The 115,343-nt window shown below is 63.2% G+C and carries 98 protein-coding genes, 1 other RNA gene and 1 pseudogene (2 of these 100 only partly in view); 57 read left to right on the forward strand and 43 right to left on the reverse strand.

Annotation, left to right across the window (positions count from 1 at the left end; genetic code table 11):
- Positions 1–924, reverse strand: the 5' portion of a protein-coding gene (locus tag ASD76_RS07870; protein WP_235506567.1) for a heavy-metal-associated domain-containing protein. 270 nt of this gene lie to the left of the window's left edge; only the first 924 of its 1,194 coding nucleotides appear in the window; it begins with the start codon at positions 922–924; the stop codon falls past the left edge of the window.
- Between the two features lie 136 nt (positions 925–1,060).
- Here ASD76_RS07870 and purM point away from each other — a divergent pair, with 136 nt between their 5' ends.
- A complete protein-coding gene (gene purM / locus ASD76_RS07875) occupies positions 1,061–2,167 on the forward strand; it encodes a phosphoribosylformylglycinamidine cyclo-ligase (protein WP_055923069.1) in 1,107 nt (368 codons plus the stop codon).
- Complete coding sequence (gene purN / locus ASD76_RS07880; RefSeq protein ID WP_055920819.1) at positions 2,160–3,113, forward strand: phosphoribosylglycinamide formyltransferase; 954 nt, start codon at positions 2,160–2,162, stop codon at positions 3,111–3,113. The genes purM and purN overlap by 8 nt, the downstream gene beginning before the upstream one ends.
- A gap of 4 nt (positions 3,114–3,117) precedes the next feature.
- Here purN and ASD76_RS07885 read toward each other — a convergent pair whose 3' ends face one another.
- The 4 genes from ASD76_RS07885 to ASD76_RS07900 form a co-directional block, all read right to left on the reverse strand.
- Positions 3,118–3,813, reverse strand: coding sequence for an aspartate/glutamate racemase family protein (locus ASD76_RS07885; protein WP_055920822.1), 696 nt, complete (start codon positions 3,811–3,813; stop codon positions 3,118–3,120).
- Between the two features lie 3 nt (positions 3,814–3,816).
- Positions 3,817–4,239, reverse strand: a complete 423-nt coding sequence (ndk, locus tag ASD76_RS07890; protein ID WP_055920825.1) for a nucleoside-diphosphate kinase — start codon at positions 4,237–4,239, stop codon at positions 3,817–3,819.
- A gap of 74 nt (positions 4,240–4,313) precedes the next feature.
- Positions 4,314–4,754, reverse strand: a complete 441-nt coding sequence (locus ASD76_RS07895) for a DNA polymerase III subunit chi (RefSeq protein ID WP_055920828.1) — start codon at positions 4,752–4,754, stop codon at positions 4,314–4,316.
- Between the two features lies 1 nt (position 4,755).
- Positions 4,756–6,210: a leucyl aminopeptidase gene (locus ASD76_RS07900; RefSeq protein ID WP_055920831.1), complete on the reverse strand. Its 1,455-nt coding sequence runs from the start codon at positions 6,208–6,210 to the stop codon at positions 4,756–4,758.
- A 99-nt stretch (positions 6,211–6,309) separates the two neighbouring features.
- Between ASD76_RS07900 and ASD76_RS07905 the strand changes: the two genes are divergently transcribed.
- The 4 genes from ASD76_RS07905 to rsmA all read left to right on the forward strand — a co-directional run bounded on the left by ASD76_RS07905 (position 6,310) and on the right by rsmA (position 11,941).
- Positions 6,310–8,586 carry an LPS-assembly protein LptD gene (locus ASD76_RS07905; protein ID WP_055920834.1) on the forward strand — a complete coding sequence of 759 codons (2,277 nt, stop codon included), beginning with the start codon at positions 6,310–6,312 and terminating at the stop codon, positions 8,584–8,586.
- 155 nt (positions 8,587–8,741) lie between these two features.
- A complete protein-coding gene (locus tag ASD76_RS07910; protein ID WP_200943055.1) occupies positions 8,742–10,091 on the forward strand; it encodes a peptidylprolyl isomerase in 1,350 nt (449 codons plus the stop codon).
- Entirely contained in the window at positions 10,084–11,094 is a 1,011-nt protein-coding gene (gene pdxA, locus ASD76_RS07915; protein ID WP_055920838.1) for a 4-hydroxythreonine-4-phosphate dehydrogenase PdxA, read from the forward strand. Before ASD76_RS07910 ends, pdxA begins: the two co-directional genes overlap by 8 nt.
- A gap of 25 nt (positions 11,095–11,119) precedes the next feature.
- Positions 11,120–11,941, forward strand: coding sequence for a 16S rRNA (adenine(1518)-N(6)/adenine(1519)-N(6))-dimethyltransferase RsmA (gene rsmA, locus ASD76_RS07920; RefSeq protein WP_055920841.1), 822 nt, complete (start codon positions 11,120–11,122; stop codon positions 11,939–11,941).
- 4 nt (positions 11,942–11,945) lie between these two features.
- Here the strand turns inward: rsmA and ASD76_RS07925 are convergent, their stop codons facing one another.
- Positions 11,946–12,281 carry a hypothetical protein gene (locus ASD76_RS07925; protein WP_055920844.1) on the reverse strand — a complete coding sequence of 112 codons (336 nt, stop codon included), beginning with the start codon at positions 12,279–12,281 and terminating at the stop codon, positions 11,946–11,948.
- A 325-nt stretch (positions 12,282–12,606) separates the two neighbouring features.
- On the opposite strand from ASD76_RS07925, the gene ASD76_RS07930 reads away from it, so the two are divergent.
- Positions 12,607–12,948, forward strand: coding sequence for a hypothetical protein (locus ASD76_RS07930; RefSeq protein ID WP_235506569.1), 342 nt, complete (start codon positions 12,607–12,609; stop codon positions 12,946–12,948).
- 242 nt (positions 12,949–13,190) lie between these two features.
- The gene (gene ybaL / locus ASD76_RS07935) at positions 13,191–14,849 is read left to right on the forward strand and encodes a YbaL family putative K(+) efflux transporter (RefSeq protein WP_055920851.1); all 1,659 of its coding nucleotides are present in this window, start codon (positions 13,191–13,193) and stop codon (positions 14,847–14,849) included.
- Positions 14,850–14,869: 20 nt separating this feature from the next.
- Here the strand turns inward: ybaL and ASD76_RS07940 are convergent, their stop codons facing one another.
- Positions 14,870–16,972 (reverse strand): malate synthase G, encoded by a 2,103-nt coding sequence (locus ASD76_RS07940; protein WP_055920853.1) that lies wholly within the window; start codon positions 16,970–16,972, stop codon positions 14,870–14,872.
- Between the two features lie 362 nt (positions 16,973–17,334).
- On the opposite strand from ASD76_RS07940, the gene ASD76_RS07945 reads away from it, so the two are divergent.
- The 4 genes from ASD76_RS07945 (at position 17,335) to ASD76_RS07960 (ending at position 21,156) form a co-directional block, all read left to right on the forward strand.
- Complete coding sequence (locus ASD76_RS07945) at positions 17,335–18,546, forward strand: hydrolase (RefSeq protein WP_055920856.1); 1,212 nt, start codon at positions 17,335–17,337, stop codon at positions 18,544–18,546.
- A complete protein-coding gene (locus tag ASD76_RS07950; RefSeq protein ID WP_055920859.1) occupies positions 18,543–19,556 on the forward strand; it encodes an arginine N-succinyltransferase in 1,014 nt (337 codons plus the stop codon). The genes ASD76_RS07945 and ASD76_RS07950 overlap by 4 nt, the downstream gene beginning before the upstream one ends.
- The gene (locus ASD76_RS07955) at positions 19,553–20,803 is read left to right on the forward strand and encodes an N-succinylarginine dihydrolase (RefSeq protein WP_055920862.1); all 1,251 of its coding nucleotides are present in this window, start codon (positions 19,553–19,555) and stop codon (positions 20,801–20,803) included. Before ASD76_RS07950 ends, ASD76_RS07955 begins: the two co-directional genes overlap by 4 nt.
- A gap of 116 nt (positions 20,804–20,919) precedes the next feature.
- Positions 20,920–21,156, forward strand: a complete 237-nt coding sequence (locus ASD76_RS07960; RefSeq protein ID WP_055920865.1) for a hypothetical protein — start codon at positions 20,920–20,922, stop codon at positions 21,154–21,156.
- On the opposite strand, the gene ASD76_RS07965 is transcribed toward ASD76_RS07960, so the two are convergent.
- The 3 genes from ASD76_RS07965 to mscL all read right to left on the reverse strand — a co-directional run bounded on the left by ASD76_RS07965 (position 21,153) and on the right by mscL (position 22,866).
- Entirely contained in the window at positions 21,153–21,815 is a 663-nt protein-coding gene (locus tag ASD76_RS07965) for a murein L,D-transpeptidase catalytic domain family protein (RefSeq protein WP_055920868.1), read from the reverse strand. The genes ASD76_RS07960 and ASD76_RS07965 overlap by 4 nt on opposite strands.
- 273 nt (positions 21,816–22,088) lie before the next feature.
- Positions 22,089–22,434: a transfer-messenger RNA gene (gene ssrA, locus ASD76_RS17895) on the reverse strand.
- Between the two features lie 9 nt (positions 22,435–22,443).
- On the reverse strand, positions 22,444–22,866 hold the full coding sequence (gene mscL, locus ASD76_RS07970) for a large conductance mechanosensitive channel protein MscL (RefSeq protein ID WP_055920871.1): 423 nt from the start codon (positions 22,864–22,866) through the stop codon (positions 22,444–22,446).
- Between the two features lie 148 nt (positions 22,867–23,014).
- Here mscL and ASD76_RS07975 point away from each other — a divergent pair, with 148 nt between their 5' ends.
- The 12 genes from ASD76_RS07975 to ASD76_RS08030 all read left to right on the forward strand — a co-directional run bounded on the left by ASD76_RS07975 (position 23,015) and on the right by ASD76_RS08030 (position 35,865).
- Positions 23,015–23,683, forward strand: coding sequence for a LemA family protein (locus tag ASD76_RS07975; RefSeq protein ID WP_055920874.1), 669 nt, complete (start codon positions 23,015–23,017; stop codon positions 23,681–23,683).
- Positions 23,684–23,692: 9 nt separating this feature from the next.
- On the forward strand, positions 23,693–24,532 hold the full coding sequence (locus tag ASD76_RS07980; protein WP_156457585.1) for a TPM domain-containing protein: 840 nt from the start codon (positions 23,693–23,695) through the stop codon (positions 24,530–24,532).
- On the forward strand, positions 24,533–25,210 hold the full coding sequence (locus ASD76_RS07985; protein ID WP_055920880.1) for a TPM domain-containing protein: 678 nt from the start codon (positions 24,533–24,535) through the stop codon (positions 25,208–25,210).
- 9 nt (positions 25,211–25,219) lie between these two features.
- Entirely contained in the window at positions 25,220–25,774 is a 555-nt protein-coding gene (locus tag ASD76_RS07990) for an NUDIX hydrolase (protein WP_055920883.1), read from the forward strand.
- The gene (locus ASD76_RS07995) at positions 25,771–26,694 is read left to right on the forward strand and encodes a ketopantoate reductase family protein (protein ID WP_055920886.1); all 924 of its coding nucleotides are present in this window, start codon (positions 25,771–25,773) and stop codon (positions 26,692–26,694) included. The genes ASD76_RS07990 and ASD76_RS07995 overlap by 4 nt, the downstream gene beginning before the upstream one ends.
- Positions 26,695–26,899: 205 nt before the next feature.
- Positions 26,900–27,742, forward strand: coding sequence for a beta-etherase (locus tag ASD76_RS08000; RefSeq protein WP_055920889.1), 843 nt, complete (start codon positions 26,900–26,902; stop codon positions 27,740–27,742).
- A complete protein-coding gene (locus tag ASD76_RS08005) occupies positions 27,742–28,701 on the forward strand; it encodes a 2-hydroxyacid dehydrogenase (RefSeq protein ID WP_055920893.1) in 960 nt (319 codons plus the stop codon). The genes ASD76_RS08000 and ASD76_RS08005 overlap by 1 nt, the downstream gene beginning before the upstream one ends.
- Positions 28,698–29,537, forward strand: a complete 840-nt coding sequence (locus tag ASD76_RS08010; RefSeq protein WP_055920896.1) for a hypothetical protein — start codon at positions 28,698–28,700, stop codon at positions 29,535–29,537. Before ASD76_RS08005 ends, ASD76_RS08010 begins: the two co-directional genes overlap by 4 nt.
- A gap of 238 nt (positions 29,538–29,775) precedes the next feature.
- Positions 29,776–30,612: a DUF4239 domain-containing protein gene (locus ASD76_RS08015; RefSeq protein ID WP_055920899.1), complete on the forward strand. Its 837-nt coding sequence runs from the start codon at positions 29,776–29,778 to the stop codon at positions 30,610–30,612.
- 78 nt (positions 30,613–30,690) lie between these two features.
- On the forward strand, positions 30,691–32,802 hold the full coding sequence (locus tag ASD76_RS08020; protein WP_235506571.1) for a PQQ-dependent dehydrogenase, methanol/ethanol family: 2,112 nt from the start codon (positions 30,691–30,693) through the stop codon (positions 32,800–32,802).
- A 95-nt stretch (positions 32,803–32,897) separates the two neighbouring features.
- Complete coding sequence (locus ASD76_RS08025; protein WP_055920904.1) at positions 32,898–34,856, forward strand: PQQ-binding-like beta-propeller repeat protein; 1,959 nt, start codon at positions 32,898–32,900, stop codon at positions 34,854–34,856.
- A gap of 16 nt (positions 34,857–34,872) precedes the next feature.
- Entirely contained in the window at positions 34,873–35,865 is a 993-nt protein-coding gene (locus tag ASD76_RS08030; RefSeq protein WP_156457586.1) for a VOC family protein, read from the forward strand.
- 80 nt (positions 35,866–35,945) lie between these two features.
- Here ASD76_RS08030 and ASD76_RS08035 read toward each other — a convergent pair whose 3' ends face one another.
- On the reverse strand, positions 35,946–36,311 hold the full coding sequence (locus ASD76_RS08035; RefSeq protein ID WP_055920909.1) for a c-type cytochrome: 366 nt from the start codon (positions 36,309–36,311) through the stop codon (positions 35,946–35,948).
- A 198-nt stretch (positions 36,312–36,509) separates the two neighbouring features.
- Between ASD76_RS08035 and ASD76_RS08040 the strand changes: the two genes are divergently transcribed.
- The 8 genes from ASD76_RS08040 to ASD76_RS08075 all read left to right on the forward strand — a co-directional run bounded on the left by ASD76_RS08040 (position 36,510) and on the right by ASD76_RS08075 (position 46,883).
- Positions 36,510–36,989, forward strand: coding sequence for a hypothetical protein (locus tag ASD76_RS08040; protein WP_156457587.1), 480 nt, complete (start codon positions 36,510–36,512; stop codon positions 36,987–36,989).
- A gap of 72 nt (positions 36,990–37,061) precedes the next feature.
- Positions 37,062–37,868, forward strand: a complete 807-nt coding sequence (locus ASD76_RS08045; RefSeq protein WP_235506573.1) for a HupE/UreJ family protein — start codon at positions 37,062–37,064, stop codon at positions 37,866–37,868.
- Positions 37,865–38,479 (forward strand): hypothetical protein, encoded by a 615-nt coding sequence (locus ASD76_RS08050; protein ID WP_200943056.1) that lies wholly within the window; start codon positions 37,865–37,867, stop codon positions 38,477–38,479. The genes ASD76_RS08045 and ASD76_RS08050 overlap by 4 nt, the downstream gene beginning before the upstream one ends.
- Before the next feature lie 131 nt (positions 38,480–38,610).
- Positions 38,611–40,581 carry a pyrroloquinoline quinone-dependent dehydrogenase gene (locus ASD76_RS08055; RefSeq protein ID WP_162249649.1) on the forward strand — a complete coding sequence of 657 codons (1,971 nt, stop codon included), beginning with the start codon at positions 38,611–38,613 and terminating at the stop codon, positions 40,579–40,581.
- Between the two features lies 1 nt (position 40,582).
- Entirely contained in the window at positions 40,583–41,626 is a 1,044-nt protein-coding gene (locus ASD76_RS08060) for a hypothetical protein (RefSeq protein ID WP_055920919.1), read from the forward strand.
- Positions 41,627–41,752: 126 nt separating this feature from the next.
- The gene (locus tag ASD76_RS08065) at positions 41,753–42,865 is read left to right on the forward strand and encodes a hypothetical protein (protein ID WP_156457588.1); all 1,113 of its coding nucleotides are present in this window, start codon (positions 41,753–41,755) and stop codon (positions 42,863–42,865) included.
- A gap of 228 nt (positions 42,866–43,093) precedes the next feature.
- Entirely contained in the window at positions 43,094–44,731 is a 1,638-nt protein-coding gene (locus tag ASD76_RS08070; RefSeq protein WP_082553670.1) for a carboxylesterase/lipase family protein, read from the forward strand.
- Positions 44,732–44,762: 31 nt separating this feature from the next.
- On the forward strand, positions 44,763–46,883 hold the full coding sequence (locus ASD76_RS08075; RefSeq protein ID WP_082553671.1) for a PQQ-binding-like beta-propeller repeat protein: 2,121 nt from the start codon (positions 44,763–44,765) through the stop codon (positions 46,881–46,883).
- Positions 46,884–47,039: 156 nt separating this feature from the next.
- On the opposite strand, the gene ASD76_RS08080 is transcribed toward ASD76_RS08075, so the two are convergent.
- Positions 47,040–47,549 carry a hypothetical protein gene (locus tag ASD76_RS08080; RefSeq protein WP_156457589.1) on the reverse strand — a complete coding sequence of 170 codons (510 nt, stop codon included), beginning with the start codon at positions 47,547–47,549 and terminating at the stop codon, positions 47,040–47,042.
- Between the two features lie 12 nt (positions 47,550–47,561).
- The gene (locus ASD76_RS08085; RefSeq protein WP_055920934.1) at positions 47,562–48,086 is read right to left on the reverse strand and encodes a DUF6644 family protein; all 525 of its coding nucleotides are present in this window, start codon (positions 48,084–48,086) and stop codon (positions 47,562–47,564) included.
- Positions 48,087–48,542: 456 nt separating this feature from the next.
- On the opposite strand from ASD76_RS08085, the gene ASD76_RS08090 reads away from it, so the two are divergent.
- From ASD76_RS08090 to ASD76_RS08130, 9 genes are all read left to right on the forward strand, one after another.
- Entirely contained in the window at positions 48,543–50,441 is a 1,899-nt protein-coding gene (locus ASD76_RS08090; RefSeq protein WP_055920937.1) for a PQQ-binding-like beta-propeller repeat protein, read from the forward strand.
- Between the two features lie 29 nt (positions 50,442–50,470).
- Positions 50,471–51,328, forward strand: coding sequence for a hypothetical protein (locus tag ASD76_RS08095; RefSeq protein ID WP_082553672.1), 858 nt, complete (start codon positions 50,471–50,473; stop codon positions 51,326–51,328).
- A 70-nt stretch (positions 51,329–51,398) separates the two neighbouring features.
- The gene (locus tag ASD76_RS08100; RefSeq protein WP_055920942.1) at positions 51,399–51,815 is read left to right on the forward strand and encodes a DUF6152 family protein; all 417 of its coding nucleotides are present in this window, start codon (positions 51,399–51,401) and stop codon (positions 51,813–51,815) included.
- A gap of 174 nt (positions 51,816–51,989) precedes the next feature.
- Positions 51,990–52,358, forward strand: a complete 369-nt coding sequence (locus ASD76_RS08105) for a response regulator (protein ID WP_055920945.1) — start codon at positions 51,990–51,992, stop codon at positions 52,356–52,358.
- Positions 52,359–52,585: 227 nt separating this feature from the next.
- On the forward strand, positions 52,586–55,669 hold the full coding sequence (locus ASD76_RS08110; RefSeq protein ID WP_055920948.1) for a TonB-dependent receptor: 3,084 nt from the start codon (positions 52,586–52,588) through the stop codon (positions 55,667–55,669).
- Positions 55,670–55,770: 101 nt separating this feature from the next.
- Complete coding sequence (locus ASD76_RS08115; protein WP_055920951.1) at positions 55,771–56,484, forward strand: SapC family protein; 714 nt, start codon at positions 55,771–55,773, stop codon at positions 56,482–56,484.
- Position 56,485: 1 nt separating this feature from the next.
- Positions 56,486–57,532 (forward strand): cupin-like domain-containing protein, encoded by a 1,047-nt coding sequence (locus ASD76_RS08120; protein WP_055920954.1) that lies wholly within the window; start codon positions 56,486–56,488, stop codon positions 57,530–57,532.
- Positions 57,529–59,022, forward strand: coding sequence for a tryptophan halogenase family protein (locus ASD76_RS08125; RefSeq protein ID WP_055920957.1), 1,494 nt, complete (start codon positions 57,529–57,531; stop codon positions 59,020–59,022). Before ASD76_RS08120 ends, ASD76_RS08125 begins: the two co-directional genes overlap by 4 nt.
- Before the next feature lie 85 nt (positions 59,023–59,107).
- Positions 59,108–60,775 carry an alpha/beta hydrolase gene (locus ASD76_RS08130; protein WP_055920960.1) on the forward strand — a complete coding sequence of 556 codons (1,668 nt, stop codon included), beginning with the start codon at positions 59,108–59,110 and terminating at the stop codon, positions 60,773–60,775.
- Here ASD76_RS08130 and ASD76_RS08135 read toward each other — a convergent pair.
- Positions 60,772–62,742 (reverse strand): glycoside hydrolase family 3 protein, encoded by a 1,971-nt coding sequence (locus tag ASD76_RS08135; RefSeq protein WP_055920963.1) that lies wholly within the window; start codon positions 62,740–62,742, stop codon positions 60,772–60,774. The two genes, ASD76_RS08130 and ASD76_RS08135, sit on opposite strands and share 4 nt — an antisense overlap.
- A gap of 124 nt (positions 62,743–62,866) precedes the next feature.
- Positions 62,867–63,937, reverse strand: a complete 1,071-nt coding sequence (locus ASD76_RS08140) for a LacI family DNA-binding transcriptional regulator (protein WP_055920966.1) — start codon at positions 63,935–63,937, stop codon at positions 62,867–62,869.
- Between the two features lie 192 nt (positions 63,938–64,129).
- Here ASD76_RS08140 and ASD76_RS08145 point away from each other — a divergent pair, with 192 nt between their 5' ends.
- Positions 64,130–65,566: a carboxylesterase/lipase family protein gene (locus ASD76_RS08145; protein WP_055920969.1), complete on the forward strand. Its 1,437-nt coding sequence runs from the start codon at positions 64,130–64,132 to the stop codon at positions 65,564–65,566.
- Between the two features lie 17 nt (positions 65,567–65,583).
- A complete protein-coding gene (locus tag ASD76_RS08150) occupies positions 65,584–67,812 on the forward strand; it encodes a beta-glucosidase (protein ID WP_055920972.1) in 2,229 nt (742 codons plus the stop codon).
- A 242-nt stretch (positions 67,813–68,054) separates the two neighbouring features.
- Here the strand turns inward: ASD76_RS08150 and ASD76_RS18600 are convergent, their stop codons facing one another.
- From ASD76_RS18600 to ASD76_RS08190, 8 genes are all read right to left on the reverse strand, one after another.
- Entirely contained in the window at positions 68,055–69,425 is a 1,371-nt protein-coding gene (locus ASD76_RS18600) for a hypothetical protein (protein ID WP_156457590.1), read from the reverse strand.
- A 28-nt stretch (positions 69,426–69,453) separates the two neighbouring features.
- Positions 69,454–70,065 carry a hypothetical protein gene (locus tag ASD76_RS08160; RefSeq protein ID WP_156457591.1) on the reverse strand — a complete coding sequence of 204 codons (612 nt, stop codon included), beginning with the start codon at positions 70,063–70,065 and terminating at the stop codon, positions 69,454–69,456.
- A gap of 90 nt (positions 70,066–70,155) precedes the next feature.
- Positions 70,156–70,821, reverse strand: a complete 666-nt coding sequence (locus ASD76_RS08165) for a C39 family peptidase (protein WP_082553673.1) — start codon at positions 70,819–70,821, stop codon at positions 70,156–70,158.
- Between the two features lie 28 nt (positions 70,822–70,849).
- Positions 70,850–71,311: a hypothetical protein gene (locus tag ASD76_RS08170; RefSeq protein WP_055920983.1), complete on the reverse strand. Its 462-nt coding sequence runs from the start codon at positions 71,309–71,311 to the stop codon at positions 70,850–70,852.
- A 72-nt stretch (positions 71,312–71,383) separates the two neighbouring features.
- Complete coding sequence (locus tag ASD76_RS18195; protein ID WP_156457592.1) at positions 71,384–72,493, reverse strand: hypothetical protein; 1,110 nt, start codon at positions 72,491–72,493, stop codon at positions 71,384–71,386.
- A 127-nt stretch (positions 72,494–72,620) separates the two neighbouring features.
- A complete protein-coding gene (locus tag ASD76_RS08180) occupies positions 72,621–73,640 on the reverse strand; it encodes a helix-turn-helix transcriptional regulator (protein ID WP_055920991.1) in 1,020 nt (339 codons plus the stop codon).
- 560 nt (positions 73,641–74,200) lie between these two features.
- Positions 74,201–75,601 carry an aldehyde dehydrogenase gene (locus tag ASD76_RS08185; protein WP_055920994.1) on the reverse strand — a complete coding sequence of 467 codons (1,401 nt, stop codon included), beginning with the start codon at positions 75,599–75,601 and terminating at the stop codon, positions 74,201–74,203.
- Positions 75,602–75,797: 196 nt separating this feature from the next.
- Positions 75,798–77,825 carry a TonB-dependent receptor plug domain-containing protein gene (locus ASD76_RS08190; RefSeq protein WP_055920998.1) on the reverse strand — a complete coding sequence of 676 codons (2,028 nt, stop codon included), beginning with the start codon at positions 77,823–77,825 and terminating at the stop codon, positions 75,798–75,800.
- Positions 77,826–78,610: 785 nt separating this feature from the next.
- On the opposite strand from ASD76_RS08190, the gene ASD76_RS08195 reads away from it, so the two are divergent.
- The 3 genes from ASD76_RS08195 (at position 78,611) to ASD76_RS08205 (ending at position 82,148) form a co-directional block, all read left to right on the forward strand.
- Positions 78,611–80,017 (forward strand): phospholipase D-like domain-containing protein, encoded by a 1,407-nt coding sequence (locus ASD76_RS08195; RefSeq protein WP_082553678.1) that lies wholly within the window; start codon positions 78,611–78,613, stop codon positions 80,015–80,017.
- 221 nt (positions 80,018–80,238) lie between these two features.
- Positions 80,239–80,847, forward strand: coding sequence for a TMEM175 family protein (locus ASD76_RS08200; protein ID WP_055921000.1), 609 nt, complete (start codon positions 80,239–80,241; stop codon positions 80,845–80,847).
- A 1,067-nt stretch (positions 80,848–81,914) separates the two neighbouring features.
- Positions 81,915–82,148, forward strand: coding sequence for a DUF6894 family protein (locus ASD76_RS08205; protein ID WP_055921003.1), 234 nt, complete (start codon positions 81,915–81,917; stop codon positions 82,146–82,148).
- A gap of 191 nt (positions 82,149–82,339) precedes the next feature.
- Here ASD76_RS08205 and ASD76_RS08210 read toward each other — a convergent pair whose 3' ends face one another.
- Both ASD76_RS08210 and ASD76_RS08215 read right to left on the reverse strand, forming a co-directional pair.
- Complete coding sequence (locus ASD76_RS08210; protein WP_055921006.1) at positions 82,340–83,218, reverse strand: NAD(P)H-hydrate dehydratase; 879 nt, start codon at positions 83,216–83,218, stop codon at positions 82,340–82,342.
- Positions 83,218–83,976: a histidine phosphatase family protein gene (locus tag ASD76_RS08215; protein WP_055921009.1), complete on the reverse strand. Its 759-nt coding sequence runs from the start codon at positions 83,974–83,976 to the stop codon at positions 83,218–83,220. Before ASD76_RS08215 ends, ASD76_RS08210 begins: the two co-directional genes overlap by 1 nt.
- On the opposite strand from ASD76_RS08215, the gene ASD76_RS18200 reads away from it, so the two are divergent.
- From ASD76_RS18200 to ASD76_RS08230, 3 genes are all read left to right on the forward strand, one after another.
- The gene (locus ASD76_RS18200; RefSeq protein ID WP_156457593.1) at positions 83,964–84,719 is read left to right on the forward strand and encodes a DUF4142 domain-containing protein; all 756 of its coding nucleotides are present in this window, start codon (positions 83,964–83,966) and stop codon (positions 84,717–84,719) included. The genes ASD76_RS08215 and ASD76_RS18200 overlap by 13 nt on opposite strands.
- Positions 84,720–85,026: 307 nt before the next feature.
- Entirely contained in the window at positions 85,027–87,252 is a 2,226-nt protein-coding gene (locus ASD76_RS08225; protein WP_082553779.1) for a catalase, read from the forward strand.
- A gap of 4 nt (positions 87,253–87,256) precedes the next feature.
- A complete protein-coding gene (locus ASD76_RS08230; protein ID WP_055921015.1) occupies positions 87,257–88,036 on the forward strand; it encodes an SDR family oxidoreductase in 780 nt (259 codons plus the stop codon).
- 10 nt (positions 88,037–88,046) lie between these two features.
- Here the strand turns inward: ASD76_RS08230 and ASD76_RS08235 are convergent, their stop codons facing one another.
- Positions 88,047–89,249 carry a zinc-dependent alcohol dehydrogenase gene (locus tag ASD76_RS08235; RefSeq protein ID WP_055921018.1) on the reverse strand — a complete coding sequence of 401 codons (1,203 nt, stop codon included), beginning with the start codon at positions 89,247–89,249 and terminating at the stop codon, positions 88,047–88,049.
- The gene (locus ASD76_RS08240; protein WP_055921021.1) at positions 89,246–89,812 is read right to left on the reverse strand and encodes an SRPBCC family protein; all 567 of its coding nucleotides are present in this window, start codon (positions 89,810–89,812) and stop codon (positions 89,246–89,248) included. The genes ASD76_RS08235 and ASD76_RS08240 overlap by 4 nt, the downstream gene beginning before the upstream one ends.
- 209 nt (positions 89,813–90,021) lie before the next feature.
- On the opposite strand from ASD76_RS08240, the gene ASD76_RS08245 reads away from it, so the two are divergent.
- The 3 genes from ASD76_RS08245 (at position 90,022) to ASD76_RS08255 (ending at position 93,374) form a co-directional block, all read left to right on the forward strand.
- Positions 90,022–90,465: a DUF6766 family protein gene (locus tag ASD76_RS08245; RefSeq protein ID WP_055921024.1), complete on the forward strand. Its 444-nt coding sequence runs from the start codon at positions 90,022–90,024 to the stop codon at positions 90,463–90,465.
- A gap of 107 nt (positions 90,466–90,572) precedes the next feature.
- Positions 90,573–91,118: a hemerythrin domain-containing protein gene (locus ASD76_RS08250; protein ID WP_055921027.1), complete on the forward strand. Its 546-nt coding sequence runs from the start codon at positions 90,573–90,575 to the stop codon at positions 91,116–91,118.
- 249 nt (positions 91,119–91,367) lie between these two features.
- Complete coding sequence (locus ASD76_RS08255; protein ID WP_235506574.1) at positions 91,368–93,374, forward strand: hypothetical protein; 2,007 nt, start codon at positions 91,368–91,370, stop codon at positions 93,372–93,374.
- Positions 93,375–93,705: 331 nt separating this feature from the next.
- Here ASD76_RS08255 and ASD76_RS17910 read toward each other — a convergent pair whose 3' ends face one another.
- On the reverse strand, positions 93,706–93,882 hold the full coding sequence (locus ASD76_RS17910) for a DUF3606 domain-containing protein (protein WP_082553679.1): 177 nt from the start codon (positions 93,880–93,882) through the stop codon (positions 93,706–93,708).
- Positions 93,883–93,984: 102 nt separating this feature from the next.
- Between ASD76_RS17910 and xth the strand changes: the two genes are divergently transcribed.
- From xth to ASD76_RS17915, 3 genes are all read left to right on the forward strand, one after another.
- The gene (xth, locus tag ASD76_RS08260) at positions 93,985–94,770 is read left to right on the forward strand and encodes an exodeoxyribonuclease III (protein WP_055921033.1); all 786 of its coding nucleotides are present in this window, start codon (positions 93,985–93,987) and stop codon (positions 94,768–94,770) included.
- A 924-nt stretch (positions 94,771–95,694) separates the two neighbouring features.
- On the forward strand, positions 95,695–96,387 hold the full coding sequence (locus tag ASD76_RS08270; RefSeq protein WP_055921039.1) for a hypothetical protein: 693 nt from the start codon (positions 95,695–95,697) through the stop codon (positions 96,385–96,387).
- Positions 96,384–96,851, forward strand: coding sequence for a GtrA family protein (locus ASD76_RS17915; RefSeq protein WP_162249650.1), 468 nt, complete (start codon positions 96,384–96,386; stop codon positions 96,849–96,851). Before ASD76_RS08270 ends, ASD76_RS17915 begins: the two co-directional genes overlap by 4 nt.
- A 766-nt stretch (positions 96,852–97,617) precedes the next feature.
- On the opposite strand, the gene ASD76_RS08280 is transcribed toward ASD76_RS17915, so the two are convergent.
- The 11 genes and pseudogenes from ASD76_RS08280 to ASD76_RS08325 form a co-directional block, all read right to left on the reverse strand.
- Entirely contained in the window at positions 97,618–98,631 is a 1,014-nt protein-coding gene (locus tag ASD76_RS08280) for a glycosyltransferase family 4 protein (RefSeq protein ID WP_055921045.1), read from the reverse strand.
- 2 nt (positions 98,632–98,633) lie between these two features.
- Positions 98,634–100,223 carry an alpha-amylase family glycosyl hydrolase gene (locus ASD76_RS08285; RefSeq protein WP_055921048.1) on the reverse strand — a complete coding sequence of 530 codons (1,590 nt, stop codon included), beginning with the start codon at positions 100,221–100,223 and terminating at the stop codon, positions 98,634–98,636.
- Between the two features lie 136 nt (positions 100,224–100,359).
- Positions 100,360–100,650, reverse strand: a complete 291-nt coding sequence (locus ASD76_RS08290) for a hypothetical protein (RefSeq protein ID WP_156457594.1) — start codon at positions 100,648–100,650, stop codon at positions 100,360–100,362.
- Between the two features lie 163 nt (positions 100,651–100,813).
- Positions 100,814–101,314: pseudogene (locus ASD76_RS17920) on the reverse strand (hemerythrin domain-containing protein).
- A 482-nt stretch (positions 101,315–101,796) separates the two neighbouring features.
- Positions 101,797–102,654, reverse strand: a complete 858-nt coding sequence (locus tag ASD76_RS18605; RefSeq protein ID WP_235506576.1) for an ATP-binding protein — start codon at positions 102,652–102,654, stop codon at positions 101,797–101,799.
- The gene (locus tag ASD76_RS18610; protein ID WP_235506578.1) at positions 102,593–103,669 is read right to left on the reverse strand and encodes a PAS domain-containing protein; all 1,077 of its coding nucleotides are present in this window, start codon (positions 103,667–103,669) and stop codon (positions 102,593–102,595) included. The genes ASD76_RS18605 and ASD76_RS18610 overlap by 62 nt, the downstream gene beginning before the upstream one ends.
- A 158-nt stretch (positions 103,670–103,827) precedes the next feature.
- Entirely contained in the window at positions 103,828–105,336 is a 1,509-nt protein-coding gene (locus tag ASD76_RS08305; RefSeq protein ID WP_055921058.1) for an ATPase domain-containing protein, read from the reverse strand.
- A gap of 369 nt (positions 105,337–105,705) precedes the next feature.
- Positions 105,706–105,915: a hypothetical protein gene (locus ASD76_RS08310; RefSeq protein WP_156457595.1), complete on the reverse strand. Its 210-nt coding sequence runs from the start codon at positions 105,913–105,915 to the stop codon at positions 105,706–105,708.
- A 724-nt stretch (positions 105,916–106,639) separates the two neighbouring features.
- Positions 106,640–107,119, reverse strand: coding sequence for an Hsp20 family protein (locus ASD76_RS08315; protein WP_055923080.1), 480 nt, complete (start codon positions 107,117–107,119; stop codon positions 106,640–106,642).
- A 565-nt stretch (positions 107,120–107,684) separates the two neighbouring features.
- Positions 107,685–109,211 carry an ATP-binding protein gene (locus ASD76_RS08320; protein WP_055921064.1) on the reverse strand — a complete coding sequence of 509 codons (1,527 nt, stop codon included), beginning with the start codon at positions 109,209–109,211 and terminating at the stop codon, positions 107,685–107,687.
- Positions 109,208–109,816: a response regulator transcription factor gene (locus ASD76_RS08325; protein ID WP_055921067.1), complete on the reverse strand. Its 609-nt coding sequence runs from the start codon at positions 109,814–109,816 to the stop codon at positions 109,208–109,210. The genes ASD76_RS08320 and ASD76_RS08325 overlap by 4 nt, the downstream gene beginning before the upstream one ends.
- Before the next feature lie 460 nt (positions 109,817–110,276).
- On the opposite strand from ASD76_RS08325, the gene ASD76_RS08335 reads away from it, so the two are divergent.
- A complete protein-coding gene (locus ASD76_RS08335; protein WP_055921073.1) occupies positions 110,277–111,980 on the forward strand; it encodes a putative bifunctional diguanylate cyclase/phosphodiesterase in 1,704 nt (567 codons plus the stop codon).
- 43 nt (positions 111,981–112,023) lie between these two features.
- Positions 112,024–112,530: a PilZ domain-containing protein gene (locus ASD76_RS08340; protein WP_156457596.1), complete on the forward strand. Its 507-nt coding sequence runs from the start codon at positions 112,024–112,026 to the stop codon at positions 112,528–112,530.
- 424 nt (positions 112,531–112,954) lie between these two features.
- On the opposite strand, the gene ASD76_RS08345 is transcribed toward ASD76_RS08340, so the two are convergent.
- The 4 genes from ASD76_RS08345 to ASD76_RS08360 all read right to left on the reverse strand — a co-directional run.
- Positions 112,955–113,572: a superoxide dismutase gene (locus ASD76_RS08345; RefSeq protein WP_235506579.1), complete on the reverse strand. Its 618-nt coding sequence runs from the start codon at positions 113,570–113,572 to the stop codon at positions 112,955–112,957.
- A 145-nt stretch (positions 113,573–113,717) separates the two neighbouring features.
- Positions 113,718–113,885: a YezD family protein gene (locus tag ASD76_RS17930; RefSeq protein WP_082553682.1), complete on the reverse strand. Its 168-nt coding sequence runs from the start codon at positions 113,883–113,885 to the stop codon at positions 113,718–113,720.
- 3 nt (positions 113,886–113,888) lie between these two features.
- A complete protein-coding gene (locus tag ASD76_RS08350; RefSeq protein ID WP_055921081.1) occupies positions 113,889–114,725 on the reverse strand; it encodes a chromate resistance protein ChrB domain-containing protein in 837 nt (278 codons plus the stop codon).
- Positions 114,726–115,232: 507 nt separating this feature from the next.
- Positions 115,233–115,343, reverse strand: the 3' end of a protein-coding gene (locus ASD76_RS08360; protein WP_055921086.1) for a winged helix-turn-helix domain-containing protein. 1,629 nt of this gene lie beyond the right edge of the window; the window shows 111 of its 1,740 coding nt (coding positions 1,630–1,740); its start codon lies beyond the right edge, outside the window; it ends in the stop codon at positions 115,233–115,235.

Here is a 115,343-nt window from a genome sequence, read left to right on the forward strand (position 1 = left end):
GTTGGTGGAGTCGATCAAGGCGTTCTCACCCTCGCCAGCCGCTGCCCCTGCCAATTCCGCCTGCCGCGCCGCGTCGATCAGGGCACGGACCTCGGGACTGAGCTGCATGCCTTCCATCGACAGCGTCGGGTCTGGACGCAGAATGCCGGCGGCGAGCGCGCGGGTGTAAAATTCGTCGAACTTCTCGACCGCCATCGTCAGCATGGCCGGCACCTGCTCCGCATCGCGGGCGCGCAGGGTGAAGCTGAACAGGTATTCGTTGTCGGGGCCGTGACGTCCGGTGAAATGACCGAGCACCGGCCCGCCAGGATAGGAATACTCCAGCCGGGCAATCGGCACGATCACGTCAGCCGCGCCGAACTGGTCGAGGATGTCGTTCCACAGGATACGGCTGCGACGGCCGGTCTGGCCGAAATTCAGAACCAGCGAATCGGAGCCGGCGCCGGAGGGGCGGACGAAGTCGATCGCGCTCGCGCCGGCCTGGTACTCGGCCCAGGCCCGCTGCCACGGGTTGCGCGTCTCGAACATGGTCTGGGTGCCGCCGGTGATCAGCACCGGAAGCGTGAGCATCGGCGCCGAACGGGCGCGTTCACCCTGCCCGCCGAGCAATCCGCCCGAACGCGCCCGGTCGAACACCACGCCGAGCGTAGCGATATAACGCCTCGGTCCCAGTTGTTCGCGCTCAACGACGATGGCCGAGATCAGCCCTTCGAGCTGCGACTCGGGAATGTCCGGCCCGCCGATCTTCTTCCAGGCGAGCTTCTTCGCTTCCTGCCAGCCCTTGAGTCGCGCATCTTCGGAATTCTTGCCGACCACGTCGACCTTGATGCCCCGCACCTCGATATCGGTGGTGCTGGCGACCGGCGCGATGCCGCGATCCCCGGAAACTTGCGCGACAAGCGCGACTCCCAAGGCAAGCGCCACAGCGCCCGCAATCGGGGCCCAGAGGCGTCGCGGAGACGAAATTTGAGGGAGAGCAAGGCTTGGCATGTGTGAAATCGGCGGCCTTTTGCCCAATGGCGAGTGGAAATCCAAGCGCGAATGGATAAAGCGCCCAGTTATGACTTCGAACAACCCCCCGCCCGAACGTTATACCTACGCCCAGGCCGGCGTCTCGATCGATGCCGGCAATGCGCTGGTCAAAGCCATCGGCCCGCTGGTCAAGGCCACCCGCCGCCCCGGCGCCGATGCCGAGATCGGCGGCTTTGGCGGCTTCTTCGATCCGAAGGCCGCCGGTTATACCGATCCGCTGCTGGTCGCGGCAAACGATGGCGTTGGCACCAAGCTCAAGCTCGCGATCGATCATGACCGGCATGACACGGTGGGAATCGATCTCGTGGCGATGTGCGTCAACGATCTGATCGTCCAGGGCGCCGAGCCGCTGTTCTTCCTCGACTACTTCGCCACCGGCAAGCTCGACAACGGCGTGGCCGAGCGGGTGATTGCGGGAATCGCGCAGGGTTGCACGATCTCGGGCTGCGCATTGATCGGCGGCGAGACGGCGGAGATGCCGGGCATGTACTCGCCCGGCGACTACGACCTTGCCGGGTTCTGCGTCGGTGCGGTCGAGCGCGGTGAGCAGCTTACCGGAGAGCGCGTCGCGCCTGGCCATGTGCTGCTCGGCCTTGCGAGCTCGGGCGTGCATTCGAACGGCTTCTCGCTCGTGCGCCGGTTAGCGGACGACCTCGGTTGGCGGATGGACCGCCCCGCCCTGTTCGATCAGGAGCGACTGCTGATCGAAGCGCTGATCGAGCCGACTCGGATCTACGTGAAGAGCCTGCTGCCGACGGTCCGCGCCGGCAAGATCGACGCCCTCGCCCACATCACCGGCGGCGGGTTGCTCGAGAACATCCCGCGCGTACTGCCTGAGGGTGCCCATGCGGTGGTCGACGCCGACGCCTGGGAGCAGCCGGGGCTGATGGCGTTCCTGCAGGGCCAGGGCAACATCGAGCCGGGCGAGATGGCTCGCACGTTCAACTGCGGTATCGGCATGGTCCTGGCCGTCCAGCCGGAACTCGCTCGCGAAGTCGCAGCCGAACTGGAAGCGGCCGGCGAGGACGTCTCGCGGATCGGCGAAGTGATCGAAGGCCCGCGCGGCTGCACCGTGCGCGGCTCGGCCGAAACCTGGAGCGCCAAGGCCGACTGGAGCGCGACGCACAATGCCTGAGAAGGCCCGCGTCGCCGTCATGCTTTCCGGCAACGGGACCACCATGTCCTCGCTGCTGTTCCACTCGCGCCTGCCCGATTGCCCGTATGAGATCGTGCTCGTCGCCAGCAACGTGCCCGAGGCGCGCGGCCTCAGCATCGCCGCGGCCGAGGGCATCCCGACCTTCGCCCACGGTCACCGTGGCCTTGAGCGTGAGGCGCACGAAGCGATCATGGACCAGGCGCTGCGCGATGCCGGTGCCGAGTACATCGCGCTATGCGGCTATATGCGCGTGCTGACCGCGGGCTTCGTCGAGGGATGGACCGGGCGCATGCTCAACACCCACCCCTCGCTGCTGCCCAAGTACAAGGGCCTGCACACGCATGAGCGCGCGATCGAGGCCGGCGATTCGCAAGGCGGCTGTTCGGTCCACGTGGTGACCGCCGAACTCGACGGCGGCCCGCTGCTCGGCCAGGTGCCGGTGCACATCCTGCCCGACGACACGCCCGACAGCCTCTCGGCTCGGGTGCTGATGGCGGAGTACCAACTCTATCCGCGCATGCTGGCGGATTACGTCGCGCGCGAGAAGTCGCCCGACTACCTCGTGGCGCAAGTGCGCGAACGGGCGATGGCCCTGCCCGAGGCGGATGAAATCGTGTCCCACGGCATGCCCTGCTTCGGCATCGTGAAGGGCAAGAAGTTCGCCTACGTCAGCCTGGACCACCACGGCGACGGCAAGATCGCGCTACTGGTCAAGATCAGCGGCCCGGACGAACAGGCACAGCTGATCGAGAACGACCCCGACCGCTACTACCGCCCCGCCTATTTCGGCGACGGCTGGGTCGCGATCCGTCTCGATCTGGGCGATACCGACTGGGACGAAATCGGCGAGTGGCTGGCGCGCAGCTGGCGGGCAGTTGCGCCGAAGAAGCTCACCGGCTTGATGGACGTCGCCGACGGCTTCTGACGGTTCAGGTACCGTAGAGAATGAAATCGGCGATGGCGCCCGAATGCAGCGCCATCGTGTCGTAGACCGGCAGCGGTGAATTCTCGGCATTGATCAGCAGCCCGATCTCGGTGCAGCCAAGGATCACGCTGTCCGCGCCCGCGTCGCGCCCGGTGGCGATGACCTGCAGGAACTTGTCGCGTGAGGCCTCTGTCACGACACCGCGGATCAGCTCGTCGTAGATGACCTGATGGATTGCCGCGCGATCCGCTTCGTCCGGTATGGACGCCGTGATCCCCGCGCCAGCCAGCGGAGCGCGGATGTAATCCTGCTCCATGGTGAAGCGGGTCGCGAGAAGCAGCGGGCGCGATTTGCCGTCGCGCTGCAGCGCCTCGGTCAGTGGATCGACAATGTGGATCAGCGGGACGCTCACCGCATCGCGCACGCTCTCGGCGCATTTGTGCATGGTGTTGCTGCCGATCGCGATCGCATCCACGCCGGCACGATTGAGCCTGATGGCGGCTTCCACCACCTCGGCTCCGGCATCATCCCAGCGCCCTTCGATCTGGGCCTGGGCAATCGGCGCGAAGTTGAGCGAGTCGACAATCAGCGGCGCCGAGTGGGCGCCGCCGAGCCGCGCCGCGACGGTCTTGTTGATCGCGTCGTAGTAGAGCCGGGTGCTTTCCCAGCTCAAACCACCGATGAGACCGACGCGGCGCATCGGTTAGCCGACGATTTCGTCAGCCTTGAAGAAGTAGTCGATTTCGATCGCGGCGTTCTCGTCGCTGTCGGAACCGTGGACCGAGTTGGCTTCGATGCTCTCGGCGAAGACCTTGCGGATCGTGCCCTCGACAGCGTCGGCCGGGTTGGTCGCGCCCATGACGTCACGGTTGCGCTTCACGGCATCGTCGCCTTCGAGGACCTGGACCACGACCGGGCCGCTGGTCATGAAATCGCACAGTTCGCCGAAGAAGGGGCGTTCCTTGTGCACCGCGTAGAAGCCTTCGGCCTGTTCGCGGCTCAGGTGGATGCGCTTCGAAGCGATGACGCGCAGACCGGCGTCTTCCAGCATCTTGGTGACCGCGCCGGTCAGGTTGCGGCGGGTGGCATCGGGCTTGATGATCGAAAAGGTGCGGGTGACCGCCATTGGGGAAATCCTTCGAACTGAATGTGCGGAAAGTTGGGCGCGCCCCTAGCGGGAGGGGCACCGGGGCGCAAGGCTCAAGCCTTCTTGGCCCACTTCCCATCTTCGAGCTCGTAGAACTCGCGTGTCACGTCTTCGCGCTGATCGAACAGCCGCCAGGTCTTGCGCGCCTCGGCCTTGCCGCCTTCGTCGAAGAACAGCAGGACGCGGTCGAACCCCTCGGCTTCCTCGCGCCACCATCCGTCGGCGAGCGCCAGGAGCTTCGCGCCATTGGCGGCGGCGCAATCGCCGGACAGCAGCACCGGCTGACGCTCGGCATGCGGCGCATCTGCGCGGCCGTGGGCGAGGAAATCCTCCGGGCATTGCTCCCACAGCGCTTTATCGAGCCGGTCGACCAGCGACGGATCTTCGGCCACCACCAGCATCCGCTGATCCCCGGCCTTCGCGGCGCGGGCAATCAGCGGCAGGACGCGCTCAACCGGCTGCGCGCCCGACAGGTAGAAACCGACGCGCTCCACTTCAGCTTTCGAGCTTGTCGCGTACGTAGCGGTCGATCAAGCGCACGCCGTAGCCGGTCGCGCCTTTGTCCCAAGTGGCGCCGGGCTTGTCGGCCCAGACCATGCCCGCGATGTCGAGGTGCGCCCAGGGCGTGCCCTCGTCGATGAAGCGCTGCAGGTACTGCGCCGCGGTGATCGAGCCGGCCCAGCGGGGGCCGACGTTCTTCATGTCCGCGATCGGGGAATCGATCAGCTTGTCGTAAGCTGGCGAGAGCGGGAAGCGCCACAACTTGTCGCCGCTCGCCTTGCCTGCTGCCGACAGGTCGTCAGCCAGGCCATCGTCGTTCGAGAACAGCCCGCCATGTTCGTGCCCGAGCGAGATGATCATCGCGCCGGTCAGAGTGGCGAGGTCAACGATCGCGGCCGGCTTGAATTCGCGCTGCGCCCAGGTGAGCGCGTCGCACAGCACCAGCCGCCCTTCGGCGTCGGTGTTGATGACTTCGACTGTCTGGCCCGACATCGTGGTGACAATGTCGCCCGGACGCTGCGCCTTGCCGTCGAGCATGTTCTCGACCAGGCCGCAGACGCCGATGACGTTGGCCTTGGCCTTGCGCTTGGCCAGCGCGAGCATCGCGCCCGCGACAGCGCCGGCGCCGCCCATATCCCACTTCATGTCTTCCATGCCGGCCGCAGGCTTGATCGAGATGCCGCCGGTGTCGAACGTTACACCCTTGCCTACGAACACTGTCGGCTGAGCGCCCTTCGCTCCGCCAAGCCACTTGATGACCAGCAACCTGGGAGCCTGGGCCGAACCCTGCGACACGCCGAGCAGCGCGCCCATGCCCAGCTTGCGCATCTCGTCTTCGTCAAGGAACGAGAGCTCGGCGCCGGTGCCGGCGAACTGCTTGAGGCAGCGTTCGACGAACGATTCCGGATAGATCACGTTTGGCGGCTCGGCCACGAGCTCGCGAGTGAATTCGACGCCTTCGGACAGGGCCTGCTCGGTCGCCCATGCGTCTTCGCTACCAGCCGGGGCGCCGGTTACGACAACATTGGTCAGGGAAACCTTCTGCTCGTCCTTGAGCTTGGTGCGATAGGCGTCATGACGCCAGCTGCGCAGACGCAGCCCGATCAGCACCGAGGCGACATCCTTTGCCTCGAGACCGCTTGCGTCGAGCGCCAGCTCAGTGGCACCGGAGGTCAGGTACTTCGCCGCCAGCGCCGCCCCTGCCCGCTCCAGTGCTGCACCACGGCCATCGCCGTTGGCACCCGCGCCTACGAGGGCGAGCCGAACCACGGCGTCGCCGCGCTCAACAAAGGCTTCGAACAGTTGTCCGGCCTTGCCGGTGAAACGCGCTGCGCGCGCCCCTTCGGTCACGGCCCGGTCGAGATCCGCGGGCAGCTGGTCCTTGTCGACGACGCGCGCGACCAATGAGGGACCTGCGCCGCCGGTGGCGCTCTGGAAGGTGATTTGCATGCTCTCTCCGCTCGATCGTGTGGGAGGCGCGGCGGTTGATGCCGCGGGACTTGCTCGGTGGCGTTGCAGTTAGGGAGCAGCAGTGCAATAGGCAAGCCGATGCGCCCCCGCCCGCAGCCAGAATTGCACGCCGAACTTCGCAACTTGCGGCGCATTCGCGCGATTGCCCTGGCGGGCTTTGCCGCACTGATGTGCGCTCCTATGCCTGCGCTGGCTCAGGACGATCCGGCGCCAGCAACGAGCGACGAAACCAAGAAGGGCGAAGAGACGCCACGTGAAGTCGCGTTCGAGGCCAATGCCCTCGAATATGACAGCAACGCCGATCTCGTAACGGCCTCGGGCGACGTGCTCCTGCGCTCGGGCGACCGCTCGGTCCGGGCGGATAACGTGTCATGGAACCGCACGAGCGGGCAGATCACGGCGATGGGCAATGTCCGCGCTGTGGACGAAGACGGCAATCAACTCTTCACTGACAGCCTCGAACTAACCGACGAGCTCAAGGAAGGGGCCATGAGCAACATGCTCCTGGCTTTCAGGGCCGGCGGGCGCCTGGCCGCGGCGCAAGGCCACCGCGACGAGACTGGCGATGTCGTGCTTGAGCGCGCCGCCTATTCCTCATGCCCGGTGGTCGACGGCGATGGCTGCCCCAAGCAGCCAAGCTGGCGCGTTACGGCCCGGAGGGTACGCTACGATTCTGAAACCAAGACCATCCGCTTCGACGGCGCCTATCTGGAGCTGTTCGGTAAGCGCATCCTGCCGCTGCCCGGAATCACCGTGCAGGCGGACGGGGGGCCGAGCTCCGGCTTCCTGATCCCCGACGTCGGGGTCAACGCTTCGAACGGCCTCGAGGTCATCAGCAGCTACTATTGGCACATGGCCGAGAACCGCGATCTTCTGGTGACGGCGTTCGCCTACACCGAAGCTGTGCCGATGGTTTCGGCCCAATATCGGATGCTGACCGACAGCGGGGCGTTTCAGGCCACTGGATACCTGACTTACGGGACCCGCATCCCACTCAACTCGACGGTCCCGACCACCGAGAAGGACATCCGCGGCTATTTCTTCGGCAACGGCAAGTTCCAGCTCGATCCGAACTGGAGCGTAACCAGTTCGCTTCGCTTCGCGCTCGACCGGACTTTCGCCCGCCGGTACGACATCACCCGCGACGACCGGTTGCGCTCGATGATCGATGTCGAGCGGATTGACGACGACAGCTACTTGTCGATTTCGGGATGGGTGACGCAGCTCCTGCTCGTCCAGCAGCCGCAGGGCCTGGTCCCGATTGCCTTGCCGCTGATCGACTACCGGCGGCGGATCGCGGACCCGATACTCGGCGGACAGTTCGAGATTCAGGCCAACACCCTCGCGATCACCCGCACCGACGGACAGGACACGCAGCGCGCGTTCGCTCGGGCCGAGTGGAACCTGCGCAGGATCACTTCACTGGGCCAGGAGCTTACCGCCACGGTCTACTTGCGCGGCGATCTCTATCACTCCGACTCCAGCATACTCACCGGCACCCCATCCTACCGCGGCCGCGACGGGTGGCAGTCGCGCGGCGTTGCTATCGGGGCGGTCGACATGAAGTGGCCGTTCGTCGGCAGCTTCCTGGGCGGAACGCAAGTCATCACTCCGCGCGTGCAGCTTGCCGCCGCGCCCGAGATCGAGAATCTCACGATCCCCAACGAGGATGCGCGCTCGATCGACCTTGAGGACAGCAACCTCTTCGCCCTCAATCGCTTCCCCGGTTACGACCGAGTGGAAGATGGCGCGCGCGTAACTTACGGCCTGGACTGGGCGGCCGAAATCCCCAAATGGCGCGCCAAGGTGACTATCGGGCAATCCTACCGCCTGACCGACAAGCCTTCCCTGTTCCCCGACGGAACCGGCCTGACCGAACAGTTCTCCGACTGGGTCGGCCGTACAGAGATCCGCTACCGCGACTTCGTGAAGTTCACCCACCGCTACCGCGTCGACAAGGACAACTTCGCGGTTCGCCGCAACGAGATCGACGCGACGCTCGGTTCGGACGAGACCTACCTCGAAGTGGGTTATCTGCGCCTCAACCGCGACATCGACCTGAACTTCGAAGACTTGCAGGATCGCGAGGAACTGCGCGCCGCGGGCCGCGTGGCGTTCGCCAAGTACTGGTCAGTGTTCGGTTCCGCCGTGGTCAACCTGACCAATTCGGAAGAAGACCCCTCGTTCACCTCGGACGGGTTCGAGCCGCTACGCACGCGTCTCGGCCTTGCCTATGCCGACGATTGCATGGAGTTCGGATTCACCTGGCGGCGCGATTATGTCGCGGTGGCCGATGCCGACAAGGGCAACAGCTTCCGCGTCTATTTCTCCCTGCGCAACCTCGGGTTCCGCTAGGCCCGCTGCTGTTGTCGACGCTATCCGCAAGCATCGCCGTTGGCAGGCACCGGCAAACGCGCTATCCGCCGCGGCTCAGCTAGGGTTAAGCCGCCTGGAGGTAGGTGGCCAGCCTTCGAGAGCGCAGAAAGCGCATCCTTTACGGGGTCCTGCAATTGAGCAAGTTCACCAAGAAATTCGGATGGTTCGTGGCTGCGGCGGCAGTTTCCGCCGGGGTCTATACGTCTGCCATTGCGCAGGAGCCGGCTGAAGCCAGTTCTTCCGACGCGTTCAACATCCCCGACAACATCATCATCCTCAACCGCGAGGATTCGAAGCGCCGGGCGACCGCCACGGTCAACGGGACCATCATTACCGGCACCGATGTCGACCAGCGCGTGGCGTTGATTGTCGCGGCGAACGAAGCGACGCCCTCGGCCGACGAGATCAAGCGCCTGCGGCTACAGGTCCTGCGCAACCTGATCGACGAAACGCTACAGATCCAGGAGGCCGACGCCCAGGAAATCGGCGTTTCCGACGACGAGGTGGCCTCGACCTACAACAAGCTGTCGACCGATCGATTCAAGCGTACCGACGCCGAAATGACGCGGTACCTGACGTCGATCGGCTCGTCACCGGGCTCACTCAAGCGCCAGATCAAGGGCGAACTGGCCTGGGATCGCCTGTTGCGGCGCAACGTGGCGCCTTACGTGAACGTGTCGGAAGGCGAGGTGAACGAGCTGTTCGAGCGCCTGCAAGCGTCCAAGGGTACCGCCGAATATCGGATCGGCGAGATCTATCTCTCGGCCACGCCCGCCACCCGCGAAGCGGTCAACCAGAACGCCCGCCGGATCATGGAGCAACTTCGCGCCGGCGGCAGCTTTATCGCCTATGCACGGCAGTTCTCCGAAGCCTCCACCGCGGCCGTCGGCGGCGACCTTGGCTGGATCCGGATCGAGCAGTTGCAGAACGCGCAGCTCGAAAACGTCGCCCGCGAATTGCAGCCCGGCCAGTTGGTCGGCCCCGTCGAAATTCCTGGCGGCTTCTCGATCCTTTACCTGATCGACAAACGCCAGGTCGGCATGGCCGACCCGCGCGATGCCTTGCTCAGCCTCAAGCAGATTTCGCTCGATTTCCCGGCTGGAACCACCAGGGAAGACGCACAGGCTCGCGCGACGGCCTTCGCTGACGGCGTGAGCAAGATCCGCGGTTGCGGCGAGGCCGAGAGCGTCGCCGCCACACTCGGAGCCCAGGTCGTGTCGAACGATGGCATTGCCATACGCTCGCTGCCGGATCAGTTGCAGCCGATCCTGCTCGACCTCCAGGTCGGCCAGGCGACCCCGCCCTTCGGCACGCTCGAGGACGGCGTTCGCGTACTACTGCTGTGCGGTCGCGACGACCCGACCAACGCGGGTGGTCCGGATACCGAAGCGCTGATGTCGCAGCTTGAAGACGAACGCATCAACCGCCGGGCCCAGCGCTACTTGCGCGACCTTCGGCGCGACGCGGTGATCGAGTATAACTAAGCTCGCGAAGCCGCTCGCCGTGTCGCTCGGCGACCCGGCGGGAATCAGTCCCGAAATCATCTGCGACGCTTGGACAAGGCGCGCCGACGGACGTTTGCCGCCGTTCTTTGTCACCGGCGGTGCGGACGTGCTGAAAGCCGCGGCCGCGCGTCGCGGGCTTCAGGTCCCTCTGGTGGTCATCGACCGCCCGACAGAGGCCGTTGAGGCGTTCGCGGACGGACTGCCCGTTCTTGGCGGACCGGACGGTGAATACTGCCCCGGCGAGCCAGACGAGAGCGGAGCGCGACTGGCCCTCGCTTCGCTCACGAACGCGAGTGCACTGGTCGTTTCGGGGCAAGCCGCGGCCATCGTCACCGGACCGATCGCGAAGTCCCAACTGGCAAAGGTCGGCTTTGCCTTCCCTGGCCAAACTGAATTCGTCGCGGCCGCTAGTGGCGTTCCCGCGGACGATGCGGTGATGATGCTGGCCGGCCCGCAACTTCGAACCGTGCCGCTCACAGTCCATTGCGCCCTGAGCGAAGTTCCCGGCCGCATCTCGATCGACTTGATCCGCCGCCGCGCTGCAATCGTCGACAGGGCGCTTCGCCAGGACTTTGGTATTGCCGCCCCCCGGATCGCGATCTGTGGCCTCAACCCTCACGCCGGCGAAAGCGGCAGGATGGGGCGCGAAGAGATCGAGATCATTGCGCCTGCAGTCGCCGCACTGCGGGCCGAAGGCATCGACGCGACGGGTCCCCATCCCGCCGACGCGCTGTTCACCGAGCACGCGCGAAAAACTTATGACGTCGCAATCGCGATGTACCACGACCAGGCCTTGATACCGCTAAAGGCGCTCGATTTCGATCAGGGCGTCAATGTCACCCTTGGCCTGCCCATCGTCCGCACATCGCCCGACCATGGCACGGCCTTCGGCATCGCCGGAACGGGCGCGGCCCGCGCGGACGCGATGATCGCAGCGATCCGAATGGCGGGCGAGATGGCGGCACGCCGGAGCGGCTTGTGAGCTCCGCTAGTTCAAGACCGTGACAATGCCTAAGCTCCCGCCCTTGCGCGAAGTCATTGCCGCATATGGACTGAGCGCGTCGAAAGCGCTGGGCCAGAATTTCCTGTTCGACGAACAGCTTCTCGCCCGGATTGCTGCCATTCCCGGCGACCTGCAGGATCGCGCGGTGCTCGAAATCGGCCCCGGGCCGGGCGGGCTCACCCGGGCCTTGCTACGCGCGGGTGCAAGAGTCACCGCCATCGAAATGGACCGCCGGTGCCTCCCGGCGCTGGCCGAGCTTGCGGAGGCTTTTCCCGGCCGATTGCGGGTAATCGAAGGGGACGCCCTCAAACTCGACCATGACGAGATCATGGGCGAGCCTTATGCCATCGTCGCGAACTTACCTTACAACGTGGGTACCGCACTCTTCACCGGTTGGCTCGGTGGGGAGCGCTGGCCGCCGAACTGGACCAGCCTGACGCTGATGTTCCAACAGGAAGTGGCTCAGCGCGTCGTCGCGGCGCCCGATGGCGGCGCATACGGTCGGCTGGCGATCCTCGCCCAGTGGCGCTCAACGGCCAAGCTCGCGATGAAAGTCCACCGCAGTGCTTTCACGCCGCCACCCAAAGTGATGAGCGCTATCGTGCACGTCACCCCGGCAGAGGCGCCCGCCGGTGTCAGCGCGCGGGTCTTGGAAAGGTTGACCGAAGCCTCGTTCGGCCAGCGCCGGAAAATGCTCCGTCAAAGCGTAAAGGGCGTTCCCGGGGCGCTTGAAGCGCTCGAAAGTCTCGGGATCGATTCAACGCGCCGGGCCGAGACGCTCAGTGTGGCAGAGTTCGTCTCGATTGCCCGCAAATTGACCGCCTGAGTGCTTAGCTAACTCTCGATCGCTCGTCGCCCAAGCCGGCCAGGGCGAGAGTCACCTTCCGTCCGTGATCGGTGAGGCGGAACGTCGGGCCAAACATTCCCGCCGGGCCTTCGTCGACCAAGCCCTTGCCCACTAGAGCATGCATGCTCGGCAGGCCGATGCGTACGCGTTTGGACAGGGGCTCGAACTCGTGGAATGGCCAGTACGCGCGCAGCGCGTTGCGTTCACCGCGATTGAGTTCGGGAAACGACCCCGCCGAACTGACCTGTGCTTGAGCCGAACGTGCTTTGTCAGTCGGCTCCGTCAGCCCGTCGAAGACGAGCACGGATTCATCACTCACCAAACTTCCCCCAAAAGCTGACGCAATAACCGTACGCCGCCGACCCGGCGGCGCGCCTTGCACAGTGGGCTAGTTAACGCAAGGCCGAAATCTGGTTACAAACACATCTATCAAACAAGTTACGAAAGATACTCGATATGTAATTTCTCTCAACAGGCTAATAGCGCAATTTTCGTGCAGTCCCAAACATGAACGCTCCCCTAACAAATGTGCATTTCACACCCTCGGGGGAATTTCAGGTTCGCAATCCAGGGGTGGATGACCTACTTTCTAGACCATGCACCAAGGCATTCTCATGACGCCGCGACATCGCCGGCCCGCATTCGTGGGCTGGATAATGCTGCTCGTCGTGTTGATTTCGGCGGTCCCGACGATGGGGCAAGCCCGTACACGAGTGATCGGCTCGGCGTTCGACCCGGCGACATACTCGGTCGTGGTCAGCCCAAAGAAGCCGCGCGTCACGGGCGACAAGACCTCGATGGACCGGAAAACCCCGCTCGATCACCTGTTCGACGGCGTGCCGCTGTCGTCAGCTGCCGAACCCGTGCTGATCCTCCCCGCCTTCGCGCTCGCTACTCAGGTTCGCTACCAGCCTCTCCCAAGCCAAACGGTGGGCCGCCCGGCCCTCACCCGAGCGCATGGACCGCGGGCCCCGCCGGCCCTCTGAGACAGCATCCAGAGGCCTAGCGAGGAACCTATCTCACCGGGCCTACACCAGACTGCAGGTCCGCGCGGCTCGGTTTGGAGAATTAGCATGATTGGAATGCGATGCAGGCCGCCCCGTTGGTGGGTGGCTGCACCTTTGACGGGCGCGAACGCCGCGGAAACTATTGCCGCCGCGCTCGTCCACTCGTCGTACGTTGAGAGATTCCGCGGGATTTCAGGGTCTCGCGAAGCCGGGAGAAGCACTTGCCACACCACACCCCCTTGATCGGGACGATAGTCGCCGGCCTTGTCGTAGCCTTCTTCATGGGCGCGCTGGCGCATCGCCTGCGCGTGTCCCCTGTTGCGGGATACTTGTTCGCCGGCGTTATCGTCGGGCCCTTCACACCGGGGTTCGTCGCCGATACCGGCCTTGCCAACGAATTGGCCGAACTTGGCGTCATCCTGCTGATGTTTGGCGTCGGCCTGCACTTCTCCTTGCGAGACCTGTTGTCGGTCCGGAGGATCGCCATCCCCGGGGCTCTGACGCAGATCGCGGTCGCTACCCTGCTCGGCTTGGCGTTGGCCCTGGCCCTCGGCTGGTCGATCCTGTCTGGACTGGTGTTCGGCCTAGCGCTCTCGGTCGCCAGTACGGTCGTTCTGCTGCGCGCGATGCAGGCTCGCGATCTCATCAACACCGAACGCGGACGCATCGCTGTCGGGTGGCTGATCGTCGAAGATCTGGCGATGGTGCTCACGCTGGTGCTCCTTCCCCCGATCGCCCGCATGGTGACCGCCGACTCCATGGACGGGGCAGCGATAGCAACGACCTTTGGCATCACCGTGCTCAAGGTCGGCGGTTTCATCGCCTTCATGCTGATCGTCGCCCGGCGCCTGATCCCTGCGGCGCTGCACTGGGTTGCGCATACCGGTTCGCGTGAGTTGTTTCGCCTGGCAGTCCTGGCAATCGCATTGGGTGTGGCGTTCGGCGCGGCCTATGTGTTCGACGTCTCCTTCGCGCTTGGCGCTTTCTTCGCCGGCATGATCCTCGGCGAATCCCAGTTGAGCCGTCGCGCTGCCGAAGAAACCCTGCCGCTGCGCGACGCCTTCGCGGTGCTGTTCTTCGTCTCGGTCGGGATGCTGTTCGATCCCGCCGTTGTGGTCGAACAACCCTGGCCATTGCTCGCAACAGTGGCGATCATCATCCTCGGCAAGTCGATCGCGGCCTTCGCCATCGTGCGTTTCTTCGGCCATCCGACTGGAACCGCCCTGACGATTTCCGCCAGCCTCGCCCAGATCGGCGAGTTCTCCTTCATCCTCGCAGGCCTCGGCACCAATCTCGGTATCCTGCCGCCAGAGGGTCGAGACTTGATCCTGGCGGGCGCGATCCTGTCGATCTTTGCCAACCCGTTCGTGTTTACCGCTGTCGCCGGTCGCGTGAGCGCAGCCAAGAAGGCGGCGGTTGCCGAAGCCCGCGAAGTCGAGCGGCAGCGGCAGGAAGACCGCAGGGAGCATACCCTGCTCATCGGCTATGGCCGGGTCGGTCGTCTTGTCGGCCAAGGGGCCAAGAAGGCCGGCCGCGCAGTGGTCGTGGTGGAGGACGAAGCCGATGTGGCTCGTGCTGCCGCCGACGATGGGCTGCCGGTGGTCATAGGAAATGCCGCTGCGGCATCGGTTCTGGAAGAAGCCGGCATCGAAGACGCCAAACGGCTCGTGATCGCCATTCCCGAAGGGTTCGAAGCCGGGGCCATTGCAGAACAGGCGCGCAAGCTGAACCCGAACATCACGATCTTCGCACGGGCCCATTCCGACAGCGAAGTGGCGTACCTGATGCAGCTGGGAGTCGACGAGGTGATCATGGGCGAGCGCGAGATCGCCGATCGCCTGTTGGAGCTGATGGCCCCCAAGGCCCCGGTCGCCCACTAGGCGGCCGGGGGCCCGGGGCGTTAGCTTGCCTTTACCTTGCGGCGCCAGGCATGGAGCAAGGGCTCGGTATAGCCGTTAGGCTGGTCCAGGCCCTTGAACACCAGGTCGACTGCCGCGAGGAACGCCGGGTGGCTGTTCCAGTTGCCCTCCATCGGGCGATAGGCCGGATCGCCGGCGTTCTGTGCATCGACCCGCACTGCCATACGCTTCAAGGCGTCCATGACTTGCGGCTGGCTGGCGACGCCATGCAGCAGCCAGTTGGCCAGATGCTGGCTGGAGATGCGCAGTGTCGCGCGGTCTTCCATCAGGCCGACGTCGTTGATGTCGGGTACTTTCGAGCAGCCGATGCCCTGGTCGATCCAGCGCACCACGTAGCCGAGCAGGCCCTGGCAGTTGTTGTCGAGCTCTTCGGCGATCTCGGCCTCGCTCCAGTTCACGCCCTCGGCCAGCGGCAAGGTCAGCAGCGCGTCGAGGCCCGGTGCCGGGGCCAGCCGGTGCTGCACCTCGAACACGTCGGTCGCATGGTAGTGCAAGGCGTGAAGCACAGCCGCCGTGGGTGACGGGACCCAAGCGGTGTTGGCCCCCGCCCGGAGGTGCCCGACTTTCTCATCGAGCATCGCATGCATCCTGTCGGGCGCTGCCCACATGCCCTTGCCGATCTGCGCCTTGCCCGAAAGCCCGCAGGCGAGCCCGATCGCGACATTGCGTTTCTCGTAGGCGTCGAGCCAGACCGATTGCTTCATGGCGCCCTTGCGGACCATCGGGCCGGCACGCATCGAAGTGTGAATCTCGTCACCCGTGCGGTCGAGGAAGCCGGTGTTGATGAACACGATCCGGTCCTTCACCGCCGCGATACACGCCGCGAGATTGGCACTGGTACGGCGCTCTTCGTCCATCACGCCGACCTTGATCGTGTGACGCTTCAGGCCGAGCAGGTCCTCGACGGCATCGAACAAGTCGTTGGTGAAAGCCGCTTCCTCGGGCCCGTGCATCTTGGGCTTCACGATGTAGATGCTTCCGCACCGGCTGTTGCGCCAGCGGCTGTGCCCTTCGACATCGAGTGCGCCGATGGCCGACGTGACGACCGCGTCCAGAATACCTTCCGGCACCTCGGCGCCGCCCACCTGCAACACTGCAGGGTTGGTCATCAGGTGGCCGACGTTGCGCACGAACAGCAGGCTCCGACCCGACAGATCTAGCGTGCTGCCATCGACAGCGGTGACAACGAGGTCGCCCTCCAGCGAGCGCGTCATCGTCTTTCCACCCTTGTCGAAGCTCGCTTCCAGGTCGCCACGGATCACGCCGAGCCAATTGCGATAGGCTGCGAGCTTGTCCTCCCCATCGACCGCGGCAATCGAATCCTCGAGGTCGACGATCGTCGTCAGCGCGGCTTCCAGCCTGATGTCGGCAATGCCCGCCGGGTCCGTGCGACCGATCGCATTCTCGCGGTCGAACACGACTTCGATGTGCAGGCCGTGGTTGCAGAACACGAGGCCCTTCTCGGTGCTGCCGAGATACTGACTCGGCTGGCACAGCGGCAGGCTCTCCGGCCCCGCGATCTCCGACCAGCTCGTATTCTCCAGCGGCACGGCGAGGTCGAGGAAGGCCCGTGCGGCCGCGATCACCGCTTCGCCGCGCTTCGGATCGTAGCCAGAAACCTGAGCGGCAGGCGCCTGCGGCAAGGCGTCGGTGCCGTAGTAGGCGTCATAGAGGCTGCCCCACCGCGCATTGGCGGCGTTGAGGACGAAGCGTGCGTTGAGCGCAGGGACGACCAACTGCGGCCCGGCCATAGCCGCTATCTCGGCATCCACGTTGGTCGTGCCCACGGTGAACGGCTCGGGCTCGGCCACGAGGTAGCCGATCTCTTCAAGGAAACCGCGATAGGCGTCGGCATCATGCGGCTGGCCCCGCCGCTCCGCATGCCAGCGATCGATCTTGGCCTGGAGCTCATCGCGCTTGTCGAGCAGTGCCACGTTGCGCGGACCGAAGCGGCGGAGCAGCTCGGCGAATCCAGCCCAGAATGCCGCGGCATCGCGCCCAAGTGGCTGCAGCACCTCGCTCTCGATAAACTGCGCCAGGGCCGCATCGACACGCAACCCACTCCGATCCACTCTTTCGCTCAAGTCAGGCTCCTTCCTGGGCACATGTCTAGGGTCAGGCCTCATATCCTGCGCCTTCGAGGCGGCAGAATGGCGAACATATCGGGCGGAAAGGGCCGCCGGGAAGGCTGGATGCCTTTCCAAGGCCCTTTCCGTTCGAGATGGAAGCCATTCTGCCGTCCCTTCGGGATTTGATCAAAATGGCCCATTGCTGCGTCAGGAAGACTTGAAATATCGACATATTCCTACGCCTTCCTTCCTTGCACTGAGCCATTTTGATTCAAACCTCGAAGGCGCTGGATATGAGGCCTGACCCTAGGCATGCCCCGCGGCAATAGCGAGGCGCCGTTTGACAGCAAACGCCTACCAGCTAAGCGTCGTTTCAAATGCAACGGCTAACCCAAGACGAGAGGAAGCTGGTCGAGCCGATTGAACAGTCGGCGATGCTCGAGCGCACCGAGCGCTGGAGCGCGATCAACAGCGGCACCGGCAACCTCGCCGGCCTTCAGCAGCAGGCGGACGAACTCGCCCAAGCGTTCGCCGCTCTCCCTGGAAAAGTCGAACTGCGCGACCCCGCACCAGTGACCTCGATCGATGCGGGTGGCCGCGAAATCGAGCAAGCCAATGGGCGGCACCTGGTGCTCAGCGTGCGCCCTACGGCGGAGCGGCGCTTTCTGCTGACCGGCCACATGGACACTGTCTACCCGCCCGGCCATCCCTTCCAGGAGGGCCGTTGGCTCGACAGCGAGATCTATAACGCTCCTGGCGCTGCGGACATGAAAGGCGGCATCGCGGTGATGCTCGCAGCCCTGCAGGCATTCGAAGGATCGTCCGCGGCCGCCGCTACTGGCTATGACGTGATGATCAATTCGGACGAGGAGACCGGTTCGCTGTCTTCCGCTGCATTGATTGCCGAGCTGGCGCGGGCAAAGGCCGCCGCTCTAACCTACGAGCCCTCTGCCCGCCCCGACGGGACGCTCGCCCATGCTCGAGGCGGCAGCGGCAACTACAGCGTCACCATTACCGGCCGCGCGGCCCATGCAGGACGCAACCCGCAAGAGGGACGCAACGCCATCGTCGCTGCCGGGGCGCTGGCGGTAGCGCTGAAGACGATGGAGCACGCCGACCTGGCCATCAATCCCGCCCGGATCGATGGTGGCTCAGCCAACAACGTGGTTCCGGATCTCGCAATCCTTCGCTTCAACATCCGCCCCAAGACGAGCGAAGCCGCGGTCAATTTTGAACGTGATTTCACCGTGTTGTTGCAGCACATTGAGGCGGGGCATGAGGTTAATGCCCACATCCATGGCGGGATTACCCGTCCCCCCAAGCCCGTCGATTCCCAAGCCCAGCGTTTGTTCGATCTCGTGCAGCGCACTGGCGCGGATCTTGGCCAGGACTTCGGATGGCAGCCGAGCGGCGGGGTGTGCGATGGCAACAACATCGCCGCTTGCGGAGTGCCTGTCGTCGACACGATGGGCGTGCGCGGTGGGGCCATACATTCGCCGGACGAGTATCTCATTGCATCCTCCCTTGCTGAACGTGCCGCGCTATCTGCGGTGGTGCTCCATCGGCTGGCCACAGGAGACCTCGCTTGACCTTTCGCCTGCGCGCCGCGCGGCCCGACGACCTCGAGCCGCTGTACGAAATGGCCAAGCTCACCGGCGGCGGGTTCACCAACCTCCCTGCTGATCGCAAGGCCCTGGCGCGCAAGCTTGAACGGGCAGAAGCTGCCTATGCCCGCGATGACGACACTTTGGCCGACGAGCAGTTCGTGCTGGTGCTGGAAAAGCCCGAATCCGGAGAGGTACGCGGCACTTGCCAGATGATGACCCAGGTCGGACAGCAGTGGCCGTTCTACTCCTACCGCCTGAACACGCTGACCCAGCACTCCGAAGAACTGCAGCGGACGGTGCGCGCGGAAATGCTCAGCCTCGTTACCGATCTTGAGGGGTCGAGCGAAGTCGGTGGGCTGTTCCTCCATCCCAACGAGCGCGCTGGTGGCCTCGGGCTGCTGCTGGCGCGCAGCCGCTACCTGTTCATCGGCATGCACCGCGCGCGCTTTGCCGACCGCATCCTGGCCGAACTTCGCGGCATCATCGACGAGCGCGGCGGATCGCCGTTCTGGGACGGCGTGGCGGGCCGGTTCTTCGGGATGAACTTCCAGGAAGCCGACTATTTCAACGCCATCAACGGCAACCAGTTCATTGCCGACCTGATGCCCAAGCATCCGGTCTATGTCGCTATGCTGAGCGATAGCGCCCGCGGCGCGATCGGGGTGCCGCACCCTTCGGGACGGGCGGCCATGCGGATGCTTGAGGAAGAGGGGTTCTCTTGCGAGGGCTATGTCGACATCTTCGACGGCGGACCGACGATGACCGCGCGGACCGACAACGTCCGCTCGATCCGCGACGCCAAGCCTTCCACCGTCGTGAGCACTGACTGCCGCAAGGGCGAGAAGGTGCTGCTCGCGAGCGGCAGGCTGTCGGCCTTCCACTCCTGCTACGGAGCCTGCGAGGCGGTCGATGGCGGGCTGTCGATCGATTCCGCCTCTGCCGACATGCTCGACGTCCAGCCGGGCGATACGGTTTGGGCGGTGCAGCGTTGAGCCTGGTCGAGATCAACTTCGACGGGATCGTCGGCCCCAGCCACAACTACGCCGGGCTCAGCCTGGGCAATCTCGCCGCGACGGCGCACGCTGGCGATGTCTCCTACCCGCGCGCTGCGGCGCTCCAGGGGTTGGAGAAGATGCGCGGCAATATGGCGCTCGGCTTGGCGCAGGGGTTCTTTGTCCCCGTGCCCCGACCCAACGCGGACTGGCTTGAAGCGATCGCCGTTGATGCGGTCGCTGGCCGAGCGTTGCTGGCGACGGGCTGGTCGGCGTCATCGATGTGGACTGCCAATGCCGCCACGGTCTCGCCCGCGCCCGACACCGCCGATGGCCGCTGTCACCTGAGCGTCGCCAACCTCGTGACCATGCCGCACCGTTCGCACGAATGGCCCGACACCTTGCGCCAGCTCCAACTGGCTTTTGCGAACGAGCGACACTTTGCTGTTCACGGCCCCGTCCCGCCGTGTTTCGGCGACGAAGGTGCCGCCAACCACATGCGCCTGAGTTCGGCCCACGGTGCTGCCGGGCTGGAAGTGTTCGTCTATGGTCGAGCAGGTGGCCCCTTCCCGGCGCGCCAGCATGAACAGGCCAGCCGCGTTATCGCTCGACGGCACGGTCTCGATCCAGAGCGGGTGCTGTTCATCGAGCAGTCGCCGGAAGCGATCGCCGCGGGTGCCTTTCACAACGACGTCGTGGCCGTTGCCAACGAGCGGGTGCTGTTCTGCCATGAGCAGGCCTTCGCGGACCCGGCCTCAGCCTATGCCGCGATCCGCCAGCGCTTTCCCGAGGTCGAAGTGGTGGAAGTGCCGACCAGCGCAGTCAGCTTGGCCGAGGCCGTGCGCTCCTACCTGTTCAACGCCCAGCTCGTGACGCTCCCAGCAGGTGAACAGGCGCTAGTCATTCCCGGCGAGGCCTGGGAGAGCCCGGAAGTCCGCGCGTGGCTCGACGCGATGATCGCCAGCAACGGGCCAATTCGCCGAATCATCCCGGTCGATGTGCGCCAGTCGATGGCCAATGGTGGGGGGCCAGCCTGCCTTCGGCTGCGGGTCGTGGCCGATCCTGCGACTATCGACACGAGATTTCTTCTCGACGGGCCCAAGGCCGAAATCTTGGCGAAAATCATCGAAACGCACTGGCCGGAACAGGTCGATCCGGCTGATCTGGGCCGAGAGAATCTGGCGATTTCAGTGCGGAAGGCGCGCGGTGCTTTGCTCGACGCGCTCGGCCTGGCGGAGCTCGCCTGAACTGTTCCCCCTCGGGACAACTGACATCGCTGACTCCGTTAACCATGCTTTGTGCTGGAACTCAGCCGCTGGGACGATCATTCCTCTCCGTGGGGTTAACGATGGAATGTCGAGCAATGCTGCGCAAGGTCTCCAGATTGTTCACGATCAAGACGCGCTTTGAAGCCTTCCTAATCATCTACGCCCTGGCGCTCGGAGCGACCACGCGCGGCGCACACTACCTTGACCAATTCCCCGGCGTCGGCGGCAAGCTGCTGTTCCTCGCCACGACGGGCGCGGTGTTTATCGCCGGAGCCAAGATCCTCGACTGCCTGCGTTTCGAGCGGGCAGCGAAGGAAAAGTCGGAAGCCTAGGCGAGGCCCAATTCGCCGGGCCGTCCCGCGTAGAGCAAGCGGCCCGCCCCAAGCTGTTCCATCACCGTAGCGATCTCCCGCTGCTCCACAGCAAAGCAGCCTTGGCTGCGGCCGATGCGGCCACGAGAGTAGATCATCGAAGGATCAACGTATGGCGCACCGTGCATCACAATCGCGCGGTCCCACGCCATGTTGTTGCTGGCATCGAGCCCGATCAGCCGCTGCGAGCGACCGTGCTTGCCGTAGTAGGTCGTCGACGTGACATAGGCCCCGCGCGAACTGGCGTTGGAGCCGGGCTCGTTCGAGAAGTACTGCAGCATCCCCGTGGCGGTCGGGTCGGACCCGTTGCCGTGGGCGACCAGCCAGCTGAGCATGATCTGCCCGCTGGCCACGTCGACCAGGTGGAAGCGCGGCTGGCTCGAAGGCGCGGAGAAATCGACCAGGCCGATGCGGCTCCGGTCGAGGATGTACCCCGAGTGAGTATCAAGCGCAGCCAGGGCCTCTTCCAGAAGGGGTGGCCGGTAGGCTTGGCGTGGCTCAGCGAAAGCGACGGCAGGCTCAATCGGCGTACTCGTAGGTTCGGCAAAGGCTCGACCCGTTGAGACCCCAGCGGTCGCGGCAATGGCAGCACCCATGAAAAGGCGGCGGCTCAATTGCATTAGCGATCCCGTAAAATTGCCTCGCCCCGGCTCTGGCGGCCTCGGTGCGACAGTTCTGATTTGCCCAACATGATGGCAACAGTGGGGCAGCGTCAATCCGCCCGCGACGCATCGCATAATCTTTGACGTGAATTGGTGGGGTGGGGGTTTCTGTTGCTAGGCACCGCCCAATTGGGTTCGGGGGGTGAGGACCGTAGCGCTCGGGGCACCCTCGGCCCGTTTCCGTCAAAGAGGTGGGTGGGGGTTTCTGTTGCTAGGCACCCCCGGGCCCCCGGTTTCCGATTCTGTTACCCGGTTCGGTCCGAACCGTGCTCTAGCTTTGTAAGATCAGGCCGTTAGGCCGTCAGGTTACGCAGCGAGAGCAAGTGCTTCGTTATCGTTGGCACTTGTGTGTTTTGAGCCTTATGCGGGTTACTCAGCCCGGGCAAAAACAGTGCTTTTCAACACACGTCGATCCTGGTTCGGCCCCGTCAGAGCCCCCGGTTTCCCGAGGATTTTGGTGGAGCCGCCGGGTACTGCCCCCGGGTCCGCTGTGCCTATTGCACACTGCAGTTTATCGCCATAGCCGGCCGAAACCGGCGAGGACCCATATAGAGATCGCTGGCTTAATGTGAAGTGAGCGAGTGCATCAGCTGCGCTTCTTCAGTTCGTCGCGGATCTCGGTGAGCAGATCGACCTCGTTCGGGCCGGCGGGCGCATCCGCCTTCTTCGCGATCAGCTTGTTCGCGGTGCGGACCAGCAGGAAGATCACGAACGCCAGGATCACGAAATTGATCACGGCCGTGATGAAGGCGCCGTAGCCGATCATCGCCGCCCCCGCTTCCTTGAGCGCGGCATAGTCGGTCAGCGAGCCGGTGTAGCCGGCGGGCACGCTTAGCAGGACGAAGTGGTTCGAGAAGTCCGCGCCGCCGAAGATCGCTCCGATAACGGGCATGATCAGGTCGCCGGTCAGCGAGGTGACGATCGTTCCGAAGGCCCCGCCAATGATCACCGCAACGGCCAGGTCGAGCACATTGCCCCGAGCGATGAATTCCTTGAATTCCTGCAACATAGACCCCACCTCCGTCAAAGCTTCTGGGCGGGTTAAATCACTCTGTTCGATCGTCTGCAACCGGGCATCTTGAACGCAGTCTCGCGTGTGCTATCTATGTAATACAGCGCGACTACGACCGCGCGCCTTGAGGAAGGATACCTGTCTCATGTCCATGATTGCCTCGATCCGCACTGCCGTTATCGCGCTGGCGGCGCTTTCGCTGTCCGCTTGCGGCATCAACTCGGTGCCCGCCGCAGAAGAAAACGCCAAGGCCAAGTGGGCAGACGTGCAGAGCGCATATCAGCGCCGCGCCGACCTGGTGCCCAACCTCGTCGCTTCGGTGCGTGGGGCCGCTGCTTCGGAATCGCAGATCCTCACCGAGGTGACCGATGCCCGCGCTCGCGCGACCTCGATCAACATCACCACCGACGATCTCTCGAACCCCGCGGAATTCCAGAAATTCCAGGAAGCGCAGAACCAGCTGACCCAGGCGCTCGGCCAGTTGCGCACCGTGGTTGAGGCCTATCCGCAACTGCAGAGCCAGGCGCGCTTCGCCGACCTGATGACCGCGCTCGAAGGCAGCGAGAACCGGATCGACACGGCCCGCACTCGCTACAACGAGGCAGTGCAGGCCTATAACACCGAGATCCGCACCTTCCCGTCGATCATCGGCGCAAGGGTGATCCATGGTTCGAAGCCGATGGTGCCGTTCCAGGCTAGCGAATCCGCTCAGACCGCTCCGACCGTAAACCTCGACAACGTCGGCGCACCGGCCGCAGCGCCTGCGAACGACAACGCTCCGGCGGCAGAACAGCCCGCGGCGGCGGCGAACTAGGTCATCTCGATGACACGCTTGCTGCTGATCTGGTTGGCCCTGCTGGCCGCCCTCGCGGGCGCGCCGGCAGCGGCACAACCAGAGCTACCGCCCCGGCCTGAGGGGCCCGTCTACGACGGCGCCAACATCATCTCGCCAGCGGACAAGGCGGCACTCGACGCTCGACTGCGCGCCTACAACGAGACGACTGGCCGTGCGGTCATCGTCGCGACCGTCCCGTCGCTCGAAGGCCAGGAAATCGAACCGTTCGCCCAGGCGCTCGCGGAGAGCTGGGGCATCGGCGGCCAGGAAAGCGAGAACGGGCTCCTGTTCCTGGTCGCTCCAAACGAACGCCGGATGCGCATTCACACCGCACGCGGATTGCAGGAGCGGATGACGGACATCATGTCCGGTCGCATCATCCGCGACGTGGTCACACCACGCTTCAAGGCGGGCGACTTGTCGGGCGGTATCGTGGCCGGCGTCGACGCCATCGTTCAGCAGCTCGACATGGATCCGGCCCAGGCCAAAGCCATCGAAGAGGCTGAAAAGGCCCGCCAAGCTAGAGTGGCAAAAGTCGCCGCACCGGCGATTGCCGGTGTGTTCTTCTGGATCGCGATGCTCGTGTTCTTTGCAATCGTGTTCGGTCGCCGGACGCGAGGGCGCCGATATCACGGCCGCGGCGGGGACGCCGCTAGCGCCGTGGGCAACGTGCTGATGTGGACGGCGATCAATGCCGCCATGAACAGCGGTCGGGGCTCCGGCGGCGGCTGGGGCGGCGGAGGCGGCGGCGGTGGCGGAGGCGGCTTCGGTGGCTTCGGCGGCGGTGGCGGCGGCTTCAACGGCGGCGGCGCGAGCGGGGGCTGGTAGATGGGGCTTTGGATTTCGGCTGAAGACCAAACTCGCGTCAGCGAGGCGGTCGCCGCGGCGGAGGCCCACACGGCCGGCGAGATCGTCACCGTCGTGGCCGACAGTTCCGACGGTTACAGCGACATCGTGCTCGCCTGGTCGGCGCTCGTCGCGTTCACGGCGCTCACGGCCTATGCTCTGTTCCCGGACTTCTACCTCGGGCTGATCGAGCAAGTCAGCGGCGGTTGGAACCACGAATGGACCCGTAGCGAGATTCTCGGTCTCGCGGCCACCGGGGCGATGATCAAGTTCGTCGCGACCTGGTTGCTCCTGCAGTGGCTGCCCCTGCGGTTCGCCTTGATCCCAGGCGTGGTGAAGACCCGCCGTGCCCTTGCCCGCGCAGTCGGCCTGTTCAAGGTCGGTGCCGAGCGGCGCACTCATGGCCGCACCGGTATCCTGATCTATCTCTCGATGCGCGAGCACCGGGCCGACATCATCGCCGACGAAGCCATCGCCAGCAAAGTCCCAGCAGAGACCTGGGGCGATGCCATGGCGGCGATGCTCGAGCACATCAAGGACGGCCGCTGTGCCGATGGCATGATAGCCGCGATTGGCAAGGTCGGGGTGATCCTCGCCGAACACTTCCCGCGGGCCGATGACGACATCAACGAGTTGCCAGATCGCCTGATCGAACTGTAGTCGGGTGGCGTGACTGAACGCCCCCTTCCCCCTGACGCCGATGCACCTGAACAGCTCGAATGGGCTGGCAAGTGGATACAAGCCAAACGCCGCGGACGCTGGGAGTACGCCACGCGTTCGCGTGGCATTCGCGCCGCGGTGATCCTCGCGGTCGATGCCGGCGACGTGATCCTGGTCGAGCAATACCGCGTCGCGATCGGCAAGTTCTGCCTGGAGCTTCCAGCCGGCCTGATCGGTGACGAAGACGAAGGCGAGGACGATCTCACCAGTGCCCGCCGCGAGTTGGAGGAAGAGACCGGCTACCAGGCCGCGCAGTGGGAGACGGTCGGGGAATTCTACTCCTCGCCAGGCATGGTGCAGGAGAGCTTCACCCTGCTCAAGGCGACTGGCCTTTCACAAGTCCACGAAGGCGGCGGCACCGAGCACGAGGAGATCGTGGTCCACCGCGTGCCCCTCGCCCGGATTGGCGAAGTCATTGCGGAACACCGCGCCAAGGGCCACGGCATCGACGTCAAGCTGGCGATGCTGCTCGGCCCGCTACTGCTGGAGGATGCCGCGCAATGAAGGTCCTGATCCTGGGTGCCGGAGCCATGGGCTGCCTCTACGGCGCAGCGTTCCACCGTGCTGGCTGCGAAGTCACGCTGGTCGACGTGAACCGTGCGCATATCGACGCCATCAACGCTCGCGGGCTGGAGCTGGATACACGCGCCGGCCTTGAACTGCTGCCTATACCAGCGCGGCTGCCGGAGCAGGTCGAGGGGCCGGTGGACCTCGTGGTGGTCTTCACCAAGACCTTCCATACCGACGGGGCCCTGTCCGGTATCGCCGCCGCAATCGGGCCGGAGACTGCGCTGCTCAGCCTGCAGAACGGCCTCGGCAACGACAAGCGGCTCGCGGCCCATGCCTCGCCCGAGCGAGTCATGGTCGGGGCGAGTTCGCTCCCCTCCGACCTGGTCGGCCCGGGCAAGGTGCGCAGCCACGGCGAAGGCGGATCGAAGCTCTATCCCGCGTTTGGAGGCGACGTCCGGTTCGCTGGGCACGTGGCCGACTTGCTCACCAAGGGTGGGCTTGCCGCCGTGCTGGAGCCCGAGATCCACGTCGCGATCTGGTCCAAGGCAATCTTCAACGCGACCATGAACCCGCTCTGCGCGCTCACCCGCCGCACTCCGGGCTTTCTCGGCGCCCACCCTGAAAGCCGTGCGATGATCACGCAGGCGGTGGATGAAGGCGTCCTCGTGGCCAATGCCAGCGGCATTCCGGTTCCCGCCAAGCCGATCCATGACCTCACCGAAGTCTCCATGACCGACCACGCCGACCACGAGGCGTCGATGCTGCAGGACGTGAAAGCGGGCCGCCGCACCGAGGTCGACGCGATCAACGGCGCCATCGTCGAGGCGGCGAAAGCGGCGGGTGTCGAGGCCCCCGTCATGGAAACGCTCTGGCGCCTGGTGAAGCTCGAAGAGGCGAAGCTGGCCGAAGGCTAGATCCTCCCCGAGCTTGTCTCGGGGAGGTGGCGCGCGTCGCAGACGCGTGACGGAGGGGTAAGCGGAAGAACGCAGCACCCCTCCACCATCCACTTCGTGGACGGTCCCCCTCCCCGAGCAAGCTCGAGGAGGATTTAGGCCCCTTCCCTTTTTCCCGCGCACCCCATAGCAGGGCGTCAAACAACATACCGAGAGGGTCCCCCCAATGGCTCAAAACAATACCATCACTTTCTACGATCTCGCCATTTCGACCGGCGCGACGATCAGTCCGTTCGTGTGGGCGACCAAGTACGCGCTCAAGCACAAGGGCTTCGATCTCGACGTGGTCCCGGGCGGTTTCACCAAGATTCCCGAGCGCACTGGCGGCGTGACCGAGCGGCTTCCCGCGATCGTCGATGATGGCAAGTGGGTGCTCGATAGCTGGGGCATCGTTGAATACCTCGACGCGACCTATCCTGACCGCCCGCTACTGATTCCGCATCCGAGCGTCGCCATCGTCACCCGCGCGCTCGACGCCTGGTTCTGGCAAGTCGCCACAGGCCCGTGGATGCGCTGCAACTGCGTGAGCTACCGCGACCTCTCCAATCCTGAAGACCACGAGTACATCACCCACTCGCGCGAGAAGATGCTCGGCAAGACGCTCGAGGCCATGCAGGAAGGCTACGAAGACCGCCTGCCCGCGATCTCCGCCGCGCTCGAACCGCTGCGTATCGCGCTGCGCGAAGGCGACTGGCTTGGGGGCGACAGCCCGAACTACGCCGACTACCGCATCCTGGGCTCGATCCTGTTCACCGCCTCGGTGTGCCAGAACAGCCCGGTCCTGGCGGAGGACGATCCGCTGCGCCCGTGGATCGAGCGTTGCCTCGACCTCTACGACGGTCTCGGCCGCCATCCGGGCCTGTTCCCGCTGTTCGGCCTCGAGCAGCGTCCGCAGGATCCGCCGCTGTTCATGCCGCAAGGCCAGGGCGGCATCCACAAGCGCAACACCGGCCCGGCATCGACCAGTGCCGAGACCCAGCGCATCACTGAAGGCATGGCCAAAGCCTGATGCGGGTCCTGGTTACCCGGCGCTGGCCGGAGCAAGTCGAACGCGCGCTGCAGGATCGGTTCGAGGTCGTACTCAACACCTCGGACCGGCCGCTCAGCCAGGCTGATCTGGCGCGGGCAATGAACGAGTTCGACGTGCTCTGCCCGACCGTCTCCGACAAGGTGGACGCCGCCGTGTTCGACAACGGCTGCCGCGTCAGGCTGATCGCCAACTACGGCGTCGGCTTCGATCACATCGACCTCGCGGCGGCCAAGGCCAAGGGCATCGCCGTCACCAACACGCCGGGTGTCCTGACCGACGCCACGGCCGACATCGCCCTGACCCTTCTGCTGATGGCGGCAAGGCGCGCGGGCGAAGGCGAGCGCGAATTGCGCGATGGGCGCTGGAGTGGCTGGCGGCCCACCCACCTCATCGGCAGCGCGCTCAAGGGCAAAGTCCTCGGCCTCGTCGGCATGGGCCGCATCGCCGTGGCCACCGCGCGGCGGGCCAAGCACGGCTTCGGCATGCGCATCGCCTACTACGGCCGGCGCGAGTGCGAGCCGGACATCGCGCAGGAACTGGAGGCGGAGTTCTTCCCGGACCTCCACGCCCTGCTCGGCGCTTCGGACTTCGTCTCGCTCCACGTGCCGGGTGGGGCCGAAACGGCCAATCTGATCGATGCCACCGCACTCGCGGCGATGAAGCCAGATAGCTACCTCATCAACACCGCGCGCGGCGGGATCATCGACCACAACGCTCTCGCCGATGCGCTCGACAACCATCGAATCGCCGGGGCCGGGCTCGACGTCTATCCGCACGAGCCGGATGTCCCGGCAGCGCTCCTGGGCCTCGAGAACGTCGTGCTGTTACCGCATCTCGGCAGCGCCAATGCCGAGACGCGCATCGCCATGGGGATGAAGGCCCTGGCCAATGTCGAGGCCTTCGCGAAAGGCGAGCCCCTGCCCGACCGGATCGCATGAGCGAGGCGATCGCCTCGTTGATCGCGGCGGAAGGCCTGCCAGCCGATTACCGCGAGGTGGTGGAGCACCATTGGCGCCCTTTGGCGGAACGCATCGCCGGCGAGGCGAAGCGGCCGCTGCTGGTGGGCATCAACGGCGCGCAGGGTTCGGGCAAGACCACGCTGTGCCGGTTCCTCGAAGCGCTGCTGGCCGGGCGCGGCTTGCGCGCCGTTACCCTGGCGCTCGACGATCTCTACCTGACCCACGCCGAACGTCAGGCGCTGGCCCGCGACGAACATCCGCTGTTCGCCACGCGCGGCGTTCCGGGGACCCACGATGTCATGCTCGGCGAAGCGATCCTCGATGGTATCGCCGCTGGCCGCTCGGTCACGCTTCCAGTGTTCGACAAGGCCATCGACGACCGGGTGCCCACCGGAATTTTGGTCGAGCCTCCGGTCGACGTGATCCTGTTCGAAGGCTGGTGCGTCGGCGCGGTGCCGCAAGCGGCTGCGGCCATGCGGGAGCCAGTCAACCGGCTCGAGACCGAAGACGACGTCGACGGCACCTGGCGGCGCGAGGTCAACCGGCGCCTCGCCACCGACTATGCCGAACTGTTCGGCCGGATCGACTCGCTCGTGATGCTCAAGGTCGAAGGGTTCGAGGCAGTGCGCGCCAATCGCTTGCTGCAAGAGCAGAAGCTCGCCGCGAGCAACCCTGGCGGCAAGGCGATCATGGACGAGGCCGCGCTCGACCGCTTCCTGATGCACTACGAACGCCTGACGCGCTCGACCTTGGCGGAAATGCCGGAGCGGGCGGATATCCTGATCCCGATCGGGAAGGATCAGCGACCCCTCTAAGATCCTCCCCAGCATGGGGAGGGGGACCATGCGCAGCATGGTGGAGGGGCACGCGCGGTTGAACGCTTCATCGAGAGGTCAGGACAGGCCGAGGGTGCCCCTCCACCAACCTTCGGTTGGTCCCCCTCCCCATTCTGGGGAGGATTTGCTGCTCACTCCCCCTTTGCGGGTTTACCCCGATTTCCTCCGCCCTCCCCTTCGACCGATAGCTTTCCCCCTCGTCACGACGGGGGCGTTCATGATCGATATCCTGCTGTTTCGGGCCCCACTCTGGCTCGCCGGGCTGATCCTGGTTCTTGCCTGCATCTTGGCGCGCGAAGCTGGATCCATGCTCTACCGGCGAGTGACGGCAGGCAAGACGGCAAAGGACGAGGATAACGACGCCGTATCGCACATCGTCGGCGCGATCCTCGGCCTGTTGGCGTTTACCGTGGGCTTCACTTTTTCGATCGCGCTCGACCGCTTCGACACGCGGCGCACCATGGTTGCCGAAGAAGCCACCGCAATCGACACCGCCTACCAGCGCGCCAGCCTGCTTGATGAGCCCGATCGCGCGACGCTGCAGGCGACCTTGCGCGAATACGCGCATACCCGCGTCGCGCCGGAGGGTGTGAAAGACGATCTTGTCGAGGCGGAGCTCCGCAAGGACCAGGCGCTCAGGCAACGCCTGTGGGATGAGACTCGCACCGCGGTGCTCCCCTTCCGCCAGACCGACCAGGCCTCCTCTCTGGTCGAAGCCATCAACGACGCGCTCAATGTCGGCGTCCGACGCGAAGCAGCGGGTCGCGCGCATGTGCCGTCGCGCATCCTCGACGTCATGATCCTCTCCTTGCTCGTGACCGCCGGCATGCTTGGCTATCTCCTGCGCGACACCAAGGGCACCAAGCGCCAGGCCTCGACCATCCTGCTGATCCTGTTCGTGATCATGCTGGTGCTGATCATGGATATCGACCGTCCACGCGATGGCTCGATCCGGGTGCCGCAGCGTCCGCTCGAGGAACTCGTGGCCAGGCTCGACCGCGATGCCGCCCGGCAACCGGCAATCGCTCCGCCACCGGCCGCCGCACAACCCTGAGGGTCCGCGCGGACTGTAATCTTCGCTTTCCTACACGCCCCCAAGCATGCCACCATCCATTTGATGGGAGAGCGAATCTTGAACCGACTGGCACCACTGGTGCTGGCCGCCACCGCCGCGTTGCTGGTCGGCGCCTGCAGCAAATCCGAGCCCGAGGCCGGCAACGTGACCGAAGCCCGCCTGCTCGCGGCCGAGGACAACGGCGACGACTGGCTGAGCCACGGCCGCACTTATTCCGAACAGCGCTATAGCCCGCTCGAGGACATCAACGACGGCAACGTCAAGGACCTGAGCCTGGCCTGGGCGGTCGAGCTCGACACCAACCGCGGACAGGAAGCGACGCCCGTCGTGGTCGACGGCGTGATGTACATCACCACCGCCTGGTCGAAGGTCATGGCCGTCGATGCCGCTACCGGCGCAGTGCTGTGGCAGTACGATCCGCAGCCGATTGGCGCCAAGGGCGCGCACGCCTGTTGCGACGTGGTCAACCGCGGCGTCGCGGTGTGGGAAGGCAAAGTCTTCGTCGGCACGATCGACGGCCGTCTGATCGCGCTCGACGCCAAGACCGGCCGGGAGCTGTGGGACGTCGTCACCGTCGACCAGAGCAAGCCCTACACCATCACCGGCGCGCCGCGCGTGGTGCGCGGCAAGGTCCTGATCGGCAACAGCGGCGCGGAACTCGGCGTGCGCGGCTACATCTCCGCTTACGACGCCAAGACCGGCAAACTGGTCTGGCGCTTCTACACCGTTCCCGGCAACCCGGCTGACGGCCCCGATGGCGCCGCTTCGGATGCCGCGTTCGCCAAGTTCGCCGGCAAGACCTGGGCCGGCAAGTGGTGGGAGATGGGCGGCGGCGGAACCGTGTGGGATTCGATCGTCTACGATCCCGAATTCAACCAGCTGATTATCGGCGTCGGCAACGGCAGCCCGTGGAACTACCGCGCCCGCAGCGATGGCAAGGGGGACAACCTGTTCCTCAGCTCGATCCTGGCGCTCGATCCCGATACCGGGGCCTACAAGTGGCATTACCAGGTGAACCCGGCCGAGACCTGGGACTTCACCGCGACCCAGCAGATCACCCTCGCCGACCTGACCATCGACGGCAAGGTGCGCAAGGTCGCGATGCAGGCGCCGAAGAACGGGTTCTTCTACGTCATCGACCGTACCAACGGGAAGCTGATCAGCGCCGAACCCTACGCCCCGCAGAACTGGGCCGAGCGGATCGACCTCGTGACCGGCCGTCCGGTCGAGCGGCCCGAGGCGCGCTTTGCCGACGCGCCGCACCTGACTTACCCCAGCGGCATCGGCGCGCACGCTTGGATGCCGATGAGCTATTCGCCCAAAACCGGCCTGGTCTACATCCCGGCGATGCACGTGCCGCTCTCCTACGGGGACGACGTGAACTACACTCGCCATATCGGGCGCTGGAACACCGGCGTCAGTTTCCTTGCCCCGCCGGAAGGTTCAGTACCTGGCGCAACGGCGCTCGAACGGCGCGCGGCGCTGGCGGCGACGAACAAGGGCATGCTGGTGGCCTGGGACCCGGTGGCGCAGAAGGCCCGCTGGACCATCGAACAGCCATGGCCGTGGAACGGTGGCACGCTGGCGACCGCGGGCAACCTGCTGTTCCAGGGCGATCCTCATGGCATCTTCCGCGCTCGGGACGCCGCAACTGGCAAAGAGCTTTGGTCGTTCGATTCCCAGCGCGGGATCATGGCCGGCCCAGTCAGCTTCCGCGCCGGGGGCGAGCAGTATGTCGCCGTGCTAGCCGGTTACGGTGGCTCGATGGGCATGGCGACCGCGAGCGAATGGATGCGCCGCCCGCCGCCCAATGGCATGCTGCTGGCGTTCAAGATCGGCGGCAAGGGCAAGCTCGCCAAGCTCCCGCCAGTCGAACTCGCGCCGTTCGTGACAAGCAACGAGACTTTCACCCCGGCGCAGCTGGCCGAGGGCGAGGCGCAGTACTTTGGCTTCTGCACGATCTGTCACAACGGCCCGGTTAACCCTGACCTCATGCGCTCGCAGATCGCCACGAGCGCCGATGCCTGGCGGACCGTGGTGATGGACGGAGCCTTGGCCGACAACGGCATGATCAGCTTCAAGCCCTGGCTCAAGCCGGAACAGGCCGAGGCGATCCGCGCCTTTGTGCTGACCCAGGCCAAGGCGCGCGCGGCAGCGGAAGGGAAATAGTTAGCTCTTCAACTGTTCAGAACTGAACTAATTGCCTCAGCGGAGAGGATTGGGTAGGTCTCTCCGATAACAAGAGGCTTGGGAGACGACATTCGATGCGCAAGACGATGGCCCTGTTGCTGGGCGCGACCCTCATGGTGTCCGCTGCCCACGCCCAATCGGATGCGGTCAAAGTCGACCCGGCCGACTGGCCGCGTTACGCGCGCGATCTCGGCGGCACGCGCTATTCGCCGCTCGACCAGATCAACACCGCCAATGTCGACCAGCTCGACCAGGCCTGGTCTTTCCGCATGCGGCCCGAGGGCGGCGCGGGGCTGTTGGGCGGTGCGGTGCCGATCGTCATCGACGGGGTGATGTACCTCACCATCGGCAACGGCGTGGTGGCGCTTGAGGCGCATACCGGCAAGGAAGTCTGGCGTCATAAGGTCAGCGGGCTGGTCCGCCGCGGAGTCACCTGGTGGCCCGGCGACGGCACACTCAAGCCGCGCATCTTCTACAACGACGGGACCAAGATCACCGCGCTCGATGCCGCCACCGGAGCGGTCGACGGCAGCTTCGGCACCGAAGGCTCGATCACCATCGAGGGCACGCCTTACGGTTACCCGCCGACGATCTACAAGAACGTCATGGTGATCGGCGCCAGCACCGCCGAAATGCCCCGCGGCCCGAGCGGCAACAGCCGCGCCTACGACGCGCGCACCGGCAAGAAGCTGTGGGAATTCAATACCGTGCCCCAGCCGGGCGAAGTCGGCCATGACAGCTGGCTCGACGATGGCTGGAAGGAACGCTCCGGCACCAACATGTGGATCTGGTACACCACTGCCGATCCCGACACCGACACGATCTACATGACCATCGGCGGCCCCTCGCCCAACTATTACGGTGGCGACCGGCCGGGCAACAACCTGTTCGGCAACTCGCTGGTCGCGGTCGATGCGCAGACCGGCAAGTACAAGTGGCACTTCCAGACCATCCACCACGACTTGTGGGACTGGGACCTGCCCGCCCCGCCGGTGATGGTCGACGTGACCAAGGACGGCAAGCGCATCCCCGCCCTTGCCCTGACCGGTAAGCCCGGCCTGATGTACATCCTCAATCGCGAGACCGGCGAGCCGATCCACGGCGTCGAGGAACGCCCTGTCGCCTCCGCCGACGTGCCCGGCGAATGGTACAGCCCGACCCAGCCCTTCCCGGTGAAGCCCGAACAGCTCAACCGCGGGGTGTGGACGCCGGAAGACATCGTCACCGCCAACGACACTTCGCCCGAACACGCAGCCGCTTGCCGCGCGCTGCTCGATTCCTATGGCGGGACGTTTTTCAACCAGGGGTCGTTCACGCCCTTCTTCATCCACAACCCGGGCGATGCGCCCAAGGCCTCGATCAACTTGCCGCACAACGGTGGTTCCAACTGGGGCGGCAGCGCCTCCGACCCGACCAAGGGCCTGGTGTTCGTCAACGTCAGCGAAAGCGGCAGCATCGGCTGGATCGAGAAGCGCGATCCCAAGGGCGACTATGGCCGCGGCACCGCGGACTCGACCCAGATCTACGACCGTGGCAGCCTCGTCGGCCCGGGCGCCTACTCCTCGTTCTCAGCGCCGCTGTCAGGCTACGATGCCGACAAGAAGCCGATCGGCCCGAGCCTGCCCTGCATCCGTCCGCCCTGGGGCAAGCTGGTGGCGGTCAACGCCAACACCGGCGAAATCGCCTGGTCCTCGCGCCTCGGCGTGACCGAGGAACTGCCCGAGAAGAAGCGCGACACCGGCAGCAACAACACCTTCGGCGGGCCAATCGTCACCGCTGGCGGCCTGGTGTTCATCGGCGCCACCGGCGACCGCTATTTCCGCGCCTTCGACGCCCGCAACGGCAGCATCATGTGGGAGCAACAACTCCAGTACGCGCCGATGACGGTACCGATCACCTATCGCGGCAAGGACGGAAAGCAGTATGTTGCGGTGATCGCGGCCGGCTCGGGCCTTGGCGGTCCTGCGCCGCGTGGGCCTGACGGCAAGCCGCTCAACAACGAATCCGTGATCGCCTTCGCGCTGTCAGAATAAGCTTGGGAGAGTTTGAATGGGACGCATGATCACCACCCTGCTCGGCACGGCCATCCTCGCCGCTGCCCTGCCCGCCGCGGCGCAGACCATCACCACGCCCGAAGGCGCGCAGATGAGTGCGGCCACCGACCTCGCCTACAAGCCCGGCGAACTCACGCCGGAGCAACTCGCGAGTCCCACGCGCGAGCTGTTCTCGCAGGATTCGATGAACGTGTTCCGCCGCTACCCGCGCGAGAAGACGGCCGAGATGGTCAAGTTCTACACCGAGGCGCTGGCTCTGCGTTCGTTGAGCCCGATCCAGCTGACCTCGACCCAGCAGATGCTCCTCACCGGCGTCGGTTCGGGGCAGATCAAGCTCTCGGCCGGCCAACTGGGCAATCGCAAGTACAACCTCGAAGGCGGCCCTACCGCGGGCACAGGCATTCGCTTTTTCGCGCTGACCTATCCCGACAAGCAGGCCGTGCTCGATCGCTTCGCCGCAGCGGGCTTCCCGGCGCCCGAGTTTCACGACCAGGGCAATGGCACCCAAGCCGCGCTCGTGACTGATCCGGGCGGCTTCCCGATCCAGATCGTGATCAAGCCGGGCGCCAAAGACGGCTCCAACGACGGCGTCGGCGTTGGCATCAACGTGTCGAACCTGGAGCAGAGCCGCGCGTTCTATCGCGAGTTCGTCGGGCTGGATGAACTTCCCGCGGTGCAGGACACGCTACTGGGCGTGACCAAGTACCCCTATCGCCACAAGGAAACGACGCTCTACCTGTACCACTCGGGCGACAACCTGACGCAGGACAATGGCAGCGCGGGGATCCAATACGTGGTGCGGGATTCGCCGATGGTCGACGCCAAGGCCAAGCATCGCGGCGGGATCGCCGTCGAGACGCCGCTCAACAAGCTGGCGGGCTTCGACCTCGTGACGGTGTGGCTCAACGATCCGGATGGCGTGACGAACTACTTCGCTCAGGTTGGCCCCAATAGCCGCACGGCACAGCAGGCACGCGCGGGGAATTAGGCTGATGCCTTAAGCTGCGAAGAGACAAAAAAGGGGGCGGTGAAGCGCCCCCTTTTCCATTCGATTGCGACCCGAAAAACTTACTTCTTCGCCTGGACGATGTAGGACGCCAGCAGGTCGATATCGGCCGGATCAAGCCAGCTGAAGCTCGGCATGGCGCCCTGGCCGTTCGTGACGATGTCGATCACGTGGGCTTTGTCGATATTGGCATTGCCGTCGAACGACGGGCCGACCGAACCGGCAGCCTTGGCATCCGCCAGGGTGTGGCAGGAGTTGCAGCCGTTGTCGGAGAACATCTGGCGGCCCTTCTCGACCTGTTCGGCCGAGAGCTTGGCAGTCGGATCCTCGGCGGAAGCGAAAGCACTCGCCGCCGGAATGGCGACGACGGCCAATGCGACCAGGCCCAGGCGTCCCATCTTGCCGGCCGGTAACGCGAATCGATACATGGTGAACCTTTCCCGTTGGTTTGGCGGCCCGTTCCGCAACAACGGGACCAAAGTCAATCAAGTGCTACGTGGCGCAAGCTTTACCGCGCATTTACGCAGCGAACTTTCGGACATTGTCAATTTGCCATTACACAGTCAAGCGTGACGCCCGCCTTGGCATGGTATAGGAAGCCCGGCCAGAAGTAGAAAGGAATGGGGATGAACAAGGCCGTAATCGCGGGAGTTGTCGCAACGCTGCTGCTCGGAGGCTGCAATCAGGCCGCCCAAGCGCCCGAGATGACAGCGCAGCAATTGATGGCCAAGGAAGTCCAACCGACTGCCGAAATTTACTGGAACGCGGTCCAGTTCATCAGCGACGAGACCGGCGACCACGATATCTTCCCCAAGACCGACGCGGATTGGAAGCGCGTCCAGGAAGCAGCGGTCAAGCTCGGCCAGCTCGGCGAGCAGCTCAAGACCCCCGGCTTTTCCGAAGGACGCGGGCAGGACTGGATCCAGTTCTCGGACTCGCTGATCGAAGTCTCCAAGCTGGCCGAACAGGCTGCGGTCGAGCGTAACACCGACAAGGTCTTCGAAGTCGGCGGCACGATCTACAGCGTCTGCAGCGCCTGCCACCAGATGTACCCGCCCGCGACCGGTGCGGGCACCGAGGAACGGCCCGGCGACGACGCGGCGTAAGCGTTGCCAGTCTCTCTTTCAAAAATCCTCCCCGAGCTTGCTCGGGGAGGGGGACCGCCGACGAAGTCGGTGGTGGAGGGGCGTTGCGCTTCTCCGCTTACGCCTCCGTCACGCGCCTTTGGCGCGCGCCACCTCCCCGAGACAAGCTCGGGAAGGATCGAAGGCCACCTTCGCCGCACGCTGACGTGGCTCACACGGCCGCAGATCATCGCTGTGCTACTGCTAGCCTTGTTCCTCATGGTCGAGGGCGCAGCCGCATACGCGCACGACATCTCCAAAGCCGACCGCGCGACAGTGCAGCAGATCGCGGGACCGGCGCCGTTCCTGTTCCTCTACCTCGGCGCCAAGCACATGGTCACCGGGATCGACCACGTGTTGTTCCTGATCGGGGTGGTGTTCTTCCTCTATCGCCTGCGCGACGTGGTCATCTACGTGACCATGTTCACTATCGGCCACTCGCTGACGCTGCTCGGCGGCGTGCTGCTGAACACCGGGGCCAATTCATACATCGTCGATGCGATCATCGGCTTCTCGGTCGTCTACAAGGCGTTCGAGAACCTTGGCGGGTTCAAGAAGCTTGGCCTGGCGATCAACACCAAGCTGGCCGTTTTCGGCTTCGGCCTCTTCCACGGCCTGGGCCTGGCGACCAAGGTCCGCGACCTCGGCCTGTCGGAGGACGGGCTGCTGGTAAACCTGATCTCCTTCAACATCGGCGTCGAGATCGGCCAGGTCATGGTCCTGGCGGTCGTCGTCACGCTGCTCAACCTGTGGCGCGGGACCCGCTCGTTTGCACCTAGCGCCTTTTATGCCAACCTTGCCCTCATGGCCGGGGGCTTTGTCCTGATGGGCTATCAACTGACGGGGTATTTCACTTCATGACCGACACTGTTCCCACCGCCGCTCCGCCTTCGCGCAAGAAGCTGGTCGTTGGCTCGCTCGCTGCCGTCGCAGTCGCCGCTGTCGCGCTTGTCGTGTTCGTGCTGCCTGCCGAATACGGCATCGACCCGACGGGCGCCGGCAAGGCGCTCGGCCTGACCAAGTCCACCGAGCCGGCGATGAACGAAGAGCAGATCCGCGGCGCAAAGCGCGTCGGCGTCCTCACCTTGTCCGAACAGCCGCCGCAGCGCACCGACTGGACCGACAGCTGGACGATCACCCTGCGCCCCTACGAATCGATCGAACTCAAGTACACGCTCGACAAGGATGCCGAGCTGGACTTCACATGGACCGCAACCGGCCCACTTTACTATGACATGCACTCCCATCCGTTCGACGGTGGCGACAAATTGACCGAGACCTATAGCCTCGGCAACCTGGCGCAGATGCATGGCCGCTACGTCTCGCAGTTCAACGGGCTGCACGGCTGGTATTGGCAGAACCGGACCATGAGCGACGTGACCCTGACGGTGAAAGCCGCCGGTCCGATCACCGAATCGACCTTGTTCGAGATGGGCATCCCGCGGAAGCGCGAACTTACCCCTCCCGAATAGCCGTTCACCCTCCGGTCAGAACGGATTTTGTCAATTTGGTACACTTTCCGCCCTTGTTGTCCGGGCGGAATCTCGGCTAGGCGTTTCGGCCTGGCCGAGTGGTCCCTCGGTAAAAGCATAGGGGAGTGGGTGTGAGAAATTCTTCGCGCGCGGTGTCGTATCGCCGCAAGGTCCTTGGTGGCGTTGCGCGCTCCTTGGTGCTGATTTCGGCGCTGCCGCTGGCAGCTACGGCCGTCTCGGCCCAGGCCCAATCGCAGACCGCGCTGCCGAAAGGCAACTTCGACTACGCGGGATGGGACGCTTATCTCGGCGGTTCGGACTCCTCGCAGTATTCGTCGCTGACTCAGATCAACAAGGACAACGTCAACCAGCTGCAGGTCGCCTGGACCTACGAAGCCGGTGATGGCCAGCCCCCGCAGTTCAATCCAATCGTCGCCAACGGGATGATGTACGTCCTGGCCGCCGACGGGAAGATCGCCGCGCTCGATCCGACGAGCGGCAAAGAGATCTGGAAGAGCGAGACCACCGGCCGCTTCAGCGCGCGCGGCATCAACTACTGGCAGAGCAAGGACGGTTCCGAGCGTCGCCTGATCGCCCTCAACGACGGCCTGCTGCGCGCGATCGACGCCCGCACCGGCAAGTACGTTCCGAACTTCAGCGTCGACTTGCGCCAGGCCCTGCCCGAAGGGTCAGTCGTCCCTGGCCGTCCGCTGATGACCAACAATCCGGGCCGCATCTTCGAAGACACGATCATCATCTCGCTGCCCGCAGGCGCTTACGACTACGCCTCGTCGCCGGCCGACATCCAGGCCTATGACGTGCGCACCGGCGCGCTGAAGTGGAAGTTCAACGTCGTCCCGCGGGTCGGCGAATTCGGCTCGGACACCTGGCCGGAGAAGGACCGCGAGAAGTTCGGCGGCGTCCACAACTGGTCGGAGAGCACGCTCGATCCGGAACTGGGCATTATCTACATCCCGACCGGTACCGCCCGTTACGATTTTTACGGCGGCAACCGTCCGGGCGACAACCTGTTCGGCAACTCGGTCCTCGCGCTCGACGCGCGCACCGGCAAGCGCGTGTGGCACTACCAGACGGTCCACCACGACTTGTGGGACTTCGACCTGCCGAACGCGCCCAAGCTGATGACCATCACCAAGGACGGGAAGAAGATCCCGGTCGTGGTCGTCGCTTCAAAGCATGGTTTCATCTTCGTGTTCGACCGCCGCACGGGCGAGCCGGTGTGGCCGATCGAAGAGCGTCCGGTCCCCGCGTCCGACGTGCCGGGCGAACACGCCTCACCGACGCAGCCGTTCCCGACTTGGCCGCAGCCCTTTGCTCGCCAGTCCTTCACCGAAGCGGACATCAACCCGCTCTTGCCGGAAGCGGACCAGGCGAACCTGCGCAAGCTGCTGAGCGAGAGCCGCAACGAAGGCCTGTTCACACCGCCGAGCACTCGGGGCACGGTCTCCATGCCTGGCCACAACGGCGGCACCAACTGGGGCAACACTGCGGGCGATCCGGTCAACCAGCGGTTCTTCGTGGTCAGCCGCGAGATCCCGGTGCTGATCAAGCTCAACGATCTGCCCAACGCCGAAGCCGTGGCCCGCGCCAAGGAGAAGATGCCCAACGGTGGCCCGGATAACTATCCGTACACCTCGCCGGTCAACTTCCTGCTGCAGAGCAACGGAATGGTCGCGATCAAGCCGCCGTTCTCGTTCCTGACCGCCTACGACATGAACACCGGCAACATCATGTGGCGCGTGCCCAACGGCGAAGTCACTCCGCTCGAGGAAAAGGGTGTCGAAGGCGTTGGCGCCCAGGCTCCGCGCGGCGGACCGGTGGCGACGGCGAGCGGCCTGCTGTTCGTCGGCACCGCGACCGACCGCACGTTCCGGGCCCGCGACGCGGCGACCGGCAACATCCTGTGGGAGTACAAGCTCGACGCCGCGACCGAGGGCGTGCCCGCGGTCTACGAAGTGGGTGGCCGCCAGTACGTCACTATTCCGGTGGGCGGCGTCGGTCACTTCGCGAACGGCCTCGGCCTGTCGGAGCCCGGCTCCAACAAGTACGTGACCTTCGCCCTTCCGGCGGGACAGCGCTGAGATGCGCGCGCCGGTGCTGCTCGCTGCCCTCGCGGCAGTTGCGCTGGTCCCGGTCGCGGGCATGGCGCAGGAGGCCGACCTGACGGTCGTGCCTCCTGTCCCCACGGACTACAAGGCGAAGACCACTTCCTGGGGTGAGCCCGACTTGCGCGGCGGCTGGCCGATCGACCATCTCAACGGCCGCACGCCGCTGCAGCGCGATCCGGCGCAGGGCAACCGCGCGTATTTGACCGAGGAAGAATTCGCCAAGCGTGACGAGGCGGTGCAGCAGCTCGCCAAGCGTTACGAGAACGAGGATTCGCAAGGCACGATGGGCATCGGCCACTGGGCCGAAGTCGCCAACGCCAACCGGCGTACGAGCTGGATCACCTCGCCCGCCAACGGACGGCTCCCGGAATACACCGCGGAAGGCAAGCGCCTCTCGGGCGAGATGAAATCGACCTGGCGCCGCAACCAGCCGTTCAACTGGGTCGACGATTTCGACAGCTGGGACCGCTGCATCACGCGCGGCCTGCCGGCGTCGATGTTCCCGTTCATGTACAACAACGGCATGCGCATCTTCCAGTCGCCGGGCCTCGTCGCCCTGCAGATGGAGATGGTCCACGAAACCCGCATGATCCCGACCGACGGCCGTCCCGGCATCCCAGTGCAGATGCACAACTGGATGGGCGAGAGCCGCGGTCATTGGGAGACCGGCAATACGCTGGTGGTCGAAACGACCAACTTCCGCCCCGGTCCTTCGGCGACCAACATCGGTACCACCGGCTCGCCGCCGGAGAACGACACGCCGGTGAGCGACCAGGCCAAGATGGTCGAGCGGTTCACGATGACCGGACCGGATCCGATCGTCTACGAGTTCACCTGGACCGACCCGGTCGTGTTCGCCGAACCGTGGAGCGCCCGCCTGGAATGGCAGCGCGACGACAACTTCGGGATCTTCGAATACGCCTGCCACGAAGGCAATGTGCAGATCCGCAACTACATCAACGCCTCGCGTGCAGAGCGGGCGCAAGCAACCCAGGCCGCCGGCGGGGGTTCCCGCTGATACAAATTTTTACGTGAGCAGGTCTGTAAGGCCCGCCACCCCAGTGTTAACGTCAGACAACAGGTTTTGAGAAAAGCTTCGCGTACCTAAGAGAGCAGGCGCGCGACAAACAGGAGAGCCCGCAAGATGAATCGCCAATTTACCCTTCGCGCCGCCGTGGCGGGCGCCATGCTCGCCGCCGTGAGCCTGTCGTCGATCCCGGCTGCCGCTCAGGCCGTTCCGGCCGACCTCACGGTCATGCCGCCGGTCCCGACCGACTTCCAGCCGAAGAAGACCTCGTGGGGCGACCCCGACTTCCGCGGCACTTGGCCGATCGACAACATCGCCAGCCTGCCGATGAATCGCCCGGCGAACTTCGGCAACCGCTTCTGGCTGACCGACGAAGAGTTCGCCGCGCGCCAGGCGCAAGCCAACCGTTCGGACCAGGCCTATGACGCCGAGGACAAGGCCGGCCGCATCGGCATGGGCCACTGGGTTGAGTCCGACGCTTCGGGCCGCCGCACCTCGCTGCTCGTCGATCCGGCGAACGGCCAGCTGCCCGCCATGACCCCGCAGGCTCAGGCGCTGTACAAGGCCGGCCGTTCGAGCTGGACCCCGAACACCAGCTTCAACTGGGTTACGGACTTCGACAGCTGGGATCGCTGCATCAGCCGCGGCTTCCCCGCCTCGATGCTGCCGTTCCGCTACAACAACGGCATCCGCGTCTACCAGTCGCCGGGTTACGTCACGATCGCGCTCGAAATGCTCGGCACCCGCGTGATCCCGATCCGCAGCGGCAATCCGGAACATTGGCCCGAGAACGTCCAGGGTTACCTGGGCAACAGCGTCGGCCACTGGGAAGGCAACACCCTGGTGATCGAGACCACCAACCTGAAGACCGGTGACAGCGCCACTCAGGACGCCTTTGCCCGCAACGGCTCGCCGCTCAACATGGCGACCATGGGCGTTCCGGCGAACAACACCATCCCGACCAGCTCGCAAGCCAAGGTTGTCGAGCGCCTGACCATGACCGGTGACAACAGCATCGTTTACGAGATGACGTACTCCGATCCGGAAGTGTTCACCGCGCCGTTCACCGCCCGCCTCGACTGGACCCGTAACGACGATTACGGCTTCTTCGAATACGCCTGCCACGAAGGTAACGTGCAGGTCCGCAACTACATCACCGCGGACCGTGCCGGCACTCTCGAGAAGGCGTCCGAAGCGGAACTGTCGGCTGAAGCCGGCGGCGCTCACTAAGCCGATCGGCGGGGGACCTGACAGCGCCTATGCCGCACCTGCGCGGCCCGCATTACACAGCATCGCCGGTTCTGCCGGCGATGTTTGCGGAAAACGGTCAGTCCCCCGTCTCGGTTTTGTCAGTAATTTCAGACACTCAGCGCAGCGCCTGCCGGACCCGGTTGGCGCTGTAGCTTTAGGTATGGCCCGCGCCCCAGAGCGCGGCGGGAAGAATAGGGAAGAGGCCCAATGAACAGAGTGAAATCGTTCCGTGCAGCCCTGGCTTGTGCGGTGCTGGCGATGCCGGCCATCGCTGGTGCGCAGTCGTTGTCCGGTCCCGTGCAGACGCAACAGGGCAAGGTCCAGGGCGCGCCCGGCAAGGTCGAAGGCGTCACCGTCTTCAAGGGCATTCCCTTCGCCGCCCCGCCGGTTGGCGATCTCCGCTGGGCCCAGCCGCAACAGCCGGTCAAGTGGAACGGCGTGCGCGACGCGACCAAGTTCGGCGACGTCTGCGTGCAGCCCCCTGCCCCGCAGCGTTTCCCCCCGAACGGCGCAACCGACAGCCCCAACTTCACCGGAATGAGCGAGGACTGTCTCACGCTCAACATCTGGACCCCCGCCAAGAAGGCCGGCGAAAAGCTGCCCGTGATGGTCTGGCTCTATGGCGGCGCCTATAACGAAGGCGGCGGCAACGCGCCCTTCAGCGAAGGCGACAACCTGGCCGCCAAAGGCGTGGTCATGGTCACCTTCAACTACCGCGTCGGCCCGTTCGGCTTCTTCTCGCACCCTGAGCTGACCGCAGCCGGCGGCGGCGCCTCGGGCAACCAGGCGCTCGGTGACTCGATCGCGGTGTTCAAGTGGCTCAAGGAGAATGTCGCGCAGTTTGGTGGCGACCCCAACAACATCACCCTGTTCGGCGAAAGCGCCGGCGCGGCGATGAACGGTGGCCTGGTCGGCGCAGCTGGCGCCAAGGGCACCTTTGAGCGCGCCATCGCCCAGAGCGGCGCCTGGATGGGCCTCGGCATCGGCCAGATGCCGAAGCGCGAAGACATGGAGAAGCGCACCCTCGAAGCGGCGACCAAGATCAACGCCACCTCGCTCGCCGCACTGCGCGCGCTTCCAGCGGAAGACATTGCCAAGAACTTCCGCGGCCAGGGCATGATCGTCGATGGCAAGATCATCACCGAAGACCTGTCGATCACCTTCGCCAACGGGCGCCAGAACAAGGTCGACGTGATTTCCGGCTCGAACGCCAACGAGGGTTCGTTCACCAGCTCGTTCGGCCCGCCGACCACGCTTGCGACCTGGACCCAGGGCGAAGGCATGCGCTGGGGCTCGCACGTCGACCTCGGCCGCGCCGCCTACCCGGCGACGACCGATGCCGAAGCCGCGGCCCAAGCGCCGATGCCGTTCTCCGACACCCTCGCCTGGCACATGCGTTTGTTCGCTGACAGCCAAGCCAAGACCGGCAACAAGACCTGGACCTATTGGTTCACGCACGAGCCGCCGTACGACGAAGGCCGTCCGAACCTGGGTGCCGGCCACACCGCCGAGATCCCCTACGCGTTCGACAATCTCGCGGCACCGCGGACTTACCCGGCAGGCAGCTCGGTCACGCAGATGGCCGGCAACGCCCGCGAGGAAGCCTTCGCCGACCAGGTTTCGCAGTACTGGGTGAACTTCGCCCGCACCGGCAATCCGAACGGCCCGGGCCTGCCGCACTGGCCCTCGATGGCCGAGCTCGGCCCGAACGAAACCATGATCCTCGACGCCGACAACAAGTCGGGCAAGGGTCCGTGGATCACGCCGGCCAAGTCGGACCTGTTCCAGGCGATGTACGACGATCGCGTTGCCACACCGCTGGGGATTGCCGCCGGCGGAGACTAAGCCCAAACTGGCCCAAAAATAGGGAGGGCCAATGAGGGGAAGAATCGGGAGCTATCGCTCCATCTTGCTGCGGGCCGGCGCGGTCGCCGGCCTGCTGGGTGGGGCCACGATCGCCGTGGCCCAGTCAAGCGCGCCAGGCGTGGCGGAGCAGGTCGCTTTCGGCCGCGCCGCCTACGCCGAGCATTGCTCCGTCTGCCACGGCGAGGCGCTGGCTGGCGGCCAGTTCGCCCCGGGGCTGAAAGGCCCGGCGTTCCTGCCCAAGTGGGGGAATGCCCCCCTTTCCGACTTGTTCGACTACATCCATCGCTCGATGCCTCCTGCCAATGCAGGCGGGCTTCCCGATGACACTTACGCCGCAATCGCCGCGCTGATCCTGAGCGAAAACGGCGCCGAGCCGGGACGCGTGATCAAGGCCGGCGAAATGAGCGGCCTCACCCTCCCCCCCATGCCGCGCGCGGCCGAGAACGCTAACGCGGGCGTCGGTGGCCTCTCGAAGCGCTATCCGCTTCCGCCGGGCCCGCAAGTGCCCGATCGCTTCGCCAACTATACGCCCGTGACCGAGGCGATGCTTTCGAACCCGGCGCCGGAGAACTGGCTGACCTGGCGGCGCGGCCACAACGGCCAAGGCTATTCGCCGCTCAACCAGATCGACACTGGCAACGTCAGTAACCTGCACGTGGCTTGGGCCCAGGCGCTGCCGCCAGGCGCCAACATGAACGAGCCGCTCGTCCGTGACGGCGTGCTCTACGTGTTCGGGTACGGCGACAGCGTGCTGGCCTTCGATGCCGTCAGCGGGCGCTCGCTGTGGACTTACCAGCGGCGGGTTCCGCAAGGGACGCCGCTTTCGTCCAAGAAGACCCTGGCGCTCTACGGTGACAAGGTCTTCACAGCCACTTCCGACAACCACATGGTTGCGCTCGATGCGCGCACCGGGCGCCCGGTGTGGGATGTGAAGCTCACCGAGAAGCCCGGCATGCGTATCCCCGGCGGCCCACTCGCCGCCGATGGCGTGATCATGCAAGGCCTCGCCACGCAAGCCGCGGGCGGCGGGCTGATCGTCGCGGTCGATGCCGAGACCGGCGAGCACCTGTGGACCTTCGAAACCGTCGCCAAGCCCGGGCAGCTGGGTGGCGACACCTGGAATGGCCTCGCCGGCGATCAGCGCAAGGGCGGCTCGGTCTGGACCTCGGGCACTTACGACGCCGCGAGCGGTCTTGCCTTGTGGGGCGTGGCACAGACTTACGACACCGGCCCCTTGCGCGACCTCAAACCCGGCGAGAACAACGACGCGCTGTTCACCAACGCCACCCTCGCCTTCGAGCCGCGGTCGGGCAAACTGCGCTGGTACTTCCAGCACATGAAGAACGACCAGTACGACCTCGACTGGGTGTTCGACCGGGTAGTCGGCACGATCAATGTCGATGGGAGGCCGCGCCGTGTCGTCATCACCGGCGGCAAGGAAGGGCTGTTCGACGCGGTCGATGCCGAGACGGGCAAGTACATCAAGACCGTCGACATGGGCATCCAGGACTTCATCATCGCCATCGACTCGGTGACCGGTGACAAGACGCCCGATCCGGCGAAGGTGCCCGGCCGCGACAAGGGCACGGTGTTCGTTTGCCCCCACGGCGGCGGTGGGCGCAATTGGACGCCGACCTCGTTCAACCCGAACTCGCACCACCTGTTCGTCAATGCCCGCGACGTGTGCATGGACATGGTCGCCGCCCAGGGCCCCGGCTTCCTCACCACGGGCGTCAATATCCAGTACGCACCGCCGCCCAATGGCGATGGCAACTACGGCGTGCTGCAGGCGATCGACATGGAGAGCGGCAAGGTGCTGTGGGAAACCCGGCGTCGGCAGACCTTCGACATGGGCATCCTGACCACCGCCGGCGGTGTGCTGTTCACCGGCGGAATGGACCGCCAGTTCCTCGCTTACGACCAGGCCACCGGCAAGGAGCTGTGGCGCACCGGGGTGAGCGGCGTGCCGAATGCCTCTCCGATCACTTACTCGGTCGATGGGAAGCAGTACGTCGCGATGGTGACGGGTCATGGGAATCCGCTGGCGTTCGGGATTCCCGACGTCATTCCCGAGACGCAATTGCCGCCGGTCAATAGCTCGACATTATACGTGTTCGCGCTGCCGGATTAGATATCGCGCGGTAAAGCTCAGCTCCTCCCCGAGCAAGCTCGGGGAGGGTCAATGCCCTCTCCCCTTGGGAGAGGGGTTCTGGTTCAACGAACACAGAACCAGAACAAAAAAGGCCGCCCCGAAGGGCGGCCTCCATGTTCCGGCGCTAGGCCGAAATCAGTAAAAGATGCCGAGCGTGAAGCCGATCGCGCGGCCGCAGAACACGACACCCAGCCAGAACACCAGCGACAACCAGCCGGCCACTTTGGCCATAGCCGGGAACGAGGGGTCCTGTTCCCAGTGCTCGACTGTCCGCCACGTGGTCATGTGGAAGTACATCATGTTGAGGCCAGCCAGGGCCAGCAGCGCCATCTTCCCCAGGAACCAGGGGTTGATCATGTAGCTGCTCGCCTTGGAGACGAACAGCAGACCGCCGGTGAGTGCGGCCAGGGCAAACGCACCCCAGGTCAGGGGCAGCGTGTCCTTGGCGAGCTGCGACACGCGCAGGGCATGTCCCTTCACACCAACGAGGCGCAAGTCGACCAGCGCGATCGTGCCGATCACTGTGACGAGTGCGATCACGTGAGCCGTTTCGAGCGCCGGGAACATCCAGGTCGATTCGGCAATGGTCGTCCCGAGCGTGGAGTACTCGATCCGCTCCCAGAGATTTGTAGGTACAGGATACATCGAATAGCCCCCTTAGGACGGCGCGTAGGCGATCCAGCGACCGCACAGCATGATCAGGCACCACAGCACGACCAGGAAGATCGCAATGGCCTTGGTGCCACCGCTAACCGTGTCGTTTACCGCGCTTTGGCGGCGCAGGCGGTGAGCAAAGCCAATCGCAATCAGTACGCCCGATACGACCAGCACCATCTTGATCCAGAAGATCGAGTTGAGCAGGTTACGTACCGTATCGCCGAACAGCATGAGGCCGCCCGAAAGGACGATCACAGCAAGCGCCCACCACAGGATCTTGGTGTAGCGCGCGGACGTTTCCGCCAGCGTGGCATGACCAGCCAGGTTGAACACGCGCATGTTGAGCATGAGCACTGCCGCGAATGAGAAGGCGATACCCAGGATATGAGTCACCTGCATGATCGGGATCGCCCAGAAGCGCTCCACGATCCACAGCGACAGGGCCGACTCTGACATCGACTGCGCGAATTGATTGAGTGGCGTCGTGTAGAGCCACTGCGTGAAATTATATAATAAGTCGCCCATCAGGAAACTCTTTCTCCCTGCATTTGCCTTCCACTTGCAGGCCCGAGGATACGGACTCGCAGCGCGAGGCATCACCCCTTGTCTGCACAGCGGACGGCAAACTTGCCGAGTTAATAACGGTAACCGCCCGGTTACAACGCAGTTACACTACCGAAGCCTGCGCACCTTGACGTAACGCAAAACCCGCTAGCGTCAGGAAACGATCTCGCCAAGCCCTGTCGTTCACCCGATCGTTCACTGGCGATTGACTATGTCTGACGCGCGCGAGATCGAAGGACTCGCTTCGCAAGTCAAGCGGCGCTGCGGTAGTGATACAAACTGCGACAATAGTGGGACCGAGGGCGACGCGAGAGGCCATTGTCAAACCCTCGAAGCGATCCTAGGACAGAATCAACGAGGGCTCGCTTTGGCGTGGTCCGATACGTCGGGTTTCGTACTGTTTGGGAGGGATAGTATATGCGTGTCGCAAAGGGCCTTAGGCTCGCGACAGGCTTGCTGCTTGCAGCCAGCACCGCCGCCATCGCTCAGGACGCGATTCCTGATGGGGATTGGCAGACCATCAACCGCGATTCCGCGGCCACTCGCTATTCCCCTCTGGCGGACGTCAACCGGTCCAACGTCACCAACCTGACGCAGACCTGGGAATATCCGCTGCGCTCGTTCAACACTGCCGTGCCGGTGGTGATCGACGGCACCATGTTCTTTCCCGCGGGCAACCGCATCGTCGCGCTCGACGCTGACACCGGCCAGGAGCGCTGGGTCTTCACGATCCCGCCCGCCGGCGAACAGCCGCGCAATGCCTCGACTCGCGGTGTGGGCTACTGGCCCGGTGACGGATCCACGCCTGCTCGCATTCTGGTCATGGCCGGTTCGACGATGCTCGCGCTCGACGCCGCCAATGGCCAGCCTTCCGCCGGCTTCGGCGAAGGCGGGATGATCGATGTCGGCGTTTCCTTTGGCGGCTCGGTAACGATCGCCCAGGACGTGGCGATCATCGGTGCCGCGACGCTGGAGAATCCGATCGGCGTCCCTGGCAACCCCCGCGCTTTCGATGTCCGTACGGGCCGCAAGCTGTGGGAATTCCAGACGGTCCCGCAGGCCGGCGAACCGCACAACGAGACTTGGGGCAATGGCTGGAAAGGCCGCTCCGGCACCAACATGTGGGCCTTTACTGCCCCGGTGGACCTTGAGCGCGGAATCGTCATCCTGCCGATCGCGGGCCCTGCCCCGAACTACTGGGGCGGCGAGCGCCCGGGCACCAATCTTTACGGCAACTCGCTGGTAGCGGTCGATTTCAAGACCGGCCAGTACAAGTGGCATTACCAGACCGTCCATCACGACATCTGGGACACCGACATGCCGAGCGCCGGCCCGCTGATCAACGTGACGATCAACGGCAAGTCGGAACCGGTCATCGCCCACGTCGGCAAGTCGAGCCTGTTCTACGTGATCGATCGCGAAACCGGCGTGCCGGCCCTCCCGGTCGAAGAGCGTGCGGTCCCGATCGGGGACGTGCCGGGCGAATATTACCACCCGACGCAGCCGATCCCGGTCAACACGCCGCCGCTCAGCCGCGTGTCGCTGACGTTCGACGACATCGTCGATGCTGAAGATACCACCCCGGAACACGCCGCGGCCTGCCGCGCGATGTGGGACAAGGCGGGCGGCTATCTGAACTTCGGCCTGTTCACACCCTTCATGTACCACCAGGCCGGCACCCCGCCGCGTTCGACCATCCAGCTTCCGGGCGGAACGGGCGGCGTGAACTGGGGCGGTGCCGCGGCCGATCCGACGACGGGCCTGGTCTACGTCAACGCGCAAGACACCTCGCTCGTCGGCTGGGTCGAGCGCAAGGAGTCGAGCGAAAGCTACAGCTTCGACGCGAACGACACCAACCAGCCCTACGACCGCGCGAGCGTCGATGGGAAGGGCCCGTTCTTCTCGTTCAGCGCACCGCTTTCGGGACAATATGACGCTCAAGGCCGCGGTGTCGGCGTGAGCGCACCCTGCTACAAACCGCCATGGGGCGAACTGGTCGCGATCGATGCCAACTCCGGCGCGATCAAGTGGTCGGTTCCCCTTGGCGTGATCGACGAATTGCCGGAAGGCAAGCGGCTCGTGGGCAATTCCGGCAGCGCCGGTCCCTCGGTCACCGCTGGCGGCCTGGTCTTCGTCGGCGCCACGAACGACAGGCGCTTCCGCGCCTTCGATGCGCAGACCGGACAACAGCTCTGGGAAGCGCAACTAAAGGGCAACGCCAATGCGAATCCGATGACCTATCGGGGCCGCAGCGGCAGGCAGTATATCGCCATCAATGCTGGTGGCACTATCGTAAGCTATTCGCTATCCCGGTAGGGTTACCCAAAAGAGAGAGGTTATTGGGGATGAAACGACTTTCCATTCTGGCAGCAACGGCGGCGGCCTTCGTCATGGCCGGCGGCACCGCTGTGCTGGCTCCGGCTGCAGCGCAAACGGCGCAGCCCGCGAACATTGGCGGCAAGCCGAACCTCAACGGTATCTGGCAGACCCTGAACAATGCCAACGACGACCTGGAGCCGCATTCGGCCAAGCCGAACCCGTTGCCCGAGGCCGGCCGTGCACTCGGCGCGCTCTCGGCTATCCAGCCGGGCCTGGGCGTCGTTGAAGGCGGCAAGATTCCGTACAAGCCGGAAGCTCTTGAGCGCCTCAACCACAACCGCGCCAACCTGGTGAAGCATGACCCTGAAGCGGCTTGCTACCTCCCGGGCGTGCCGCGCGCGACTTACATGCCCTACCCGTTCCAGATCGTTCAGGGCGAAAACGACGACATCCTGATGGTCTACGAATACGCGACCGCAAACCGCGTGATCGAGATGCGCGACGTCGAAGTTCCGCCGATCGACACCTGGATGGGCACCTCCTACGGCAAGTGGGACGGCAACACCCTGGTCGTCACCACCCTGGCCCTCGGCCCGGGCGACGTGAAGCTTCCGGGCGGCGAAATGGAAGAAGGCGTGACCTGGCTCGACCGGGCCGGCAACTACCTGAGCAACACCTCGACCGTTACCGAGCGTTTCACCAAAGTGAACGACAACCTCATCCAGTACAGCGCCACGATCGAGGATCCGCAGCTTTATACCAAGCCGTGGACCATCTCGATGCCGCTGTACCGCCGGATGGAACCCAATGCGCAGCTGCTCGAATTCCGTTGCGTCCCATTCAGCGAGCCCATGCTATATGGTGACTTGCTGGAAGGGCAGTAAGCAGCAGTCCGCATAATCTAACAATAATAAATACTTGACCCGCAAAGACAGATTTCAAGGAGTTAAGACAATGCAAGTGAAGAAGTGGACTGCTGCCGCGGTTGGCGCAGTGCTCGCTCTGAGCGCTGCCGGCACCGCTGTCGCCCACCATTCCTTCGCCACCGAGTTCGACCGCAACAAGCCGATCCGGCTTGAAGGCAAGGTGGTGAAGTTCGAGTGGGTCAACCCGCACTCGTGGATTCACCTTAAGACCAAGGACGGCACCACCTGGCGCGTCGAAGGCGGTGCGCCCAGCGCCCTGCTGCGTCGTGGCTGGAACAGAAACTCGCTGCCGGCCGGCACCGACATCATCGTCGACGCGTTCCGCGCTCGCGATGGTGACACCCGCGCCAGCGCCGCCGAAATCCGCTTCCCGAACGGTCGCGAGCTCTCGCTCGGCAACCCGACGACCGAAGCGGTTGCTGCTGCCGCCAAGCGCGGCCAGTAAGCCAAACGGCACTACAAGAAAGGGGCCTGCGACCACCTCGGTCGCAGGCCCTTTTTCTATGCATCGGAGGAAATCAGGGTTTTCTCCTGCCGGAACCAAGGGAAAGGTTCGGCGTTATCCTGCATCAAGCCCGCTGCGGCGGCGTGGGGGAAGCAGAATGCAGAGTAAGCCATTATGAGCACCGTCCTTCTCGTCGAGGATGAACTGCTCGTGCGGGAACTCTGTCTCGAGGATTTGACGGACGCGGGCTTTGAAGTCACGGCCGCCAACGACGGGGACGAAGCGCTCGCGATCTTGCGCCAGGGCCGCACTTTCGACCTCCTCTTCACCGATATCCGCATGCCAGGCATGACCGACGGCTGGGAACTTGCCCGTGTCGCCAAGGAGATCCTTCCGGGCCTCAAAGTGATCTACGCGACCGGAATGGGCGAGACCGACTACGAGTTCCCGATTACCGAGGCCTATGTCCGCAAGCCCTACACGCTCAAGGAACTGCGCAAGGCGCTCGACAACCTCGGATTTCAGTTCGCGACGGTGAACTGACGGTCGCGGCCACCGCCGCAGACTGCCATCCCAACAGCAATAAACCATCGGCCCCGCGTATCGCGCAGGCCCGTAGTGCTGCTTTTACGCATCAGTTACGGCAACAGATGTGCTTTGACCTTAACGCCCGATTGACAGCGCTACCCCGCTTTTGGTAGCGCTACCTGCGAAGTCTAAACGGCTTGCCTCGTAGCCCATAGGGCACGAGCCAGGGGAGGGAATGTCATATGAACCGGTCCAAAGTCTTGTCCGCGCTCGTTCGGTCGGCGTCGATCGCCACTATTGCGACGTGTTTTGTTAGCGCTAACGCCGCAATGGCGCAGGATTCTCCGCCTGCGGAGAATGAGATCGTCGTCACAGGCGTACGCGCCTCGCTCGACCGCTCGATCGACCTGAAGCGCGAATCGCACGGTGTCGTCGACGGTATTTCGGCCGAAGACATCGGTAAGTTCCCTGACACCAACCTCGCCGAATCACTTCAGCGCATCACCGGCGTTTCGATCGACCGCGTGAACGGCGAAGGTTCGAAGGTCACGGTCCGCGGCTTCGGCCCGGGCTACAACCTCGTCACTCTCAACGGCCGTGCCATCCCGACGGCGAGCATCGCCTCGATCGGCCAGGACCAGAACGGCGACTTCGTTTCGGGCACCACCCGCTCGTTCGATTTCTCGAACGTCGCGACTGAAGGCGTGAGCATGCTCGAGGTCTACAAGACCGCGCGCGCTTCCGTCACCTCGGGCGGTATCGGCGCCACGATCAACATCGTCACCCGCAAGCCGCTGGACGGCGAAGCCGGCTTCAGTGGCTCGATCGGCGCCAAGGCAGTCTATGACACCACCGACACCGACTTTGCTCGCGTTACGCCGGAAGTGTCCGGCCTGCTCAACTGGGTCAGCGACGATGGCAAGTTCGGCATCGGCCTGTTCGGCAGCTGGCAGCGGCGCAACAACTCGGCGCCGTCGGCCTCGGTCAATGACTGGAACGTCGAAACCTTCGCGCAGTTCTCGGACCCGAGCCGCGGCCGTGTGAATGCGTCGACTACGTTCGACAACCCACCCTCGGCCGACACCCTGGTGTCTTTCCCGAACGACATGCGCCTGCACTATTCGGAATTCCAGCGCGAGCGGATCAACGGCCAGGTAACCCTGCAATTCCAGCCTTCGGACGTGTTGCAGATCACTGCCGACGGTACGTTCTTCCAGAATCAGTCGGAAGAACAGCGCAGCGACCAGGCGACCTGGCTCAACCGGCCGTTCAGCAACGTCGGGTTTGACGGCAACACCGATGTCGCCACCGCAATTTCGATCACCGACATCATCTCGGGCGCCAAGGACGGCGGCTTCGAGCAGCAGTATCGTGCGATCGAGGATCGTCTCGCGTCGTTCGGCCTCAACCTCCAGTACGAGCCGATGGAAAACCTGACGCTGTACCTCGACGGTCATTATTCGAAGGCGAAGTCGCTGCCGAACAACCCGCTCGGCCACTCTTCGACTCTCGTCGCCATCGCCCAGAAGGGGGTTGCCGGCCAGACGCTGGAAATCATCGACGGCTTCCCGGTCCAGTCGATCACCTTCAACGACAATCCCGCGACGGGCGGCAACGGCAATGCCAATGGCATTCTCGACTTGCCGGACCTCGGTTCGCAGGTCGCGCGCAGCACGACTTCGCGTCAGGTGCAGGACACCATCGAGGTCCGTTTCGACGGCGCCTGGGAAATGGGTGACGACGACCGCGTGACCTTTGGCGCTGCGTATCGCGACAACGACATGAACCAGACCCGCACCGACACCTACCAGGCGCTGGGTGACTGGGGTGTGGGTCACGTTGGTGACGTCCAACAGTTCGCTCCGGGCGTCGTGAGCGAATTCTGCCTGCCGTGCAAATTCAACAAGTTCGACCCGATGGCGACCGGCGCTCTGCTGAATTCGTTCCGGGGTGACGCGACGCAGCTCTATACCCTCCTGGGCAACGAGTATCCGAACTTCGGCAGCGTCAACGGTGAACAGGACAACACTGTGAAGGAACAGATCTGGGCGGCTTACGCGCAGGTCGAGGTCAACACCGAACTGAGCCATATGCCGATCAACATCGTTGCCGGCGTCCGCTACGAGCGGACCAATTCCACGTCGATCTCGGTGATCATACCGCCTTCCGAATTGCGCTGGGATGCGGACAACGACTTCACCAAGGTCTTGGCCGCCAACAGCATCAACTACGAGCTGGATCACGATTACGACCACATCTTGCCGGCCCTCGACTTCTCGATCGACTTCACGAGTGACATCAAGGGTCGCGTTTCCTACGGCAAGACGATCTCCCGGCCGGACTTCGGATCGCTGTTCTCGGCGGTCGACATCGGGTCGAACAACCCGAACCGTCCGACCCTGCTCGGCGGCGTGCCGTCAGCCCGTTCGGGCAACCCGCTGCTGGTGCCGCTGGTGTCCGACAACTTCGACGTTTCGCTCGAATACTACTTCGCACCGACCAGCTACGTTTCGGCCGGCTTCTTCGACAAGCGCGTGAGCAACTTCGTCGGCACCGGTCAGGAGAACCAGGAACTGTTCGGCCTGCGTGATGCTGGTTCGGGCGCAGCAGGTACCCGTTCGGGCGACGCAGCGACTTACCTGCGCGGTATTGGCGCCGACTTGTCCGACGTGAACCTGTTCACGATGACCGCCCTCATCGACCAGGTCGGCCTGGCCGCTGCCAGCGCGCAGTTCCAGGCCAACTTCACGAACGGCGCGCTCAGCCAGGCCTTCATTGACCAGGTCCTGACGGCCTACAACGTGTCGCCGAACGCCGCCGATCCGTTGTTCACCTTCCAGGTGCAGAAGCCGGTCAACAACAAGGAAGGTCACATCTACGGCCTCGAAATCGCCGGTCAGTATTTCCTCGGAGATACGGGTCTCGGCATCTCGGGCGCCTATACGATGGTGAACGGCGATATCGGCTACGACATCCTGGCCGCGCCGAGCGCCGACCAGTTCGCCCTGCTCGGCCTGTCCGACACGGCAAACGTCACGCTGATCTACGAGAACTTCGGTTTCTCTGCCCGGCTGGCTTACAACTGGCGCGACTCCTACCTGTCGAACAACAGCCGTGGCGGTTCGCGCAACCCGGTGTTCGTGGCCGCTTATGACCAGCTCGACTTCAACCTGAGCTACGATGTGACCGAAAACATCGCGCTCTCGTTCGAAGCGATCAACATCACCGAATCGAGCACGAAAACCTTCGCCCGCACGGAGAACCAGCCGTGGTTCATCACCGAGCAGGGCAGGCGCTTCTACTTCGGCGCACGCTACCGGTTCTGATCTTGCGGTCACCGGTAAGGTGAGGGGGAAGGCCGTGCCCGCAAGGCACGGCCTTTCGCTTTGCTGACGCGTCGAATTCTGCAACACAGTTGATTGCTGCCATGACCACTACAGTCCGCCTGGATAACGTCGAACACGCCGCCCTAAAGCTGCGCCGTGGCCATGGCCCGCATTTTGGCGAGGCCGTGAACCAGGTCGCCATCTTCGCCAGCGAGTTCCAGGACGTGCAGCGCGAATATCCGATCTTGTTCGCCCGTGTATCGGACGACCAAGTTCAGCCCGTCGCCATCCTTGGCTTCGATCGCGAGGAGAACCTGTTCCTCGACGGCGGCAGGTGGGACGCCGCCTACATTCCTGCCCTGTACCGCCGCGGCCCGTTCCAAGTCGGCTTCTCCGACGGCGAGGCCGTGGTCAACATCGACCTGGCCCATCCGCGCATCGCCGCCGAGGGAGAGGACGGCGACCCCGTATTCAAGCCCCACGGTGGCGACGCGCCGGCACTCAACGCCGCCCTGTCGGCGTTGCGAACGCTTAGCGCTGGCGCCGCTGCTGCTGAAACCCTGTCCTCACTTTTCACCGAACTCGGCCTGATCGAAGAGGTTAAGCTGGAAGTGCGGATCAGCGAGCACTCAACCATCGACTTCGACGGCTACCTGGCGGTCACCGCGGAAAAGATCGCCGCCCTCGATGGCGAAGCCCTCGCTCGCCTCAACGCCGCCGGGCTGCTGGACGTGGCCATCTTTGCCGCTTCGTCGCTAGGGACAATGCAGCGCCTGATTGCCCGCAAGCAACGGAAACTCGCCGCTGCGGCTTGATATGGCGAAACCCGCGCTCACCGGCCGCCATGTGGAGACCCGCGAGGGTCCGCTTCCGCACGGCGCAGGGTGGGACGAGGTGGTCAGTTCCGGACGGCCCATCCTGTTCAAAGGCGCTGCCGCCGCCTGGCCGCTCGTCGAGGCCGGCCTCGCTTCGCCCGAGCAAGCCGCGGACATGCTGGTTGCGGGCTGGTCGGGCCAACCGGTGGTCGTCTATCGCGGCGTGCCAGAGATCGAGGGGCGGTTCGCCTACACGCCGCAAGTCGACGGCTTCAACTTCGCCGCCTCGCGCGAGCCGCTCGATGCGGTGCTGCAGGAGATACTGTCGCTGCGCGATCTGGCGGAGGCGCCCGCGATCTACATCGGTTCGACCGACCTCAGCCTCTATTTTCCCGGCCTGCGGGACAAGATCGCGATTGATCTCGCTTCTATTCACCCGGACCTCGCGAAGCACCCCGGCCTTGCCTCAGTCTGGCTTGGCAATCGCACCACCGCGACCTGCCACTTCGATTATTCTCACAACATCGCCGTCTGCGCCGTCGGGCACAGGCGTTTCACGCTGTTCCCGCCGCAACAGGCAGCCAACCTCTATCCCGGCCCTCTTGAACCGACCCCGGGTGGCCAGGTCATCTCAATGGTCGACTTCTCCGCACCCGACCTCGACCGCTTCCCCGGCTTCGCCAACGCGCTCGAAGCCGCCCAGATTGCCGAGATGGAGCCCGGCGATGTGCTGGTCTACCCGGCGATGTGGTGGCACCACGTCGAGGCGCTCGACGATTTCAACGCGCTGGTGAACTTCTGGTGGAACGCCGTTCCTGCCTACGTCGACAGCCCGCAAGTCACGCTGCTCCACGCCCTGCTGTCGCTACGTGACAGGCCCGCAGATGAGAAAGCCGCCTGGCGCAATCTGTTCGACTACTACGTGTTCGGCGACCCGGAAACGCCGCGCAAGCATTTGCCTGAAGCCGCCCAAGGGCCCCTCGCCTCGATCGATGAGACTCTCGCACGGCGCCTGCGCGCCCTCGTGACCAGGAAGCTACAACGATGACCGACCGCCCTGCACCGCGCCGAGTAGTTGTAGCAGGGGGCGGCACCGCGGGATGGGTCACTGCGACTGCACTGGCACGCCAGCTAGGCAGCCTGGTCGAGGTCACGCTGGTTGAGTCCGAAGAGATCGGCACGATCGGCGTCGGAGAGTCGACCATCCCCACGGCGCGCGCCTTCCACGAGTTCCTCAAGATCGACCAGCAGGCGTTCATGAAGGCGAGCCGGGCGACCTTCAAGCTGGCGATCTCGTTCGAGAACTGGGCCCGCGACGGCGACCGTTACCTGCACAGTTTCGGCACCATGCCGATGCGGACGTGGATGGCCGACTTCCAGCACTTCTGGCTCGAAGCCCGCGCTCGCGGGGAAGCCGGTGAGATCGGCGAGTACTACCTGGAGCACGAAGCCGCGCGCCTGCACCGGATGGACCTCAAGGGCGATCCCAAGCTCAACTACGCCTATCACCTCGACGCCAGCCTCTACGCCAAGTTCCTCCGCCGGATCGCGGAGAACGATGGGGTCACCCGGATCGAGGGCAAAATCGCCAATGTCGAACGCGACGGCGAGAGCGGCGACATCGCCGTGCTGGTCCTGGAGGATGGCACCCGCCTCACCGGCGACCTCTTCATCGATTGCACCGGCTTCCGCTCGCTGCTGCTCGGCCAAACGCTGGAGACCCCGTTCGAGGACTGGGGCAAGTGGCTGCCGACCAACTCCGCCTGGGCAACCCAGAGCGAGGGCGTCGGTGACGCCTATCCCTACACCCGCGCCATCGCTCACGGTGGAGGCTGGCAATGGCGCATCCCGCTGCAGCATCGCATGGGTGCCGGGTTCGTCTACGCCAGCGAGCATATGGAGGCCCAGCCGGCGCTCGATCAGTTCCTGGCCACGCTCGAAGGCCGCCCGCTACGCGATCCCTTCCCGATCCGCTTCCGCACCGGCCGCCACCGCCAGGCCTGGGTCGGCAACTGCGTCGGCATCGGGCTTGCGGGCGGCTTCGTTGAGCCGCTGGAGTCGACCACGATCCACCTCATCATGATCGGCATCACCCGGCTGATCCAGCTGTTCCCGTTCGGGCCCGACAGCTCTGCACAGCGCGAACGCTTTAATGAGTTGTCGCAGAACGAAATCGAGCGGGTGCGCGACTTCATCATCCTGCACTACCACCTGACCGAACGCGATGACACGAGCTTCTGGCAGTACATGCGCAACCTCGACGTGCCCGACACCCTGCGCGAACGAATGGAGTCCTTCGCGCAAGGCGCCCAAGCTTGGCAGTCCACCAACGAGATCTTCCGCGTCGACAGCTGGATCCAGGTCCTGCTCGGCCAGCGCATGACCCCGCAAGGCTGGAACCGCGTCGGCGCCCTGATGAAGGACGGGCGGCTCAAGCAGACGCTGGAGGACGCCGGGCAAATGGTCGCGGCACGGGTGGCCGCCATGCCGAGCCACCAGCAGTTCATCGACAGCTACTGCGGTCCCGCACAAAGCTGATGCCGAGACAGGTCTGAGGAAAGTCCTGAGCCCTATCCGGAATTACCCCCATGGATTCTATCGGGCCGCTTCATAGAGTTTGGGCATGGCCGGATTACTCAGGGCTCGAACACTTCAGAACTGGCTCGCAGGCAGGTCCTTGTTCGGCCTTGCCATCGGGACGCTTCTCTTCGCGGCCTCCCTCACCCCGAGCCTGACCCCCCGCCCCCCGTTGCTGCTCGGCGTATTGGCGGGGCTGGGTCTTGCTGCTGGTTATGTCCTAGGCCTCGCCCTGCGCGGCCTGTGGACCTACCTTGGCTACACGGTGCACCCTGCCCATCCCCGCGGATGGCAGATCATTGTCGGCGTGCTGGGGCTGATCGCGGTGGTCTTCCTGTGGCTTTCGATGGGCTGGCAGAACGACATTCGCACGCTGTTCGGCATGGAGCCCTGGTCGCGCTGGAACTCGGTCACCGTCGCCCTCGTGAGCGTGATTACTTTCGGCCTGCTGTTCCTTTGCGGCGTGGGGCTAAGGATCGTGTTCCGCCGCTCGGCCAAGTGGCTCGACAGCCACTTCCCGCGCAAGGTCACAGTCCTGCTCAGCGCGCTGGTCGCGGCGATCGTCCTGTGGGCGGTCGTGACCGGCATCGTGTTCCGGACCGGCCTGCACATGATGGATTCCTCGTTCCGCGAACTCGATGCCCTGATCGAACGCGAGGCGCCTGCGCCAACCTCGACGCTGAAGACCGGAAGCGCCGCGTCGCTGATCGCCTGGGACAGCCTGGGCCGACAGGGGCGCGAGTACATCGGCTCGGGTCCTTCGATTGAGGATATCGCGCAGTTGGCCGGTGGTGCAGTCCAGCAGCCCATCCGGGTCTACGCTGGGCTCAACTCGGCGGACACTGTCGAAGAACGGGCCAGGCTCGCCCTCGCCGAACTCAAGCGGGTCGGAGGGTTCGACAAGTCGGTGCTGGTGGTGATCGCCCCAACCGGCACGGGGTGGGTCGACGCAGCCGCCGTCGATACCTTGGAGTACCTGCACCGCGGCGACGTGGCGAGCGTGGCGATCCAGTACTCTTATCTCGCCAGCTGGCTCTCGTTGCTGGTCGAACCGAATTACGGCAGCGATAGCGCCAAGGCCCTGTTCCGGCAGGTCTACGACCACTGGAAAACGCTGCCCAAGGATAGTCGCCCGCGGCTGTACCTCTATGGGCTGAGCCTCGGCGCCTTGAGCTCGGAAAGCTCGATGGATCTGTTCGACGTGATCGAGGATCCCATCCAGGGCGCCGTCTGGGCTGGCCCGCCCTTCCCCAGTCCGCTGTGGAATTCGGCGACCCAGAACCGCGAGCCCGGATCACCGGTCTGGCTGCCGCGCTTCCGTGACGGCTCGATCGTGCGGTTCACTAACCAGGAGAACCAGCTGAACCAACCCGGCGCGCGGTGGGGCCCGATGCGGATCGTCTATCTGCAGTACGGCAGCGACCCGATCACCTTCTTCGAGCCGAGTTCCTTCTACCGCGAGCCGGAGTGGATGCGGGGCAAGCGCGCCCCTGATGTCTCGCCGTCATTCGTGTGGATACCCGGAGTCACTTTCACGCAAATGGGCGTGGACATGATCACTGGGATGAGCACGCCGCCCGGCACCGGGCACGTGTTCGCGGCCGAGCACTACCTCGATGCCTGGGTTGCCGTGACCGAGCCGCCAGGCTGGACCGAGGATGGGCTCGCGAGATTGGCGGCAACGCTGAAGGCACGGCAGCGCGCGGGCAGTTAGCCGACGATACCCGCGCCACGCGGAAAGAGCGGATCGACGGAATCGTCAGTTACGCCGGGCTTCTGCGCTTCGACTGCCTCCATCGAGCGGGGAAGTTCCATCGGCAGCTTCCCCTTCGCCCTGGCCTTGCCCAGGACCACATCGAGCACCGCAGCATCGTCGGCCCCGAAGTTGCCGAGGATCACCGATGCCTTGTCCTGGACGTTGGTGAGGATCGCCGGCCGGTCGAGGAAGATCGCCAGGACTGTCGGGACGCTGGCGCTTGCTCGCTTCAAGGCTTCATAGGCCGGGTCGCCATCACGGAAATCGAGCCTGCCCTCCTTCTGGCGACTTCCGAAGAAGTGATCCGGGTGCAGCATCTCTGACGCCGTTTCTGCCCTCACAATCGCGAAGTCGGCATCCTTGGGATCATCGACCACCACGAGGCCCGCCGCCTTTGCCGCTTCAGGCGCCATGCCGAAGAGCCAGACCTTCTTCCCGGCAGCAGCAACCGGCAGCAAGCCACCACGGTTCTGCAGCAGGACCTGCGCCTCGCGCTGGGTCTGGCGCGCCAGAGCTATGTCGTCGGCCATGCCGAGCGACTGCGCCGCCTGCTCGGGAACCACGTAGGGATTATCGAACAGGCCGAGCTCGAACTTGGGCAGCATGATCCGCATCACGCTCTGGTCGAGACGAGCCTCGGACACCTCGCCCTTGTTCACGGCATCGATCAACGGCTGGACTTCATCGGTCCCGCCGAACTGATCGAGCCCCGCTTGCAGCCCCTTCACATAGCGCTGGCCGACCGACAGTCCCTCCACGCCCCATGACGTCGCGATGTCCTGCGGCCGCTGCGGAGCCGATGGCGTGGGGGCGCTGCAGCCAACGGTGCAGTCGCGGGTGATCGCCCAGTCGGACAGGATGATCCCCTCGAAACCCTCGCGCCCGCGCAGCAGGCCTTCGAGCAGCTGCCGGCTGAAGCCCGGCCCAACCGCTTCGAGCGCTTTTCCATCGAGCGCGACATCGGTCAGGATCGGATAGGCCGGCATGACGCCTGCTGCCTTAGCGTCCAGCGCGCCGCGGAAGGCAGCGATGTGCTGCTCCAGCGATCCATCCAACCGGGCGAAGCGGCCGTAGTAGTTATGCGCGTCAAAGCCCTCTGGCTGAGCGCCGTAGCCGACCCAATGCTTGACCACGGTCATCACCCCGTTGGGCTGCAAACCGGCACTCCCGCCCTGGAGACCGGCGACATAGGCCCCGCCGAGTTCGCTAACGAGCGCAGGATCGCTGCCGAAAGTCCCTGTGCCGCGCGGCCAGCGCGGTTCGGTCAGCAAGTCGAGCTGCGGCGAAAGCGCCATGTGGATGCCGACAGCGCGGTATTCCTTGCGGGCAATGTCGCCGAACTGCCTGACCAGCGCTGGATCGCGCAGGGCCGCAAAGCCGAGCAGTTCCGGCCACTGCGTCACGCCGTTGGCGTTCTCGGCAGCGCCGAGGACGTACTGGAAATGATTGCGCGGATCGGTGCTGATCGTGATCGGAATGCCGAGCCGCGTGCTCTCTGCCAGTTCCTGCACCGTGTTGTTGGCCCGCGCGAGGTCGGCCGGCGCAATCGACAGGCGGGTGATGAAGCTCGTCACATGCTTGTCGCGCACGAGTTTGCCGAGGGCCTCGAGGTCGTAGCTATCCGACCGTCCCAGCGTCCCACCCAAACCCGGAAGCGTCGAGTGCATCAGCGCCCCGACTTTCTCGGCCAAGGTCATCCGCGCCACGATATCCTCAGCGCGCTTGTGCGGGTCGAGGCGCCAGTCCTCGAACGGCGCGAGCTTTCCGTCACCGTCGAGATCGCGGAACTTCTGTCCATCGACCTCGATCGAAGGCTTTGAACGGAGGCCTATCTCGGTCTGCGCCGAGGCCGATCCGGCGCAGCCGATGGCCAGGACCAGCGCCAGCGCCGTGCAGGCTTTCGTTCGCAGTGAATACGGCGTCATCGTTCCTCTTCCCTCCGGCGGGCTGGACCTTCGGGAAAGCGAACAAACCTGCGCTGCGCCCGTGGCTAATTGAGACAACGCTGTCCGAAGTTGCCGAGAATGTAAAGCGGCCGAGGGCGTCAGTTCAGCTATCGGCGTTGTCGGCCACGCCCGACGGTGGGGCGCTGGACTCCCTGATGACCAGCTTGAGCGGAAGTTCGGTCCGCGGCTCTGGGTTGTCGCGCTCGCTGGCGACAGCGACGAGATATTCGATCGCCGCGCGCGCCATGGCTCGGATCGGCTGACGCACGGTGGTTAGCGGCGGCCAGATGAAATTGGCGATCGCGGAATCGTCGAAGCCGGTGATCGAAACGTCGCGCGGAACCTGCAGTCCCAGGCTAGTCGCTGCGACGATGGCTCCTGCTGCCATGAAGTCGTTGGCGGCGAATACCGCCGTCGGCCGATCCGCCCGATCGAGCAAAGCCCGGCCTGCCTCCAGTCCGCCCGCGAAAGTGAAGTCTCCAGGGTGAAGGATCAGTTCGGCCTTGCCCTCCAGAGCTTTTCGGAACGCGACCAGACGGACGCCGGCGGCAATATGGGTCTCGGGCCCGCAGATCATGCCGATCCGGCGATGACCCAGCGAAACCAGATGCTCCGCCATCGCCACCGTTCCCTCGTACTCGTGGGTGGAGACCGACGGTGAGCGCTCTGTCTCGGTGCCCGGCGCGATCCGGACATAGGGTATTTCCATGTCCTCGAGCGCGTCGAGCAGGGCGAGCCTATCCGACGAAGGGGGCGCAAGGATCACGCCATCGAGCGCGACCTTCGACAATTGGGCGCGCAAGGCACCCGGGAAGGCGTCGGCGCCGAAGTCGTAGGGCTCGACGAAGAAGTGATAACCGAACTCGCGGCAAGCGGTCAGCGCGCCGGCCTGAAGGTCGACGAGGTATGGCGCGAAATAGGCGTTGGCGTCGTCTTCGCGGAAGAACTCAGACTGGTCGACCAACAGCGCGATCGAATAACCGCGGCGGCCGGCCAGCGAGCGAGCGGCGAGGCTGGGCTGATAGTTGAGCTCGGCCATGGCTTTCAGCACGCGCTCGCGCAGATCCGCGGCCACTCGCGGATGGTCGTTCAACACCCGCGACACGGTCTTGAACGATACGTCCGCTTTCTTGGCGATGTCGATGATGGTTGGACGCCGCTTCTGGGTCGCCATTTGACCGCTCGTTCTCCGTTCCCCCGGAGATCGTATGCCAGCAAATGCTCCGCCGGGCCAGCGCGCGTGCCTGATGCGACGCGCCTCGCTAAGACAACGTTGTCTCCCGCCAAAGCTGGTGTAAGAGGGAAGCGCGAGAGAGTACGCCGAGTGGACGGTGACCTCTACGCCAATGTCTTGGGAGAGGGTTGCATGAGAAGAGTTCTGCCGTTCATCGCGCTGGTTGCGTCTGCTTGCCTGGTAAGCCCGGCTCTTGCCCAAGACACCTCCGTCACGGTCGAGAGCGGCGCGCTCAAGGGCACGTCCGCGGACGGCGTGCTGAGCTGGAAGGGCATCCCCTTCGCCGCCCCGCCTGTGGGCGATCTGCGCTGGCGCAACCCGCAGCCCGCGGCGCACTGGCAGGGCGCGCGTGACGCCAGCGCCTATGGCAACGACTGCATGCAGGTGCCCTTCCCCAGCGATGCGGCGCCGCTCGGCACCCCTCCCGCCGAGGATTGCCTCTATACCAACGTGTGGCGCCCGGCGGGGGCCAAGGGCAAGCTGCCGGTGGTGTTCTGGATCTACGGCGGCGGCTTCGTGAACGGCGGCGCCTCTCCGCCGACCTATTCGGGTGCTGAATTGGCCAAGCAGGGCGTGGTGTTCGTCAGCGCCAACTACCGCGTCGGGCGCTTCGGGACATTCGCCCATCCAGCCCTGACCAAGGCCAACGAGGATGGCGGGCTGCTGGGCAACTACGGCTACATGGACCAGCTCGCCGCGCTGCAGTGGGTCAAGCGTAACATCGCGGCCTTCGGCGGCGATCCCGAGAACGTGACGATCATCGGCGAGAGCGCCGGCGGCATGTCGGTCCACGCCCTGGTGACTTCGCCGATGGCCGAGGGCCTGTTCGACCGCGCGGTCGTGATGTCCGGCGGCGACGGTGGCGGCATGGGCGGCTCGACCCTGGCCTCGACCGAGGAGGTCGGCAGCACTTTCGCGCAGAAGTTCGGCATCGCCGCGAACGATCCGCAGGCTCTGGCCAAGCTCCGCGCGCTCAGTGCTGAGCAAGTGACCGACGGCCTCAGCATGATGGCTCTGTTCGCCCCCAATGGCCCGCGCACGTTCGCCAGCCCCTTTGCCGACGGCAAGCTCGCGATGGACGCAGGCGCGGCCTATCGCTCGGGCCAGTTCGCGCATGTGCCGATCATGATCGGAGCGACCAGCGCCGACATCGGCGGCAAGACCGGCCCGATGATCGCAGGTGCCCGCAACATCTCGACGGTCATCGCCGGCAAGGGCGTACCGGTCTACGCCTATCGCTTCTCCTACGTCGCCGAGAACCCGCCTCCGGGACCGGCAGGCGCTCCGGCCCAGGATGGCGCCGGCCACGCCAGCGACATCCCGTTCTTCTTCGACACCCAGGCGATCAAGTACGAGGACCGCACCACCCCGCGCGACAACGCCATGGGCGAGGCGATCAGCGCTTACCTGGTGAACTTCGCCAAGACCGGCAATCCCAATGGCGCGGGCCTCCCCGCCTGGCCGAAATACGACCGTTCGAAAGACGAGATCATGGACTTTGCCACCAACGGCAAGGCCGTTCCCGGGAAGGATCCCTGGGGCGCCGAACTCGACGCCGCAGCCCGCTAAGTCCGGAGACCAAATCCATGAAATCGCTGAAGCTCGCAGTTGCCCTGCTGGGCGGCATTACCACCCTGACGGCCGCCCCGATCGTCGCCCAGGAACGCGCCGCCACCGCCCGGCCGTGGATGGACGCCACCCTCTCGCCCGAAAAGCGCACCGAGCTCCTGCTCGCACTGATGACGCTCGACGAGAAAGTCGCCCTGCTCCACGGGCCGATGGGCATGTCGTTCGGCCCGGGCCCGCTTCCACCCGGCGCGATCGGATCGGCCGGCTACATCGCCGGTAACGCCCGCCTCGGCATTCCGGCCCTGCAGGAAAGCGACGCCAGCCTCGGCGTAACCAACCCCATGCTGGTGCGCGGGGCGGAGGACATGTCGACCGCGCTGCCGTCGAGCCTCGCCCTGGCGGCCACGTTCAATCCGGCAATCGCCTACGAAGGCGGCCGCATGGTCGGCAGCGAGGCGCGCGCCAAGCAGATCAACGTCCAGCTGGCCGGCGGCGTCAACTTGCTGCGCGATCCGCGCAACGGCCGCAACTTCGAGTACGTCGGCGAAGACCCGCTGCTCGCCGGTATCCTCGCCGGTGAATCGGTGCGCGGCATTCAGTCCAACGGCGTGATCTCCACCGTGAAGCACTTCGCCCTCAACGGGCAGGAGCACAACCGCATGACCGCCGATTCCGTGATCGGCGAGGCGGCGGCGCGCGAAAGCGACCTGCTCGCGTTCCAGATTGCCATTGAGCGCGGCCAGCCAGGCTCGGTGATGTGCTCCTACAACCTCGTCAACGGCACTTACGGCTGCCAACACGACTGGCTGCTCAACCAGGTCCTCAAGCGCGACTGGGGCTACAAGGGCTTCGTCATGTCCGACTGGGGCGCGGTGCACGAAGTCGGCGCCTTCACCGCCGGGCTCGACCAGCAGTCGGGCGAGCAGCTCGACAAGCAGGTGTGGTTCGACAAGCCGCTCAAGGACGGCGTGGCCGCGGGCACCATTCCGACCGCGCGAGTGGACGACGCCACCCGCCGCGTGTTGACGGCGATGTTCGCCGCCGGACTGTTCGACCGTGAAAACGCCAAGGGCGCGATCGACTATGCCGCCCACGCGGCCATCGCCCAGCACGAAGCCGAAGAGGCCATCGTCCTCCTGCAGAACCGCAACGGCGTGCTGCCGCTCGCCGCCGGGGCAAAGCACATCGCCATCATCGGTGGCCACGCCGACGGAGGCGTTCCCTCGGGCACCGGTTCGTCGCAAGTCTCGAGCCCTTGGCGGGCACCGGGCGCGCCCCTGCGCAGCGTTCCGCTTGGCGGCGAAGGCATGATGGGGATGTTCGCCAACGTCGTGTTCCACCCCTCCGCGCCGCTCGGCGCTTTGCGTGAGCGGTTCAAAGATGCGCGGGTCAGCTTCGACAGCGGCGCCTATCCCGCCGCAGCCGCTGCCGCTGCGCGCGACGCGGATGTAGCCATCGTGTTCGTCTACCAGCCCTCCGGCGAAGGCGAGGACGTGCCGAGCATGGACCTGCCCTATGGCCAGGACGCTCTGATCGAAGCGGTCGCCGCGGCCAATCCCAACACGGTGGTCGTGCTGCAGACCGGCAACCCGGTGAACCTGCGGTGGAAGGACAAGGTCGGCGCCATCGTGCAGGCTTGGTATTCGGGTCAACGCGGTGGCGAGGCAATCGCTCGGGTGCTGACTGGCGAGGTCAATCCCTCGGGCCGCCTGCCGCTGACCTGGGCGAAGGACGAAAGCCAGCTGCCCCGCCCGGTGATCCCCGGCACCGGCGCCGGACCGAACGACCGCGTGACAGTCGACTACACCATCGAGGGCGCCGACATCGGCTATCGCTGGTTCGCCCGCCGCTCGCTCACCCCGCAGTACTGGTTCGGCCACGGCCTGAGCTACACCAGCTTCGGCCACGACCAGCTCGAGGTGAAGGGCGGCAAGACGATTACCGCCAGCGTCACTGTGACCAATACCGGGAGCAAGCCGGGCAAGGACGTGGTCCAGCTCTATCTTACCGGCAAGCCCGGCGGGGCGGAGCGACGGTTGCTGGCGTTCGAGAAAATCGATCTCGCCCCGGGCGAGAGCAAGCGGGTCACGCTGACCGCCGACCCCCGCCTGTTGGCCAGCTACGATACGCGCAAGTCCGGTTGGGTGATCCCCTCGGGCAACTACGACGTCGCGATCGGCACCGATGCCGGCACGATGGCGCTGACCGGCAGCGCGAAGGTCTCCGGGCAGACGCTGAAGCCTTGAGAGTGCGAGAGGCGATCGGCCGCTAACCGATCGCCTCACATCGGTTCCTGAGAACACTTACGCTAACCGTTTTGGCACATTATCCTTGACATCGCAACGCTATTTTGGCACAAAAAGCGAACCTCGCGATGGTGTGATTCGAAGTCACCGCCGCGCGTAGCCCCCTCCTCAAGGACCAAACCATGACCCAGCCGAAAGCCCTTTCCGGCGCGCGTCGCCGTGCGCCCGCTCCCCGCCGCCGCTCAGTTGAAATTGAACGGAATCCGCAAGCTCGTCCGCAGGTCGGAGGCGTCGTCGGTCACTCCCATTTCAACCGTCCAATTGATCATCGTGCGCTCGTTGAGCCGATAGCTCACGCCAAACAGGAAGCGCCCGATCTGGAGGTCGCGAGTTTTGGTCACGATAGGATCACCCACTGTCGGGATCCCGTTGCGAACGGTGATCGGCCGCACAATGCTTTCGGTCGAGAAGACCCAGTTGTGGGCATAAGCGAAGCTGATCGAAGTGCGCTCGTTGAGTGCCAGGCCGATGCCGGCAGTCGCGTTGGGCCCGGAGCCGGGAGTGACGTGATCGATCTGCGCGTCGCTGATGCGCGTGTTCACGTCCTTGCCCCGGTTGTAGTTCCAGCCGAGCACGCCGAACAGCGTGGCCGGATCGGTGGGCGTCAAGACGGTGACACTGGGCTGGACGCTCCAGAAGCCGAAGCCCGTCGCGGACTCGGTCGCGTTGCCAAGCGCGTCGCGCGGGACCTCGAACGGGCTCGTCCCGGTCGGGACCACCACGTTGACATTGGCGGTCAGGAACGGCCAGCCGCCGGTGCCATTGGTCAACTGGTAGCGCGCCATCAGTTCGACGTCGCCAAGCCCCTTGCCCTTCGCGGACGTGTTGATCGTGCCCGCTCCCGACTGCGGTGGGTTCTGGACGAGCGGGATCAGGACCGCGGCATCCTCGCGGTAGATCCAGGGAACCTTGGCGCCGATCTCGAAACTGCTCGTCACCCCGAACCGGCCAACGATGGCGGCGCTGAGCACGTCCTGGCGGCTTTCGTTGATGTCGAACACGCCCACCAGGACCGACTGCGGGATCTCGATACCGCGGAAGACGAAGCGGTTGCGGTCGACGCGGGCATATTCGAACGTCGGTTCGATCGTGATCCGGCCCGCGCGGGTGAGCACGCTGCCTTGGTCGGCCAGCACAGCAACTTCCTGGATCGGGCGTTCGGCCGGAGCCTCACCAACGCTCGAAACGCTTTCGTCGGCTTGTTGGGCGGCAGAGGTCGGTGCAGCTGGTGGCGCTTGCGCCGCGGATGCGGCCTGGGCCAGACGCGCGCTCTGCACACCCGGCGCTGCCTCCGCAGACCGAACAGTCTGCACACCGGCACCGCGCATCTTGTCGAGCAGCGCTTCTTCGAGCAGCAGGAGGCGCTGCTCCTGCGCATCGAGAACTTCGCGCTGTTCCTGAAGCGCGCGGCGCTCCGTTGCGATCTGCTCTTGGAGCCGGGCCAACTCGGATGCCTCGGGAGAGGCTTCGGATGCCGGCGTGTTAGCCTGCGCTAGCGCCGGCATGGGTATTATGGCGATCAGCAGCGACGTGCCGGTTAGCAACCCTCTCATCGACATCTCCCCGGCGACCGGGTCGGGATCAACGAACGCTACGACCCACTATATCGGCCGCAACCGATTCCCAACGGAGCATCGCGTTACCGACCGGTACCGCCGAATTCCTCAGATCGATATTGAGTGTAACTACAGTATCTATCGATCTGTCATTTGCTGTGTTGGCAATGAGAGTGCCGGTGAAGTTACCGATAATATGACGTAATTCAAGGGAATTGCCGCTTAGTACCACTATTGATCCAGTTTCGTCCTTTGCCAGTTGGACGGATCCCGCCGCGGTCTGAACTGCTGGACCGTTGGGGGTGAGCTCAATCTGTTGCTGTCCGCTGCCGGCCTCCGCCGGCGGAGCCGGGCCGTCCACGACACGAACCACTCCGACGCCAGGAACGGTGGTGACCGTGCCCTCGTCTGCAGCGGCCGACGTCGCGCCACCCGTTCCAGTGAACACCAACGGAAGCCCGGTGTCGGCGGTATTGAGCACGGTGCGCAGCGCCAGGGCCCCGTTCACCAGGGTCTGAATGTCGATACCCACCGCCACATCCATTCCGTTCGGCAATACGAAACCGCCGCGCATCCCATCGAGCTCTTCATCGGTTACGCGTGCCTGGGCCGGGAACGGCGATGTTTCGGCGTGCAAGGCCGGCGACCACCCAGGGGCGGCCGAGCCGAGGAGCAGGCCTCCGCAGATGCACCATCGCTTGAAGCGCCTCGTAAACACGGCTGCCTCCTACATCTCGACCGGATAGGGCGGCGCGCGGGTCAGCCATAGCGCCTGCAGGCTGGCTGGCTCCATCAGTATGGTAGCCCGGCTACGCGCCACGAGGTTCCACTCCTCTTCGCGCCCGAAGCTGCTCTTGCCGCGCTCGGGCGCGTCGGAGAGCGCGAACAGGATGCCGTTCCACATGGGGGCAAACTGTTCTTCATCAATCAGACGGATGCCGAGCGAAGGGTCGCCAATCAGGACCTGGCCGTTCTCCACGCCCTTGATGACGACGAAATGCTTGTACCCTTTCATATCGATCAGCGCGATGCCGGGGATGCCGGTTCGCTCGATATCGGCCAGGGTCACGACATAGCCGTCAGCCTTGATGCCCCTCGCGTTCAAGTAGCGCTTCATGTCGAGCAGCGAGAAGCCCAGCCGCCTGATCTGCGCGCGGTCTCCCTCCTTCCACATGCCGACGAAGATCGTCTGTTCGTTCTGAAGATCGCCGTAATGGTAGCGCAACAGGGTCGCGAGCGCGGCTGACCCACAGCTGAAATCGTATTGCTGCCGCACGACGGTAAGATACCGGCGCTCGACCATGCTCTTGGTCGGCAAGGCATAGTCGCCGCTGGCCAAACTCAGAGTGCTGCCTGTCGGCCGCACTGGATTATCGGCACAAGCTGTCAGCATCAGACTAACCGCCAGTACGCAGGCGGTCCTATGGTTGGATGGCGACATTTACGTTCATCGCCGAGTTGATTGAGACGTTGTTGCCAGTGTTGGCATTGACCATCGCCAGACCGTTGAAGCCACCGAAGGAAGCGCCGTCGATCGAGATGGTTCCTGTCGTCGGGTCACCGTTGATGATGTTCCCCGAAACGGTGCTGGTGTTCCTGACGTTGATGTTCTGCTCCAGGACGTTGAGGTCAGCCATCCCGTTGACTTGAGCAAGCCGAGTGTCGTCGGCGACAGCGGCGGTTGCGAATGGTTTGGCCAGCACGGCAGCGAGTTCGCTGGTGATCTCAGCGTTGGAGATCGCTTCTGCCGGAGCGGCTTTCGGTTCGTCCAGAACGCTCTGGGTGTTGGCGGCCGGATCCGGTTCGTCGGAAGCGAGTGCGGGTCCAGCATGAAGAAGGCCGGAAATCACAATCCCGGCCGCGAGCAAATGGGAGCGGGTCACGGGCGTGTCCCTCCTTCGCATATGAGGCGAAAAAGGACCGGCCGCCACGAAGGCGGCCGGTCTTTCCAATGCTTATTGTCCAACAGTGAACGTGCCGATGTTCGCACCCACGTTGATGCTGGCGTTCTGCGAAGCGAACACACCCGTGTTGACGTTCATCGCGTTCAGGCCGGCGAAGTTCGAGAACGCGCCGTTGTCGAATGCGACGTCCCAGGACATGACCGGCGAGCCGGCGTCGCCGCCGTCGCCACCGGTACCGCCAGTGCCGCCTGCTCCACCGGTACCGCCGTTATCGGCCGCGCCGCCTGAGCCGTCGCCGCCAATGCCGGCGTTACCGCCGCTTGCGGGTTGCCAGAAATAGACCTCGCCGCCCGTCACCGAGCCGGCCAGCGTCGAAGCCGTGGTCAGCGTGGTGTAGGTGGTGGTGGCGGTCCCGCCATTGTTGGCCGCACCGACGCCACTGGCGTCGCTGTTGTTACTGTTGTCACTCGCATCAACAGCCACGGCAAAGTTCGACGTGCCACCGTTATTGGCGGAGCCGATGCCGCTTGAATCGCTGTTGTTGCTCTCGTCATGAGCATCAAGGGCGAAGTTCGAAGTGCCGCCGTTGTTCGCGGAAGCAAGCCCACTCGAATCGCTGTTGTTGCTGTTATCGCTATTGTCGCTCTCATCATGAGCGTCGACGGCGAAGTTCGAGGTGCCGCCATTATTGGCGGAAGCAAGGCCACTTGAATCGCTGTTGTTGCTTTCGTCATGGGCATCAACCGCGAAGTTCGAAGTGGCACCGTTGTTGGCGGAAGCAAGGCCGCTTGAATCGCTGCTGTTGCTGCTATCGCTTGCATCGACGTCGGTCGTTACCGCTGAGGTGCCGCCATTATTGGCAGACCCGAGACCGCTAGAGTCGCTGTTGTTGCTGTTGTCGCTGTTGTCGCTGTTGTCGCTTGCGTCGATGTCCGTCGTTACAGCGGAGGTGCCACCATTGTTGGCCGAGCCGAGGCCCGAGGAATCGCTCGAGTTCGAGTTGTCCGTGGTGGTGTCGGCAGAGCTGTCGGTCGCCGTTGCCGTAGCGCCGTTGTCGGCGGTAGCCAAGGCTCCGCCTACGTCGGCGGTTTGAGCCAGCGCGGCTCCCGAGGCGAGTGCGACTGCACCGATCGAGGCGGTCAATAGCAAGAGATGTCTCATGTTGGGATCCTTTGCGGTTTGAAACAAGGCACTCGGCGACACCCTCGCCCGTTCCGATGTCGCAGCACTGCAATACTATCCCCTTCCGAATGCGTGACTTAGCCCCAGACGAGTGCTCGCACTGCCCTCAAGCGGGGAGAATCATTACCCCCATTTGAGGGGGGAGCGCGGCCGACGCCCTGATGCGAATGACGCCGCCAAGGATGACCCGCACGAGGTCGGCCTGACGGTGCGTATCGGTCTTCGCAAAGATCTGTTTTAAATAGGCACGCGCCGTCTGGGTCTGTATCCGCATGTCGCGCGCGGCAGCATCGATCGTCAGCCCGCCCACCAACTTGATCACCAGGCCAGCCTCGGTAGCGGTCAGACCGTAAGCGCGGCACAGGGCCATCGCCAAGGGGCCCGTATCGACGTCGGGATCAACGACATAGAGCGCTGTCGCCGCTCCGCCGTTTCCGGGCTCCGTCTCCGCCAGCCGCGACAACACGGCCACCAGTGGGCGGGCGTTGGTCCGGTGCATCAGCATCAGCGATGAGTCGACCTCGCAACTCGTCCCTTCTTCATGATGGGAGAGATGGTGGATCGCGCTTTGCAGCCGCACCGCGTTATCGAAGTCGGTCGCCGTCACCGACTGGCCCGCGCGCCGCAGCCCTTCGCCCAGCTCGAGCAACTGCCAGGCTCGGTCATTGGCGAAGATGATGTTGCCTTCCGGATCGAGCAGGAAGGTTCCGAAGTCGAACAGGTCCAGCGTCTGGGCCATGACATCCGCACGCCCGCGATCCCGCTTCGACTGCCATAGCAATCGCAGATGCGCTTCGACCCAGCCGCGAATCTCCTGCGCTGCCAGGACCCGCATCGAATAGGGTTCGGGGTCGAGACGACACACCGACAAGGCCAGGAAGAACGACGGCTCTACCTGGCAGACGAAAGTGAAACGTCCGCCGCCGCGTGCCGCCTCGGGCAGATACTCCTTCTCGATGTCAAACGGTTCGCACAGCGGCGCAGTGGCTTCCGGCAGCCAATGATCGAATGCCGCAGCATGGTGGATCGAGTGAGCGATGCCATGGGCCAATTCGTCGCCCATGTTGAAAACGGCCAAGACGTTTGCCTGTTCGCTCTGAGCCTTGTGCTGGCTCAGAACAGCCATTGGGCAACCCAGATGATGTGTGGCCAATTGGAACAGGCTGTCTGCCGCCAGATGGTCGGAATGCATCGTCGAGGCTCGCACCACGACTCCTCTCCTTCTGCTTTCGTGTCCGCTCCTCCCAGCGGCCGAAAGTCAGGCGCTCGATATTTGATCGGAACAAAAGGTAAAACAGGCAATGCCCGCCACCGGGGTGAGGTAAAATGGGTATATCCCTGGCAAATTCAGGGCAGACCGCACCATCAGTACTTACATATTGACGCCGAACAACGATTCAAAAATGCAATGATCCAGCTATATTTTGGGTAACGTTACGTCACTTTCGACGCAGGCTTTTGCCATGTACCCAAACTTGAATCATGACGTAGTGCATCTGTGGATTCAGCCGGATACACCACTGATAAAGAAGATCTTTTTGCGAAGTGAGGTGCCGCGGCCACCAAGGGCAGCGCGGCCTCGGCAGAATTCCGGAACAATTATAGTGGAGGGCGAAGGCGCGCGCGGTCCCCCGGTCACGTTTGGTGAGGCGGGCGAGACTCACGTCCCGCCCGCATCGTCCGTCTTCAGATAGGGTAATGCCCTGGCTGGGTCTCGATGGTGATCCAGCGCAGTTCCGTGAAGGCGTCGATCCCCGCCCTGCCGCCGAAACGGCCATAGCCGCTCGCCTTCGTGCCGCCGAACGGCATCTGCGCCTCGTCATGCACGGTGGGGCCGTTGACGTGGCAGATGCCGGACTGAATTTGCCTCGCCACCTTTAGGCCGCGGGCCGTGTCACGGGTGAAGACCGAGGCGGACAGGCCGTATTGGGTGTCGTTCGCCAGTTCGATCGCGTGCGCCTCGTCACGAGCGCGGGTGATGCCCACCACCGGACCGAAGCTTTCGTCGCGGAACAGCTTCATGTCAGGCGTGACCTTGTCCACCAGATGAGCCGGCATCAGCACGTTGTGCGTGGTCTCACCACCGGTCAGCAGCTCAGCGCCGTTGGCCACGGCATCCTCGATCAGGGCATAGCAATGTTCGACCGTCTTGCGGTCCACGACGGCGCCGAGCGGCGTATTGCCATCGCGCGGATCGCCCACCGCCATGGTGGAGACTTTGGCCTTGAAGCGCTCCGCAAACGCGTCTGCCACTGCGTCGACCACGATGATCCGCTCGGTCGACATGCAGATCTGACCCTGGTTCATGTAGGCCCCGAATGCAGCCGCCTTTACCGCCTCGTCGAGATCGGCATCTTCGAGCACGATCAACGGCGCCTTGCCGCCCAGTTCCAGCAGGGCGGGCTTGAGGTGCTCGGCCGCGCGCTTGGCGATGACCTTGCCCACTGCCGTGGATCCGGTGAAGTTGATCCGCTTCACTTGCGGTGCATCGATCAGCGCGCCCACCACTTCGGCAGCGTCAGCCGGCGCATTGGTGACGACGTTGACCACGCCTTCGGGGAAGCCGGCCTCGGCAAAGGCCTCGATGATCAGCGCGTGAGTGCGAGGACAGCTTTCGCTCGCCTTCAGGATCACGCTGTTGCCACAAGCCAGCGGCACGGCGATCGCGCGCACGCCAAGGATGATCGGCGCATTCCACGGTGCGATGCCCAACATCACGCCCACCGGTTCGCGCAAGGCCAGCGCCATGCAACCGGGCTTGTCCGACGGGATCACCTCGCCATTGATCTGAGTGGTAATCGCCGCGGCCTCTCGCACCATCGAAGCCGCCAGGCCGAGGTTGAACATGGCCCACCCGGCAGTGGCGCCGATCTCACCCATCATCGCAGCGACGAATTCCTCCTTTTTCGCTTCCAGCGCGGCGGCCGCCTTCATCAGCACCGCGCGGCGAGCGTTCGGGCCCATCTGCGACCACACCAAAAACCCCTCCTGGGCCTTTGCGGCGATCGCCGGAACGTCTCCCGCCTTCATAGCAGCAGCCGACGACGCTACGTCGCCAGTCAGCGGGTTGATCCGTTCAAACTTCATGACAGCTCTCCTGAAAAGTTCGCTATGCCATATTACAAATTGGCGAGACGGCAATATCCAGTGACGCGCTCGTCACGGCATCGCTTCTGATCTGTCGCGGCTTAACTCATTGGCGCGCTTGAGACTCCAACGTTTGGCACCACAGCAGCGCGCCTTGTACCTGCCGATATGGCGCCTTTTTATGTCTCGCGACCGCCTAGGGAAGGACGAACCTTAAACCGCCGTAGACGGCCCTTCCCGGCGCACCATAGCTGAGAGCTTCCTCGTAATCGGCGTCGAGGGCGTTCTCCAACCGGGCGAAGAACTCGACCGATTCATTGAGCTTGTAGGAGCCGGCTAGCCGCACCACAGTGTGGGCTTCGAGCGGCGACTTTTCCGCGACGAAGCCATTGGTGAAGTAGTTGCGGTAATCGACGTCGAGCATCTCGCCGTTATAGATCAGGCCGGCGCTGACACTCACCCGGTCCTCAGATCCGAAGCGGCCCGTGACGTCGAAGCTGGCCTGGTTTTTTGGTCGGCGAACTTCCTCGCCGCCGTCAGGGTCGGTGGCATCGAGATAAGTGTAACTGCCGCCGAAGCTTATCGAGCCGAGGTTGACCCGCGCCGCCAGTTCGATGCCCTCACGGTTGCTTTCGCCCAGGTCGTTCTCGACCGAGGGATAGACGCTGATGATCTCGTCCCTGAGCGTCGAGTTGAAGTAGGTCGCATCGAACAGAAGCTTGTCGTCGAACAGGCGCTGTTCGACACCAAAGTCGAAGCCCTTGGCCCGTTCAGGCAACAAGTCCGGGTTGCCGACGAATTCTCCTGGAATGTAGCCGAACTGCTCGGTGAAGGTCGGGTTGGTCACACCGGTGCCGTAACTGGCGTGCAATCGGGTCGAGCCCAACACCCAGGACCCCGAGACGCTGTAGGTCGTGGCGTCCTCGAAATCGTCGTTCTCGTCGTGCCGAATGGCACCGCGCAGGAACAGGCTGTCGAATAGGTCGAGGCGATATTCGGCGCCATAGCCTAGCAGGCTGCGCTCCTGGCGGGCTTCCTGGCTCGGATCGAACGGGAAGGTGTTGCGGTAGCCTTCTTCCTCATGCTCGACGAACACGGTTACATGGTGGGTGGCGTTCGCGAATGACGGCGTATCGAAGCCGATCGTGCTCCTCGCCGAGAGGTTGAGCCGCTCGCCCTCGCTGCCGAAAATGTCGAAACCGCCTGCTCCGCCGACGCTATTGTCATGGGAGTAAGCGACCGAAAAGACGTTCTCCCAGCGGTCGATCGGTTCGACAGTAAGAGCGAGCCCGCCGGACCAATCTTCGGTGTTCGAATAGCTGTCGTCATCGATGGCGAGGCCCTGGTTGGGGCCGCCAGAGAAGTCGAAGCCATCGGTATCGGTGTCCTTGTCGACAAACCGCAGTGTGCCGTCGATCCGCGCGATGTCAGCAAGCTTGGCGCCGCCGCGCAAGTAGAGGGTCAGGTTCTTATCGCCGTCCGGCTCGGTTCCGATCGCTGCGGAGCTGACGCCATCGGTCTGGCGATAGATCGCATTCGCCGAGACAAACGTCTCGCGGTCTCCGACGGTGAGGGCACCCCGGCCAAACACGCTGTCGAACGAGCCGTATTCAAGCAAGCCATCAAGCGACGGGCCATCGCCGCCCTTGGTGATGACATTGATGACGCCGGCTAGGGCGTTCGAACCGTAGAGGCCGCTCTGCGGACCGCGCAGGACTTCCACCCGGTCGATGTTGTTGGCGAGGAGCGACGAGAAGTCGAACTCACCCGAGCCGACGGCGGAGACCTCGATGCCGTCTATCAACACCAGCACGTGATTGCCGTCCGCACCGCGGATGCGGACCTGTGTCAGCGAGCCGAACGAGCCGCTCTGGTTCACGGCCAGGCCAGGAACTTCGCGGAGGATGTCTTGCAGGTAAGCGGTGCGCTTGGTCTCGATGGTTTCGCCTTCGATGACCGTCAGCGTGTTACCGATCTTCTGGCGCTCGACAGGTGTCGCCGTGCCGGTGACGACGATCGTATTCCGAGCGACTTCGGCGGCCGAGCCTTCCTGCTGGCTGGTTTCCTCGACATCGGTCTCAGCGACCGGATCCTGGGCGAAGGCGACAGTCGACGTGGTGAGTAGCAGGGCCGAGATGGCCTGTGCCCCAAGACGAGTTGTCTGCTGGCGCTTGCGTGACGATGTGCCCGAACCCCCGACCGTGTGCAGGATGACGATCCTCATTGTTATGTTCCCCATAGTGTCTTCGTAAGCTCTGCGAGCAGCGCAGGCAAAGCGTACCGGCGCCAGTAATCCAGGCGGGAGGATTTCCGCCAGAGAGAGTCTGCTCGTAAGTAAATTACGGTAATCGGCAGGTTACATCGCGTCACACGGAGTGCGCGCAGGCGTGCGCTGTGTGCTGCGTCAGAGGCCATTGTCTGCGATATAGCGGTCAGCTTCTGGCGGAGAGGGTGGGATTCGAACTCAGGCAGTAAATGCTTGAATCACAACAAACGAAATCACACTCTACTCTTCCAGGCCCACGTTTGGAGCCACGTGAAAATTTCCCTTTAAAATGACGCCTTTGCGACCTGAGTTCGATACCCGGTCTGGGATTCGAATTCAACAGTCAACCGCACGCTGTTCAACGGGTGGCATCGTTCCGGCATGGCCGCCAGCTGACGGTCCGGTTCCGGACGTGGCGCAAGTTCGAGTGGACCGTCGGCTCGGGGATGGGATCTCGTCGCCGTGACCGCTGAGCCGGAAAGCGGGTGACGACGCGGTATTCCCCCCTGCCCTCAGTTCCCTGTTAGCCGATGCATTTGCCTGACGGACTCGCTGGCCAGCCTGCGGGGGCGGAGCTCGCTGCGTTGACGACCGTCAGTTTCACCCGCCTGCCGATGCCGCATGCGGCCGGCAGATGAGCAGCGGGCTCGCCGGCCGTCGCCGCCGATCAAATGAGATCTCAAGGGGCCTGGAAACTGTGCGTGCCTTGGACCAGCAATTAAAGGCGCGAAGGCGGGCCGATCATGGCTGATCGCCTCGACGAGTCGGTCGGCTCCGGCGAAGGCGTCTTCAGCCGCGCTTTCGACCGTATCACCGGAAGCCGGCTGACGGCGGGTAATTCGATCCGCCTCCTGCTTGACGCGGAACAGAATTATCCGGCTTGGCTGAAGGCGATCTCTACCGCGCAGAAGCGGATCCACTTCGAGAATTACATCGTCGCCGACGATTCGCTGGGGCGGCTGTTCGCGGACGCCCTGATCGCCCGGGCGCAGGCCGGGGTAACAGTTCGGCTCCTCCACGACTGGTTGGGCAGCTTCGCCTGGACCTCATCGGCTTACTGGTCGAGGCTGCGCGATGCCGGCGTCGAGGTGCGCCGCTACAATCCCCCACGTCTGTCCATGCCCTTCGCCTGGCTTCACCGCGACCATCGCAAGGTCATCACCATCGATGGCGAGATTGGTTTCGTGTCGGGACTGTGCATCGCAGATATCTGGCTCGGAGATCCCAAGAAGGGGAAAGCGCCTTGGCGCGACACCGGAGTGGCAGTGGAGGGCCCGGCAGTGGCCGACATCGACCGGGCCTTCGCCGAAAGCTGGGGAGCGGCGGGAGGGTGCATCACGGCCGCCGAGGCGCGCGTCCGCCTCGCTTCGCCGGGGAGCGCGCCAATTCGCGTGCTCGGTGAATCGCCGGGACGGTACCAGACCTACCGTGTCGACCAGTTGATCGCCTGTGTCGCACGCCGCAATCTGTGGCTGACCGACGCCTATTTCGTAGCCACGCCCAGCTTCCTCCGCACCCTGGTCGACGCCGCCGACGACGGTGTAGACGTTCGCTTGCTCGTGCCCGGATCAAGCGATGTCCCAGTGGCACAGGCGCTCACGCGAGCCCATTACCGGCCGCTGCTCGAAGCCGGCATTCGCGTGTTCGAATGGAACGGCACGATGCTTCACGCCAAGACCGCGGTCTATGATGGCCGCTGGGCCCGGGTCGGTTCGACGAACCTCAACCTCACAAGCTGGGGGGCCAATTACGAGCTCGACCTGTTGATAGAGGACACGGAATTCGCACGCGCGCTGGAAGCGACCTTCCTGGCGGACCTTCGCAATTCGACCGAGGTAGTCCTCACGCTGGGCCAGGTCCGCCCCGCAACTGCGCGTCCGCCGGTTCGTCGGCAAAGCGGTGCCCGCGCCTTGGCGGCGAGCGCGCTGTCCTTCGGAAGCCAAAGCGGCGCAGTCATCAGCGGTGTTCGCCCTCTCCCCGCGACGGAGCGCAGAGTCGCTCTGTCGCTCGGTCTCGGGCTGATCGCCGCCGCGGTGGTGACCGTGCTGGTCCCCATACTGGTGATCCTCCCGGCGACCGTCGGTATGGTCTGGACCGCAGCATGGATGTTGTTGCGGGCCTGGCGGCTCTCGCGCGGCCCGCGTCGGTGAATTCGTGTGCTGGCTCCCGCGCCCGCCGCACCCCGAGCGAACAGCGCTGAAATGGGACTCCTGTCGTCGGAGCCCCGTAACGTCCGCAGTGAGTCGCATGCTACCCGGCAGCATTTGCAGGCGGCGGCAGCGGGAGAGCCGGAGATGCCGTTGACAGGCGTCAATGCGCGTCCGCGCGCGAGCGGTCAGGATAGCAACTTCAATTCATCGGGGTGCTCGCCATGAAGACCGACCGGCTGATGGCCGTCACCGACGCGGTGCTGGCGATCGCCCTGACCATCATGGTCCTCGATCTGCGCGTTCCCGCCACCGACGCTTGGCACGCAATTCGGCCCGCGATTCCGCTGCTCGTCGCGTATGCGCTTGCCTATATCAATATCGGCATCTTCTGGACCAACCACCACCATATGCTTTCTACTGCCAGCCGAGTGAACGGACGTGCGCTCTGGGCGAACCTGTTCCTCCTTTTCTGGCTGACCTTGATGCCATTCGTGATCCGGTGGATCGGCCTCGCAGGGATCACTCCGCAACCGGTTGCGGCTTACGGTGCGGTGACGGTAATGGCGGCGCTGGGATACATCTGGCTTGAACGTGAGCTGATCCTCGCGGAAGGCACGGAGTCGCGAATTCGGGCCGTGGTCGGCTCGCGCAGGAAGGAATGGATCAGCTTCTTTTGCTACGGCCTCGGCATCCCCGCGGCCTTCGTCTCGCCATGGGTCGCCATCGCGCTTTACATCGCGGTTTCTCTCGCCTGGGTGATCCCGGACCGCCGCTTTGAGCGCGGGTACGGCTCGCGGCACTCCGAAGCGCATCGCGCGCCGCGGCAGTAGCGGCCAGCGTGCGCGAGGGCCGCGCGCCGTGCCTTGGTCGGTCGGCGCGCACGACGGCAGAACTTGCGGTTCGATCGTCAAGACTCGGGACGCGTGCTCGCGTGGCTGCCTGGGACAACACCTTTGATCCGATCGAACAGATGCTTGCGCTGCGGCGCCTGGTGTCTTGCCCGCCATGGCCCGATCTCGTCCGACGGCGCGCCGAGATCCTTCTTCCGCATGACCGAGTGCCTTGGCCGGTTCGACTGCCCGCCGTCAAGGAGGTTGAGCCGATGTAAGGCCGTGGCGCTGAGCGAAGTCGTCGATGATCGCTTCAGCGCGATCAGGGAGCGGGTCGGCCATGCGCAATTCCTAGTCGTCCAAAGGAATTATCTTTCTCGACTTGCGCGCAGCGCGAACCCGGCTCCGCCATAGCCATTCTGCCAGAAGGAGAGCGGCGCAAATGACTCCGGCCAGTACCGCAATGGTGACGATCCATTTAGTCACGATGAGGAGCACTCCAGTGGTGAGGATGCACCATAACAATCAAGGTGATTGCGACCACAACCTGGATCAAACTCGACGAACGCCTGCCCGTTCTTGAGGCCCAAGCGTACTTACCCGCACCGAGGGGCTCCACGATAGACGCCCTCAGGCGTCTAGCTTCGCTCAGTAATCCCATTCCGCCGGTCTGGATCCTGTCTGATCCCGGCCAACCTCGCGAAGCCGTTTAGGCGATCGACCTATACGCCTCGCCACCCATTCGCACAGGCCAGATGCGCACAAGAAGAACGCTAAAACGATCAGAATTATTGTCAGGACCCAGGACATGATGAAGCTCCTGCTTCGCGCGGGAGCTCATCGAAGTCTCTCTGGCGCCGGCGCGCAGTAGGTTGCCGGCGATCAAAAAATCTTAGGCGTGTTCTTCAGCATAACCTCATTAATTCGTGTTGATATATATTAGCCCGTTGCAAAGTCGCGGAACGAGCTATCCCACTTCGCATTGCCATGAAGGACGCGTCCTCGCCCCCGAATTATCGGCGCGTCACTCTCATCAGACCTCCAATCAAGCGGAGAGCTATAAAAAAATGCGGTTCTTCTTTCATTTGCACAACAGTGTCGAAACTCGAGATCAGGAAGGCCGCGACCTTCCGAGCCTTGCGGTCGCTGTCGAAGCGGCCGAGACAGATGCTAGGTCGATCGCCTCGGAGAATGTCCGGCAAGGCCACCTCAATCTCTCCCACTCGGTCGAGATCACCGACGGAACCGGCAAATCGCTATACCGCATCATGTTCGGGGAGGCCGTCGAGGTCACCGACTGACCTGGAGGGGAACGCGCAGCCCTGGGAACCATAGCTGAGCGTTATTGTCGGCCTATCACCGATCAAGCGTCGCAAGCATCGGTGGCTGAGAGATAATCCTGCTCCCGCTTGCCGCCGGAAGATTTCTCGTTGCACGTCAAGCGAGGCAGCCTCGATCCTGTCTTTGCCACAGTTGATAGAGGGGCGAAGACCTAGCGCCCGAATTTTGCGAGCAATCCGGGAATAGAGGGTAGAAGGTCTCGGGCCAAGAACCCGATTTCGGCGATTTCGGCCGCTGCGCGTTCGCCCGCCGCGCCATGAACAAAGACGCCCCACCCCGCAGCGCTTAAGGGCTCAGCTCCCCGTGCGGCGAGTCCTCCAATCAAGCCGGCTAGGACGTCGCCTGATCCGCCGGTCGCGAGGCCAGCGTTTCCGCCTTCGAAAAGCAACGGTTCGCGGCCGGGAACAGCGACAAGGGTCTCTGTGCCCTTGAGCACGACGACGGCGCGAAAATCCCGCGCAACCTGTTCAGCTGCGGCAAGCGGATCGGCCGTCACGGCCTCTGGCGGGAGCCCCATCAGGTATCCCATTTCGCCGTGGTGAGGCGTCATGATGACGCGGCCCTCGTGCGCGGCGACCAAGCCGGCCAGCTTGCTGGCACAGGTGAGCGCGGCAGCATCAAGAACGATTGTCTGTTCCGCCGAGGGGCTCGACAAAAGCGATGCAACCAGTTGCTCGGTTCGTTCGCTTGCCGACATACCCGGTCCAAGTACCAGCGTGTCGCAACTCTTGAGCCGCTCCCCAAGCAATTCGACGGCATCGGGTGCGATCTCGCCATCTTCATCGGCGGGCAGCGCGATCATTGCAGCCTCGGGCATCAGGACCGCCAGCGACATGGCTGCTGCCCGAACGGTGGCCATCTGTAGCTTTCCCGCTCCAGCGCGCAGCGCCGCCTCACCGGTCAGCCTGAGCGCGCCGGGCACGAATTCCGCGCCACCTACGACAAGGACGCGTCCGCGCGCATTCTTGTCCCCGCCAGCTGGTGAGGGAAGCGGATGGCGCTGCAGCCAGGTGCGATCGAGCCTCTCCATTAGCCCCGGCGTCCCACGATCGGGTCGGGGGCGCTGGTGACCGGGGTGTGCTGCTGCTGCATCGGCGCCGTGACATTGTACCGGGCAAGCCGGAGTTTTCCGTCGCTCCCCGCGTTAGGATCGTAGAGGTATTCGGTGACAGCGCAGTTGGCGATGTCGCCTTCCTTGTCGATCTGCAGGATGGACGCTTCATCGAGCGTCTCGAGAATATAGCGCATGCAAAGAACGACGACCTGGTGCGTGAAGATCATCACGCGTCGCTCGCGGTAGTGCAACGAGATCGTGTCGAGTACCGAACGCAAGCGCAGGATGACGTCGCACCAGCTCTCGCCACCCGGGGGACGGTGATAGAATTTGCCGAGCAGCTGGCGAAATTCCGCCTGCTCGGGAAAGATATTGGCGACACCGTAGGTAGTCAGGCCGTCGAGGATGCCAAACTCCTTCTCGCGCAGGCGTTCGTCGAAGCAGATCGGCTCACGCTCGACGGTTCCGCCTGCCTCGCGAAAGACCTCGGCCGTTTCGAGCGCCCGGACATAGGGCGACGAAAGCAAGACATCCGGTCGCTTCGCTTCGGGTTGGTCGGCAAACCACAGACCGAGGGCGCGGGCTTGCTCCCGTCCCAATTCGCTCAGCGGCACATCGGCATCGCGGCTGTTGAGGGCGATGCGATCGGCGGCAGCGTCATGCGCGGCGTCCCTTGCGACGTTCCCGGCACTTTGACCGTGGCGCACTATGATCAGTTGCTGTGGCCAGTTCATCGAAATCTCCGCAAGCCAACCGCCAACGATCAGACAGAACCTTCGATCCTTTTGACAAAAGGACCACCTGGGGCCGAGACTTACCGGGATGGCGGGAACCCCGCGCTTATAACAAAACCAAGAACTGGAACTTCAGGGAACGCAACCTTGTTGCGGAGTGGCAGTCACACAAGGACACAGGACCCACGAAAGCCCAGCTATTTGCCGGCGTTGCCGGCGCGCTCGCGCTCGCTTCGTGTAACAACGACACGGCGCGCGAAGAGCCCACGGATGTCTCGACGAGTGACGTTGCCCCGCCCACGGCCGAAGCGGCTTTGCCTGACCCTTCGACGCCCCAGGGCTTCGTGGATGCTGCTGCGTCGAGCGACATGTACGAGATTGAAGCGGCAAAGCTCGCCCAGCAAGAAGGCAAGAGCGAGAAGGTCAAATCGTTTGCTCAGATGATGATCACTGATCACACCGCTTCCACCGAGAAACTGAAAGCAGCCGTTTCTCAAGCCGTAGGGCTGACCGTCCCAACGGCGATGCAGGCCAAGCATCGAGCGAACCTTGATGCGCTGATTGCCGCCGGCGACAATTTCGATGCGATGTATGCCCAGCAGCAAGCCGCGGCGCACGAAGAGGCGCTAGCTCTTCTCAAGAGTCAGGCACAAAACGGCACCGTGGCTTCGATCAAGGCCTTTGCCGGCGAGATTGCGCCCATCGTCGAAGGCCATTTGGGACACGCGAAGGAACTTCCTTGATCGTTAGCCGGCGCACGAGACCTACGAATAAGGAAGAAGCCCTATCTATCTTCGGGGCCCCTCCGGGGAGCATTGAACCGAGCCGCACTGACCAGCGCAGCGCCCTAACCGATGATCGCGTGGGCGGTTTCGAGCCCGGATCAAAAATCGTGATGATCCAGGTTAGTTTGGATGCGCAGACTGCAACTTAGCGGAGCCGCGGGGGTTCTTTCCTCACCGGTCCGCAGCGGCCCTCGCCGTTCGGCGCCACTCCATGTGCGTGTTTTGCCAAGCCGGCAAGGCATCCTGCAACGACGAGGATTCCATGATGGCCAAGAAGCCGAAATCCAACGACGCCCGAAAATCCGCAGAGGCCCTGACGCCATCCGAAGTCGCGGGGAATGATATACCGGGCGCAACGCTGCCTAAGGTCGCCGCCATCCCGGACGATGCAGGGATTTCCTTCTCCTTTGGCGAAACACAGGCCGATGGCGGCGAAACGCATCAGAAGGCCGGCGACGATGTCGCTGTTCTGACGACCCAGCAGGGCATTCCGGTCGCTGACGACCAGAACAGTCTCAAGCAGGGAGCGCGGGGCCCGACACTGCTCGAAGACGCCCACTTCCGCGAGAAGATCTTTCATTTCGACCATGAGCGGATCCCCGAACGCGTCGTCCACGCACGAGGCTACGGGGCACACGGTTTCTTCGAACTGACCGAGAGTCTTGGCGATGTGAGCCGGGCCGACATCTTCCAGCGCGTCGGTGAGCGCACGCCCGCCTTTGTCAGATTTTCAACGGTGGCTGGTGCCAAGGGTTCTTTCGACCTCGCGCGCGACGTCCGTGGCTTTGCGGTCAAGATCTACACCCAGGAGGGCAACTGGGACCTGGTGGGTAACAACATACCGGTCTTCTTCATCCAGGACGCGCTGAAGTTCCCGGACCTTGTCCATTCGGTAAAGCCCGCACCCGATCGCGAATTTCCGCAGGCGGCCTCGGCGCACGACAATTTCTGGGACTTCATCAGCCTCACACCCGAGAGCTTCCACATGATCATGTGGACCATGTCCGACCGCGCGATTCCGCGTTCCTTCCGGACAATGGAAGGCTTCGGAGTGCATACCTTCCGGTTGCTCGATGACGAGGGCAAATCGACTTTCGTCAAGTTCCACTGGAAGCCCAAGCAGGGCTTGCAATCGGTGGTGTGGAACGAAGCGGTCAAGATCAACGGCGCCGACCCCGACTTCCATCGCCGAGATCTGTGGGATGCGATCAATGGCGGAGACTTCCCCGAATGGGAACTCGGGGTCCAGCTATTCGACGATGATTTCGCCGACAGCTTTGACTTCGATGTGCTCGATGCCACCAAACTCATACCCGAGGAGCTTGTCCCGATCCGGGTGATCGGCCGCCTGGTGCTTGACCGGGTGGTCGACAACTTCTTCGCCGAAACCGAGCAGGTTGCGTTCTGTACGCAGAACGTGCCGCCCGGCATCGATTTCTCGAACGACCCGCTGCTGCAGGGCCGTAACTTCTCCTATCTCGACACCCAGATCAAACGCTTGGGCAGCCCCAATTTTACGCATATTCCGATCAATGCGCCCAAATGCCCGATGGCTCACTTCCAGCAGGACGGGCACATGGCGATGCGCAATCCGAAGGGCCGCGCGAACTACGAGCCCAACAGTTGGGGGCCGACGCACGGCGGACCCCGCGAAGATCCCGTTCGCGGCTTCAGAAGCTTTGCGGAAACTGCCGATGGCCCCAAACAGCGGGTGCGTTCTGAGAGTTTTGCCGACCACTACAGCCAGGCGCGACAGTTCTTCATCAGCCAGACCGAGATTGAGCAGAAGCACATCGGCGATGCTTTGGTGTTCGAGCTTTCCAAGGTCGAACGGCCGGACATTCGAGGGCGGGTCGTCTCGCACCTCAGGAACATTGATGCAGCGCTCGCGGCGACGGTGGCCGATGGACTGGCGCTCGACTTGCCCGCTCCTGCTGTGGCTGCGCGCGAGCCCTTGGCTAACCTTCCGGCATCGGATCCGCTGAGCATCGTCAAGAACGGCCCCGAGAGCTTCAAAGGGCGCAAGCTCGGCATCTTGCTCAGTGACGGGGCGGATGCGGCGATCTTCAAGGCGCTTCTCGCTGCGGTCGATGCCGAAGGCGCGGTCTACGAGGTGGTGGCTCCCAAGATCGGTGGTGTCACGCTGGGGGACGGCACTACGGTAGCGGCAAAGCACAAGATCGATGGAGGGCCATCGGTCCTGTTCGATGCGGTCGCGGTATTGGTCTCCTCCGAGGGAGCAGCACTGCTCGCGAAGGATGCAGCCGCGAAAGATTTCGTTACCGACGCCTTTGCCCACTGCAAGTTCATCGCGGTCGGAGCCGAAGCCAAACCCATTTTTGAGAAGGCCGGGATCGCAGACGATCTCGACGAGGCGTGCCTGCCGCTTGCCAAGGCTGCCGACGCATCGGCGTTTATCGCGGCGGCACGCGCTTTGCGTCATTGGCCCCGCGAATTGAAAGTCGATCTCGATGCCAATCCGGGAGCTTGAGCCAATGGCCCGTCATCGTGAACCCGACGCCGCTTCGCTGTCGGATGTCCATACCGAAATGCCGAGCCTGACGGGACGCAAGGCCATTGTGACCGGCGGCACGACTGGCATTGGTCGGGCCATTGCCGTTCTCCTGGCCAGCGCCGGCGTCAAAGTGTTCGTCTGCGGTCGTACGAGCGAGCATCTCGAAGACGCGCTCGAGCGCATTGGCCAAGTGGGCGAAGGTTCGGGTGTGAACGTAGATCTCGCGACACGCGAAGGAGCCGAAGACTTCTTCAAGGAAGCCAAGAGGTACCTGGGAGGTCTCGACCTTGCCGTCATAAACGCGGCGATTCCGGCCGATGCGCTGGCCGAGACCAGCAGGGATGAGACCGACTACCAGATCGCTGTCGACTTTGCTTCGTACCTGACGACCACGCAGATGGCTGCAAAGCGAATGAAGGCCGGTAGCGACATTGTGCTCATTGGGTCGATGTCTGCGGTGTCGCGGTCGGGTGGCAGTTCGATCTACGTCGCGGCCAAGTCCGGCATCCAGGGTTTCGCCAAATCTTTGCGCGTGGAGCTCGCCGAACAGGACATCAAAGTCGGTTTGATTGAACCCGGGTTCACGGGGGCCGACTTCCAGTACCCTGAGTTTCCTCCCGATAAGCAGCGTGAGCTGATCGCCAAGCATCGGATGCTTCGCGCCGAAGATATCGCGGTGGCTGTCCACTTCATGCTCACCCAGCCCCGCCGCACCGCTGTATCGTTGATGCGCGTCGAGACGCGCTTGGATCATCCCTGAGCGAGGGACCTCAGGCCGCCAATTGCTCACCCGCCTGCGAGCCAGGCTTGAGCACGATCTTGGTGTAAGTATCCTGCTCGTCGTGGAACTTCTGGTATCCTTCAGGGCCCTGTTCCAGCGGCATGCGATGGCTGATGAGGAACGTGGAGTCGATCTTGCCCTCGGCGATCGCGGTGTAGAGCGGGCGAAGATACTTCTGCACCGGGGTCTGGCCGGTGCGCAGCGTCAGCCCCTTTTCCATGAAGGCCCCCAAGGGGAACTTATCGACGAATCCTCCATAAACGCCAGGCATGGAGACGCGACCGCCTCGCCGGGCGGCAAGGATGATCTGGCGGATCACGTGTGCACGGTCGGTGCCAAGGAACGTCGAGACCTTGATCTGATCAAGGATGTTGTCGGCGAAGGCCCCGTGGGCCTCAAGCCCGACACAATCGATGCAAGCATCGGGCCCGATGCCGCCGGTCATATCCTGCAAGGCTTCGTAGACCTTGGTCTGCTCGTAGTTGATCGTTTCGGCACCGAACTTCTTTGCCAGTTCAAGCCGGTGAGGGAAGTGGTCGATCGCTATCACGCGCTCTGCACCCATCAGGAACGCTGACTGGACAGCGAATAGTCCGACCGGTCCGCAACCCCACACGGCGATGGTGTCGCCGGGCTCGATCTGCGCATTCTCGGCCCCCATCCATCCGGTGGGAAGGATGTCGGTGAGGAACAGCACCTTCTCGTCCTCAATGCTGTCATCGGGAATGACCAGGGGTCCGACATCCGAAAACGGCACGCGGACGTATTCGGCCTGACCGCCCGAGTAACCCCCGGTCATATGCGAATAGCCGAAGGCTCCGCCCATGGCCTGGCCCATGCCGGTGCGGCCGATGTCCTGATTGTCCGCCGGGTTGCCGTTCTCGCAGCCGGAGTACTGATGCTTCTCGCAATGGTAGCATTTGCCACAGGCGATAGTGAACGGGACCACGACCCGCTGACCGCGTTTGAGAGTGCTCTGAGGGCCAACCTCGACGACCTCCCCCATGAACTCATGACCAAGCACGTCCCCGGCCTTCATCGTCGGGATGTAGCCGTCATAGAGGTGCAGGTCCGACCCGCAGATCGCCGTACTGGTAATGCGGATAATGGCATCGCGCGGATTGAGGATCTCGGGATCGTCGACTGTGTCGCAGCGGACGTCGTGCTTACCGTGCCAGGTGATCGCCTTCATTGTTCTTCTCCCCGCAGTTCGTTGAGGATGCGGCGATTGCGCGCGCCGGTGGCGATCTCCCCGGTTTCCATCAACTGCTTGAAACGGTGCAGGTCGCGGCGGGTCTGAATGCGCGGTTCGCGCTGAGCGATCTTGGCAATCAGCCGGCCGAGAGTTCCGCCTGGGGCGTCGTAGGCGATGACTGCACGAACCACGGTCCCACGGCGACCGGCGTCCTGGAACTCAATTCGCCCGCTGTTGGCGACTTCCGCGCCTTCAGCGGATTGCCAGTAAATTTCCTCGCCCGGCACATCCTTGGTGATGACGGATTCCCAGCTAACCTCCCGTCCAGCGGGCGCCTTCACCGTCCATCGTGAGCGATCGGGTCCGAGCGGCTCTATAGACACGATGTTCTCCACCACTTGCACCAGGTTCCCTGGGTTGCGCCAGAAGTCGTAAAGCTCTTGTGCCGGTCGATTGATGGTTACGCTCTCGGCGAACAAGGTTCGCTCGGCATCGACCTTTTTCGCAGCGGTGATGGGCGCGTCGTCTCGATCGAGCGTCGTATGATCGTGCTCTTGCATGGTGTCTGCCTTCCGGGCTGGGTGCAGTTCGAACCCGACGCTTGCAGCAACGTTCCAAAGCTAACTTTTGAGGCACTTACGGGGAATGAAGTTCGGTGGACCTAGCGGAACGCTTTCGCGCCTTTGCCCTTTAGGAAGAGGGAAGAGGAGTTTTTCAAAATGACTGAGGAACTTACCAACGTGACCGCTTTGAAAAGGGAGTCTGAGTGATGGCCAGCACCGAGCGCAAGGCCGCAAAGCATGGCCTGCTTGGGAAATACGCCTACGCCTGGCTTACACTGGCCTTCTTTGCAGTATCGTTCGGACTGCATTGGTGGTTCGGATGGCTGTCATTTGTGGATGAGGCCCATCAACATGGCCAGGAGCCGGCCACGGGCGAATACCTGACCGTGATGGCGCGAGACACCTTCGAGAACTGGCAGTCCGAGTTTCTGCAGCTGCTCTGGCAAGTCGTGGGCTTGGCGTACTTTCTCTACATAGGCTCGCCCTCCTCAAAGGAGAACGATGACCGTCTCGAGGCCAAGGTCGATGCCCTGATGAAGTTCGTGGGCGGCGAGGAAGGCGAACGGTTGCAGTCTGAGCTGGACGAAGCCTTCCTTCGCCACGGTGGGCACGCAAAGCCACACGGCCATCGAGATTCCATCCCGAGTTAAGCTCGCTGGTCGGAACTGTTTGCCATAGGTGAGTTCTGGAACGGGCATTGCGACGCTCGGTTCTGGACCTGTCCGGGCCCACAGGCCGCGAGAACAGGAAAAGTCTCATGTCCATCATCGACAAGGTCATCGCCGCCGTCACTCCGCCCGAAAGCGAAGAGGCCAGGATGGAAGCCCGCGCCAAGGCCAATGAGGCCGCGACGCCAGGCGACTGGCTCTCGCTGATCTTGCAACATCATTTGCAGATCGAAGATGCCTTCTCTGAGGTAAAGGCTACTGGCGACGCGGGTTCACGCAGGACGGCGCTCAAACAGCTTGGAGCGCTGCTAACGGGGCACGCCAATGCCGAAGAATCGGTCATCTACCCGGCGCTCGCCGAAGATGGCGAGAAGGCGCACGCGGCAGCCGGGTATGACGAACAGGCCATGGTCAAAGTGCAGATGGCCCTGCTCGAAAAGTTGGATCCTATGAGCCAAGACTTCATCGACAAGCTTGAGCATATCGAAGGCGCTGTTGCGCACCATGTCTACGCCGAGGAGGGTAACTGGTTTCTCGGCCTCAAAGAGAAGGCATCCGTGGAAGATCAGGCCAGGCTGACTCGGCGTTATGCCGAGGAATATGATCGCTATGCGGGCGCGCCCTTGGCGGCGTAAACTCAGATGGCCACTCAGACTGCCCATCGCGCTTCCTCGAAAGGCCGGGCCGGAACTCCGCCGCGCGTTCCGGTCAGCCCTTATGTAACCGCGCTCGCGCAAGCCTTGTCAGATGGTCCCCGCGAGAGACTAGGGGCCTTCGAAATCGGTGACCTAACCGCAGAGATTCTGACAACTCAAGATTCAATTTGGTTAATCGTCCGCCGGCCCGGCGCCGGCGGTTTGGCATTGCGCGCAGCGTTCCTGCCCATGAACTTCAAATGTTCGACAACGACCGCGCAACCCGGAGAGAGCAAGCGGCTGAAGGTGGAGAGCCCCCTTGGCTGTCATGAGGTTGTCATCACAGCCGGGGGCGATGCTCTGGGGCATGTGCGGCTGACAGTGACTTTCACACCCTCGGTACCGATGCTGGTGCCGTTCATGCCACGCGACCTTTACCCGCTCGACGTCAACGATGATCCAACCAGCGCCAAAGGCAACGTCGAGGCCGCGCAACGCGGGCTCAATAGCGGACTGTTGTACTTTCGCATCGACGAACCGGCCTTCGGCAATGTTCTCTACTTCCAGAACCTGACCGCCATGAACGGCTACTATCGCGCTACAAAGACCAGCCCTGACGGATCGGTCGGCGGCCTGTGGCCGGAACTGGGCTACCTTTTGCCGTCGCCTGCCCAGGGCGGCACGCCTCCATCAGATGCGCTCCAGGCCGGCGTTGAAGTGTGCCTGTCGGACGCTATCGTGGTGTTTCGGCATCGTGCTCCTCCTCACGAGAGGGAGTCCGCCCGGCAGTTTCTCCAGATGCTGGGCGAAGCCTACAAGTTGATCGACCTGCCCCGAACCAACTATCGCGACTGGATTGCTCGCGCGGAACGGACGCTGGCGGATCTCGAGAGCGCGCCTGAGGCGAGCATCCGCCATTACGGTCATCGTTACATCCATCCGTACACTGCCGACGAATACCCGGACTCGATGGTCCAGCTTTCGGTGTTGGCCGCAGTATTCGATTGGGGACGCTGGAAGGGGGAACCGCATCCACTCGAATCCGAACTGCGGGCGGGTCTCAAGCGCTTCTACGATCCCAAGCTCAAGGTGCTTCGGCGCTATTTGCCAAACGTGGGCGATGACAAGGACGCCGATGCCGTCGACAGCTGGTACCTCTACCACCCGATGCTCAACCTAGCTCGAATGGGGCTGGCCGGCGACAAGCCCGCCGCCAAGCTGTTTCTCGACTGCATCGACTTCAGCATCAAGGCGGCCCGTCATTTCGATTATCGGTGGCCCATCCAGTACAAGGTCACGGACTTCTCGATCATAACGGCGACAGCGAACGATGATCGGGGCCAGACGGATGTTGGTGGCCTATACGCCTACATTATGCTCCAGGCTCACGAGCTCACGGGCGACCCCAAGTTCCTGGCCGAGGCCAAGGCCGCGATCGACACCGCGATGGGCATGCGGTTCAACCTCAATTACCAGGCCAACCTCACCGCCTGGGGAGCTGCAGCCTGCATGCGGCTCTATCGCATTACCAACGACTACACTTACGCCGAGCAGAGCTACGTGTATCTCGCCAGCTTCTTCCATAATTGCGAGATATGGGAGAGCGAGCTCGAGCATGCGGTGCACTACAGCAACTTCCTCGGCGCGACTTGCCTTCAGGACGCGCCCTATATGGCGATCTACGAGTGTTTCGATGCCTTCACGGCGTTTGAGGTGTTCCTGGACGAGTGCGGGCCCGACCTCGATCCTGCGGTACGCATGCTGGTGGCGGAATACTGCAAGTATGCGCTCGATCGGGCCTGGTTTTACTATCCGGATGCGTTGCCTCCCGAGATCCTCGCGACCGAAAACCGCAACGGACACATCGACCGCAAGCTCTCGTTCCCCTTGGAAGACCTCTATCCTGATGGTCAATGTGCAGGGCAGGTGGGTCAGGAGATTTATGGCGCTGGCGCGGCCTTGGTATTCGCCACGCGTAGCTTCCATCCGGTCGAGAGCGCGCCGTTCAAGCTTTTTTGCGATCATTTCATTCGCGCCAGCGAGCGGACGAGCGACTTTTCAATGAGCATCGTCCTCGATGGCGGCGAAACCTGCCTGGCCGCGCTCAGCTTCGTTCGTGAGAAGCGCCGGAAATTGCCCAAGCTTAAGGTCGTCACGGCCGGCGGCGATCAATTGCATGGTCACGAGCGCGAGGCCGATCGGATAGATTTCAACGTGCCCGCCAACGGACGGCTGGTCATCTCCTGGAGCGACTAACGGCCATCATCTGCCAATAGGTTAGGTAGGCCCGATCTGTCCGCCTCGATCCATCCGACTGTACCTATCGTTCCGGGCGTCGAGCGAGCGCTTGGGGCCTCAGTTGGCTTCTTCCTGCCGTTCGGCGATCTGCTTGGTGCCACGAAAATGCTAACGGCCTCGCCCCTCAACCTTAAGAGGCTGGGCCATCGGGTTCCATGCGGGATGGCGCCGGCAAATTGGACGCGCGTCTCGACTGCGACCCGATGGCCGCGCGCCCGAGAGCAGGCTTAGCCTGGTATTCCTAACGATCAACTCGCGCACCCATAGGATAGAGTACCGAGCGAATTCGCTACTTACCGAGAAACTCTCTCACCGCTTCCGCACTGTTACCGACCTGGTCGATGGCTTCCTGAAGCCGCTCCCGAGATACGCCTAGCGCATCGGTCCAGTAGTCGACCTCGTAGTCCTCCCCCATGGCAATGCGGGAACCATCCTGCGGCACGCGCAATCTCTTGTCGTCTGACATCTCAGCCTCCTTGATCGCCCACCAACGCGTCGATCGTTACAAAGGTTGCCGGGAGCGCACTGAAAGTGGGAGTCCTATGGCGCTAACGAAGCCGCAACTTGGATGAAGATCGCGACCTACAACGTGAACGGCATCAACGGGCGGCTCCCTGTCCTGCTTCGATGGCTGGAACTGGCCGAGCCCGACGTGGTGTGTCTCCAGGAGCTCAAAGCACCCCAGGAAAAGTTTCCCGACGAGGCCATTCGATCGGCTGGCTATCAAGCGATCTGGCACGGCGAAAGCCGTTGGAACGGTGTTGCGCTGCTCAGCCGCGTTGGAGAGATCTGTGAAACGCGCCGAGGACTTCTCGGCGATCCGCAGGACACGCAAAGTCGTTATATCGAAGCTGCAATCAACGGCGTCCTCATCGCCGGGCTCTACGCGCCCAACGGCAACCCCCGGCCCGGACCCAAGTTCGACTTCAAGCTGAAGTGGTTCGACCGGTTGCAAGCGCATTTGAAGCCGCTGGTCGGTCTGAACGCTCCCATCGTCATCGCGGGCGACTACAACATTATTCCGACGGACCAGGACGTCTACGCCCCCGAGCGCTGGCGCGATGATGCGCTGTTCGCTTCAGAGGTTAGGGCAGCATACCAGCGCCTGCTCGACGATGGCTGGACCGACGCTCTGCGGCTCCTGCATCCCAACGAAACCGTCTACACCTTCTGGAAATACTGGCGCGGCGCTTTCGAGCGGAACGCTGGGCTGCGCATCGACCACTTCCTGCTCAACCGCGCAGCCCTCGCGCGGCTTTCCCGTGCCGGAGTGGACCGGGTCCCACGTGGTTGGGACAAGACCAGCGATCACGCTCCGGTGTGGATTGAGCTGGCGGACGACGAAGCATTCTGATGCCCCGTGCGCAGAAGTTGAAGGTCTTCCGCACTCCAATCGGCTTTCACGATGCCTATGTGGCAGCCCCGAGCCGGAAGGCAGCGCTCGAGGCTTGGGGCAGTGATGCTGACCTCTTTGCACGAGGCGTCGCCGAACAAGTGGAGGATCCCGACCTTTCAAGGGAGCCCCTCGAACACCCAGGTCAAATCATACGCCGCCTGCGAGGTACCGAGGCAGAGCAGATCGCCGCTTTGCCAGCTCGAGAACGAAAACCGAAAAAGCCAGCGGCTGCGAAGCCGGCTAGCACGCGCGTTGCCCCAAAGTCTTCGCCCAAACCCAAACCGCGACCCGATCGAACGGCCCTCGCTCGAGCCGAGCAGAGGTTAGCGGACATGGAAGCACGCCACAGCGCGGAGGACCAGGTTCTGGCGGAAAGAGAAGCCGAAATCACGCGCGATCGGCACGAGACCGAACGACGGCATCAAGCGGAAAAACCCAAGCTGGAGCGAGAACTCGGGGATGCTCGCAGAAAGTATGAGCAAGCCATGCGGCACTGGCGCGGTTAAGCCGACCTATCGTTGGCTCGCCTTGTTCCCCAAAATCCCTCTCGGGGCTCGCCGAGAGCTCATGTCACTGCACCGAGCCAAATCGGTAACCGAGGTGGAAGAATTCGCTCGGCAGTTTCGCTTATAGCTTTGCAGCGGGAGGATCTTTGCCGGGGAGGCAAAGATGCCGAGCGTCCTCACTATCGTGCTCCTCCTGACGGTGGGGTTCATCTGCGGTATGCTGCCTTTTGGACGACGACGCGCAGGCCGTCTTTAACTTGCCCCACATGGTTCGGTCGCTTCGCACCCATCCCTATATCGTTCGCAGAGCCATTGCGTCATCTGGCCTCAGGTTTACACCCGACCGGGGTCGAGGCGGGCGTATGACGGAGTTGCTATGCTCGACTGGATTGGCCGCCGCTACCTCGACCTGCTTGGATCGATCTACATCTACAACGAACACCGGGGTTACACGGCCATCGATCGTGTCCTCGAAGCCGTGCGCGCCCGCTCACCGAAAAATATCGAGTTGATCGCAGCGATCGAGCAACACCGGGCCGACGAGCGCAAGCACTACCTGATGTTTCGACGGTGGTTCGAGCGTCGCGGGATGATGCCCTTGGCTCTGGATCGTACATTCGGGCACATCGACAGGTTCGTCGAGATCATGTTTCGCACCCCGATCGACCGCCTAGACACGCAGGCAGTGATCGACAGTGACGAGCTTTTCGAGCGGCTCTGCCGAGTAATCTCTCTGACCGAGCAGCGTGGCTACCGTACGCTGGACGAACTCCTCGCGAACAAGTTCGTCATGAGCGATCCCATTCTCACCCGCATTTTCGAAATCATCCGCAAGGACGAACCCAGTCATTGGGCGCCGTACGAAGGCTGGTTGCGCGAGCACGGGAAGCGCGAAGCCAGGTGGTGGGAGCGGGCGGTCGACACCTTCATCCATTCCGAGCTGCTGTTCTTCAAGCTGCCCATCCTGTTCTTCAACCCGTGGATCGCGCGGCGAACCGAATGGGCCGACGCAGGAGAACTTCAACCCAAACCCACTCCCCTCATGGGCCTGTCCCCATCAACTACATGAAGCCGCATCTGGTGCGGCGCGAGCCAGATATCGTGCCCGATGACGCGTCACCAAAACGCGGTCTCGTCTCGCGTCTATGGTCGCTTCACGTCGGGGCCATGCTGTGGCGAAACTCGGTCGTTAGCTGTGTCGCTTTTGGGGTGGGCCTCGCAGTGCTCTGGGGCTTGGTAGAAGTCGGGGTGCAAGAGGTCCCTGCCGCCGGCATTGGGTTCATTACGGCAAATACTCTGCATTACCTGCTCGGTCGCTCGTGGATCTTTCGCGGCACTGAGCGAGGAAAGACATCCGGCTATGCCTATTTCCTCATCAATGCCGGAATTGGGTTGGCCATCACGATGGTCCTCTATGCGGCTATCCTTGAGTTCACCTCGATCCACTATCTCGTCGCGCGGATAATCGTTTCGCTGTTTGCCGGGGCGATCGTGTTCGTCTTGAATGCGGTGCTGAATTTCAAGCGAGTTTAAGAGCTTCGGACCGATCGGTATCTCGCGGATCAGGAAATCCGGGCTGGTGCTGACGGTCCGTGGTGAAGCTACGCATCGAAGTTCAAAATGACAGAAAAGTGCATCAATTATCCTTCTTTTTCAGCCTGCCAGATTATCCCAGATCGATTTTGGAACGGAGGGGCGGAGCCCCCATTGGTGAATGAACGCGTCGCCCCCTTCCCCCGAAGGCGACGCGTCTGACCTGAAACCTTTTCTGACGGACACCCAATGGAGCGAACACGGTATATGGCGATCCGGCCGAGGGCCTGGGTGCGAACGGCCGCTCTAACGGGTAAGGTTGTCCATCTCTCTTTTGGAATGGCCGAGACCATGACGCTTTGCGCGTTGGCAGGGGTGGAATTCGTACGTCTTCGAAACCTGCCCAACGGGGCGACGAGTGTGGAATGTTCGACCGACGAAGGCGCTGACGAACTGCGCTCTCAGCTGCGGGACCATGTGTTGCCCACTCAGCGAACTGGTAGTCAACGAGAACGCAGTTAGACGCCGACGCCTCCCTCTAAAGATTGCGTGAGGTCGGGCGTTCAGTGACCAGGTTTTCGCACGGAGACACGGGTAACTGGCCGAGGCGACGCCGAACCGTCTGCAGTGTGCTCCCGTGCAGGCTGCGTCGTTCACGGAACGACTTTAAAAAATGTTGGGATTGTCCAAGCCAAGGATCCCGGTTCGCTCCGGCCGGCGCGGTCCTCAACGATCCCGCGACGCTTCTTCTTCGAAAGGCCGAGCTTTAAGCTCCGCCAAGCAGCCGCCGATAGAGGGAAAGATAATCGTCCGCCATGCGACCGACGGTGAAACGCTCTTCGACCGATCGACGGCAGGCGCGGCGATCGATCTGCGCCAGGCGCTCGATCGCTTCGACGGCCTCCTCAAAGGTGTCGACCAGATAGCCGGTGACGCCGTGTTCGATCAGTTCGGGCATCGACCCCCGGCGATAGGCTATCACCGGAGTGCCGCAAGCCAGCGCTTCGATAACGGACAATCCGAACGGCTCATCGAAGCCGATGAGGTGCAAAAGCCCCTTGGCGTTACCCAGTTGCCGCAGGCGTTCCATCCCTCCGATCACGCCGCGGAAGATTACCCGATTGTCGTCTATGAAGGGTTCGACTTCGCGGCGATGGTAATTTTCGTCCTGAACCAGCCCGCAGATGATCAGTCTGCGATGTGCGGCACGGGCGGCACGAATGGCTTGGCCCGCCCCCTTGTCGGGATGGATACGGCCGAAAAACAGCAAGTCTTCCGAGCCCACGGGATTGAAGGGGAACTCCTCGACCTCGATTCCGTGATGGATTGTTGCTGCATAGGGCAGCGAGGGAGCGCGATCGGCATTGCTGATCGAAACATAGTGCGAGCCCTCGGCGTAGCGCTGATAGGCGGGAAGAATCCGCTCGGAAGAAAAGCCGTGGATCGTCGTCACCATCGGTGTCGTGACCAGTCCGGAGAAGACCACGGGCATGAAATCCGCCTGATTGTGGACGAGGTCGAATTCATCGGCGCGCTCGAAGAGGTGAGCGATGTGCAGCGCCTCCCAGACCTTGGGTTCCAGGCTGGGGTCTTCGGAATACCCTCTCGGGGCAACGCCCTCGAGCTTGCCTGCCGTTTGGGAATCCAGCGTCGCAAAGAGGGTTACATCGATGTCTCGCTTAACGAGGGCTTCAGTCAGCAGGCTCGTAACGAGCTCCCACGGGCCATAGGCACGCGGCGGTGTGCGCCAGGAAATCGGACTGAGCATTGCGACACGCATTGTCAGGGAGAAAGCTGCACGACCACCCCTTCGTTCCCTCGCAGCAGCAACATGGAAGCCCCGTCCTCGGGAAGCGTGGACATAAGTCGTCGCCCGGTCCGTGCGCTACTCGGCAAGCGCACAGGCTCTTCACCCAGGTTCAAAGCCACGAGCACCGAGGACTCTCCTGCCCATCGTTCGAAGGCAAGAAGACTGCCCTCGCAAGGCAGGGAACGATAGTCCCCAACCGAGAGAGCGGCAGTCTCCCGCCGCATTGCGAGCAGGCGTTTGGTAAGACTGAGCATGGAGTCGGGCCTGAGTTGCTGGTCCGCCACGTTGCGAGTGGGCCAGTCGGCGTGAAGCGGCAGCCACGGTTGCCCCGAGCTAAAGCCGCCGTTAGCTGAGTGGTCCCAGGCCATGGGTGTGCGACAGGGGTCCCGCCCCAGGCCGATGCCCGGCTGACGCAACTCGCGGGGATCCTGGACCCTGTGCGGCGGAATTTCGACCGCACCGATCCCCAGCTCGTCGCCCTGGTAAAGGGTGGGCGTCCCGCGCAGGGTCAGGAGCAACATCATCGCAACGCGCGCCTGTGCTTCGCCGAGCCTTGCTGCGACCCTCTGGGCATCGTGACTCCCCAAGACCCAGTTGGGCCAGCCCCACTCGGGGAGCGAGGCTTCATAGTCATCGATAAGCTGCGCAAGTGTCGCCGCGTGCCACGCGTTCTCGATAAGCGCGAAATTGAATGGCAGGTGGACCTGGGGCGATTCGGGCGTTCCGTGCCAGCGCGCCAGGCGTTCGTTGGGCAGGAAAATCTCACCGATCAACACCCGTTCGCCGTACCTATCGGCAAGCGCGCGCATCTCTGCAGAAATCGCGTGGGCTTCGGGCTGATCGGTCGAGTGAAGCTGGAGCACGCGATCGCGCTCGTTCTGGCCAGGTTGCCAGGCGGGGTTTACGGGATTGTCGGGCAGCCCCTCGGCCTTGATGATGTGCCAGAGCACATCGATCCGAAACCCGTCTACACCGCGGTCTAACCAGAACCGCAGCACATCAAGCATGGCGGCTTTGACTTCCGGATTGCGCCAGTTGAGGTCGGGTTGCTGCGGAAGGAAAGCGCGCAGATAGTACTGCTCCCTAGCCTCGTCCCAGGTCCAGGCCGAGCCGCCGAAATCGCTGATCCAGTTGTTCGGCGGTCCTCCTTCCGTCCGGGCATCGCGCCAGATATACCAATCGCGCTTGGGATTATTGCGGTCGGATCGGCTTTCGACGAACCATGGGTGCCGGTCCGAACTGTGATTGGGAACGAAATCAAGCAGAAGTTTGAGCCCGCGCGCGTGGGTTGCAACCAGCAAGCGATCGAAGTCTGCCAGCGAGCCAAACATCGGCTCGATGCCGCAATAGTCTGAGATGTCGTATCCGAAATCGGACATCGGCGAGGGAAATATGGGCGAGAGCCAGATGGCGTCGACACCGAGCGAAGCGATGTAGTCGAGCCGGCTCTCGATCCCGCGGATATCGCCTACGCCATCGCCATCGCTGTCCTGAAAGGATCGGGGGTAGATTTGATAAACTACACCGCGTTCCCACCAGGGCCGCTGAGCTGCGACATCCATAGCTCACTTTGCCTCCGGACCGTTGGCAAGAATTCTGTCAGTTGTCGGTCATCGGAACCCCGCGCTCAAGTGGGTTGCGGCCGACCGGTTCGTGCGCGCGTGCCTCGTCGCTCATGAATGCCAACTTTGGTGCCGTTTACGACTTGTCCGGCTCAGAACTCGGGTTTGTGGACTGGGCGCTGCGCTGCATATAGAGAAATAGTCGGTCGAGATTGGGGTCGAGTTGACCACTTTCCAGTCTTTGAACCCTCTTGGTGTAAGTCTCGGCGAAACTAAGATGAACATCTTTCAAGAAGAGATCTTCAGCGGCGAGGGCCTTTCGATGCTCTTCCCGAGCTCTTTGACGGTAGTAGTTGAGTGCGCCTTCAAACATATTGCGACCCTGCTTAAAGGTGGACGTGCCGTTTTTAGAGGGCGGCGCGTCCACTTCCTAAATGCGGCGCGCAAGACGCCTGTTCCCAAGTTAATGTCTGATAGTCCTAGGCGCTACAGCGTCCCGGAGTCCTGGGCGCGGGCTCACCGAGATTTCTCGGCGCCAGGTTCTGGAGACGAAATAGGCTCGAGGGCGGGCTTGCTCTCAGTGCTGGCCATCATTCGGTCACTGCCGTAAGCTGCGCGGGCGGCAGACCTTCGCCTTCGGCCTGCGCCCTCAACTCTTCCTTGGGCGCGGCCATGCGGTCGCGCAGCTCGACGAGATCGACCTCTGCCTTTGCGCGCCTGGGCAAACAGGCCTTCGCCAGGCGCTTCCTCTTCCTTGACGTGATGGTCGATCTCTTCGCTCAAGACCTTCACCTTGGCGTCGTAGAACTCGTCCTCCGGCCCACCCTCCATGATGTCATTGATCAGGACTTTTGCGCCATCGTGCTCGACGTAGGCCTCGCTGAGCAGATCGTCGTCGATCTGGCCCTCCAGCGCCGGGTAGAAAATCTCTTCCTCGATCGCCGTGTGAATCTTGAGCTCGGTGCAGATTTGCTCGGCGATCGCCTGCTTGCGCCCATCGCCGCTGGCATTTTCGTACTCGGCGAACAGGTCCTGACCTTGCGGTGATCGGCTTTGAGCAGGGCAATCGCGTCGGTAAATTCTTCAGCCATTGGATAACTCCTCTTGCCCCCACTCCTAAAGAGCAGAGGGGCGAGAGCCTTCCGCAATTGGCGCAGCGGAACGTGACGGATGCACCGCGAACGTCCATGCCGGTCCCGATCGTTCGGATATTTGCAGGGTCCGTTGTCGTTAGCTGATTTGCGGTTCGAGCGAGGGCCCTTCGACCAACGGATTGCCTTGGCCTCAAGGGATGATGCGCTTTGAAGGCTGAGAACTCCAGGGGTGTTCCGATTGTCGCCATCCCTTCCCTAAGGTGTGGTTCGAGGCGAGAGCCTATAACCATCGGCGATGACCATTTATTGTCAATTAATTCAGCGACCCTGGGTTGCCGCTGTCACACCTCCCGAGCCGCGCCGTCTCGTGGGGCGGACCTTTATACCGCACCTGAAGAGCAGGACGTCCCCCTTTGCCCTCAGGTGGATTGACATTCCCCTTCAAGATTCGGCGCTCGAGAACGTTGGAAGAATGCGCATCAGATATCCAGCGCCTGGGCGAGCGCATTTTCGAGCAAGGCCTGGCTAAAGGGCTTCGTCAATTTGATCACCGACTGCTTGAAGCCGGCAGGCAATTCGCCATACCCGGTGGCAAGGATGATCGGCAGTTCGGGCCTTAGCCGCGTCAGTTCCTGTACCAGCTGCGCGCCGGTCATGTGGGGCATGGCCTGATCGGTGATAAGCACGTCGATATCAGGATGTTCCTGCAAAAGCGCGAGGGCATTTTCGGCCGAAATGGCTTCGAAAACTTCGTGGCCCAGATCTTCCAGGAGGGCGCCGGTATTCATGAGGACCAAAGGGTCATCATCCACCGCCAGCACCTTAAGCGACCTCGATGTCAAAGCCGTGATCGGACGGGCCGGCAGCACCTCCGTTTCATGATGAGCGCCTGCCGCCGGTAACCACAAGATCGCGGTTGTGCCCACGCCCACCTGGCTGCGGATCTGGAAACTCCCGCCCAGCTGCTTGGCCAGTCCATGGACCATCGGCAGGCCAAGCCCCGTACCCTTGCCCACACCTTTGGTGGTAAAGAACGGCTCTGTCGCTTTCTCCAGCGTCGCTTCGTCCATACCGTGTCCGGAATCGGCAACCGTCAGGCCCACGTAGAGGCCGGGCAACAGTCCATCGGCGGTCGTTTCATCAGCGGCGATCAGTCGGCGCTCCGTCGTGATACGCACGCAACCGCCGTCCGCCATCGCATCGCGGGCGTTCACGGCCAGATTGAGTAGCGCCATTTCCAGTTGATTGGGATCACCCACTACCGGCGGGATATCCTCACTCAGTTCCACCTGGAGCGGCCATGCCGGCCCCAGTGTTCGTTCGATCAAATCGGTCATTCCCCGCACCAGCCCCGGCTATGTCGATCCTCTCGGACGCCAGGTCCTGTCTGCGGGCGAAGGCGAGCATGCGCTGGGTCAAGAGTGCTCCGCGTTCCGCGCCTTGTGCGGCGTTGTCGATTAGTCGCAACAACGCCGGATCCTGGGGGACCCGCTTCCTCAACAGGGTAAGGCCGCTCAAGACAGCCATAAGCAAATTGTTGAAATCATGCGCCACTCCGCCGGTCAATTGTCCGATGGCCTCAAGCTTCTGCGACTGGCGCAATTGACCTTGTGCCAGTGACAATTCAGCCGTGCGCTCCTCGACTCTTTGTTCGAGATTATCATTGAGGCGCCGCAATCTTTCGTCGTTCAGGTGTAGCGCGTTCTCCATTCGGCGGCGTTCAGAAATATCATTGAACAGCACCGCCACCTGGGAAGAACCGGGCGGCCCGGCGGCGAACGCAAGAACTTCAAACCAGATGTCGCCGAGAGCCTCAGTATGCCTTTCGAACCTCTGCGGCTCGCCGGTTTTGACTACCTCTCCGTATACATCGAACCATGATTGCTCGAGGCCCGGTAGGATTGATCTGACCCTTCGTCCAATGACATTCGTGAGGCCGGTCTGACGTTCGAAGGCCGGGTTCGCTTCCAGGAACGTGTAGTCGATCGGCTTGCCGTTCGCGTCAAAGACCAATTCAAAAATGCAAAAGCCCGCGTCAATGGACTCGAATAGAGACCGGTACTTGGCGGCCCCAGCCCGCAGCTCGTCCAGTCGCGAACGAGCGTCATATTGCCGTCGACGGGAACGAAGGGCCGATCGGGCGAGGCTTACCAAAGTGGTGGGATGAAAGGGCCGCTCGAGGAAAGTCACGTTTCCCAGCAGGGCCAGCAAGGCTTCGGCCGCGGGATTGCGTTCGAGCCCGCCGCCCTTGTGCGTCAGCAGGATAAAGGGGAAATCGGACCATTCGGGCTGGGCCTTGATCCAGGTCGACAACGGCTTGAGGTCTACCTCCCGAATGGCCTCTTCGGTCAATACGGCAAAGCCAGCCCCCGCTTCCATTTCGCAAACCAGATCTACAACCGATACGCAGACCTTCGATCGGATTCTTGCCTCGGCTAGAATGGACCCCGCTATCGCCGCGTCGCGACCCTGAGGAGCCAGGACTAGGGCACTTTCGGAGATCTCGGGGATCACGGGAGGTCTTTTAACAAGTTCGGTCCATCGCCGGTGAAGGTAGGAACACCGCGCAAAACGCCTTGAAAGCCGGCTATCGGCGCACCGATCCGTATGCCGTCCCCTCCGATACGATACTCTCGAATGGTGTCCTCGTGGGAACCTGTGCGCTTCTTGATGTTCGAGATGGCCCGACGAACGCGCCCGAATGCTTCAAAATAACGCAGTAATATAACGGTATCGGCTAAATAGGTTACGTCCACCGGCGATTTCATATCCCCGACCAAACCGTGCTGTGCCACGGTCAGAAAGGTCGATGCTCCCCGTCTATTAAGATATTGCAGCAGTTCATGCATGTGCAGGACCAGCGCCTTTTCTTCGGGCATTGCCGCCTGATACCCATTCAAGCTGTCTATCACGATCGTTTGCACATCATGGTCTTCGACGCATTTTCGAACTCGCTGGGAGAATTCTCCTGGCGAGAGTTCGGCTGCGTCTACTTGCTCGACGACTAAGCTTCCCTGGTCTGACAAGTTCTGCAGATCTATGCCTAGACCCAAGGCGCGATTGAAGAGCAGCCCTATCTCCTCATCGAAGATGAAGACGGCGGCTCGCTCTCCCCGTCTGATCGCTGCTGCTACGAAGGTGAGGGTGAGGAGGGATTTGCCCGTTCCAGCAGGACCGAGCACGAGCGTGCTGGAGCCTCGCTCCAGACCCCCGCCCAAAAGTGCATCGAGCTCGGCCAAACCCGTTGCCAGTGGCTCGCGCTGGATATTACCGTGGGTTTTGGAGGAAACCAGTCGCGGAAACGTTCGAACGCCCCCGGTCTCGATGCTGAAATCGTGAAAACCTCCCCGGTATCGGCGGCCGCGATATTTTAGCACCCGCAGTCGCCGGCGCTCCGCCCCGTACTCAGGCCATAGTTCCTCGAGGCGCAGGACTCCGTGCGCGATGGAGTGCACCGTCTTGTCCATGGTGTCGGTCGTGAGGTCATCGAGCATCAGCACAGTCGCCCCCTGTCTTGAGAGGAAGTGCTTCAAGGCCAGAACCTGTCGGCGATAGCGCATGGAGCTTTGCGCCAGGAGCCGAATTTCCGACAGGCTGTCGAGTACCACACGGTCGGGCTGAACCCGCTCGAACTCTGTAAAGATGCGCTTGGTTACTTCGCCTAGCTCAAGATCCGATGAGTAAAGCAGACTTTGCTGCTGGTCATCGTCAAGCAGGGTTTCTGGCGGGACCAGTTCGAATATCGAAATTCCCTGAAGATCCCAACCGTGCGAAGTGGCGCTTTCGCGAAGTTCGTTCTCTGTTTCCGATAGCGTTATGTAGAGGCATTTCTCACCGCGCCTTACGCCCTCGTTCAGGAACTGCGTGGCGATCGTGGTTTTTCCGGTCCCGGGATTTCCTTCAAGCAGAAAGAGCCGACCGCGGGTAAATCCGCCTCCCAGGATTTCATCCAGCCCATCGACTCCGGCCAGAGCCGGATTGGAAGATACGGCGTCCTTCCCTTCCACCGCGCGCGTCATGAATGCTCCCCAAATTTGGACACATTAACGCGCATGACGAGGAATTGTGCCCGCGACATGGGTCTCAGGGCGGGGGTTCTGGCAGAGAACGTCACGAGCCCGGCCACGTGGACCGACAGCCAAGTGTGCAGCGGCACAAGGCCGCTTGCCCTTCACTGTCGTTGTCGCTCCGCGAGAAACGCATGTCCGCAAGGTTGCCGACGGTTGGTCCTAGGGACTTCGAGCGACCTGGTCGCCCTAGTGAACCCCATGTCAACTCTGGAACAGTTGGTCGGAGCCGCTCATTTCAGATCCGGGCGCGCCGTAAGCCCCCAACAAAGGCCGGCGCGTAAACCAGCCGACGAGAACTCGATGAGCCGATAGGCGCGCCTAGCGATCCCACCCATAGAGATTGATCTTTACCTGAGCCTCGCGCACCCGATCACGCGCCTTCCTCGCGCGGTCCCGATCGCCCTGCTCCTCTGCGTCCTCGATCTCGCGCAAGCCGCGTTCGCGTGTCGCAAGAATGTTCTGCTTCATGATCTGGGTATAGCCTTGATCCGAGCGAGGCTCAGGATCGTCCGAGGGAAAGCGAGGCATAATCATCCCCTTGCGTTGCCTCCCGTTCTATTACCAACGGGAATACAGCTTTGGCCCAAGCAGCCTGAGTCCAGAGATTAACAATCGCGGCTTCCTTCGCATAGATCGCACCCCAGACGCTTTAAACCTTGCCCGTCTTGCGGGGCCCGGAACGGGCCCCGCATCATTACGACGGATGCGGTGTTAACCGGCTGCCGGGCAACACGGGTTCCACAACCCAGACATCCGAGGAAGGGCCGAGCGCCTGGCGCTTGATCCGACAAAGCGGTCTCCTGCCCTCGGAAAGCACTGCACTCCTGCCCGGTTTGGTTTGCTGGGCGATCCTGAGAGCTGCGCTAGCATCGAGCGCATCGAACTCGATTCGTCTCGCGCATCCCAGACCATCGTCCTGATAGCTGAGCGTGTAGGTTGGCATGACCTTTTCTCCCCCTGGGTCATCTCTGCTGTCCGGCTCCGCCAGTTGCGAGATCCACGCGGGAACAGGCGCGGCCGGTTCGCGGCGAGGTTTGCAAAGTCCGCGTTGTCGGGGTGCCTTGCCTCCAGGAGGCGAGAATGGCTTGCTTGACTTCAGGCTCAAACGTCGGCCGGTCGACTTGGTCGACCGGGTAAGCATATCGGTATAACCGCGACACCGGAGTTCTCCTTTCTTGCTGTCGCCTTGCTTCTCACACGCACAACGCGCTGCCCGCCGGTGGAGACTGAAGCACCACCGGCGGGCATCAGTTCAGGCTGCTGCGGAGCGATCCTCAGATAGATCTTCAATCTGTTCCTGACCGGATGGACCGACCCCAATCTCGATACGACGAGGCTTCATAGCGTCAGGCACGACCCTTTTAAGGACAATGCCTAGCAGGCCGTCCTGCAACTTGGCCCCTTCGACTTGGATGAAGTCTGCGAGCTGGAAGTGTCGCTCGAACGGCCGGATCAGGATACCCTGGTGCAGGTATCGGCTCTGGTCCGTGCCCTCAGGGCGCTTGCCCGTGACTGTCAGCTGGTTCTGCCGGGCGACGACCGCGATGTCACTCGAAGTATAGCCGGGCACGGCAAGTGTGATCTGATAGCGATCTTCACCCTCAGCCGCGATATCGAAAGCTGGATAGCCGTCCCCGCCCTCGCCCCTCATCTCGGTCTCAAGCAGATCGAAGAGGCGATCAAAGCCGACGGTCGAGCGGCGATAGGGTGCAAAGTCAAAAGTGGTTCTCATCTCCAAATCCTCCTTGCGAAGCAATCTGGGCATGAGGCGCGCCGGGGCAAAAGAGCCGGCGCTCTCTATGTCCCACCGGACCCGAAATCGGCGCCCGGCGGAAAAAATCTAGTTCAACGATTTCGGCTTTCAAGGGGCGAGAAACACGAACAGGGAGCAAACGTGACCAAGGTCGGTCTGGCCAGCCGTTCATCTCCAACGGGATGCTCCGCAACCGGCAACCCCGACTCGATGAGCGCTAAAAAGATTTGAGGCCCTCGACCCGCCGAAAGCGCGAGGGGATGCGGTTCGGGCCTGTACGCATCAGTACTTTTCACCAAACCGCGCTCGATCTTCCATGCGCGGCCGCGCATGGAAGATCGAGCGCGCCTTTCCGGTCAGTTTCGGATCGGCAGCTGGTTCAGGCTATTCTTGCTTGGATCTGCGCTGGCGACGACTTTAATTGCCCCTGTCCAAAACTTGTCCATGCCGCGGGAACTCGCCCGGCTAGTTGTGTTCGCAACGCCAGGAACGCCAGTCAGATGAGCGCAATAGGTTTGCGGCAACCCGTTGACGATGCCGGACTTCATTTGCCCGAGCGGGAGGGTCGATTGAGCTCCAGATGGAATTCGGCCCCGCCACCTTCAGCGTTGACTGCCCACATGAACCCGCCGTTGGCCTCTACAAGCGTCCGGCTGAGCGGCAAGCCGATCCCTAGTCCCGTCCGATGGCCCCGCTGTCCCAATTCAAATATTCGACCGATTTCTTCGTCCCCTATACCCCGACCAAAGTCGCGCACGCATATCCTTATCCGGTTCTTGGGCAGGGCTCGGCTGGATACCAACAGTTCCTTTCGCACAGCGTCCTTCGCGGCCTGGGAAGCGTTCCGGAAGAGGTTAACCAGCACTTGTTCGAGCTGGATCTCGTCTGCCAGGACAGTGCCTGCATCTGGCGGAATGTCCTTTGTTATCGTCAGCTCGAATTGTGGGCAAGCCGAGAGCAAGGACACTGCGTGATCGACCGCGTTGGAAATGGAGACTTCACGCAGGGTGGCCTCGCCGGTCCGTAATAGAGGCGTTGCTCGCCCGATAATGTTGCCCGCACGTTTAATCTGATCGATGCCGAGATTAAGCAGGGCGAAGGCCGGGTCATCCTCGCTGCTGGATTTCTTCAGCGAGCGTCGCGCGGCCGACAGGTAACTTGCGGCTGCGGCCAAAGGTTGATTGAGTTCATGGGCCAGCGTCATGGCCATCGTCCCCATCGCGTTGATCCGCGATTCATGCAGGGCTCGGTGTTTGAACCTGTCGCTGTCAGCCTTCATGTTGTGTTGATCGGTGACATCAACACCCGTGCAAAGAATTCCAATGGGTTTGCCCTGGGAGTTTTTGACCGGCTGGTAGATAAAGTCGATGTACTTGACTGGCTCGTCCGACCCGGAGTGAAATCGGACGGGCGTGTCGTTGCCGATGAAGGGCTCGCCAGTCCGCAGTACTTCCCTCAGCAAGGTCACAAATCCCTGCTCGACCGCCTCGGGAATAGCTTCTTCGACTGTCAGACCATCGAGTGGTCGAAAGCCGAAGAACTTGCGGAACGCGGTATTGACGAACTGGAGCCGGAGTTCCTCCCCACGGCCATAGGCCATCAGAACAGGCAGCTCTCCAAACAGTTGCTGCATTTGCCGCTTTTCAAAAAGCAGCCTCTGGCTCAAGGGCCGATCTTCAGTAGTCTCCTGGATGTCGATTAATACCCCACCGGCGCTCGCCGCCCTCCCGTACAAGGGCGTAAAAAAGGCATTGTAATGAAGCGGTACAGCCTGGCCCTGAACTTCGCGCACCAGCGAGACCTGAGCGCTCAACCGCTCGGTGCCCTGCAAGGATTGCACCAGGGATTCGCGGATTTGCGTCCACACATCGGGCAGCAGCGTCGCGAAGGTCTCGCCGTTGCGGTTCATGTCCATTAACGGGTCGAGATCTGCGTAAGCTTCATTGCAAAAGGCGTGGAAACGCGCACCCCAGATCAGGATCTTGGGCGCTCCCGACCTGAGCAGGCCAGTGAGTATCTGCCCCAGCAGTTCGCCGTTCGGCAGTGACGCTGCCTTTTGCAGGAGGGTCATTTGAACATCCCTTCGCCTGAGCTGCCGATGGCAAGAAGATCATGGAGCCGCTGGGCGCCCAGCTTCGCCATCATGCTCAGTCTGTAGGTCTCCACAGTGCGGTGGCTAAGCCCGAGACGCACCGCGATTGCCTTGCTGGTGTGACCCGCAACGACCCCGTCGAACACCTCCCGCTCTCGCGGGGTCAACTTATCCAATGCGCGGCGGTTCGCCTTTGAGCGAAGCGACCGTTGAATGGCCTCCGGCAGTCTTCGCGCGCACTCATTTACGGCAATTTCGAATTCCTCATCGGTGAACGGCTTTTGCAGGAAATCGACGGCTCCCAGTTTCATGGCCTGCACGGCGGCCGCAATGTCGCCATGTCCCGTAATGACGACGGTGGGCCACAAGCAGTCGCGCTCGTGCATCGCAGCAAGAAGATCGAGCCCCGAAACGTCAGGCATTCGCAGATCCACGATAACCGCGCCTGGCTCAAGAAATGGCAGGTCATCAAGAAAATCAGCGGCGCCCGCGAACGGCCGTGCGGCGAGATCCATGGAGCGGCAGAGCATGACCAAGGCCTGGCGAACGTGTGTATCATCGTCGATGATGTAAATGGGCAGCACTGTCTGACGGGCTCCGCGAGATGCTCTAGCAACGCGGGAGCCGCTAGCATGTGCCACGAGGGGCCGACCCTCGTAGCACTACGGAGTGCGATAACGATAGGACTCTCACGGTATCGTTCTGTGAATATTACCTAAAATGCCAATGGCGCATTGAACCTCCCATGTTCGAAGCCGCATCCATGCGGCATCAGTTTGGGGGAAAGATGGAAAGGTACAGAGCAGACCTGCTGGATTCGCGCGGACGGAGCATCGCCTTTGTAGAGCTGTCGGCGGCGGGGCACCGCGACGCGGCGCAACAGGCCGCAACCCGTCTACCGACCTGGCCGGGCGTTACGTTACTGTTGTCCGAGCTATCCCCCAATTGAGCATGCGGTTGGCACCCCGCCGGCCGAAGCGTCTGCCCTGAGGGGACGGCCGCTAGGCGGACTCAACCTTGATCACTCTTTCTGGAACGCCCCCTATGCTCAAGATCGCCGGTCCGTCCGCCTTCGTCGACGCGTTGCAGAGCGTCTGCGATGCCAGGGGAGATTGCATCAAGCTCATAGGGTTGGACGGCCGGATCGAATACATCAACACGCCTGGTCTCAAGACCCTGGAATTTGATAGCCTGGGCTCGTTGATCGGCCGTGCCTGGGCCGATCTGTGGCCCGACGCGGCCAAGGGCCACATTGGCGATGCCCTGGAACGGTCCCGCGCTGGTGAGGGCCATCGCTTTTCTGCATTCTGCCCCACCGCAAAAGGAACCCTGCGCTGGTGGGACGTGCTCGTTTCGCCGGTCCGCAACGAGCGCGGAGAGGTGGTTCGAAGCGTGGCGATATCGCGTGACATAACGCGCGAGCATACAATTGCTGAACAACTGCGATGGGCCTGCGACCACGATGCTCTGACTGAGCTTCCCAATCGCCGTGCCTTCGAAAGACATCTCCAAGACGCGACGATGCGAGCGAGTAAATCCGGATCGCGGGTCGGATTGCTGCTGATCGATCTCGATCACTTCAAGCACGTGAACGACACACTTGGGCACGTTGCAGGCGACCACTTGCTAAGGGTGTTCTCGTCCCGGCTCAAGCGGCGACTCCGCGCAACGGACTTCGTGGCCCGCATCGGCGGGGATGAATTTGCCGTCATTGTCGAAGAATGTGCCCACGACGACCAGTTGCGCGCGACCGGCGAGGCGATCGGAAGCGAACTGAGGAAGGCGATCCGATACGAGCATCGCACGATCAACATCGGGTGCAGCTTTGGGGGTGCGGTCTTTCCTCGGGATGCCGAGGAGGCGAGGGATCTTTTGCGAAACGCAGACATCGCGCTCTACGCCCGCAAGCGAGGGGGACGCGGGGGAATCCAGCTCTTCGATGCTCGCATGCGCGAAGAGGCACAACGGGTCGCTTCTCAGCTGAGCCTCGCGAGAGGGGCCTTGTCAGAAAAGACGGTGGAGCCGCACTATCAGCAGAAGGCCAAAGTTCGGACGGGGGAAGTCATCGGCTTCGAAGCCCTTTTAAGGTGGCGAAGTGCAGGCCAATACCAGCTACCCGAAGCCGTCGAGGCGGCCTTCAAGGACTATGAACTGTCGTCCAAAATCGGGGCCCTGGTACAGCGAAGAGTTTTCATGGACATGCGGAGCTGGCTCGACGCCGGGCTGCAGTTCGGCTCGGTGGCCATCAACGCGGCACCCGCAGAGTTCTTACGCGATGACTTCGCTGAGCGCCTGATCGAGCGGTTGCATCATCACCAGGTCCCCCCGGCGCTGGTTGAAATCGAAGTGACAGAGCATGCCTTTCTCAATCGGGGCTCGGCATTCGTCGCGCGGGCCTTGCACGTGCTGCACCGGGCCGGCGTGCGCATTGCCCTGGACGACTTCGGCACGGGCCACTCGAGCCTGTCACATCTTCGGGATTTTCCGGTCGACGTCGTGAAGATCGACAGATCGTTCGTTTGCAAGATGACTGGCGATTACGAGGTCCGGGCAATCGTATCAGCAGTAGTCGATTTGGCCCAACAGCTCAGAATCGATGTAGTCGCCGAGGGCGTTGAGAACGAGCTTCAGCGAGCTTTGCTAGTCGCCATGGGCTGTCCATACGGCCAGGGTCATCTCTTTGGAGGGCCGGCATCGAAAGACGAAGTTGGGCGCGCCTTGGCGCCGACTAGATCGCTCGTGGCCTGATCTCGCGCAGCAGCTCGATTGATCTTGAGGGCCCCAAAAAAAAATGGCAGACTTCAAGCCGCGCGAGCAACGTCACGCTACGCATCTACCTGTGCGTATGCGCACGGTAGAAGGCTGGTCCGATGTCTCGATTGGAAACGTCTCTCGCCACGGCGTAATGCTGAAATGCAGGCTGCCCAGAGGCATGGTTGTCGAGCTTCGCCATGGCACGATTTCCATCGTCGGCCGTGTGGTTTGGTCGGGCGACGGGCGCTGCGGCATTCGGACGAGGTGCCAGGTAGATCAGGAGTGCCTACTGGGCCGGCGGCGCAAAACACGTTCAAACATTGAAAAACCCGCTGCGCCCGCTGCTCACCGTACACTCACTCCGGTCCGGATCGACGCAATAGCCGACCTCAGTAAGCGAATTGCGTGGTTCGCTGACTGGCTGATCGTCGCATTCGCCGGAATCGCGTTGGCAGTCATGACCGCTCATTTGGCAATGACGACGTTTGAAGATGCGCTCTCGCGGGCCAGCGCTGGCCTGGAGAACGGCGCCCATAATCGATAGCTGTCCACAATCAGTGAGCGATGCGATCAGGGGAGCTCTTCGTGTTTCCAAAGTGGAGATGACAAAGCCCCCGCCAGGCACAGGGGCACTTCCAGAACTGACACGTGCCCCGGGAGGGGGTGTGCCTGCATTCAACCATACAGCAACGGGCTTGTGCTTCCCGCTCGCGCATCGTCGCACTCTTCCTTAGTAGCGGACGCGGGTCGCGGCAGCGCGAAAGTCACCCTCATCGTCGAAAGCCAAACTTCGGCTCGAGTTCCGCAGGATCCGGTACCGCCCCCCTCTTGATGACTCGGCAACGTTTTATGGCCCCTACGAAGCGGAACGCGAGCTTGCGGGCGTGCCAGCGAGGTAGCGCCACTGCGACGTAGTCGAAAGCGGACTTCGTCAAATCGAGAACGTCCACTGTGGTTGGCCCAACATCTCACCGAGCTGCAGCGAAGCGCTGGTCCGCGACCTCGCAGTCCACGTTGCGCAGGAAGGCGTCGATATACTTCGCCGCCGCCGCGCCGTAATCCATCTGGTAGCTGTGTTCATACATGTCGAGTACCAGCAACGGGACGCTCATGACTGGACCGTGCATGTGGTCCCATGACCAATAGTTGTGCAGCTGACCGGTGTGCTGGTTGTGGGCGAGGATAACCCAGCCGGAGCCACCACCGAGCGCCATGGCGGAGCGCTTGAAGTCGGTTTGCCAGGTATCGAACGATCCGAAGGCCGCGGCGAGCGCCTGTTGAAGGCTCCCACCCGGCTGGCCGTTTCCGCCGAGCCCGTCGAAGTAGATCTCGTGGAGAACCACCGAGCCGGTGCGGAGCAGCTCCTCGCGCTTGAGACCGCCGTAGGCTGCGGGTGGGTAGTCAGGATCGGCCACGGCGCCAGCAAGCCTGGTCTCGATCAGGTTCAACGTCTTCACCGAGCCGCCGTAGTTGTTCTCCCAGTGTGACTGGATCAGGCGTTCCGACAGGCCATCGAGTTTGGCCGGATCGAAGCGCAAGGGCTTGGGCTGATGCTGGCCAGCGAACGCGGGGGCTGAAGTTGCCATCTTGAGTGGCTCCTGTGCTGACGCTGATTGTGCCGTCCCGAGCGTGAGACCGACCGCCCCTGCGGCAAGCCCTCCAAGGGTCGTTCGGCGAGTTAGGTCGATCATGGGCTGATATCTCCGTGGGCAGAGAGGGGCGGGCGTGGGTTCACCAACGCTGACGCTTGGTGACATCCACCTGCACGAGTTTGCCGTCGTGGATGGTGAGAACAATGGTGCCAAAGCGCAGGTCGGCCAGAGCTTCCGTGACGAGCTGAACTGCATCAAGCGGGGCAGCGGGGTCGTCCGAGGCGGGTGCTGGAAGAGCGTCGGCCATGGGCTACTCCCCGCCTTTCTCCCTGCGTCGCTTCGGCTGGTGGGAGACCCAGTCGTGGCTCTCGTCCACGGCGTCGCGGCTCCAGCGGAAAAACGCATCGTAAAGCAGCATTCCAGCGTCGAGCTGCTTGAGGTCATCGGAAAACATGCGCGAAAGCCCGAGCGATGCGGCGAGCAGACCGCTGGCCTGGGGCGCGATTTCAGGCCGTGCCGTATCCGCACCGCGAACGATCACGGCGAGCCGAGTGAGCGCCTCCAACGATCCCAGGCCGAACTCCTGCACCATGATATCGAAGGTGCAGAGTTCGCCGCGATGGCTCCAGAAGACGCCGTCGACGTCGAACGCGGTCGCCCCGAACCGCTCGGCGACTTCAGGAATCTCAGCCGGTGTCACGAAGAGGAACACCGCCTGGGGATCGACAAACCGCCGGATGAGCCAGGGGCAGGCAATTCGATCGACCTTTGGGCGAGCGCGGGTCACCCAAATCGAGCCGGTCTCAACCGACGATCTCATCACTTTGCTCAGGTCTATCAGCGGCTGGCCCAACCTGGCCCATTGTTCGAACCCGCCTTCGAGAATCCTCGCATCACTCTGATGATGCCTCAGGAACGCAGCGATGCCAGGGCTGTCGGTCAGCCCATCGGCGCAGATCACGATGACTTCCTGTCCGGCGAAGCCTTCGACCCATTCGGCAAGGGCGTTCACGTTGCGAAAGATCGAGCCTGGTACGGCTTGCCCGTCGGCTGGGACGTCAGAGCGGATGTCGAGGATGACCGGACAGTGCGGCGTCCCGACCAGTCGGACCAGTTTTTCGGGTGTTATGGCGTTTAGGCTGGGCATAGTGCGTCCGTGATCATGAGAGGACGCGATACTTCAGCATGTCGCCTCATGGGGTGATCGCGACCCCATGAGTATCGACTAGGTTTAGAGGCTTCACTCTGTCAACTGCCCGCGTGCGCAGCGGCGCTTCCTCGGTCGGCGAACGTCTACGATGAGGCGAGAGCGGTTTGTCCGCTTTCGAACTGCGGCGGACATTGAACGTGGCTGCGTGCGACAGCCTTTGCGAGGAAGCCGGGCTGGCGATTTGCTGAACATCCGTGCTTATCCGCGAGGGCGCGGGCGCCCCCTGATGGTCCTTCGCGAGGACCAAATCCCGGCGACGGATGCGGCAGCGATATCCAGTTCAAAGGAAGCTTCGGCCGTGCTTTTCAAGCTCCAAAAAGGCCTCATCGCTTGGGGCATTGATCCTTACGAGAGCAACATGCAGCGTTAGCTCCTGAACGGGCGCAAGGGCTGGAAAGCGGACACTCGATCGCTCGCGAGATAGTCCGAGGCAAGGGTTCAGTTTCACTTAAACTGAACACCTGTCTCTCTGGGATGGCTGAAATCGCCCCAGTCCCCGCTTTCGCGCCACATCGTCTCCAAGCCAAGTTCGGCGACTAGCTGCCCAAAGGCATC

The sequence above is a fragment of the Altererythrobacter sp. Root672 genome, assembly GCF_001427865.1.
Lineage (GTDB): Bacteria > Pseudomonadota > Alphaproteobacteria > Sphingomonadales > Sphingomonadaceae > Croceibacterium_A.

Coding starts and splice junctions, on each gene's coding strand:
- ASD76_RS08200 (WP_055921000.1), top strand. CDS start 80,239: ATGAAGACCGACCGGCTGATGGCCGTCACCGACGCGGTGCTGGCGATC.
- ASD76_RS08210 (WP_055921006.1), bottom strand. CDS start 83,218: ATGGAGAGGCTCGATCGCACCTGGCTGCAGCGCCATCCGCTTCCCTCA.
- ASD76_RS08345 (WP_235506579.1), bottom strand. CDS start 113,572: ATGGCAACTTCAGCCCCCGCGTTCGCTGGCCAGCATCAGCCCAAGCCC.
- ASD76_RS07945 (WP_055920856.1), top strand. CDS start 17,335: ATGCAACGGCTAACCCAAGACGAGAGGAAGCTGGTCGAGCCGATTGAA.
- ASD76_RS08280 (WP_055921045.1), bottom strand. CDS start 98,631: ATGCGTGTCGCAATGCTCAGTCCGATTTCCTGGCGCACACCGCCGCGT.
- xth (WP_055921033.1), top strand. CDS start 93,985: ATGAAGATCGCGACCTACAACGTGAACGGCATCAACGGGCGGCTCCCT.
- ASD76_RS08035 (WP_055920909.1), bottom strand. CDS start 36,311: ATGTATCGATTCGCGTTACCGGCCGGCAAGATGGGACGCCTGGGCCTG.
- ASD76_RS08215 (WP_055921009.1), bottom strand. CDS start 83,976: ATGAACTGGCCACAGCAACTGATCATAGTGCGCCACGGTCAAAGTGCC.
- ASD76_RS08145 (WP_055920969.1), top strand. CDS start 64,130: ATGAGAAGAGTTCTGCCGTTCATCGCGCTGGTTGCGTCTGCTTGCCTG.
- ASD76_RS08065 (WP_156457588.1), top strand. CDS start 41,753: ATGAATCGCCAATTTACCCTTCGCGCCGCCGTGGCGGGCGCCATGCTC.
- ASD76_RS08335 (WP_055921073.1), top strand. CDS start 110,277: ATGCTCAAGATCGCCGGTCCGTCCGCCTTCGTCGACGCGTTGCAGAGC.
- ASD76_RS08225 (WP_082553779.1), top strand. CDS start 85,027: ATGGCCAAGAAGCCGAAATCCAACGACGCCCGAAAATCCGCAGAGGCC.
- ASD76_RS08015 (WP_055920899.1), top strand. CDS start 29,776: ATGATCGATATCCTGCTGTTTCGGGCCCCACTCTGGCTCGCCGGGCTG.
- ASD76_RS07980 (WP_156457585.1), top strand. CDS start 23,693: ATGACACGCTTGCTGCTGATCTGGTTGGCCCTGCTGGCCGCCCTCGCG.
- ASD76_RS08040 (WP_156457587.1), top strand. CDS start 36,510: ATGAACAAGGCCGTAATCGCGGGAGTTGTCGCAACGCTGCTGCTCGGA.
- ASD76_RS08090 (WP_055920937.1), top strand. CDS start 48,543: ATGCGTGTCGCAAAGGGCCTTAGGCTCGCGACAGGCTTGCTGCTTGCA.
- ASD76_RS08340 (WP_156457596.1), top strand. CDS start 112,024: ATGGCAGACTTCAAGCCGCGCGAGCAACGTCACGCTACGCATCTACCT.
- ASD76_RS08100 (WP_055920942.1), top strand. CDS start 51,399: ATGCAAGTGAAGAAGTGGACTGCTGCCGCGGTTGGCGCAGTGCTCGCT.
- purM (WP_055923069.1), top strand. CDS start 1,061: ATGACTTCGAACAACCCCCCGCCCGAACGTTATACCTACGCCCAGGCC.
- ASD76_RS08120 (WP_055920954.1), top strand. CDS start 56,486: ATGGCGAAACCCGCGCTCACCGGCCGCCATGTGGAGACCCGCGAGGGT.
- ASD76_RS07985 (WP_055920880.1), top strand. CDS start 24,533: ATGGGGCTTTGGATTTCGGCTGAAGACCAAACTCGCGTCAGCGAGGCG.
- ASD76_RS08185 (WP_055920994.1), bottom strand. CDS start 75,601: ATGAAGTTTGAACGGATCAACCCGCTGACTGGCGACGTAGCGTCGTCG.
- purN (WP_055920819.1), top strand. CDS start 2,160: ATGCCTGAGAAGGCCCGCGTCGCCGTCATGCTTTCCGGCAACGGGACC.
- ASD76_RS08030 (WP_156457586.1), top strand. CDS start 34,873: ATGGGACGCATGATCACCACCCTGCTCGGCACGGCCATCCTCGCCGCT.
- ASD76_RS08180 (WP_055920991.1), bottom strand. CDS start 73,640: ATGGCTGTTCTGAGCCAGCACAAGGCTCAGAGCGAACAGGCAAACGTC.
- ASD76_RS17915 (WP_162249650.1), top strand. CDS start 96,384: ATGAAGCCGCATCTGGTGCGGCGCGAGCCAGATATCGTGCCCGATGAC.
- ASD76_RS08080 (WP_156457589.1), bottom strand. CDS start 47,549: ATGTATCCTGTACCTACAAATCTCTGGGAGCGGATCGAGTACTCCACG.
- ASD76_RS08245 (WP_055921024.1), top strand. CDS start 90,022: ATGGCCAGCACCGAGCGCAAGGCCGCAAAGCATGGCCTGCTTGGGAAA.
- ASD76_RS08250 (WP_055921027.1), top strand. CDS start 90,573: ATGTCCATCATCGACAAGGTCATCGCCGCCGTCACTCCGCCCGAAAGC.
- ASD76_RS08000 (WP_055920889.1), top strand. CDS start 26,900: ATGGCTCAAAACAATACCATCACTTTCTACGATCTCGCCATTTCGACC.
- ASD76_RS08110 (WP_055920948.1), top strand. CDS start 52,586: ATGAACCGGTCCAAAGTCTTGTCCGCGCTCGTTCGGTCGGCGTCGATC.
- ASD76_RS08310 (WP_156457595.1), bottom strand. CDS start 105,915: ATGCCTCGCTTTCCCTCGGACGATCCTGAGCCTCGCTCGGATCAAGGC.
- ASD76_RS08320 (WP_055921064.1), bottom strand. CDS start 109,211: ATGACCCTCCTGCAAAAGGCAGCGTCACTGCCGAACGGCGAACTGCTG.
- ASD76_RS08255 (WP_235506574.1), top strand. CDS start 91,368: ATGAACTTCAAATGTTCGACAACGACCGCGCAACCCGGAGAGAGCAAG.
- ASD76_RS08315 (WP_055923080.1), bottom strand. CDS start 107,119: ATGAGAACCACTTTTGACTTTGCACCCTATCGCCGCTCGACCGTCGGC.
- ASD76_RS07960 (WP_055920865.1), top strand. CDS start 20,920: ATGCTGCGCAAGGTCTCCAGATTGTTCACGATCAAGACGCGCTTTGAA.
- ASD76_RS08305 (WP_055921058.1), bottom strand. CDS start 105,336: ATGACGCGCGCGGTGGAAGGGAAGGACGCCGTATCTTCCAATCCGGCT.
- ASD76_RS08150 (WP_055920972.1), top strand. CDS start 65,584: ATGAAATCGCTGAAGCTCGCAGTTGCCCTGCTGGGCGGCATTACCACC.
- ASD76_RS08075 (WP_082553671.1), top strand. CDS start 44,763: ATGAGGGGAAGAATCGGGAGCTATCGCTCCATCTTGCTGCGGGCCGGC.
- ASD76_RS08165 (WP_082553673.1), bottom strand. CDS start 70,821: ATGCTGACAGCTTGTGCCGATAATCCAGTGCGGCCGACAGGCAGCACT.
- ASD76_RS07965 (WP_055920868.1), bottom strand. CDS start 21,815: ATGCAATTGAGCCGCCGCCTTTTCATGGGTGCTGCCATTGCCGCGACC.
- ASD76_RS08095 (WP_082553672.1), top strand. CDS start 50,471: ATGAAACGACTTTCCATTCTGGCAGCAACGGCGGCGGCCTTCGTCATG.
- ASD76_RS08070 (WP_082553670.1), top strand. CDS start 43,094: ATGAACAGAGTGAAATCGTTCCGTGCAGCCCTGGCTTGTGCGGTGCTG.
- ASD76_RS08350 (WP_055921081.1), bottom strand. CDS start 114,725: ATGCCCAGCCTAAACGCCATAACACCCGAAAAACTGGTCCGACTGGTC.
- ASD76_RS17910 (WP_082553679.1), bottom strand. CDS start 93,882: ATGTCAGACGACAAGAGATTGCGCGTGCCGCAGGATGGTTCCCGCATT.
- ASD76_RS07905 (WP_055920834.1), top strand. CDS start 6,310: ATGCGCCCCCGCCCGCAGCCAGAATTGCACGCCGAACTTCGCAACTTG.
- ASD76_RS08205 (WP_055921003.1), top strand. CDS start 81,915: ATGCGGTTCTTCTTTCATTTGCACAACAGTGTCGAAACTCGAGATCAG.
- rsmA (WP_055920841.1), top strand. CDS start 11,120: ATGCCTAAGCTCCCGCCCTTGCGCGAAGTCATTGCCGCATATGGACTG.
- mscL (WP_055920871.1), bottom strand. CDS start 22,866: ATGTTGCAGGAATTCAAGGAATTCATCGCTCGGGGCAATGTGCTCGAC.
- ASD76_RS08285 (WP_055921048.1), bottom strand. CDS start 100,223: ATGGATGTCGCAGCTCAGCGGCCCTGGTGGGAACGCGGTGTAGTTTAT.
- ASD76_RS08135 (WP_055920963.1), bottom strand. CDS start 62,742: ATGACGCCGTATTCACTGCGAACGAAAGCCTGCACGGCGCTGGCGCTG.
- ASD76_RS08235 (WP_055921018.1), bottom strand. CDS start 89,249: ATGAAGGCGATCACCTGGCACGGTAAGCACGACGTCCGCTGCGACACA.
- ASD76_RS07995 (WP_055920886.1), top strand. CDS start 25,771: ATGAAGGTCCTGATCCTGGGTGCCGGAGCCATGGGCTGCCTCTACGGC.
- ASD76_RS18605 (WP_235506576.1), bottom strand. CDS start 102,654: ATGACCGATTTGATCGAACGAACACTGGGGCCGGCATGGCCGCTCCAG.
- ASD76_RS08130 (WP_055920960.1), top strand. CDS start 59,108: ATGGCCGGATTACTCAGGGCTCGAACACTTCAGAACTGGCTCGCAGGC.
- ASD76_RS08060 (WP_055920919.1), top strand. CDS start 40,583: ATGCGCGCGCCGGTGCTGCTCGCTGCCCTCGCGGCAGTTGCGCTGGTC.
- ASD76_RS07885 (WP_055920822.1), bottom strand. CDS start 3,813: ATGCGCCGCGTCGGTCTCATCGGTGGTTTGAGCTGGGAAAGCACCCGG.
- ASD76_RS08140 (WP_055920966.1), bottom strand. CDS start 63,937: ATGGCGACCCAGAAGCGGCGTCCAACCATCATCGACATCGCCAAGAAA.
- ASD76_RS08085 (WP_055920934.1), bottom strand. CDS start 48,086: ATGGGCGACTTATTATATAATTTCACGCAGTGGCTCTACACGACGCCA.
- ndk (WP_055920825.1), bottom strand. CDS start 4,239: ATGGCGGTCACCCGCACCTTTTCGATCATCAAGCCCGATGCCACCCGC.
- ASD76_RS08115 (WP_055920951.1), top strand. CDS start 55,771: ATGACCACTACAGTCCGCCTGGATAACGTCGAACACGCCGCCCTAAAG.
- ASD76_RS08010 (WP_055920896.1), top strand. CDS start 28,698: ATGAGCGAGGCGATCGCCTCGTTGATCGCGGCGGAAGGCCTGCCAGCC.
- ASD76_RS08105 (WP_055920945.1), top strand. CDS start 51,990: ATGAGCACCGTCCTTCTCGTCGAGGATGAACTGCTCGTGCGGGAACTC.
- ASD76_RS08025 (WP_055920904.1), top strand. CDS start 32,898: ATGCGCAAGACGATGGCCCTGTTGCTGGGCGCGACCCTCATGGTGTCC.
- ASD76_RS08230 (WP_055921015.1), top strand. CDS start 87,257: ATGGCCCGTCATCGTGAACCCGACGCCGCTTCGCTGTCGGATGTCCAT.
- ASD76_RS08195 (WP_082553678.1), top strand. CDS start 78,611: ATGGCTGATCGCCTCGACGAGTCGGTCGGCTCCGGCGAAGGCGTCTTC.
- ASD76_RS08190 (WP_055920998.1), bottom strand. CDS start 77,825: ATGAGGATCGTCATCCTGCACACGGTCGGGGGTTCGGGCACATCGTCA.
- ASD76_RS07975 (WP_055920874.1), top strand. CDS start 23,015: ATGTCCATGATTGCCTCGATCCGCACTGCCGTTATCGCGCTGGCGGCG.
- ASD76_RS18195 (WP_156457592.1), bottom strand. CDS start 72,493: ATGAGACATCTCTTGCTATTGACCGCCTCGATCGGTGCAGTCGCACTC.
- ASD76_RS08005 (WP_055920893.1), top strand. CDS start 27,742: ATGCGGGTCCTGGTTACCCGGCGCTGGCCGGAGCAAGTCGAACGCGCG.
- ASD76_RS08240 (WP_055921021.1), bottom strand. CDS start 89,812: ATGCAAGAGCACGATCATACGACGCTCGATCGAGACGACGCGCCCATC.
- ASD76_RS07900 (WP_055920831.1), bottom strand. CDS start 6,210: ATGCAAATCACCTTCCAGAGCGCCACCGGCGGCGCAGGTCCCTCATTG.
- ASD76_RS08125 (WP_055920957.1), top strand. CDS start 57,529: ATGACCGACCGCCCTGCACCGCGCCGAGTAGTTGTAGCAGGGGGCGGC.
- ASD76_RS08270 (WP_055921039.1), top strand. CDS start 95,695: ATGCTCGACTGGATTGGCCGCCGCTACCTCGACCTGCTTGGATCGATC.
- ASD76_RS18600 (WP_156457590.1), bottom strand. CDS start 69,425: ATGAGAGGGTTGCTAACCGGCACGTCGCTGCTGATCGCCATAATACCC.
- ASD76_RS08050 (WP_200943056.1), top strand. CDS start 37,865: ATGACCGACACTGTTCCCACCGCCGCTCCGCCTTCGCGCAAGAAGCTG.
- ASD76_RS17930 (WP_082553682.1), bottom strand. CDS start 113,885: ATGGCCGACGCTCTTCCAGCACCCGCCTCGGACGACCCCGCTGCCCCG.